This window comes from Bradyrhizobium ingae, from assembly GCF_055791185.1.
In genome coordinates, this window is the sequence record NZ_JBVUBB010000003.1 from 57,344 (window position 1) to 171,308 (window position 113,965).

The following is a 113,965-nucleotide window of genomic DNA, read 5'->3' on the forward strand; positions in this document are numbered from 1 at the left end:
GATAGCCGCCGCGCTTGGCCGCTGCAATCGCCGCGTTCATCGCCTCGACGGCGTGCGGATATTCGCTGCGGATGTAGATGTAGCCTTTGGTCGCGCCGACAGTGATCGCCGCGATGGTCATGCCCTCGATGACCAGGAAGGGATCGCCCTCCATGATCATGCGGTCGGCGAACGTGCCGCTGTCGCCTTCGTCTGCATTGCAGACGATGAATTTACGATCGGCTTTCGCCTGGGCGACCGTCTTCCATTTGATGCCGGTCGGGAAACCTGCGCCGCCACGGCCGCGCAGGCCTGATGCTGTCACCTCAGCCAGGATCGCGTCTGAGCCGAGCGACAGCGCGCGCTCGAGGCCCTTGTAGCCTCCGTGGGCGCGATAATCCAAAAGCGAGCGCGGATCGATCACGCCGCAGCGGGCGAAGGTGAGACGGGTCTGGCGCTTCAGCCAGGGAATCTCCTCCGCGACGCCGAGCCGCAGGGGATGCGGTTCGTTGTTCGCCAAGGAGTCGAACACGGAGGGGACATCTGCCGGGGTGACCGGGCCGTACGCGACACGCCCCCCAGGGGTCGCCACCTCGACCATTGGCTCCAGCCAACACAGCCCGCGCGAGCCGGTCCTGACGATCTCGACTGCCAGGCCGCGCTTCTCGGCGATCTGCTCCAGCGCCACGGCCACGTCATCGGCACCGACAGCGACGGCAGCCGCATCGCGGGGAACGAAGATCCGCATTTTCATTGCTGCGCCTCCGCGACCAGCGCATCGAGGCGCTTCTCATCGAGCCGGCCAATGAGGCGGCCATCGAGCATTGCGGACGGGGCAGTCGCACAGAGGCCCAGGCAGTAGATCGGCTCCAGCGTCACGCGGTCGTCCGCCGTGGTGTGCCCCAGGGAGACGCCGAGCTTCGCCTCAGCGCGTGCGGCCAGCGCATCGCCGCCGGCGGCCTGGCAGGCTTCCGCGCGGCAGAGCTTGAGGACGTGACGGCCGGCAGGCTTGTGGCGGAAATCGTGGTAGAAGGTAAACACGCCATGAACCTCGGCGCGCGACAGATTTAGCGCTTGCGCCACCATGGGGATCGCCGCCTCCGGGACGTAGCCGAAGGCCTCTTGCAGGGCATGGAGGATGACCAGCGTCGCGCCCTCCTGTCCGGCATGTTCGGCGATGATCTCAGCGCCGCGCGTTTCGTCCCAAGGCTCGTGAATCCCCGTCATTTTTCGTTCTCAACCAGAGGGTGACCTGCCTCCATGAGTATTTGGAATCATTCGAAAATCAATAAAGCTGTCCCATGCTGCGATCGGGAATTCGCATCGATAGGATGACGCAATCGAGTGATACGAAATCGCAATGATTGTTCCGGCAACGTCCCGTTTTCGGGTGTTGGAGCAGGCCCATCGTGATAGCTTGCATGCCACGACAGAATCCCAGGGGAATAGCGGTTGTTGGACAAGCTTGAACTTCTGCTGGCGTTGGCCAAGGAGCGGCATTTCGGACGTGCGGCGGAGGCCTGCGGCGTCACCCAGCCGACAATGTCGACCGGGCTGAAGCAGCTTGAGGAGATCCTCGGCGTCATGCTGGTCCAGCGCGGCTCGCGCTTCCAGGGCTTTACGCCCGAAGGCGAGCGGGCGCTCGACTGGGCGCGGCGCATCGTCGGCGACGCCCGCGCCATGCGCGACGAGATCAACGGGCTGAAGCACAAGCTCTCCGGCGAGATTCGCATCGCGGCGATCCCGACCGCGCTCGGCATGGTGGCTTCGCTGACGACCCCGTTCCGCGCCAAGCATCCGGAGGTGCGTTTCCGCATCCAGTCGACCACCTCGTCCGAGGTGCTGGGACTGCTCGAAAATCTCGAGGTCGATGCGGGGCTGACCTATATCGAGAACGAGCCGATCGGCAAGGTGCGCACCATCCCGCTCTACAACGAGAGCTATCGCCTCCTGACCGCGCCGGATGCGATGTTCGGCGACCGCGAGACGGTGACCTGGGCGGAGGTCGGCAAGGTGCCGCTGTGCCTCCTGACGCCGGACATGCAGAACCGCCGCATCATCGACCGCGCGCTTCGCTCGGTGAATGCCGAGGCGACGCCGACGCTGACCTCGAACTCCCTGCTGGTGCTGTTCACCCACGTGAAGACCGGGCGCTGGGCGAGCGTGATGCCGGCGAAACTCGCCGAGACTCTCGGTCTTGCGGATGCCGTCCGCTCGATCCCGATTGTCGATCCCGAGGTCAATTACAGCATTGGCCTCGTGATCCCACAGCGCGACCCGATGACGCCGCTGATCGCCGCGCTCGTCAACGTCGCGCGCGAGGTGGCGCCGACGCTGCAATCCTGATCGGGTCAGGCCGCCGCGGGGATTTTTGCCAAGGCCTTGGCGTCGCGCGGCAGCGTCACACGAACGACGGTGCCGACATCGATCTTGGAGCGCAGCCGCATCGAGCCGCCGTGCAGTTGCGCGAGCGAGCGGGCGATCGCAAGCCCCAGGCCCGAGCCGTGATAGGTCTTGGTGAGCTGGCTCTCAACTTGCTCGAACGGCCGGCCGAGCCGCGCCAGCGAATGCGGGGCGATGCCGATGCCGGTGTCGGCGATCATCAGCACGACCTTGTCCTCGAGCTGCCGGCTGCGCACCACCACGCGGCCGCCATCGGGCGTGAACTTCACGGCGTTGGACAGGAGGTTGACGATGATCTGCTTGGTGGCGCGGCGGTCGGCGACCACGGAGATGATGTTCTCGATGTCGGCGTCTAACGTCACGTTCTTGTCCTGGGCGCGGCCCGAGACCACCCGCAGGGATTCCGCGAGCGTGCGCGACAGGTCGAGCTCCTCCATGTCGAGCTTCATGCGGCCGGCCTCGATCTTGGACATGTCGAGGATGTCGTTGATGACCTCGAGCAGATAGTGGCCGCTGGTGAGGATGTCGTGGCAGTATTCCTGGTATTTCTCGCTGCCGAGCTCGCCGAACATGCCGCTGCCCATGATCTCGGAGAAGCCGATGATCGCGTTCAAGGGCGTGCGCAGCTCGTGGCTCATATTGGCGAGGAATTTCGACTTGGTCTGGTTGGCCTCTTCGGCGCGGGTCTTTTCGCGCTGGTATTTTTCGGCGAGATCGGCGAGCTCGTTGGTCTGGCGCTCCAGTGCCGCCTGCGAGCGCTTCAGGTCGATGACGGTGGCGCGCAGGCGCAGATCGTTGTCGACGAGCTTCTGTTCGTGTTCCTTGATGCGCGTGATGTCGGTACCGACCGAAACATAGCCGCCGTCCTTGGTACGGCGCTCGCTGATGTGGAGCCAGCTTCCGTCGTCGAGCTGCGCCTCGAAGGTGCGGGCGCCCGGTGCCTGATTGGCGGTTTCGTTGTGGCGTGTGCGCACCTCCGGCATGCGGCCGACCTCGAGCACGGTCTCGTATGAGGTGCCGGGGATGACGGCCGAGTCCGGCAGCCTGTGCAGCCGCTGGAAGTGCGAATTGCAGAGCACCAGACGATCGCTGTTGTCCCACAGAACGAAGGCTTCCGGGATCGTCTCGATGGCGTCGCGCAGCCGCAGGTCGGCTTCCACCGTCTTCTCGGCAAGGCTCTTCTGCTCGGTGATGTCGACCGCGATGCCGATCAGATGCATGGCGGAATCGCCCGCGGCGCGCGTGCGCTCGCAGCGCACGCGGAGCCAGATCCAGTGGCCGTCGACATGCTGCATACGGAAACTCTGGTCGATGTGGTCGATCTGGCCCGAGATCAGCTGGTCGGCGATCGCGAACAGGTCGATGTCGTCCGACTTCACCAGCGCATTGACCTCGCCGAAGGTCAGCAGTTCGTTGCGGCCGTCGAGGCCGAGCATCGAGAACATCGATTGCGACCAGAAGATTTTGCCGCGCGACAGATCCCAGTCCCAAAGGCCGCAGCGCCCGCGGTTGAGCGCGGTGTCGATCCGGCCGCGCACGGCGTCGTTGATCAGATCGCCCTCGCGGGCGCGGGTCGACTGCCAGTGGAAGGCGAAGCCGAGAATCAGGACGACAAAGCCGGTGGTCGCCGACAGCGTCACCGAGAGAGCGGCATCAGAGCCCCAGATCGGCTCGTTGCGTTCCTGGATCACGGTGACCTGACCGGGCAGCGACTTGATCGGCCGCGAGGTCGCGACCGCGCTGTTGCCGCTGGGCAGCGTGAGATCGGAGACGTCGTTCTGTTGAGGCGGCGTCGCCACCAGCTGCGCGGTGGTGATCGCATCCAGCAGGCGGTCGTTGCCGGCCGGGTCGATGTCCACGGGAATGCGCGCGAGAATACGGCGGTCGGTGCCGACCGAGGTGACGATGACGTGGCGGCCCGAAGCCGTGCCCCAGGAGGGAATGAGCTCGGGAAGCAGCGTCGGCAGATGCTCGATGTTCTTCTGCCGGTCCATGCGCACCGAGGCGAGGCGATCGATGCGTTCGGCGAGCAGGTCGGCGAGCGCCTGGATGTCGTGCTTGATCACCAGCCGCTTCTGCCGGGTCTGGTCGACGACCTGGACGAAGGCGCCGAGACAGATGGTGATGAGGAAGGCGATGATGAGGGTAGGCACAGCGCGCCGGAGCGCCGGCTCGGCGATCAGGAGCCGGTGGTAGGCCGGTTTCGCGATCGATTGCGCCAATCCTTTGATCGAATCGGATTGGACGCACGCGCTCGCGGCGTCTGCGCGCGGCATGCCTTCGGCCCCCAGAGATATTGCTGCACCACAATCCGGAATGAAGCCCCCGCTCGCTTCCGAATCACAGCGATTTGAATCCACTTTTCGCGGACTGTCGAGAGTCAACGAATCGTTAACGCGAAATAATTCTTATCCAATGGATAGTTTGCGTCGCGAGCGTCCGCAATATGACGCGCGCACCGAGTCCGAAACGGGAACGTGTGACTCTTGGCGTGCTCCAGTCATAAGCGAGGCGGCTCGGCGTGACTGATCACGCGCTTCACGCTGGGGAAGGCGCGACGCAGCGCGCGCTCGATCTCGTCGACATGCTCATGCACCTTGATCACGCTCATCGACGGCGTGGCGCGGCAATGGAAGTTGACGATCTCGCCGGCATCGGTGTTGCGCACGCGCACATTATGGATGTCGTGGATCTCGCTATCAGCGGCGAAGCCGGTGAGCGCGGCTGCAATGGCCTGCACCCGTTCCGCCGGCGCGTCGACGCCGAATGGCAGCTCCGGCTGGAGCGGCTCGATGTGGACGTCGACCTCCACATCCTCGCCGAATTCCTCGTGGATGTTGCGCTCGAGCGTGTTGGCGACGTCATGGGCTGCAACCAGCGGCATCTCTGCATCGACCTCGAGGTCGATGCCGACGATGAGCTTGGCGCCGAGGTCGTGCACGGTGACGTGATGGATGGCAAGGCCCGAGTTGCGCGCGATCACCATGATGCGGTCGCGCACGGTCTCGTTGTCGCGCGCCACGGGGACGGCGGTGAAGGTGAGGTCGGCATCGCCGAACGCCTTGCCGACGGCAGCTTGCGCGTTGCGCTTGATGTCTTCGACGCGGTCGATCGGATAGGTCCTCGGCACCTTTGCGATGGTGTCGATGAAATAGGTCGCCCCGACCATGCGCACGCGGAGGCGCTCGACGTCGAGCACGCCGGGGACGTTCTTGATCACAGCGGTGGCCTTCTCCAGGGCGCCCTCGGGCGCGCGGTCGACCAGGGTCTGCACCGTCGATCCTGCCATGCGCAGGCCGAGCAGCGCGATCATCACGGCGACGGCGGCGGCCGCAGCGGCGTCGCCCCACCAGAAGCCGAGTGCGGCCAGGATGAGGCCGGCGATGACCGCGAGCGAGCCCATCACATCGGAGGCAAAATGCAGCGCGTCGGCCGCGAGGGCCTGGCTCCGCGTCTCCCGCGCGGCGCGGTGCAGGGCCCGTGCACGCCAGAGATTGACGACGATGTCGATCACCAGCACGACGAAGGGCACTGCCGAGATGGTCGGCGGCGCCGTGCCCTCGCGGATGCGGCTATAGGCCTCGACCAGGATGCCGCCGGCCAGCACGTAGAGCAGGGCGGTCACGCCGAGCGCCGAGATGCTCTCGAGCTTGCCGTGGCCGTAATGGTGCTCGTCGTCCGCAGGCTTGTCGGATACCCGTACCACCGCCCAGGTGATGATGGTCGCGACCAGGTCGATCGAGGAATGCAGGGCCTCCGAGATCAGCGCGAGCGAGCCGATCGCGATGCCAACCACGAATTTGGCGGCCGCCATGCCGCCGCTGGCGAAGATCGAGATCGCGGCGACCGAGGTCTTGCTGTGCTGTGCTGTCATGGCCGGGGATTTAGCAGCCCGTCACGTAACATCAAGCCGCGGTCCACAGGCGTAGTCGCAAGTGAGTTGCAATAGCGCGCGGGTGCGAATTGTTCCGGATTGAACGAGGGAGCGAACCCCTAGCTCCGTCGTCATGCCTGAGCTTGACCCGGGCATCCACGTCACTGTCAGTCGCGATGGCACGTGGACGGCCGGGGCAAGCCCGGCCATGACGAGCGGTGAGAGTGGTGACATATCGTCTGCTCCGCGCCGCCCGAAAGCCTCCCTCACAGCGTCACGACGATCTTCCCGAGATGCCTGTTGGCCTCCATGTGTGCGAAGGCCTGATCGATCTCGCCAAAGGCGAACACCTTGTCGATCGGCAGCTGCAGCTTGCGCGCTTCCACCGCGCTCCAGATGTCCTTGCGAACCTCCTCGAAGATCTCGCGGACTTCCTCGATGGTGCGGGTGCGGAAGGTGACGCCGACATAGTCGATGCGGCGCGCAGCGTGCAGGTCGAAATTGAAATCGGCATGGGTGCCGCCGAGCCGGCCGACATTGACGATGCGGCCCTTCACCCTGGTGGCGGCAAGGTTCTGGCTCGCGACCTTGCCCGAGACCTGGTCGACGATGAGATCGACGCCTTCGCCGCCGGTTGCCTTCAGCACTTGATCGACCCAGCCGGGATCGGAGGAGTCGATCGCGAGATCGGCGCCATAGTCGGTGAGCCGGCTGCGGCGATGGGCATCCGTCGACGAACCGATCACGAGCTTTGCGCCCTTGAGCCTGGCGATCTGCATCGCCATCAGGCCGACGCCTGAGCTTGCGCCCTGGATCAGGACGGATTGGCCCGGCTGAATCCCGCCGACGGTGACGACCGCGTTATGCATGGTCGCGAGCGCGACGGGCAGGGTGGCGGCTTCCTCGAAGTTCATGTTCGACGGGGCACGAAACAGGCGGCCGTGATCGGCGAGTGTGTACTCCGCAAATGCAGCCGCGCCCGAGCCCATGACGCGGTCGCCGACCTTCACGCCCTTGGCGTCAGGCCCGAGGGCCGCGACTTCGCCGGCCCATTCCATGCCGAGCACGGTGCCGACCCCGCCGGCCGCGCCATGGGCGTGGCCCCTGCGCATGCCGGTGTCGGCGCGGTTGAGCGCGCAGGCGCGGACGCGGACCAGCACCTGCGTGCCTTGGGGCGTTGGTTGAGCAACGTCGGAAATCGCAGCCCCGTTAGGGCTATAGACGTAAGCCTTCATGCGTCACCTCTGGTTCATCCTGAACGTGAATCGCAACGCAAAGGGCGCACCGGCAATCATTCCGCGGCCTGCGCCGCCGGTTGAACGATCATGCCTTCGAGCCGGTTCCTGATGATGGCCTCGGCCTCGCGCACGATGCGGGAGATAAGCTCGGCGCAGCTCGGAATGTCCTGGATCAGGCCCTGCACCTGGCCGGCCGACCAGATACCTTCATCTGAATTGCCGGTCGCGTAGACCATCTTGCCGCGGGCCCCCGCCACAAGTTCGCGGATGTCCTCGAACCTGGCGCCTTCCTTCTCCATGGCGACGACCTTGGTGGAAATCGCGTTCCTGGCGACGCGCGAGGTATTGCGCATGGTGCGGAAGATCAGCTCGGTCTCGCGCTCATCATTGGCGACGATCTTCTCCTTGATGAGCTGGTGGATCGGACTCTCCCTCGTCGCCATGAAGCGGGTGCCCATGTTGATGCCGTCGGCGCCGAGTGCCAGCGCGGCCACGAGGCCCCGCGCATCGGCGAAGCCGCCCGAGGCGATCATTGGGATCTTGACCTTGTTGGCGGCGGCCGGGATCAGGATCAGGCCGGGCGTGTCGTCTTCGCCGGGATGGCCGGCGCACTCAAAGCCGTCGATCGAGATCGCGTCGACGCCCATCCGCTCCGCGGACAACGCATGGCGGACGCTGGTGCATTTGTGCACGACCTTGACGCCGTGCTTCCTGAACTCGTCGACATGCTCCTGCGGCTTGTTGCCAGCGGTCTCGACCACCTTGATGCCGGCTTCGATGATTGCGGCGCGATATTCGGCATAGGGCGGCGGCTTGATTGCCGGCAGGATGGTGAGGTTGACGCCGAACGGTTTGTCGGTGAGCTCGCGGCACCGCGCGATTTCCTTTGTCAGATCTTCCGGTGACGGCTGGGTCAGCGCCGTGATGAATCCGAGCGCGCCGGCGTTCGCCACCGCCGCCACGAGTTCGGCGCGTCCCACCCACTGCATGCCGCCCTGGACGATCGGATGCTCGACGCCGACCAGCTCGGTGAAACGAGTCTTCAGCATGGGTGCCCTCTGTTTCCTCGGGCGCGTGACGGCCCTGTTGTCGATTGTTTCGGTGGCAGGATGCCGCCCGGCCCGTCAAAAGTCTATTCGCAGGACATGCAGCGGGGGCAGGGCGATCATACGAGGGGTGGAGATGATTCCGTGAGGCGGATAATTCCATGCGCGCACATCGTCGCAGCGCGATCCGCCGATGCGGAGCTCGCAATCGATTGACCTAGATCAAGACGACGCGCTGCTCCACGTCTGAACTGCTTCAACACAATTGAGACGTTTGGCAGTCCGAGCGAGATGGCGCCGACCTGGTACGTTACCTTTGAACCACGCAAACAGGGGCTTCTTCTTTCCAAAAGGCGAAGCCCGCGCGAAACCAGGACGTTTGCAACCGAAGCCGAGGCCAAAGTTTTCGCGCGCGCAAAGCTGGACGAAGGGCTGATCGTTTTCGCGGGTACAATAAATCCCCATCTCCCGCGGCGGCACATCCCATCTGGCCACATCCACACGTGGCTTGCCGAAGGATGCGACTGCGCCGTCGAACCTCCGCTCCGTCCTGACACCGATTGAGCGTCGCACCCGACTTGCAGCACTCCGCAATTTCCGATTGCCCTTGAGTGTTGCCATTCTGTTACGGGGGCTTGAGACGCTCGTCACTAAACTTGCGGCTGGAATCGAACGGATATGCACGCGAACGTGCATAAAGATCGACGCCATCTGGATTGCACTGGGGGACATTGGAGATAATCACATGAAGAAACTATTGTCGGCGGCAATTGGCATCGCAGGCTTGGGCCTGGCTGCTCCCGCATCGGCGGCCGATATGGCCGTCAAGGCACCACCACCTGCGCCTGTGGTGACGATTTACAACTGGAGCGGCTTCTACATCGGTGCCAATGGTGGATGGGGCCAGAGCCGCGGCTGCGTGGACTTCGTGACGCCCGCAGGAACAGTCGCAGGTGGTTGCGCTACTCGCTCCGGAGGCCTCGTCGGCGGACAGATCGGGTATCGCTGGCAAACCAATCAGTTTGTGTTTGGATTGGAAGCTCAGGGCGACTGGGCCGACATCAAGAATACGCGCGTCAGCCTGATCGATCCGCTGCTTTCGACGACAGGGAAAACCGACGGCATTGGCCTCTTCACGGCTCAACTCGGTTGGGCGTGGAACGCATCACTGCTCTACGTGAAGGGTGGCGCGGCCGTGACGCACAATCGACTTGATGTCTTCGACAACGTCACCGGGATCGGTCTGGACTCGGCAAGTCACACGCGCTGGGGTGGAGTCTTGGGTGTGGGCTGGGAGTATGGGTTCGCCCCGAACTGGTCGGTCGGTCTTGAGTACGATCATCTCTGGATGGGGCATGACGACCGCACCTTCGGCGCAGGTGTGGTCACACCCGGTGGGATCACTCTCCTCGGCGACCGGATCAGCCAGGACGTCGATATGGTCACCGTGCGCTTCAACTACCGCTTCGGCGGTTACGGTGCGCCGGTCACCGCGCGCTACTAATCGGTTGCAGGCTACCCACCACCTGAGCCCCGGCACAGCCGGGGCTTTTTTTTGTTGCTCGGTATTGGCACAATCTGCATGGGGCCATGCCGTCGCGAAAGGCGCATCGCTGCTTCGATGCGCGTAGCGGCAGTCCGCTTCGCCTTGATCTGGATCAAGCGGCACCACGCCAATTCATCGAGCATTCGCAGTGCAGGGGGTCGTGGAGCATCGCATGCCACTGGCCCGGTACTTTGCGTATGTCGGCGTTGTCCTGTTCGCACTGCTGTTGATCGCGAATGCCTGCATGACGGCTTTGCCGAGTGCCGAAAAGGCCGATTCCAGCCGCATCGCGATCCGTATCCGCTCGGAGTCGAAATTGCCGGAGCGCGTGATTTACGACACCAGTCTTCCGACCATCATGCCGACGCCGACCACTCCCGCCGAGAGCAATGCCCCGAATCCGGCGGTGGCGCCCGAACAGATCCCGCTCAAGGCGCGCGAGGCACTTGCTCAGTTGCAGCCTTCCGATGCCGCGCGTCTTCGCCCGTCGGAGACGCGAATACGTGAAGCGCGACTTCACCAACGCAAACCGGCGAGAAGGCGCGCGCCGCCGTTCGAGTTCATGATGGCACGGCAGGCGCATTTCGGCTGGTTTGGCCCCAACATGTGGTGAGGAATGCCAGGGCCGTGACCGGCAGTCGTCCAGTCGGGAGGTTCGATTGCAGCCAGCACCGCGAATGGGTGAGGTAGGGCGGCGCGCATCGCGTGACGATCGCAAAACGCCTCGTCCCTGAAAACAAATCGAAAATTCGTCAAAATAGCATTTTGCCCCCGGCTGCGACACAGTGACCCGTCCGGACTGCAGTCTGCTGTGATCCAATTCACAAATGCATGCCTCTCTCTGCGCTACCTTTGCGGGAGCCCCGAAAGCCAGCTCACGGGATGCCGCCCGCAGCGACCGTACGCCGGGCGACTCCGCACGCAAGAGGGAGGCGCCGCCATGGACAGCTGGATATGGATCAAGAACAACGCGCATTGGCTCGCAGCGCTGAGCTTTGGTGCAGCGATCATCGGGGTGTACTTCTGGTCTCGCTTCGACGAGCCGAGCTATGAGGGCACCTCCGAATATTTCGCGCGCTACAAGCCGAAGTTCTCGACCTCGCGGCCGCGCTATGTGCGCGCCAAGCTCGGTTATGTATTGGCGATCCTCATCTTCTTCTTCGTCTTATCGGCTGTGCCGGAAATCTTCTATGCTCTGCTTCCCGAACAATTCCGCGAAAGTGCTCCAAAGCCCAGCGATACGACGCTTCCGCTCGGCGTGGCGTTGGTCCTGATCGCATTCCAGACGATTCCGAAGCTCAACGAAGGAGAGCGCCGCATCCGTGGACTCCTCCATTCGGTCGCTCGCATACCTGAATCGATCCGCCGAACCGTCGCGCAGCTTCGAGGCTTCCCGTTCCACTGCAGTGCCGATGCGGTCGCCTCGCAGACCCGCAAGCTCGGCGTGCAGATCGGAAAGGGTGGCCAGGAGCCGCCAAACCTGACCAAGTTGATCTTCGAGGACGAGTTCCTGCACGTCTGGTACAACATCGGATGCGTACTGAGCGCGTTGTCGGAGAACAACCAGGCGAGCACCGGTATCGACCCGCTGTTCTATGACTACTACAAGGACGAACTCGACAGCATCAGCGACAGGCACATTGCGCTCGCTCTGCCCGTGCGCAAATACCTGACGGAGCGCTTGCGCGCCAACTCCAATCCCGATTACGCGCCCGACCCGGCGGCCGCCCGCGACGTGCGAAAGTTGCGCGATCGACTTTACACCTTCGTGGCTTGCGGCGTCCGATCCAGCGTGAGGAACGATGCGGAAAGTCTGGACGTCATCAGCAAGCTCGGCTTCGCGGTCAGGCCGGACAAGCCGGACGAACACAGCATCGCGGCGCTCGGATGGTTGTCCGTCATCGCGCTCCTGATCTTGTCGGTGTTCGTTGTCTGGACGACGCAGCTCTTCATAGAGTTCGCGCTGAAGGACGATCAGGCAATAGTCAGCAAGCTGGGAGTGCCGATCGAGCTGTTTTGGCAGTTCTTCTGGTCCTGGTCGACGGATGCTTTCTATTTCTTCGCGATCCTGGGTGCGCTCCTCATTCGTAGCGTCCACATCAGCCGCCGAGAGTGGTTCGACATCAATAATTTCGATCGAGAACGTCCCATCCTGCGCTACGCCAAGCCCATCCTTCTCGGTGGTGTCCTCGGATATGTCGCGCTGGTTCTCATCGCCCTGCTGGGCGGGCCGATATTCAAAGTCCCGGTCAACGAGATCGGCAAGGTGCTGGTCATCGTCGTCGGGCAAACGTTGCCCTGGGCGCCGCTTGCGATCGTCATAGCCGGCATCGCGTTGTGGCTCAGCGACAGTCCGTTGCGGGACGAGCAGCCATCACGCAGCAGAATCCTAAGCCGTGCCGCGGTCGGCGCGCTCGTGATGATGGGCGTGGGCTATCTGACGAGCAGCCTGGCTCAGCCCGGCGTTCGGCAGGTGGGAATTGCGAGCATCTACATGAGCTTGTTCATCGCGATGCAGATCGGCCTCGTTGCCGCCGTACTGTGCGTCACCGTGCAGATTTCAGAATTGTACACCGACAGGGGCCGCTCCTTTGCGGGCCGGTACATCGAGGCATCGACCCGACAGGGACGCCTGTTCGCCCTGTTCCTCAACGGCGATGGCACGGCGTGCCTGCTCTCTCCAGCCTCGGGGGGGTTGAAGAGTTCGACTGTGCTCTGCCAGGGTCACTGGCAGCAATTCCCCGAGGGCACGGCGGTGAAGTGGGATGGTGAAGGCGAGGCCTGCGGGAAGGCCGGCGGCTTTGGCCTGATGTCGGCCTTCGGCGATTCACTCATCTACGAAGCCTATGCGGACCGCTTTTCCGGCACGCCCGATTTTGTCGCTCAGCTTAACGTGCGAGCGAATGTCGATACCACGAAACCGTCTTCAGCCCCCGATCGTGCGCGAGAGATCCAGCCCGCTTGGCAGGCGAGGCCGGCCGATGCGACCAGCGGCGCGACCAGTTGAGGGATGCAATCGCATGTCCAGCGAATCCCGATATTTCATTCCGGTGTGTCTCTACGCGCACACCAGGTACCGTACGACCGCCGGGCTCATGATGCTCTTCGACAAGTTTGACCTTAAGCATCATGATCACCTGATGGTGGTCGCCGATCGGCTGCTTGTCCTGGATCGTCTGATGACGGGCCGATATTGGACCGTTCCGTCGGCGGTGCACAAGGCGAAGCAGGAGGCCGGCCAGATCATGAAGCTGATCCAGCGGACATCCTTCCGATCGGGTGCTCGGGCGCGCGCTACGATCGTCTGCTGGGACGAGATCGCGGAAACGTCGCAATATCGGGACTTCGCGCAGCGCCTGCATCGCGCAGTGTTGGCGGATCCGATGCTCGCGGACACGATCCAGGCATTCGTTGAACGGAGAGCCGAACGCTATGGTCTCGGCGCGTCGCCGGAACGGGAGCGGGACTACGAACGCGAATACCTGCTTTCGGAAGTGTCGATGAGCGTTTACTGCACCGAGATGCTCGGATTTTCGAACGAGGTGTGGGAGCGGCCGCCCGGTGCCGATATTCCCGATCCGCTGAAGTTGCTCTATGGCGAACGCCGGGAGCTGATCAGGCGCGTGACGGGACAGGCCGCGAGGCGGGTTCTGACCTTCCTGTTTCCCGACGCCGACGACAGCGAGCAAGAGGTCTATGAGGAGAGCCGTCCCGAAGCCTAGGGGACCCGCCGCGATTTCGCGGCGGCTCAGGCACTTTGCGCGCGGTCTCTTAGCGATCGGCACTCAGGCGGAAGTTCATCTCGACCTTCCCAGGCGACCCGCCGATCCCGGGACGCCAGGGCGAATAGTCCGACGTGGGATCGGGGTCGTAAGAGAGATCGAGCCGCCAGGTCTCCGTGGGCGCGTCGGGGAAAGTCAGGCTGACTTCGCGCCGTCTCGTCTTGTATGACAGTGCGGCGGTCGCGAGGATTACCTGGCGGTCACCGTCGTTACCGTGCCAGCGCTCGCTCAAGGTGACGGGCGCGAAGCCGCGGCTTTCGTCGACGTAGATCTGCACGTCGGTCCTGTCGGGCGGCAAGGCCATGCCTGGCGGCAGCCGGAATTGCAGCTCGAGCGTCATGAAGCCGTGCGTGAGGTAGGGCGAGCGGATCAGTTCGTACCAACCCCAATAGGCGAGGCCCGCGATGATCAGCACGACAGTCACGGCAAAGGGGTAGGATATGTGCGTCCGGTTCGCCGCGACGGGTACATCGGACGGCGGCGCACTCTCGCGAACGATACCGAACTTCGTGAACAGCCAGACACCGGCGATGAAGCCGATGAGGCCGCCAAAGGGACCGATATTGAAGAATGCTCCCATCGCGATGCCGCCGTCGCGGTCCGGCCCGGACGACAGCACCACCAGCGCGGCAAGGCCGGACCAGCCGGCAAGTGCGCCGAGCAGACCGGAGAGGAGGGCGAGGATGAAGGACATGAGGGTGGCGCGACAAAGTGCTTGAGGGCGTGTCGTTTGTCGCGCTGCGAGCCGTTTGGGTTCGAGCCCTGGGTAACAGGGCTCGTGCTCAACGGAAGAATTGTTCGCGAGGAGAAGCTGTAGAGCTGTAGCCCGAATGAGCGAAGCGATATCCGGGTCTTTCTTCGAAGCAACTTCCCCGGATGTCGCTTCGCTCATCCGGGCTTCGGACTTACCAACGCGCGTTATTGCTCCGGCGCGAGCTGAACCATCTGGCGGCCGGCGTTCATTTCCTTCAGCTTGTTGACGTACTCCTCCGGGCGCTGCCAGCGCATGGGGACTTTCAATCCCATGAACTCAGCAATGTTGCCGATGAAGCCCGTGCAGTTCATCGTCTCGGCGTTCCACACCGGCGAGGAGTCCTGCAATTTCCTGATGTAGGCGAACACCTTCTTGGCATCGGCCTCGTTCAGATAGACGCGGTAGCTGGCGGTCAGATACTCCGGGTCGAGATCACCATAGCTCGCCCCGGTCTCTGACGGGACCGGAATGACGTGACCGAGCATATAGGTGAGCGTGTCGCCTGCAGGCGTGAGGCCAGCCACTTCCACGGCGCGCTCGCTGGTCTTGCCATACCAGACGAAGGCATGTCCCCAGCTCGCCGCGGTCCTTGCCCTGAAGTCCACGTAGTACGGGCCCTTGGCCTGACCCTGCTTCGAGCGGGCAGATGCGGACGCAAGCGCATTCGCGTCAGCGATGCGCTTGCGTGCCTCGTGGGCGGAAGCCGACTGGATCGTGCAAACGAGCGAGAGGACTGCGCATCCCGCAAGGAGGCGCAATCCCGGTCTCTGACGTGTGATTGCCACGCTTCGCCTTTCAGCCGTCGACAAAAGCAGATTTGGAGATGCGTGAGGCTTAGTAGCGCGACACGACAGGGCCGGGCGCCTTGCCGATCGGAGCCTTGCCAACCGGCGATTTGCCGATCGGCATCTTGCCGATCGGAGCCGGTCCCTGCGGATAGACGGGGACGGGCTGCCGGTGCGGCAGATCCGCGGCGCTCGCGGCCGTCACCAGGGCAAGCGTTGCGCCCATTGCAATCACGATTTTCTTCACTGGTAGTTCCCCTTTGAGATCAGACAAAGCACGGCCGTAGCCTGCCGCGCTCCCCAAGCAGTCGAAGATGGACGTCGGAATGCGTCGACAGTGCGGCGAACGCGCGGCACGTTGGAGGAATATGTTTGCTAGGCGGGATACTTCACAGGCGCGTGATGATCGCAGGATTCCAGCTACAGCCGAAATTCGTTGGTCAGCTCGCCGATGCCGTCGATCGCGATGGTCACGGTGTTGACGGGCTCCTTCATCACGCCGACGCCGACCGAGGTGCCCACGGCAATGAGGTCACCCGGAAGCAAGGTCATGTCGTGGGATATCTTGCTGACCAGCTCCTGCGCGCTGAAGATCATGTCGGAGATCGGATAGTTCTGCCGCTCCGCGCCGTTGAGGATGGTGCGCACGACGAGCCTAGCGGAATCGAGGCCGGTTGCGATCACCGGTCCGAACGGGCCGTAGTCGTCGATGCCCTTGGCGCGGGCCCACTGCGCGAAAGTCGGATCGCGGGTGAGGATGTCGTTGGCGGTGATGTCGTTGACGCAGGTGTAGCCGAAGATGAAGGCGTCGGCTTCGGCTGTAGATACGCGTGCGCAGGTCCTGCCGATGACGATGCCGAGCTCACCTTCATACGTGGTCTTGCCGTCATAGGAAGAAGGGCGGCGGATCACGGCGCCGGGCGTCGTGATGCTGGTGGTGGCTTTCAGCAGATACAGCGGCTCCGGTGGCTCGGGCTGATTGAGTTTTGCGGCGAGTGCGTGAAAGTTGTTCCAGAGTGCGACGATCTTGCTCGGTGCGCACGGCGCCAGCAGCTCAACGTCGTCCAGCGCCAGCACTTTTCCGTTCGGCGTGTTGCGGCCGAACATCTCGCCGTCATGTACCGAAATGCCACGTGGCGTAAGCGTTCCGAATCCCGTTGCGCCAGCATGGCGGAAGCGGAGCCATTTGTTCGGGCCGGCCGCGCTCATCATGCCACCGCCTTGGTTTCGGCGGGCACCGTAACGCCGTCATAGAGGCCGGCGATCCGGGCGCGCTGGGTGACCATCGCGAGCACGGAGTCGAGCGCAGGCGTGGCGATGCCGGTCATGCGGCCCATCTCCTGGACCACGGTGACGAGGGGATCGATCTCCATCGGGCGGCCGCGCTCAAGGTCCTGCAGCATCGAGGTCTTGTGCGCGCCGACCTTGCGGGCGCCCTCGATGCGTCGCTCGACGTCGACCCGGAACTTGACGCCAAAGGTCTCGGCGATTGTTTGCGTCTCCAGCATGACCGCGCGCGACAGCGCGCGCGTCGCAGGATCGGTGCAGATCACGTCGAGCGTTGCATGGGTGAGCGCGCTGATCGGATTGAAGCAGACATTGCCCCAGAGCTTGAGCCAGATCTCGTCGCGGATGCGGTCGAGCACCGGCGCCTTCATGCCGGCGGCGACGAAGAGGTCGGCCAGGCGCTGCACGTCGGGCGTGATCTCGCCCGAGGGCTCGCCGAGCGGGAAATTGTTGCCGTAGACGTGGCGGATCACACCGGGCGCCTCGATCTCGGTAGCGGGATAGACGATGCAGCCGATGGCGCGCTCGGCACCCAGCTCGCGCCACTGCCGGCCGCCGGCATCGATGCTCTCGAGCGTGGAGTTCTCGTAACTTCCGCCATGCTTGTAGAAGTACCAATAGGGGATGCCGTTCACCGCGGTGACGATGCGGGTGCGGGGCCCGAGCAGCGGCTGCATCTTCTCGATCACGCCGGTGATCGAATGCGCCTTCAGCGTGACGATGACGTAGTCCTGCACGCCGAGCTCGGCGGCGTTGTCGGTGCACCGCGGATGCACCACGTGTTCCTCGCTATTCATGAGCAGCGTGAGGCCGCGCTCGCGCATGGCGGCGAGGTGAGGGCCACGCGCCACGAGGCTGACGTCGGCGCCGGCGCGCTTAAGCTGCACTCCAAGATATCCGCCGATCGCGCCGGCGCCGTAGATGCAGATCTTCATGAAATCCTCGCGGGGAACAGTGGTCGGATTTTGAGACGAGTGATCCGGTCCGGCTCGGATGGATCCGAGCCGGGGGTGGTCGTCGCAGGGGGAAGTGCTTAGCCGTCAGGCCGCGTGCGGCGTGCTGTCGGTGATCTGGTCAACGGCGGCGGCGATGTCGCGCATGCTGATGACGGATACGAGGCTGTAGTCGTCGATCACGGGCAGATGCCGGATGTGATGCCGGTTCATGAGATGCCGGACATGGTCGATCGTGTCGCTCGAGGTGCAGGAGACGAGCTGCTGCACCGAGACGAGCTGGGAGACCTTGACGTTGACGCCGTTCGCGCCGTGCTCGGCGATGGCGCGCACGACGTCGCGCTCGGTGAACATGCCGACCGCAGTGTTGCCTTCCGAGCGGACGACGTCCTTGACCACCAGCGCGCTGATGTTGTTGGCGCGCATCAGCTTTGCGGCAATACCCACCGTTTCGTTCATACGCACGGTCACGACGCGCGACGTCTTCTTGCGCAGAATGTCTCCGACCAGCATTGCGACCTCCCTGGGTGAATGATCTGGAATTAGTCTGGTATACATTATGCCAATCGTCAAGCGTTGGATTTGGCTCATCCGAAAAATCTTGCGACAGCGATGCTGACGTTTCGCATGAGCCAATCTGCAAAAGACAAAAAGAAAGGGGCGCAATACTGCGCCCCTTTTGGTCGATGCGAAAGCTCTTGCTCTCGCTACGCCGTCTTTGCATTCCCAGTCGTCGCCTCGGTCGTCGCGGCTTCCTTGCCGAGGATGAAGGAGCGCCGCAGCGGCTTGATCACGAACACCGCCATCAGCGCCGCTGTCGCGTTCAGCGCAACTGCCACGACGAACACCGACTTCCAGCCATAGGTTGCCGAGATCACGCTTGCGAGCGGTACCAGCAGCGAGGCGGTGCCCTTCGCGGTGTAGAGCATGCCGTTGTTGGTGGTTGCGAACTTCGAACCGAAAGTGTCGCCGCAGGTGGCGGGGAACAGCGAGTAGATCTCACCGAACACGCCGAAGTACACCGCGGTTGCCAGCACGAACACGACCGGCACGTGGCCATAGGCCGACAACGTCAGCAGCATCAAGGCGGCGGTGCCGAAGGCGATGAACATGGTGTGCTCGCGGCCGATATTGTCGGAAACCCAGCCGAAGAACGGACGGCCGAAACCGTCGAAGATGCGGTCGAGCGAAATCGCGAAGGTCAGCGCCGCCATCTGGAAGCCGGCAAGCGTGACCGGCGTGCTCGCGATGTTGAAGTCGTGCGCGATCGGCGCGATCTGGGCTGCAGTCATCAGGCCGCCGGAGGCAACCATCACGAAGACCACGTACATCACCCAGAAAACAGGGCTGCGCAACACTTGCGGCGGGGTGAAGTCGATCTTGGTCTGCGGCAGGTTGAGTTTCTTCTTCTTCGGCGGCACGAAGATCGACGGCGGCTGGATGAAGAAGGCGAGCACGAAGACGATCAGCCCCTGGCCGATGCCGAAGGTGAAGAACGCACTCTGATACCCACTGGAGGCGATCATGCTGGCGATCGGTACCACGGTTATCGCGGCGCCTGCGCCGAAGCCCGCGGCGGTCGCGCCGGCAGCAAGTCCGCGGCGGTCGGGGAACCACTTCAACGCGTTGCCGACGCAGGTGCCGTACACCGCGCCCGCACCCATGCCGCCAACCACCGCAGCAGCGTAGAGAAAGGCGAGCGATTCAGCGTAGGAGTTGAGCACCCAGGACAGCGCGATCATCACGCCGCCGAACATGATCACGATGCGCGGGCCGTATTTGTCGACGAACCAGGCCTCGATCGGCACCAGCCAGGTCTCTGTCACCACGAAGATCGTGAAGGCGAGCTGGATCGCGGCGCGGCCCCAGTGATGCTTGGCGTCGATCGGATCGACGAACAGCGTCCAGCCATATTGCAGATTGGCGATCATCGCCATGCAGACGATGCCCATCACGAGTTGGAGCCAACGGAAACCACTTCGAAGGGGCGCGGCCGTGACGGCGCCGTCCGTGCTGGAAATCATCAACAACCTCCCAACGCGCCTGTCTGTTGTTATCCGGCGTCGGCAAGACGACGGAGTGTCGCAAATCTTGTGGCGGATCGTCGCAAGCGCAGCGCGCAGCTTGGTATACCATATTCCAGAATGCAAGCCTTATCTTGCGATGCGCCGCAGCAAAATGCGCGGGCTTATTCGGATTATATGAAATTGGAACTTTTCTTGAAAAACGAAAATGCCCGACCCCAACGGGGCCGGGCGCAACGCGTAGATTGAAGCGGTAAGGGATTACGCAGTCGCCTGCGTGACCACGACCTTGCGCCAGGGCTTCAGCACCAGGATCGCAAGCAGCGAAGCCAGAATGTTGGCGCCGGCCGCGATGATGAAGACGTTGTCCCAATGGCCCGAGGTCTGCTGCACATAGTTTGCCAAGGGGACGAGAAGTGCGGCCGTGCCCTTCGCCGTATAGAGCAGACCGGCATTCGTGGTCGCGAACTTTGCGCCGAACGTATCGGTGCAGGTCGAGGGGAACAGCGAGTAGATCTCACCCCAGGCGAAGAACACGAAGCCCGACAGCAGCACGAACCAGACCGGATCCTGGCCCCAGAGGTAGAGCATCCAGATGCCGATGCCTTCCATGCCGAAGGCGATGAACATCGTGTTCTCGCGTCCGATCATGTCGGAGACCCAGCCGAAGAACGGACGCGTCAGGCCGTTGAGCACGCGATCGATCGTCGCCGCGAACGTCACCGCAGTCATGGTCATGCCGATCAGCGTGACCGGGACCGCGTCGACCTTCCAGTCGACTGCGATGGGCTTGAGGTTCGCCGTCACCATCAAGCCGCCCGCACCGACGATCACGAACATGAAGTACATCAGCCAGAAGATCGGCTGACGCAAAACTTCGGTCGGCTGGAAGTTACGCCGGCTCTGCACCAGCGCCGCGTTCGCCACCACACTCGGCACCTGCCCCGGCTTCGGAGCAAGCAGGAAGAAGGCGAGGATGCAGATAATGATGCCCTGGCCGAGGCCGAAATAGAGGAAGGTGGACTGGAAGCCACTGTCCTTGATCATCGCCTGGATCGGCGCGACCGTGAGTGCGGAGCCGGCGCCGAAGCCTGCCGCCGTGAGGCCGGCGGCAAGTCCGCGTTTGTCGGGAAACCATTTCAGCGCATTGCCGACGCAGGTGCCGTAGACGGCGCCGGCGCCGATGCCCGCGATGATCATGCCGAGATAGTAACCGTTGAGCGTGGTCGCTTGAGCATTGATCGCCCAGCCGACCGCGCAGAGCACGCCACCGACGAGCACGACGATGCGCGGACCGTATTTGTCGACGAACCATCCCTCGACCGGCACGAGCCAGGTCTCGAACAGCACGAACAACGTAAAGGCCCATTGGATCGAGGCGCGATCCCAGCCGAACGTCTTCTGTATGTCGGGGACGAAGAACGTCCAGCCGTATTGGTAATTCGCGATCATCACCATCGCGGCGACGCCGATCGCGAGTTGAGCCCAGCGAAAGGTGTCGCTGACGCGCGCGGCCGAGGAGGCCGTTGTTGCGTGCACCATGTCCGTCATGAATCCTCCAGAGGCGCTTCTATTTTTTATGCGAGCGCTGTAGAGGCATTCTTGTATTCATTATGCCAAGCTTCAAGCGCTCGACGGCTCACCGTGCGCTTATGCCGCAACCTGCTTGAATCGAGGTCGCGCGACGAGCCGAATGCGCAAATAGAAATGGCCCCGCGGAGAGGGGCCATTCATCGAAAGTCGCAATTTGAGAGATTCAGATCAAGCGCGACAATTCGACGCGCTGGCGGCCTCAGAGGCCGAAATGCGGCAAATCACCATTGCGGATCGCGATCTCGGCGTTCGCCATCAACAGGCGGTCGATCACGGCCAGGAAGCGGCTGATCAGAGAGCTGGAGGGCTGGAGCGCGACGGCGGCGGACTTGGACATCGGCAGTTCCTTTTCTTGAAACAGTCAGTATTGCTGTCTCATCTTCGGAACGCAATCTATGTATACCAGATGCCATCAGCAATCGATTTGTTTGCATAGCAGCATTTTGCGTTTTGCAACGCAGCATAATTTTCCCTTAGAGAGCCTGCTTCGAGCATAAAGATGCGAAAATGGCGCAGAACGAGCCCGTTTTCCGTGCTCTAGGCACCTCGAAGCTCCCAATCGGCGACCCCCTGGTTGACGCCATGAGCGGCCGGGTCTTTATTCCCCTCGCGGGGATGTGCGATCTCCCCGTGAGGCGACATGCCCAAGAATCGCGTCCTGCCTTCTCAAGGACGCCGCATGTCAGCTCAGATCCCGATTTTTTCCGACAGATTGTATCTGCTGAGCCGCACGGCGAGCGCGGCGGTGCCTGTCGATGCACGCCGGCGCTGCGGCCGAACGCAACTTCATTTCAGTTCACCTGGGGCAGGTCAAAACCAGGAGAACGATCATGCGGAAACAAATCATCTCTTGTGTGGCTCTGCTGCTCGGGGCCGTGGGCGGCCCTTCCTTTGCGTGGGCCCAGGATGTCGATTGGCAAAAAGTCGATGACACGCTCGGACGAAGGCCGGCTGTTGCCGGCGATGTGCATCGCTACGGCTTTCCGCGCAGCGATCTTGCCGTGACGCTCGATGGCGTGACCATCAAGCCGGCGCTCGCGCTCGGCGGCTGGGTCGCGTTCAAGCCAGCGCATGGCGGAGCGATGATCATGGGCGATCTGGTGCTGCTTGAATCCGAGGTCAATCCGGTGATGGCCAAGATGATTGCGAGCGGGGTCGAGATATCAGCCGTGCACAATCATCTGCTGCGCGCGAGCCCGGCGACGTTCTACATGCATGTCGCCGGGCACGGCGATCCCGTTAGACTTGCCGCGGCCATCCACGATGCTCTCGCCGAGAGCAAGACTCCACTCACCGTCGCCGCGCCATCGGGCCCGCCGCCCGCGGTCGATCTCGATACGGCGCAGCTCGATCAGATCATCGGCGCCAAGGGGCAGGCCAATGGCGGCGTCTACGCGTTCACTGTTCCGCGTCGCGATGCCATCAGCGAAGGTGGCATGTCGCTCAATCCCGTCGGACCGCTGGGAGTTGCGACCGGCATCAACTTCCAGCCGACCGGCGCCGGCAAGGCCGCCATCACCGGCGATTTCGTCCTGACCGGCGAGGAGGTGAATCCGGTGATTGCGGCGCTCAAGGCGAACGGCATCGAGGTGACGGCGTTGCACAGCCACATGCTGGACGAGCAGCCGCGACTGTTCTTCATGCATTTCTGGGCCAACGACGACGCGATCAAGCTCGCCAAGGGTCTGCGCGCCGCGCTCGACAAGACCGCAAGCACGAAGAGCTGACGACCAGAAAGGATCCGAGAGAAGGCGGCGTCCTGCGAGATGCGCGCCTTCTGGAGGACCGATCATGCCAGTCGCGCACCGGTCGCAGCATCGAGGGGTACGAAATCTGACCGGTCCACAATGGGCTGGGGTCTTGGCAGAGCGATTCAAATCCGCTAGTGGTCTGCCCCCTTTTTCCCGAGCATCTGTCAGAGTGGTTCATGTCGAGCGCCTCGCCCGCCGTCTCGATCGGCATCGATTTTGGGACCAGCAATACGGTCGTCGCGCTCGCGACGGACGACCGCAGGGTCGAGGCCATCCGATTCGATCATGGCGGACAACGCCACAGCGTCTTCGTGTCGGCCCTGTGCTTCTGGGAGGACCGGCCGGGCAGCGGAGCTCAGGCTGAAGGCGGCCCTTGGGCAATCGAGCAGTTTCTCGAAGGACGCCACATCTACCGCTTCCTCCAGTCGTTCAAGACTTTCGCGGCCAGCAGCAGCTTCAACTCCACCCAGGTGTTCCGGCAGCGCTACAAGTTCGAGGATATTTTGGCGGCATTCCTGCGGACGCTGGCGCGCCATGGCGGCGACAAGTTCGGCTTCGAAACCGCGAACATCGTGGTCGGCCGCCCCGTACGCTTTGCCGGCGGCAATCCCGACGAAGCGCTGGCGATGCAGCGCTACCGGGCCGCGTTCGAGCGCCTGGGCGCCGGCCACGCGCGTTATGTCTATGAGCCCGTCGGCGCGGCGTTCTCCTTCGCGCGCCGGCTGGAGCGCGACGCAACCGTGCTGGTTGCCGATTTCGGCGGCGGCACCAGCGATTTCTCCGTGATGCGCTTTTCGCGTGCAGGTGGCGTCTTGCGCGCCGAGCCGCTTGGACATGCCGGCATCGGGATTGCGGGCGACACGTTCGACTACCGCATCGTCGATCACGTCGTCTCGCCGCGGCTCGGCAAAGGCTCCAGCTTCCGTTCGTTCGACAAGGTACTGCCGATCCCCAGCGGTCACTACAGCAACCTCGCGCGCTGGCATCAGCTCGCGATGATGAAGAGCAATGGCGATCTGCGTGAGCTGCGGGAGCTCGCGCGTACCGCGCTGAAGCCGGCTCTGCTCGAGGATTTCATCACCATCGTCGACCTCGACCTCGGGTTTTCGCTTTATCGTGCGGTGTCCGATGCCAAGGTCGCGCTGTCGGCCCAGGATCAGGTGGACTTTCGCTTCAATCGCGGCGGGGTCGACATTGGCTCGACGATCACGCGGAAGAATTTTGAATCCTGGATTGCCGACGATATCGCCCGGTTGGGTGCGACCGTCGACAAGGTGCTGGGCGAAGCCGGCGTCACCGCGCGCGAGGTGGAGAAGGTATTCCTGACCGGCGGAACCTCATTCGTGCCTGCCGTCCGAAAACTGTTCGCCGAGCGGTTCGGCAACGAGCGGCTGATGTCGGGTGACCAGTTCGAGTCGATCGCCTACGGCCTTGCTTTGATCGGGCACAGTCCCGACCCGGACCGCTGGGCCGCGGCCGGCGGGCTCGCGTCGAAGGCGGGCGCGTAGCCTCGGTCACATCTAAGTCCAGGACGCAAAACGTTTCCGCTCGCTCCCGGTGAGAAAACGGCCCGGAGTGTCGGGGGGACTTTCCGGGCCGAGCGTTTCCTCCACTAAAGACCTCCTCGTGCGGCGAGGAGGCCACGCTTCCATGGAAACACCAAGGTGCAGAAACCGCAGAACGCGCGCCGCTTCAAATATCCTTTTGGTAAGGCAGATTAACTCGCCGCAAGCTTCATCCGTGCGGATTCGCAAGCAGCCGCGCGCTACCATGTGCGCTAGCTAGTGCACCACCAGCACCGGCACGCTTCCGTCGGCCAGGACCTCCGATGTTTGACTCCCCAGGAATAGCTTCCTGAGGCCGCGACGCCCATGAGAGCCCATGACGATCAGGTCGCAGCCTCCTGACTTCGCCGTTTCGATGATCGTAGTGGCTGGATGCGCATTCGGAACATGCAAGAGTTCCGCAGATAGCCCGATCTGCTCCGCCATGGACCGAGCTTCGGCGAGCACCTTGCCTGCGCGTTCCTTGCAGGCCTGGTCAAAGCGATCGAATTCTTCCTTCGAAGGAATCCACCCGCCGGCGTGTCCGCCCCCATAGTCGACCGGGAGCGGTTCCGTTACGGTGATGACCGTCACCTTGGCGTTCAAGGCCTTGGCCAAGGCGATTCCATGCTCGACGCCTTTTCTCGCGACATCCGATCCGTCCGTGCTCAAGAGAATATGTGCGTACATTTGGTCGCTCCCTTGCTCCTCGAACATTTCTCCCGCTTACGCAGGTGGTCGCACGCGGCGGTCTTCGTCAGCTTGCGCGTGATGCTCGGCCTGCGTGCCAGGTGCCTTCAGGGGAAATGGCCGGGTTCTATCAGAAACATGACTCCGACGCAGAGGACCACGCCAGTCACGAAGCCGCTCAGGAATCCGAGAAAGAATTCAGTCTTCATCGAGGTGATCATGGGAAGCCCGACGCGCCGCTGCTGATCATCGAAGGAGATGCCGGAGTGTTCCGACGTTTGTGTGCATACCAGAAAAGAGCGGCCCTCGCTATGGATCGAGTGCCGCTCCGGCGCAAGTTACTTGCCGCACAACCTTCCGCGACGCGCTATTGATTGATCTCGGGCTCGACGAGCCTTGCCAGGTTCCGCAGTGACTCCTGCCAGCCGAGATAGCAGGCCTCCGGCGGAATGAGGTCCGGTATTCCTGCCTGCGTGATATCGAGCTCAGTGCCGACGGATACCTTCTTCAAGACCACCGTCACCTGGATCTCGCCCGGCAAGTTGGGATCGTCGAACTTGTCAGTGTAGCGCAGGCGTTCGCCCGGGACGAGCTCGAGATATTCGCCGCCAAAGGCGTGGCCGTTGCCGGTCGTGAAGTTCCGGAACGACATTCTGAACGTGCCGCCGACCTTGGGCTCCAAATGATGAATGGTGCAGGTGAAACCGTTGGGCGGAAGCCATTTCGCCAGCGCGTCCGCCTCGAGGAAGGCGCGATAGATCTTCTCCGGAGTGGTGGTCAAAACGCGGTGCAGGCGTACGGTGCTGGGCATGATTGTCATCCTATGTATGGTGGTCCGACAACGGACGTCCGTTGGCCATTCATGCCCGGAGGACGAACGAGACGGGGTGAGTCCGACAAAGCATCTCAGATTTTGTCGCTGAATTCGCGTGCGGGCGATCCCCGGCTATTTTGCATAGGGCTGTTTTGCGGATTTTGACGGGAGCCCGAGCGGCGCGCTCGGTGTGCAGGCCAGCTTTGCTGGGCCTGGGTCATGCTCCGATCGGATTGAAAACGGGGCCGGTGCGCTGGCGTTCGATTCGAATGCCGCGCTCGGCGAGGTCGCGCAACTGCAAGAACATCATTGCAGTCATCAGGGCGTCGTCAAAAGCATCGTGCTGCGCAAGAGGAGGGATACCGAGGTCCCGGAGGATCGCGGCGAACGAGAGATCGATCGAAGTGTTGGGCGGCGCATCACCGTATTTGCGCTCGTAGTAAAGTCGTGAAAGTTCAATCCGTTCGTTCGGCAACTCGATCCCGACCAGCGGAAGGATGTACTTGTCGAGCATGGCGATGTCGAAGTCGATGTAGTAGCCGATGAGGGGGCGAGCTCCGATGAATCGAAGGAAACTCGGCAGCACTTTCCAGACGATCGGCGCGGCCTCGACATCGGAGCGGCGCAAACGGTGGATCTTGATTGCTTCCCCACCCATCTCGCTGTCGGGTCGCACGACCGCTTCGAAATGCTCGCTGGTCAGAATCCGATTGCCGCGGATCCTGATTGCCGCAATGGTGACAACGTCGTCTGTCCGCACGTTAAGACCCGTGGTCTCGCAATCTATGACGACAAAATCGTCGTCCGGAGCACGATCGAACATGAAACGATACGACTGATCGCTCAGGGTTGCCTGATGGAGCAATCGTTTTATCGCACGTGGCAACATCTCTAGAACATGCCCAGCTTGAAACGATGACGAACAATTTCGCGAAGCTGCTTTACGACCTGCAACGCATCCCGCAGTAGATGACGTTCCATGCTGGATAAATGCGCGGGTCTCACCAGAGTGCCTGACGTGCCGCCCGATGCGGCCAGCTGCACGTCGAGCCGGAGCATCAGCAGGAATCGGAAAGCCTGTTTCAGGTCGCGTCCAAAATCTGCTCGCAACACTCCCAAATCACAGAGTCGGGAAATCCGCTTGTCGGTAGAGGTCTCGCGCAGGCCCTGTTCGAGCGCCAAGCTGCGAACGCCGTGCACGATCGGAAAGATCCCGCCTTTCTTGAGGTCAAGCGCGTCTCCGCTACCCTCGGATGTGATCAGGTTGTTGAAGAGGCCGATTGGCGTTTCGAAGGCGTCAACTGCACGTGCAAAGTGGGCCAGGAACGCTTGTTCACCGCGGATCAGCTCGATCAGCGTCGCCTTGGCCCTGTCCAGCAATGACGCATTCCCGGTGATCGCCTGTGCATCGTAGACGATGGCGACGTTCATGTGCGCGGCTTCGTCGGGGAGCGCGATCCAGCGACGAAAATCTGCCAGGTAGCCGGGGAGCGGCTTTGACCATGCCGGATTGCTCACCATGATGTCGCCGGGGCAGGGCGGAAACCCGAAACTGCGTAGCGCGCCGGAGAACTCGTTCCGGAAAGTCTCCAGGCGGTCGCTGTCAATCGGACCATCGAGGATGAGACCGTTGTCCTGGTCAGTGCGCATGGTCTGCTCGCCGCGGCCCTCGCTACCCATCACGATCAGGCAACCGCTGGTCCGCAGCTCTGCGGGGGCGACCATTTCGAACAGTCTGGACAGCAGGCGCCGGTTGAGGTCGGACACAATCTCCGCGATGACCTCGACCTTGACCCCTTGCCGCCGCAGCACCCGTGTTTGTGCCTCGGTCTCACGTGCAGCAATCGCGAGATCCTGCAGGCTGGAGCCTCGATCGATGCGGCCGGCAACGACCTGAGCACTGCCTGCCAGGAAGCCGAGGAGATCGATTTCCTCGAGAATGCCAACGAATCGTTCACCATCGTGCACGGCGAGCCGCCGCTTGTTGTGCTTCGTCATGAGCAAGAGAGCCGAGGAGACGAAATCGTCGGGGCGGATCGACACGATGTCGAAATTCGCGAGCTCGCTCACCGGTGTCTGGATCGGCAGACGCCGCAACACCACCGCTTTGGACAGGTTCATGCCCGTGATAATGCCGATCCGCTCGCCATCGCGAACGAACAGAGCGTTGCTGTTGATCTCGCGCATCAGGTGACCGGCGGCTTCAATCGTGTCGGTCGAAGTCACGAATGATGGAGGGTGCAGGAACAGCTCGCCAACCCTGGCGTGCATCAGCGAGCCGTAACGTCTGGCCTCCTCGTCATGGGCAAGCTCATCCAGCTTTTGCGAGATTTCGCGGTAGAAAAATGCCGCAAATCGCGGATTGGCCTTGATCAGGCTGACGGCGACTTTCCTGGGGATCACATAGCAAAGCGTTTCATCGCGGGCGAGAAACTGATGCCCGCTCTGGTCGTGAACGAGCGCGCGGCTATCGAATGTATCCTTTGGACCGAGCAGCGCGAGCAGATCGGATTCACTCCGCTCCTCGACGGTGCCCTTGATGATGACATAAAGGGCATCCGCCGGAGCGTCCCCGACGACGATCGCTTCGCCCGGACGGTAGTACGCTATGTCGAGCGACTCTCGTAACGTCTCGGCCTCGTTCGGCGTCAGGCGATCGAACGGTGGATTGTTGATGTCGAATGCCTTGGGCATTTCGGCCTTCCAGAGACGCGGACGATCCAGGCCCTCACGATTGCCCCTCGAAACGTTGCATCGGCCGGCTGGCGGTCCGGCCGATGCAGAAGAGGCCGCCCTGGAGCCCCGTTCAGTGTGTCGTGGCGGCGGCAGCTCCGATGCCGGTCTGGGACCGAACATATTGTGCATCAAAGCCGTCGCGGTCGAGAGCAGCACGCTTGCTGCGGTCTAGAGCGGAGAACAGCCAGATGCCGGCGAAAGCGAGTGCCATCGAGAACAGAGCCGGATTGTCCAGTTTGATCGGCGCCGATCCCTTGGCGAAGCCCAGCGTCAGCTCCCAGACGGCCGGCGAGAGAACGACGCCGACGACCGCGCTGATGAGACCAAGGAAGCCGCCGATCAGCGCGCCCCGCGTCGTCAAGCCTCTCCAGAAGATCGACATCACGAGTACGGGGAAGTTGCAGGAGGCAGCGATCGCGAAGGCAAGGCCCACCATGAAGGCGACATTCTGGTTTTCGAACACGATGCCGAGGAAGATCGCCAGCACGCCAAGGACCAGTGTTGCGATCTTCGACACGCGAATCTCATCCTGCTCGTTGGCGTTCCCGCCCTTGATGACCATGCCATAGAGATCGTGGCTGATGGACGATGCCCCGGCCAAGGCCAATCCCGACACGACCGCCAGGATGGTGGCAAAGGCGACGGCCGAAATGAACCCGAGGAACAGGTTGCCGCCGACCGCATTCGCGAGATGGATCGCGGCCATGTTGGAGCCGCCCTTGATCGCCGCGATTCCGCTCTTGGTCCGTTCGAGAATGGTCCCGTCGAGGAACATCGCATCGGTTGAAACGAGTGTGATCGCGCCAAAGCCGATGATGAAGGTCAGGATGTAGAAGTAGCCGATAAAGCCCGTGGCATAGAACACCGATTTGCGCGCGGCCTGGGCGTCCTTCACCGTGAAGAAGCGCATCAGGATATGCGGCAGCCCCGCCGTTCCGAACATCAGCGCAAGGCCGAGCGAGATTGCTGACAGCGGGTTGGAAATCAGGCTGCCGGGCTCCATGATGGCGAGCTTCTTGGGATGCACCTCGGTTGCCTTGGCGAACAAAGCTTCGGGGCTGAATCCAAACTTGTAGAGGACGGCTCCGGCCATGAACGTGGCGCCCGAGAGCAGCAACACCGCCTTGATGATCTGTACCCAGGTGGTTGCCTTCATTCCACCGAAGGTCACGTAGATCATCATCAGGCCGCCGACCAGGACGACCGCAATCCAGTAGTCGAGCCCGAACAGCAGCTGGATCAGCTTGCCTGCCCCGACCATCTGCGCGATCAGGTAGAACGCAACGGTCACCAGCGAGCCGCAGGCCGCCAGGATACGGATATCCGTCTGCCCGAGACGAAACGAGGTGACGTCGGCAAAGGTGAACTTGCCGAGATTGCGCAACTGCTCGGCGATCAGAAACGTGACGATCGGCCAACCGACGAGCCATCCGACCGAGTAGATCAGGCCGTCATAGCCGGATGTGTAGACGAGGCCGGAGATGCCGAGGAATGAGGCCGCCGACATGTAGTCGCCGGCGATCGCAAGTCCGTTCTGAAAACCCGTGATTCCGCCGCCGGCCGAGTAGAAGTCGGCAGCCGATGCGGTCCGTTTTGCGGCCCAATAGGTGATGACGAGCGTCAAGCCGACGAACCCGACGAACATGCCGATCGCCGACCAGTTGATCGCCTGCTTGGAGCCACCCTCGACGGCGCCGGCGGCAAGTGCGAGCGTGGGCATGCTTGCGAGCAGGAGAGCTAGTAGGCAGGAGAACTTTTTCATGAACGGTTCTCCTCGACAATTTTTCGAATGAGCAGGTCGTAGCTGGAATTCGCCTGCCGCACGTAAATGCCCGTCAGCACGAAGGCGAGCACGATGACGGACAATCCGATTGGAATGCCGATCGTCGTCACCCCGTTACCAAGTGGAGCGCCGAGAAACCCGGGGGCGTAGGCCACCAGCAGGATGAAGCCGAAATAGATGACGAGCATGATCAGCGACAGCGTCCAGCCCAGCGACGAACGTCGGCGCACGAGCTCCTGGTAGTTCGGATCGCTTTCAATCCTTGCGAGGTTGCTCACAGCAATGATCCCTGGAGTTCTTCCCGTTGAGACAGCCCCCTTGTCTGGTGAGGGCTTGGCTACAATGTCTTGCTGACGGACCGGCCTCCATGATCCAGATCAAATCGGGCTGGTCCGAGCGGGATGTCAGGCGTAGCGGCCCGACGCGCGATCTCAGATAGTTTGCCGGCTTTTGTTGGAGCGCCCGCGGCGGATCGTCAGGCCGGGAGCTGCCAATCTGCCGCCACGTCCGCCGCCGTGGCCGCTCTTGTCCGCTCCGTACCAGGGCAAAAGACGGCGCACGGTGAGCTCGAACAAGAGGTCGGCCGCAACGCCCATCGCGCCGAGCGTGATCAGGCCGACGAACATGTGGTCGACGCGGAAGACCTGCTGCGACATCTGGATGAGATAGCCGACCCCGAAAGCGGCCCCGGCGAGCTCCGCCGCGACGAGAACGACCAGCGCGACCGACAGGCTGACCCTGAGGCCCGCGATGATGAATGGCAGCGCGCCCGGAATGATGACGAAGACGAAGCTGCGCCAGCCGCGCGCGCCAAGGCTCGCCGCCGCCCGCCCCAGCAGCGGGCTGGCGTCGCGCACGCCGATATAGGTGTTGACCCATACCGGGAAGAAGACGCCCCATGCGACCAGGAAGATCTTGGATGTCTCGCCGATCCCGAACCAGAAGATCGCCAGCGGAACGAAGGCGAGGGACGGCACGGCGCGGAACATCTGCACGAGTGGGTTGAGCGCCCCGTGCAGCAGCGGCAGCCGCGCCATGGCAACGCCAAGGGCGATGCCGAGCACCGATCCGCTGACGAATCCGATGACTGCACGCAGCAGGCTGGCTGCCAGATGCCGCGGCAACTCCCCGTCCAGGACCAGCAGCCATCCGGACTGCACGATCGTGCTCGGCGCGGGCAGCATCACGCCGTTGACGAGGCCGCTGCGGCTGAGCGCCTGCCACGCGCCGAAGAAGACGAGGGTGCCGGCGATGCCGGCAAGGGTGTGACTGCTCGCGCGCAATGCCATGGTGCTACTCGGCCGTATCGAGCCCGATGGACCTTGCCACGTGCTCGTACAATTCGTTGAAGCGCGGCGTGGTGCGCCGGCGTGGACGCGGCAGGTCGACCTCGATGTCTTCAACGATGCGTCCCGGATTCGGTGACATCACGATCAGGCGGGTCGCCAGCACGAGGGCTTCTGCGATGTTGTGGGTGACGAACAGGATCGTCGGTCGCTCCTGCCTGTGAATATCGATCAGCTTGGCCTGGAGCGAGCTGCGGGTCATTGCATCCAGTGCAGCGAAGGGTTCGTCCATCAGCAACAGCGATGGACGGGTCGCGAGCGCCCGCGCAATCGCAATGCGCTGCTTCATTCCGCCCGACAGCTCGAAGGGATATTTCGGCCCGGCCTCGGGAAGGCCGACCATCCCGAGCAGTTGCCTCGCAATCTCGCTTCGCTCCGCCACAGCCATGCCAGCCATCCGAAGGCCAAACTCCACATTGGCTTGCGCGGTCAGCCAGGGAAACAGCGAGTAGTCCTGAAACACCACGCCGCGTTCGGAGCTTGGCCCGTCGATGGCGTGGCCGTCCACGCGGACGGCCCCTTGTACGGGTGTGATGAAGCCCGCAAGGATGTTCAGCAGCGTGCTCTTGCCGCATCCGCTCGGCCCGAGAACGCAGACGAATTCGCCGCGTGCGATGGTCAGCGAGATGTTGTCGAGCGCGGTGGTCCTGCCGCGCGCGGAATCGTAGACGTGACCGAGCTCGGTGCACGTGATCAGCGGCACACCGGTGGTCTGCGGCTTGATCTCCACTCTCGCATTCATTGCTGCGGCCGATTTATTCGCTGCGCGCTCGATCGTATAGCGATGTCACCACCACGGTATTGAAGTCCGGGATTTTGGCGTCCGGACGCACCAGCTTGTTATCCACGGCCCATTTCGCCTGCTCTTCCATCAAGGACACGAGCGACGGCTTGTCCAGCGCTAGCTTGAAATTGGTCCGCTTCCAGAACGACTTCGCAATGGCAGGATCGAGCTTGATCCGCTCCGCGGTCAGTGTTGCCGCGGCATCGGGATCCTTCTTGATGGTGTCGTCGGCCTCGATCAACGCCTTCAGCGCCTTGACGAGCAGATCCGGCTTGCCGTCGATGGTCGATTGCAGGGTGATGATCGAGGAGTAGGTGTTGTAGAGCCCTTCGGAACGGATGATGTGGAACTTGTCGGTGCCCTGTGCGATGGCCTGTGACAAGTGCGGCTCGGTCCAGATGAATCCGTCGATCGCGCCGCCCGCAAGGCTGCTGATGAAGTCGCCGGGACTGAGACTGACGGCAGTGATGTCCGTCCAGGCCAGGCCTTTCTGCTTGAGCAGCTTCGACAGATAAAGATGCGCGTTGGTGCCCTGCGAGTAGCCGATACGCCGGCCCTTGACGTCCTTCGCTGTCTTGATGTCCTTGATGGCGACGAGATCGAACGGCTCGTGCCGGTTCAAGGTGCCGATGATTCGTACCGGCAGTCCGTTCAACGCCGCGAAGACGACGGGTGTCTCGGCCGCAGTGCCGATCACCACGCCGCCGCCGACCAGCGCGTCCAGGACGAGCCGGCCGCTGGCGAAGGTCGAGACCTTCGGCGTCAGCCCCTGCTTCTGCCAGGACTTGTCGTGATCGGCGACGAAGAACTGGCCCCAGCCGAGCGCGATTCCTTCACCGATCGTGATGTCTTCAGCGTGCGATGATGCGGAGGCAAGCGACATCACCGCGGCGATTGCGGCGGCTACGAGCCTGCCCGGCCGGAATGAGGTGGACATCACGATACGGTCTCCTTGAGTGAATAGCGATGGTCTGGATTCGCAGCCGGCCGGACACCGCGCGCGCCGAGCGGGAGTTGGCTGGCTTCATGGAAGCGCTGCGCCAGGGAGGCTGCACGATGATCGGCGAAGGCCGGGGCAATCAGCGACAGGCCCTGCGGCAGGCCGTTCGGCAGGAAGCCGCTGGGAACTGCAACCGCCGAGAGATCGGCGAGATTGACGAAGTTCGTGTAGGTCCCGAGCCTGGCATTGAGGACGATCGGATCAGCTTCGACCTCGTCGATCCGGTAGATCGTGCCGGTGGTGGGGACGGCGAGGATATCGATCTCGTTCCAGAGCTTGTTGACCTGCCGCTTGAGAATGCTGAGCCGTTGCTGGGCCGCGAAGACCTCGCCGCCTGAGATGCCGCGGCCTCCAAACAGGATCTCGCGGGTGATCGGGAACAGAGCCTCGGGCTGTTTGTCGGCGAAATGGCGGAGCGCTCCGTAACGGTCCGCGATCCATGCGCCCTTGAACAGGAGATCGTTGATCTCCGCAAAGGGCGCGTAGTCGATCTCGACCTTGCGCCCGCCAAGGCCTTGCAGCCGCGCAACCGCCTTGTCGAACAGCGCGGCCGCATCCAGATCGCCAAAGAAGTCGAGCCATTGCGGGGAGGGGACGCCGAAGCTGAACTTGGCCGGCAGCGGACGTGCTTCCGTCAGCGATCCGGTCCGCGAGAATGGATCCTCCTCGTCATAGGCGCGCGCGACGTCGAACGCAGCCTGGGCGTCGGGCACCGTCAACGCGAAAATCGAGAGCGTCTCGATCGAGCGGCAGGCCGCGACGACACCGACTTCGCTGAGCAGACCCCGGGTTGGCTTCAGTCCGACGACGTTGTTGAAGGCGGCCGGCACGCGGCCTGACCCGCCGGTATCGTTGGCGAGCGCGAAGCTGACGAGTCCCGCGGCGACCGACACGGCCGCACCCGAACTCGAGCCTCCCGGAATGTAGCGAGCATCGAATGGATTGCGTGCCACGCCATAGGGCGATCGCACGCCCACGAGTCCGGTCGCGAACTGGTCCATATTGGTCTTGCCGATCAGGATCGCGCCAGCGGCAAGCAGGCGCTCCACCGCCGGGTTGTTCCTTGCCGGCGCATAGGAAAACGCCGGACATGCCGACGTGGTCGGCAGACCGACCGTGTCGATGCAATCCTTGACGCTGAAGGGAATGCCCCACAGCGGAAGAGCGTTGCGCTGGTGCGCCGGCACCGCCTCCAGCGCCCGCGCCCGCGCGAGCGCGTCCTCGCGCGCGACGACGCTGATCCAGACGCCATCCTCGCCGCGGCGCGCGATCTCGTCCAGGATATGTTCGACGACGACCGACGGCCTGATCGTGCCGCTCGCATAAGATGCAGTCAATTGCGGGAGCGTGAGATCGAGCATTTGCGTTTGTCCACTCATGAGGGATCCTGCGGGCGCGGAAACGGTTTTGCCTGCTCGAACGCACGCGCGGCACGCAGGACGGTGGTATCGGCGAATTTGGCGCCGATGATCTGCAGGCCCACCGGCAATCCGGCGGACGTTCGTCCGGCCGGGATCGACGCCGCCGGCTGCTGCGTCAGGTTGAAAGGATATGTGAAGGGCGAGCGGATCGGCCGCACCACGAGATCCGCCTCCGATGCGCCAATGACCGAGGCGGGATGCGCGGTCGTCGGCGTAAGGAGCAGATCCCAATCCTGATGAAAGCGGTTGAAGTGCCGCCCGAGCGCTTCGCGCCGGTCGACGGCCTTGAGATAGCTTACCGCGTCGATGTCGCGGCCCTTTTCGGCAACCTCCTGCAGGCCCTGCTCGACCAGTGCGCGACGGGCGGGATCGAACGAGGCCAGCAGCTTCGCGGCGCCGGCGAACCAGAAGGTCTGAAAAATATCGAAGGGGTCCTCGATACCGGGATCGACCTCTTCGACGATCGCGCCGAGCTCGGACAAAGTCCTGGCTGCGCCGATGACGATCCGCTCGATTTCCGGATCGACCTGGGCGTAGCCGAGCCTCGGGCTGAGCGCGATGCGCAAGCCCTTGACGCCGCGATTGAGGTCAGCCTGCCAGGAAATCTCCTGCGGCGGGAGCGCGGTCCAGTCGCGTCCGTCCGGGCGCGCGATCGCGTCGAGCAGGAGGGCTGCGTCATCGACCCGGCGCGTCATCGGCGTGACGTGAAACAGGGTGCCGTTCTGCGAGGGCGGATAGACGGGGACGCGGCCGAAGGTCGGTTTGAAGCCGAACACGCCGCTATGCGCCGCCGGCAGCCGGGTGGAGCCGCCACCATCCGTCGCGACGTGCAGCGGGCCGAAGTTCAGCGCCGTCGCCGCCGCCGAGCCTCCGCTGCTGCCGCCCGGCGTGTGGGCGAGATTCCAGGGATTGCGCGTGATGCCGGTCAGCGGACTGTCGCCGAGGCCCTTCCAGCCGAATTCCGACGTCGTGGTCTTGCCGAGCAGGACCGCGCCTTGCTCGCGCAGCCGTGCCGTCGCGGGCGAATCCTCGTTCCAGTCTTGCGTGGGATCAATGGCCCGGCTGCCGCGCAAAGTCGGCCAACCCTTGGCCAGGATGAGATCCTTGAGCGCAACGGGGACACCGTCGACGGGACCAAGCGGCTCGCCGCGCTTCCAGCGTACCTCCGACTCCCGAGCTGCTTCGAGCGCGCTTTCAGCCTCGACCAACGCGAATGCGTTGACGAAAGGTTCGAGGCGCCCGATGCGATCGAGTACGGCCCGCGTCACCTCGAGCGGAGAAAGTTGTTTTGTCCGGTAGTGCCCGACGAGTTCGCTGGCGGAGAGAAGGGCAATCTCATCGGCCCTGGCAGGCGGCGATACCGGCCTCGTCAAGGAAGCATTCCGCGCCGACATCGACAGCACCTCGTTCTTCTCCCGGAAAATCCTCTTTCCGCGTGAACGATGGCTAAGCGCTTGGGCCGATGGGCTGCAGCAATTAATTGCGAGCGAATGCTTCGCTCATCAAGAAGAAAAAATTAAATGCGCCGGTTGCGACGATGCCGGAATGAAAATCTCTCCGGCGGGATTGTCACAGCGGAGTCCGACTAGAGTTTGGACTGCCGCGGACGGGCACGTGGCGCTACCCGTAGCAAAGCAATGTCGGCGGTTATGCGGATGTCGGGACGATGGCGGATATCAGGGTGGAGGGCGATGGTCGACCTTTGCTACTGACTTGCCCGATGCGTCAAGTGCGGTTTCGTAAAATCAAAAATTTGGCCGCCGGCATTTGACGGCTACGGCGGGGCCCAGATGCAAGGAAGAGAGCGCACAAAAAAGGGCCGCCTGAACCGGCGGCCCTTTCGTCTCAGATCACAGTCGTTCCGCTTACTCCGCAGCCTGCTTCTGCGGCGGATCGAGTGCGCCGGACTTGTGGATGTCGGCGACCTGGTGGTCGCTGAAGCCGAGCACGGAGCGGAGGATCTCGTCGGTGTGCTCGCCGAGCAGCGGCGAGCGCTGCACGTCGCTCGGTGAGTCCGACAGCTTGATCGGGTTGCCGACCGAGATGTACTTGCCGCGGGTCGGGTGATCGACCTCGACCACGGTGCCGGTGGCGCGCAGCGACTGGTCCTCGGCGATCTCCTTCATCGACAGGATCGGGCCGCAGGGGATGTCGTCCTTGTTGAGGATCTCCATCGCCTCGAACTTGGTCTTCGTCATCGTCCACTGCTCGATGCGGCCGAAGATCTCGTTGAGCCGCGGCAGGCGGGCCGGGGGCTTGGCGTAGTTCGGGTCGGTCTTCCAGGTGGGCTCGCCGATCACGTCGCAGATCTTCTCCCAGACCGGGGCCTGGGTGATGAAGTAGATGTAGGCGTTGGGATCGGTCTCCCAGCCCTTGCACTTCAGGATGCGGCCGGGCTGGCCGCCGCCGGAATCGTTGCCGGCGCGCGGCACGGCATCGCCGAACGGAATGCCTTCGCCGAACTGGCTGTATTCCTTGAGGGGACCGTGGGCGAGGCGCTGCTGGTCGCGCAACTTGACGCGCGCGAGGTTGAGCACGCCGTCCTGCATCGCGGCCGTGACGCGCTGGCCTTTGCCGGAATGCGTACGTTGATAGAGCGCGGTGACGATGCCGAGCGCGAGATGCAGGCCGGTGCCGGAGTCGCCGATCTGGGCGCCGGTGACGAGCGGCAGGCCATCGCGGAAGCCGGTGGTCGAGGCGGCGCCGCCGGTGCACTGCGCGACGTTCTCATAGACCTTGCAGTCCTCGTACGGTCCGGGGCCAAAGCCCTTGATCGAGGCAACGATCATCTTGGGGTTGATCGCCTGGATTTTCTCCCAGGGGAAGCCCATGCGGTCGAGCACGCCGGGGCCGAAGTTCTCGACCAGCACGTCGCACTTCCTGATCAGTTCGGTGAGGACCTCCTTGCCCTTGGGGTTCTTGGTGTCGAGCGTGATCGAGCGCTTGTTGTGGTTCAGCATGGTGAAATACAGGCTGTCCACGTTCGGGATGTCCTGGAGCTGGCCGCGGGTGATGTCACCGACACCCGGACGCTCCACCTTGATCACGTCGGCGCCGAACCATGCCAGCAACTGCGTGCAGGTCGGCCCCGACTGGACGTGGGTGAAATCGAGAATGCGAACGCCCGTGAGCGCCTTGGTCATCGTGTTTGCTCCTGTTACCATTCTGTTTCTGTCATGCCCGCGAAGGGCGGGCATTCAGTATTCGCTGTCGATTCAGTCGGGCTCAGTGTTCGCCATCAAGGATGGTCCGGCGACTACTGGTTTCCCCGCCTGCGCGGGGAATGACCCGATGGGTGTTCACTTTTTCTTCTGCAGAACGCTCTGCGGATTGAGATTGCCGATGCGGCCGCTCTCCGAGCCTGCGGCCGGATCGATCACCGCGTTGATCAGCGTCGGCTTGCCCGAGCTGATCGCCTCGTTGACGGCGCGCTTCAATTCGTCCGGCGAGGTTGCGTTCACGCCGACGCCGCCGAAAGCTTCCATCATCTTGTCGTAGCGCGCGCCCTTGACGAACACGGTGGTCGCGGGATCTGCATTGGCGTTGTTGACGTCGGTGCCGCGATAGATGCCGTCATTGTTGAAGATGACGACGCAGATCGGCAAATTGTAGCGACAGATGGTCTCGACCTCCATGCCGGAGAAGCCGAAGGCCGAGTCGCCTTCCACCGCGAGCACGGGGTTACCGGTCTCGAGCGCAGCCGCAATCGCCTGGCCCATGCCGATGCCCATCACGCCCCAGGTGCCGACGTCGAGACGCTTGCGCGGCTTGTACATGTCGATCACGCCGCGGGCGAGGTCGAGCGTGTTCGCGCCCTCGTTGACGAGGATCGCCTCGGGATGCTCCTTGATGACGTTCTTCAGCACGCCGAGCGCGCCGTGATAATCCATCGGCGACTTGTTGTTCATGAGCTTCGGCGCCATCTTGGCGACATTCTCTTCACGCTTGGTCGAAACAGCCTTGGTCCATTCGGCCGGCGGCGCGGTCCAGCCCGCACTCATCGCCTGGTTGAACGCGGAGACGACGGAGCCGATGTCGCCGACGACGGGCGCGACGATCTCGACGTTGGAATCCATCTCTTTCGGCTCGATGTCGACCTGGATGAATTTCTTGGGCGCTTCGCCCCAGCTCTTGCCCTTGCCGTGCGAGAGCAGCCAGTTGAGCCGCGCGCCGATCAGCAGGACGACGTCGGACTCCTTCAACACCGTCGAGCGGGCGGCGCCGGCGCATTGCGGATGCGTGTCGGGGAGGAGGCCCTTGGCCATGCTCATCGGCAGGAAGGGGACGCTGCTCTTCTCGACAAATGATTTGATCTCCTCATCGGCCTGCGCGTAGGCCGCGCCCTTGCCGAGGATGATGAGCGGGCGCTTTGCGCTCTTCAAGACGTCGAGTGCGCGCTTGATGGAAGCAGGCGAGGGGATCTGTGCGGGGGCGGCGTCGATCACCTTGACCAGCGACTTCTGGCCGGCATCAGCGTTCATCACCTGGCCGAACAGCTTTGCCGGCAGGTCGAGATAGACACCGCCGGGACGGCCCGAGACCGCAGCGCGGATCGCGCGCGCCAAGCCGATGCCGATGTCCTGGGCGTGCAGCACCCGATAGGCCGCCTTGCACAGCGGCTTTGCGACCGCGAGCTGGTCCATCTCTTCGTAGTCGCCCTGCTGGAGGTCGACGATCTCGCGCTCGGAGGAGCCCGAGATCAGGATCATCGGGTAACAGTTGGTGGTGGCGTGGGCGAGCGCGGTCAGGCCATTGAGGAAGCCGGGCGCGGAGACGGTGAGGCAGACGCCGGGCTTCTTGGTGAGGTAGCCGGCGATGCCTGCGGCGTAACCTGCGTTCTGCTCGTGACGGAAGGAGATCACGCGAATGCCGGCGGCCTGCGCCATGCGGCCCAAATCCGTGATCGGGATGCCCGGCACATTATAGATCGTGTTGATGCCGTTCAGCTTGAGCGCGTCGATGACGAGATGAAAACCATCCGTCAATTCCTGCTCGGTGCCCGGTGCTTCGGACTTGGTCGCGGTATTCAGCATGGGCCTTGTCTCCCTGGTCTCAACGTGCCGTTTTAGGCTTTGGGGGCGAATGGTTCGCCCTTCTGGTGAAGTTGCTAGGTAAAGAGCTCCTGGCCATGCGCTTCGACGTAAGCTGCAAGGCCGAGGGTGTGATCGCGGGCGCGCTTCTCGGCGAGCTCGGTGTCGCGCGCTTCCAGCGCTTCGATGATGCCGAGATGCTCGGGCAACGATGTCGCCGTACGGTCCTTCCGTCCGATCGTCAGTTGCCGGTAGCCGCGCACATGCAGCAGGAGATCGTTGGTGAGGTCGACGAGGATCGGCGATTCCGACAGCGAGATCAGCGCCTGGTGAAAGGCGATGTTGGCGCGCGAATATTCCTCGATGTGATCCTCGGGCAGGCGATCCTTGCTGAAATCCTTGAAGTAGTCGCGCAGCGCAGAGATGTCTTTCTTGCGCGCGGTGGTGGTGATCAGCCTCGCCGCCATGCTTTCCAGCGCCGCCCAGGCGCGGATCATGTCGACGATCTCGCTCTTGGTCCTTCGCACCACCATGATGCCCCGACGCGGCACGGTCTTCACGAAGCCGTCCTGCTCGAGCATCGCGATCGCTTCGCGGATCGGCGTGCGGCTGACGCCCAGGCGTTCGGACAGCGCGCGCTCGTCCAGCATCACCGGCTCGGGCGTTGAATAGATGTCCATCTTGAGGATCGCTTCCTTCAAGGCGTCATACGCCTTGTTCTTGAAGCTGCTCTCCGGGGCAATACGGACGATTGCGAGATCTGCCTCGGCCATGTTGGGCGATGCCTTGATTTGCTTCACGACGATTCTCCTCCTCAGGGGGAGTCGTCTTTTACAGGAATATTTACTGAATTGTTTTTGGCATACCACATGCCAGAATGTCAAGCTGCCTATTTTTTGCTGCCTTCGGCCCCATGACCCGCCTTGACAAGTTGGCTTCTGGCATACCAAATGCCATCGCCAGCCATTTTTGATCCAAGGCGGCGGAGTAAGCTCGGGCTTTCTGCCCCTCCGTTCCGCCGCATGGAACAAGCCGCGGCGAATGGCAAGCATGATGGGCAGCCGAAACACGTGCGCCTTGCAAAGCAAGATCTGAGGTCAAGGGAGAAGCCATATGTCGAATTCCAAAGACGCCGTCCGCAGGGTGCTTGACCAGGTCAAGGCCGACAATCGCACCAGCCTGACGGCCCCCGAAGGCAAGCTCGTCTGCGATGCCTATGGCATTCCGGTGCCGAAGGAGGGGGTCGCGAAGTCGGCAGGTGAGGCCGGCAAGATGGCTTCCTCGATGGGCTTCCCGGTGGTGATGAAAATCGTCTCACCAGACATTCTCCACAAGACCGAGGCCGGTGGCGTCATCGTCGGCCTCAAGACAGCGCAGGATGCCGAGAAGGCCTACGAGACCATTCTCGGTAATGCCAAAAAGTACAAGGCTGATGCCAAGATCGAGGGCGTCCAGGTGCAGCAGATGCTGGCCGGCGGCACCGAGGTCATCGTCGGCTCGATCACCGACGGTTCCTTCGGCAAGCTGGTCGCCTTCGGCCTCGGCGGTGTGCTGGTCGAAGTGTTGAAGGATATCACCTTCCGCCTCGCGCCTGCGACCAAGGAGGATGCGCTGTCGATGCTCGACGGCATTCAGGCGCATGAGATCCTGAAGGGTGTTCGCGGCGGGGAGCCGGTGAATCGCACGGCGCTTGCCGATGTCATCGTCAAGGTTTCGCAGCTCGTCACTGATTTCCCGGAGATCGTCGAGCTCGACCTCAACCCGGTGTTCGCGACCCCGAAGGACGCGACTGCCGCGGACGTGCGCATCGTCGTCGACTTCGCCTACAAGCCCAAGCCGAAGCCGCGCCCGACCGAAGAGATCGTCGCGGCGATGAACCGCATCATGCAGCCGAAGGCGGTCGCCGTGATCGGCGCTTCGGCCGAAGACGGCAAGATCGGCAACTCCGTGATGAAGAACCTCATCAACGGCGGCTACAAAGGCGAGATCATTCCGATCCATCCGAAGGCTGCCGAGATCCTCGGCTACAAGGCCTATAAGAGCGTCAAGGACGCGCCCGGCGTGATCGACGTCGCGGTGTTCGCGATCCCCGCAAAGTTCGTCGCCGGCGCCTTGACCGAGTGCGGCGAGAAGAAGATCCCGGGTGCCGTGCTGATTCCGTCGGGCTTCGCGGAGGCCGGTGCGCCCGAACTCCAGGCCGAAATCGTCGAGGTCGGCAAGAAGTACGACATCCGCCTGATGGGGCCGAACATCTACGGCTTCTATTATACGCCTGCGAATCTCTGCGCGACCTTCTGCACGGCCTATGACGTGAAGGGTCACGCGGCGCTGTCGTCGCAGTCGGGCGGCATCGGCATGGCAATCATCGGCTTCTCGCGCTCAGCCAAGATGGGCGTGTCGGCGATCGTCGGTCTCGGCAACAAGTCTGATATCGACGAGGACGATCTGCTCGCCTTCTTCGAGCAGGATCCCAACACCAACCTGATCGCGCAGCACTGCGAAGACCTCAAGGACGGTCGCGCCTTTGCGGAGGCCGCCAAGCGGGTCTCCAAGAAGAAGCCGGTCGTCGTGCTCAAGGCCGGGCGCACCTCGGCTGGTGCCAAGGCGGCGTCCTCGCACACCGGCGCGCTCGCCGGTAACGACAGGATCTATGAGGACGTGTTCAAGCAGTCCGGCGTCATCCGCGCGCGCTCCCTGCGGCAGCTGCTCGAATTCGCCCGTGGCGTGCCGGTGCTGCCGACGCCGAAAGGCGAGAACGTGCTGATCATCACCGGCGCCGGCGGCTCGGGCGTGCTGCTGTCGGACTCCTGCGTTGACAACGGCCTGTCGCTGATGTCGATGCCGCCGGATCTCGATGCGGCCTTCCGCAAGTTCATCCCGCCGTTCGGGGCTGCCGGAAATCCTGTGGATATCACCGGCGGCGAGCCGCCGATCACCTACGTCAATACGGTGAAGCTCGGCCTTTCCGACGATCGCATCCACGCGCTGATCCTCGGCTACTGGCACACGATCGTCACCCCGCCGATGGTGTTCGCGCGCAACATGGTCGAGGTGAAGAAGGAGATGGAGGCCAAGGGCTTCGTGAAGCCCATGGTGGCCTCGCTCGCGGGCGACGTTGAGGTCGAGGAGGCCGCCGAATATCTCTACCAGCACGGCATCCCGGCCTACGCCTATTCGACCGAGCTGCCGGTCGAGGTTCTCGGCGCCAAGTACAAGTGGGCGCGTGGGGCAGGGCTGCTCTGAGGCATATGACGTCATTCACTTCTCCCCGCTTGCGGGGAGAAGTCGGATTGCGAACCAATCGGGGTGAGGATGACTCTCCGCGAGTCCGTGTTTCACCGTCTTTGCGGAGGCTTCACTTCACCCCGACCCTCTCCCCGCAAGCGGGGCGAGGGAGAAGAGTCAGGTCGCGATGAGCAAGAACGTGATCCGGCGCAAATCGCTCGAGTCCCGATCTCCGGGAGAGGCGGATAACGATACGCGCGACGGCGGCGTGCAGTCCGTCGACCGCGCGCTGTCGATCATCGAGACGTTGGCCGAGGACGACGAAGGCTATCGCCTGAGCGATCTCGCCGTCCGCACCGGCCTGTCGGCCTCGACCGTTCATCGCCTGCTCGCAACGCTCGAAAGCCGCCGCTTCGTGCAGTTCGACCGCGCGGAATCCAAATGGCACGTCGGCGTGCGTAGTTTTACCGTCGGAGCCAGCTTCGCGCGGCGGCGCAACTTCACGGCGCAGGCCATTCCCTACCTTCGCAAGCTGCGCGATCTCACCCGCGAGACCGCCAACCTTGCCGTCGTTGACGACGAGTTCATCATCGTGCTGACTCGCATGGAGAGCCGGGAGATCATGCGCTCGCTGACCAAGGTCGGCGGCCGCGTCGCGATGGTGACATCCGGTGTCGGCAAGGCGGTGCTCGCGACCTACTCGGACGAGGACGTCGGCGCGGTCATCCGGCACCACGGCATGCCGAGGCTCACGGAGAAGTCGATCGTTCGGCCGAGTGACTTGTTCAGGGAGCTCGCGACGATCCGCAAGCAGGGATATGCCGTCGACGACGAGGAGGCAGAGATCGGCCTGCGCTGCGTAGCGGCCGTGGTCTACAATGCGCTCGCCGAGCCGCTCGCTGCGATCTCTGTCTCGGGCATGACCAGCCGTATCACCGACGGCCGGCTGCCGGAAATCGGCCGCGTGGTTCGGGAGGTGGCCGCGGAACTCACCGCGGCGCTCGGCAGCGTTATGCCCGCGGCCAAAGGGAAAGCCTGAACGGCGCCCGCAGCGTGCCCAATGTGTAAGCAGCGGTGCCGTTTTATTTGAGTTGCCCCTTCTGGCCGAGGGCGCAACCATCGCCGGGCCATTCACGTCCCGCGAGAGTCCTGATGCCCAAACTCACCCGCTTTGCCGTTGCGCCGCTGCATGAGATGACCCGCCGCCTTGCCGACGTCGCTTCCGGGCGCGTCGCGCCTGATCTCGTCATCACGGGCGGGCGAGTGTTGTCGACCTATTCGGAGCGCGTGCACCCGGACCGTGAGGTCTGGATCGCGGGCGGCCGGATCGCGGCGATGAAGCCGGCCGGCGCGGCCAGGAAGGCCTGGAGCGGCGTGGCCATTTATGACGCCGCCGGTGGCATCATTGCGCCGGGGCTGGTCGATCCGCATATCCACATCGAATCCTCGATGGTGACGGCCTGCGCCTACGCGGAAGCGGCGCTGCTCAACGGCACCACCACGATCTTCTGTGACAGCCATGAGATCGGCAACGTCATGGACGTCGCCGGCGTCGAGGCGATGCTGCAGGACGCGCGCGAGGCGCCGCTATCGATCTTCCTGACGGTGCCCTCGACGGTGCCGGCAACATCAGACGAATTGGAAACTGCAGGCGGCGATCTCACCCCCGACAAGATCGCCGGCCTGTTCGATCGCTGGCCGGAAGCGGTGGCGCTCGGCGAGAAGATGGATTTCGTGCCGGTAACGATGGGCGACGAGCGCAGCCACGCGATCCTGGCCGCCGCGCTCAAGCGCGGGCGTCCAGTGTCCGGTCATGTCTATGGCCGCGAATTCGTCGCTGCCTATGCGGCATCGGGCGTCACGGATACCCATGAGGCGATCGATCGCGACATCGCCGACGATCTGCTCGATGCCGGCGTCTGGGTTTTCCTGCGCGGCGGGCCGCCAACGACACCCTGGCACTCGCTGCCGCAGGCGATCCGCACCATCACCGAGCTCGGTGCCTCGCATAAGCGCACGGCGGTGTGCACCGACGACCGCGACGCCGACGATCTCTTCCTGTTTGGCCTGGACTGGGTGGTGCGCGAAGCCGTGAAGGCCGGAATGTCGCCAGAACAGGCCTGGTCGATGGGTTCGCTACATGGCGCGACGCGCTTCAACATGGAGGGCGAGATCGGCGGTCTCGGGGGTGGCCGCCGTGCCGATCTCGTGCTGATGGACGACAATCTGAAGCCGCAATGCACATGGTATGGCGGCGAACTGGTGGTCGAGAAGGGCAAGATCACAGAACTCCTCGATCAGGCGCTGTCGCAGCGCTATCAATATCCCAAGGCGGCCTATGCGACCGTGAAGCTGCCGCAACAGCTCAAGCTGACGCCGGAGCTTCCGGCAAAGGCCTGCACCGTCAACGCGATCAAGACCGCGCTTCCCGGTATCACGCTGATCCACGAGAAGGTGCGGATCGAGCCGGCGAAGGATTGGCCGACGCTGTTTGCACGCCACGGCCTGTGCTTCGTGACGGTGGTGGAGCGCCATGGCAAATCGGCCGGCAACGTCGCCCATGGCCTGCTGAAGGACTTTGGGCTCAAGCGCGGCGCGGTGGCCTCGAGCGTTGGGCACGACAGCCACAACATTATCGTCGCCGGAACCAACGAAGCCGACATGCAGGTGGCGATCTCGGCGATCAGGGAGCGACAGGGCGGTGTCTGCGTGGTCGCTGATGGCAAAGTAAGGGCGCTGGTTCCGCTGCCGATCGCAGGGCTGCTCTCGGACAAGCGCATCACCGAAGTGGCCGAGGAGGTGCGGGCGTTGAAGGCGGAATGGACGGAAGCCGGCTGCACCATCCCCTACATGGGCTTCAATTTGATCCCGTTGTCGGTCATTCCGGAGATCCGTATCACCGACAAGGGGCTCGTCCTCGTGCCGCAGATGGAGCTTGCGCCGCTGTTCGAATAGCTGCTTTCACGCAATTATCGACCTAACCGATTGAGACCGCGCCGATTTTTCTGCGGCTGCCGCATCGTGAAAAATAAAATCGATCTCGTTGAGCGCGAGCCACGCGCAATCGATGATCACGCTCGAAGTGACGCAACCGAGCGAGGTCCGATATGGCGAAGATGCGAGCCGTCGATGCAGCCGTGCGTATCCTGGAGAAGGAAGGCATCTCGACCGCCTTCGGCGTTCCCGGGGCCGCGATCAATCCGCTCTACTCGGCGCTGAAGAAGCGCGGCTCGATCCGCCACGTCCTCGCGCGCCACGTCGAGGGCGCCTCCCACATGGCGGAGGGTTTTACGCGGGCCAAGGCCGGCAATATCGGCGTCTGCATCGGCACATCGGGGCCGGCGGGGACGGACATGATCACCGGGCTCTATTCGGCGATCGCCGATTCCATTCCGATCCTCTGCATCACCGGGCAGGCGCCGCGTGCGCGTCTTTACAAGGAGGACTTTCAGGCGGTCGATATCGAATCCATCGCAAAGCCTGTGACCAAATGGGCAGTCACCGTGCGCGAGCCCGCACTGGTGCCGCGCGTGTTCAGCCAGGCCTTTCACGTGATGCGCTCGGGGCGTCCGGGGCCAGTGCTGATCGACATGCCGCTCGACGTGCAGCTCGCCGAGATCGAGTTTGACGATGAGACCTATGAACCGCTGCCTGTCTACAAACCGGCCGCGACGCGCAAGCAGGTCGAGAAGGCGCTGGAGATGCTCAACGCCGCCGAGCGGCCGCTGATCGTAGCGGGTGGCGGTATTATCAACGCGGATGCCTCCGATTTGCTCGTCGAATTCGCCGAGACCGTGAACGTGCCTGTTGTCCCGACGCTGATGGGGTGGGGCGCGATCCCTGACGATCACGTTCTGATGGCCGGCATGGTCGGCCTGCAGACCAGCCATCGTTACGGCAATGCCACCATGCTCGAATCCGATTTCGTGCTTGGAATAGGCAATCGCTGGGCCAACCGGCACACCGGCTCGATCGAGACCTACACCAAAGGCCGTAAATTCGTGCATGTCGATATCGAGCCGACACAGATCGGGCGCGTCTTCAATCCCGACCTCGGCATCGTCTCCGACGCGAAGGCCGGGCTGGAGTTGTTCGTCACCGTCGCCAGGGAGTGGCGCCGGTCAGGCAGGTTGCGCGAGCGCCAGGCGTGGCCCGCAGCCTGCCGCGATCGCAAGCGCTCGATGCTTCGCAAGAGCCATTTCGACAACGTGCCGATCAAGCCGCAGCGCGTCTACGAGGAGATGACCAAGGCGTTCGGGCGCGACACCTGCTATGTCACGGTGATCGGCCTGTCACAGATCGCCGGCGCGCAATTCCTCGGTGTTTACAAGCCGCGCAACTGGATCAACGCCGGGCAGGCCGGTCCGCTGGGGTGGACGCTACCCGCGGCGCTTGGCGTGCGCGCGGCGTGTCCGGATCGCGACATCGTCGCGCTGTCAGGCGACTACGACTTCCAGTTCCTCATTGAGGAGCTCGCGGTCGGGGCGCAGTTCAATCTGCCCTACATCCACGTGGTCGTGAACAATTCCTATCTCGGCCTGATCCGCCAGGCGCAGCGCGGCTTCGATATGGACTATCACGTCCAGCTCTCCTTCGAGAACATCAATGCGCCGGAGCTCGGCGTCTACGGCGTCGACCACGTGGCAGTCGCTGAAGGCCTCGGCTGCAGGGCGATCCGCGTCACCGATCCCAAGGACGCGCAGGCCGCGTTTGCGACGGCGCGCGAGTTGATGGCAAAGCACCGGGTGCCCGTGGTGGTCGAGTTCATCCTCGAACGCGTCACCAATATCGCGATGGGCACGGAGATCGACAATATCGTCGAGTTCGAGGAAGTGCTCGATCTGCCGCTCGACGAGGTCGAAACCACGCGCTCGGGCGTGCTGCAGCCGGCGGAATAGGGAGAACAGCATCGTGCCGAAATTTGCCGCCAACCTCACCATGCTCTTCAACGAGATGCCGTTTGTCGACCGCTTTGCGGCGGCAAAGGCAGCGGGCTTCAGCGGGGTCGAGTATCTCTTTCCCTATGATTTCGACAAGGCGATGCTGCGCGAGCAGCTCGAGGCTCACGGGCTAACTCAAGTGCTGCACAATCTGCCCGCTGGCAATTGGGCGGGCGGCGAGCGCGGCATCGCGATCCTTCCCGATCGTGTCGCCGAATTCCGCGACGGTGTGTTTCGCGCCATCGACTATGCCAAGGCGCTCGACTGCGACCGGCTCAACTGCCTCGTCGGCATCGCGCCTGATGGTGCCGATCCTCGCGAGTTGAACGAGACGCTGGTCGGAAACCTGCGTTTCGCTGCCGCGGCGCTGGCGCGTGAGAATATCGAACTGCTGGTCGAGCCGATCAACACCCTGGACATTCCCGGCTTCTTCCTCAGTGGCACCGAGCAGGCGGTGAATCTCATCTCCGAGGTGCGGTCGAGCAACCTGTTCATCCAGTACGACATCTATCACATGCAGATCATGGAGGGCGACCTCGCCCGCACGATCCAGAAATATCTCGACCGCATCTCGCATATCCAGCTTGCCGACAATCCCGGCCGCCACGAGCCGGGCACGGGCGAGATCAACTATCCCTTCCTGCTCCGCCATCTCGATGCGATCGGCTATCGCGGCTGGATCGGCTGCGAATACAAGCCGCGCACCACGACGCTGGAAGGCCTGTCCTGGCACGCGGCACAGACATTCGAGACGTGAGGAGACGCAGCGGCGGAGCACTCCCTCTCCCGCTTGCGGGAGAGGGCTGGGGAGAGGGTGTCTCCGCAGTGGGATTTTGCGGAAGAAATCCCAACGCGGAGAGAACCCTCACCCGGCGCTTCCGCGCCGACCTCTCCCGCAAGCGGGCGAGGTGCATCGAGCCTGTGGATCAACCAAAATCGAGAGGAAAACGGCTGACATGATCGACATCGGCTTTATCGGACTAGGCACCATGGGACGGCCGATGGCTGGCCATCTCCTGGCGGCGGGCCATCGTCTCTTCCTGCATGACGTCACGCCGATCGCGCCCGAGTTGATCGCGGCCGGTGGCGTCGCCTGCAAATCGGCGAAAGAGGTCGCGGAGGAGGCGGATGCCGTCATCGTCATGGTGCCGGATACGCCGCATGTGGAGGCCGTGCTGTTCGGCAAGGATGGTGTCGCGAGCGGCATTTCCAGGGGCAATATCGTCGTCGACATGAGTTCTATCTCGCCGCTGGCAACAAAAGAGTTTGCGAAGAAGATCGAAGCGCTCGGCGCCGATTACCTCGATGCTCCGGTGTCGGGCGGCGAGGTCGGCGCCAAGGCGGCGAGCCTCACCATCATGGTCGGTGGTCCGGAGCGCGCCTTCAACACCATGAAGGGCGTCTTCGACAAGATGGGCAAGAACGTCACCCGTGTCGGCGCCAATGGCGACGGCCAGACCACGAAGGTTGCGAACCAGATCATCGTCGCTTTGACGATCGAGGCGGTGAGCGAGGCCCTGTTGTTCGCGTCGAAGGCCGGCGCAGATCCCGCGCTGGTGCGGCAGGCGCTGATGGGCGGCTTCGCGTCGTCGCGGATTCTCGAAGTGCATGGCGAGCGCATGGTGAAGCGCAATTTCGATCCGGGATTCCGCATCGAGCTGCACCAGAAGGATCTCAACCTCGCGCTCGAGGGGGCCCGCGCGCTCGGGCTTTCGCTGCCGAGCACGGCCGTAGCGCAGCAATTATTTTCGGCCTGCACTGCACATGGCGGCAAGGCGTGGGATCATTCAGCGATGGTGCGCGCGCTCGAGTTGATGGCGGGTCACGAAATCGCCGCGGCCTAAACTGTTACGCAGTAACGCTCTCCGGCTGGTGTCGTGCTTTCGTCGTACGGGAACCCGGAACTAACAGCGGTCCCCGCGGTTGACGGCGCACGACAAACAATCTGGAGATAGAGGACATGAAGACCCGTCTTGCGATTTCGTTGGCTGCCATTTCGCTGCTGGCGTCAAGCGCAGCCTTTGCCCAGTCGACCACCGCTGAGGGTGCCGCGAATGGCGCGCGGGCCGGCGGCGAGATTGGTGGTCCGGTCGGCGCGATGGTGGGCGGCACCGTCGGCGCGGCCGTTGGCGCCGGCCTCGAAATTCCGAATGCGGTGATCGGTGCGGTGCCACGCTCCGAGCCGTCCGTCGTGGTTCATGAGCATGTGGTGGTCGGGGAGCCGCTGCCGCCGACCGTGGTATTGCATCCGGTGCCGAACTACAGGGAATATGACTATGCGGTCGTCAACGATCGTCGCGTGATCGTCGAGCCGCGGACCCGCAAGGTCATCAGGATCCTCGAGTGATCGTCGTGAATGGAAGGCGTGGCCCCGCGGAGAATTTCTCCGCGGGGCCGTCGCACGTTCAAAGCGGCTGACGCACGCCGAGGCCGTGCATGAAGCGCTCGCGGATCTGCACGGGATCGCGGCGCGTAGTGCCGACACCCGGCTTGTCGTCGATACGCACGGCAATGAGGCTCGGTTCCGATGCTGTCAACGCCCGCTCGACCAGCCGCTCGAAATCCTCCTCGTCCGCGGCCCAGGCGCTGTTGGCGAGACCCGAACCGGTCGCAATCGCCACGACGTCGGCCACGCCAGCGGCCGGCGTCGGCTGCGCACCGGTGATTTGGTAGATGCCGTTGTCCATCACGATCATGGTGAGATTCTTCGGTTTCAAGGTCGCGATTGTCGACAGCGCTCCGAGTTGCATCAACAGCGACCCGTCACCTTCGAGCGCTATAACGCGACGATCGGGCTGCGCGAGCGCTACCCCGAGCGCGATCGGGAAGGCGAGTCCCATGCTTCCCAGCATGTAGAAGTTTTGCGGACGGTGGCCTGCGGCCCAGAGGTCGAAATTGGTGTTGCCGATGCCGCCGATCACGGCTTCCTCGTTGTTGAGCTGCGCGATGAGACGCGAGGTGATGTCGAAGCGGTTCATCACCTTGGTGTTGCGGGTGGTCGCGTTCATGGCCGATCTCACTTGTCAAAGACCTTGCCGCCGGTAAGCAGCGGGTTGAGGATCAGCGCCACCGGCGCCTGTGTGGTGACGGCCTGCTTGATGGAGCGGTCGGTGATGAATTCGAGCTCATCCAGCCGGGTGATGGTGTGATGCTCGAGCGCGAGCGAGTCCAGCACCGGGCGCATGGTGCGGCAGACCAGCGCCTGGCCGTAGTTGAACTCGCCAAGCGTGCCGCGTTCGGACACGAACATGATCAGCGGGATCTGATAGGGCACCGCGAGTGAGGCCAGCACGTTGGCGAGCGTCGCAAAGCCGGAGGTCTGCATCAGCACGGCGCCCCTCCGTCCGGCCATCCAGGCTCCGGTAACGATGCCGACGGCTTCCTCCTCGCGCGCTGTCGCAAAGGTCCTGAAAAACGGGTCGGCATGCAGGGCCTTGATCAGCGGCGTGAGCACTCGATCCGGCACGTAGGGCACTAGGCTGACGTCGTTCCGTTTGAGCGTCTGCAGCACGATGCCGTGCCAGCTTTGCTCGGTGGAAGACGCCTGGGGTGTGTGCTGCTCCACGATCGTCATCTCGTCGTTCCTTCCGCGACATCCTTTTTGTCTTAATGCGGTGCCGCTTCATGGGCACCTTGGTGCCGAACTTGACGCGGCGGGCGGGATTGTCAACATGTCCGAACCGGCACGGTGGTCTGCGCTCGCTGCGCTGCCATGGCCGATGTTGCCGTGTCATAAGCAATCCAACGAGAGCAAGGGGAGGACGGCATGGGTGGGGCGCAGTTCGCGCCGTTCCCGCGACGCCTCCATGTGAGGAGCCGGAAGTCTTTCGATGTCCGTCAACACCAAGCGCGTCTTCTACGTCAAATATCTCGCCCATCCGATCTATGTCGACGTCCTGAAGGCTCGGGGCGACGTCCGGCTTGATCGCATCGAGAATGAAAGCCCTGAGGAATTCTACGCGCCGATCTTGGAGGCCGCGCACGTCTATCAGATCGGCGCTGCGCGCGACGAGATCGCCTCGCATTTCCACGTTCAGGCCGACCTGTTGAAACGAGCACCGAACCTGCTGATCGTTTCCTCCAACGGCGCCGGCTTCGATCCTGTTGACGTCGAGGCCTGTACGGCGGCCGGTGTGCTCGTCGTCAACCAGTCCGGCGGCAACGCCCATTCGGTCGCCGAGCACGCGCTCGCGATGATGCTCACGCTGTCGAAGCGCATCATCCAGTCGGACCGCCGTCTGCGGCGCGAGCGCGACGTCAACCGCAATGATCTCATCGGCAACGAGGTCGGGGCCAAGACAATCGGCATCGTGGGGCTCGGCAATGTCGGCCGACGCATCGCCGCGCTCTGTAACACCCTCTTGGGCATGAAGGTTCTTGCTTACGATCCCTATCTTTCGGCCGACGAGATGGCCGCGCGGGGCGGGGAGAAGGTGGAGCTCGACGACCTCCTGCGCCGGTCCGACTTCGTCTCGATCTCCTGTCCGCTGACCAAGGAAAGTCGCGGCATGATCGGCGTGCGCGAATTTTCGCTGATGCAGCCGCATGCCTATTTCGTCACCACCGCGCGCGGGTTCATCCATGACGAGGACGCGCTGCTGCAGGCGCTGCGCGACCAGCGCATCGCCGGCGCCGGCCTCGATGTCTGGTCCAAGGAGCCGCCGCCGCCCGAGCATCCGCTGCTTCAGTTCGACAACGTGTTGGCGAGCCCGCACACCGCGGGCGTGACCCGCGAGGCCCGCCAGAACATGGGACGCATCGCCGCCGAGCAGGTGCTGGATGCACTTGACGGCAAGCGGCCGCCCCGCATCATCAATGCCGAGGTCTGGCCGCATTACGCCGAGCGCTTCCGGAAGACGTTTGGAATCACGCCGGGATAGGGCGGGGCGGCTGACAGATCGAGGTGGAATCCCCGACGATCAGTTTGATCCCGGTCAAAATCTCCTTCCCATGAAAATGCAAAATGGGATTAGAGTGCCGCCGGGGCAGCAGGAGGTCCCATGTCACGCTATGTCGTCAGGTTCATGAAGGACGTGCTCGGTGAGTACGGCCGGCAGAGTGAGGTCTGCCAGGGAACCCTGGAAATCGACGCTTCCTGCGAAAGCGAGGCGACCGAGCAGGCCAAGCTGAGATTCTGCAAGGACCAGGCGTTGCATCACTGGTCCCTGCATGCGGATCGCATCCATGTGAGGGCGGCCGATTTTCCGTCGTGAGGCGGAGGTTCGGCAGCGTTCAGCGGCTGAGGATTGACGTGGGCGGCGGTGCGGTCGCGCCGGCGCCCAGCGATCGCTGGACCATGACGGTATCGGACCAGCGGCCATGGCGGTAGGCGACCCCGGACAATAGCCCAACCCGGGCAAAGCCGAATTTTTCGTGCAGTGCCAACGAAGGCGCATTGTCCGCGTCGATATAGCCGATCATCTGGCGGAAGCCCGCCGCGGCGCACGCGTCGACCAACCCCTGAAGCAGCAGGCGTCCGACACCGCGACCGAGATGGTCGTGATGCACGTAGATCGAGTGCTTGGCGGTGTAGCGATAGGCGGGACGTTTGCGAAACAGCACGGCATAGGCGTAGCCGATCACCTCGCCGCGCCAGGTCGCGACCAGGTGGGGCAGGCGCGTCTGCCTCAGGTTCTTGCGCCGGTCGCGCAGATCGTCGGGTTCGGGCGCGCCGGTGCCCTCGATGTCCTTCGCCACGCCGTGGCGGACGTGATGGCGGTAGATCGCCAGCATCGCCTCGACATCGGCATCGCGCGAGGGTCGGACCAAGACCGGGTCGTCATCCTCGCGCATCAGGCCTGCTCCATTCATCGATCGCTACTCGGCGACGACGTAAGTGTAGAGCCCGATCCGGCCGGCGGCGTCGACCTCCTTGTAGACACCCTGGATTTCGACGTCGAAGCCCGGAAACGTGTTGAAGCAGGTCTCGAACATCCTGAGATAATCGATCATGGGTTTTGCGCGTTCGGTGAGGCGTTCACCGGGCACGATGGTGGCGATGCCGGGCGGATAGACCACGAAGGGTGTCGTCGCGATGCGGCCGGCGATGGCCTCGATCGGCAGATAGTCGACATCGTTGCGGATCAGGCGGCGTGCGGCGTCGCGCGGCGATAGCGCGATCTCCGGGAGGTGCTCGGGCAGGAACTGCCGCGCCTGGAGCGCACTGACGTCGGCCTTGCGGAAGAAGCGGTGCATCTCCGCGCAGAGATCACGCAGCCGCACGCCGGCATAGCGCGCCTGCCGGCGCTGATAGAATTCGGGAATGGCGTCCGCCAGCAGTGCATTGTCGTCGTGCAGTTTCTTGAACGCGACCAGCCCCGAGATCAGCGTGCCCGCCTTGCTCGCCTCGACGCCCGGCGTCAACAGGAAGAGCAGGGAGTTGAGGTCGTTCTTCTCGGCAACGATACGGTTTTCGCGCAAATACTGCGCGACGACGGGAGCGGGGATGCCGTGCTCGGCGTACGTGCCGGTGGCGCGGTCGAAGCCTGGCGTCAGCAGCGTCAACTTGTTCGGATCGGTCATGGCAAAGCCCTCGGTCACGCCGGGGAAGCCATGCCAGTTGCTGTCGGGGCCGAGTTGCCAAAGCGCGGGATTGGTCGCTAGCTCGTCGGTCGATAGCGTCTCCCAGGCGACGTTGTGCGCCGCACCCGGCCGGCTCACGTCGGCAATGGCGACGCGATCCGGAACGAACGGTTCGAAGAACCAGCGCCGCTCGACGTTCTGTTCCTTCTCCTCGAACTCGCGGCGCATCGCGCGGATCTTCTTGCGCAGCTCGATGCCGAGGCGGATCGTATCGTCCCACAGCACTTCGCCCGAGCGACCCTTCATCATTTGCGCGCCCACGTCGAGGGAAGCGAACAACGGATAGAACGGCGAGGTCGAGGCGTGCTGCATGAAGCTCTCGTTGAAGCGGCGGTGCTCGACGCGCCGCTTCTGGCCGCGGATGTGACGATCCCTGATGTGGATCTGGGATGCCTGCGAGAAGCTCGCGAGTTGCTTGTGGGTCGATTGCGTCGCGATGATGCCCGGCGCGTCCGGCGTCAGCCCCGACAAGCCCATGGCGAAGCGCCCGGCATAGAGCGGATGGAATTTCATAAAGCCGGCCCAGGCCTCGTCGAACAGGATGTAGTCGCAGAGATGGCCGATGCGATTCAGGATCATTTCGGCACTGTGGATGGTGCCGTCATAGGTGCACTGCTCGACGACGGCGACGCGGAACGGACGCTCCTTGCGCCAGGCGTCGCGATCGCTGACCAGCGGGTGGTTGCGGATCGCTTCGCGCAGCGTCTTCTCGTCGAGCGCCTCCCAGCGCATCGGTCCGATCAGGCCCCACGCGTTGCGAATGGTCGGCACGTAGACCGGTATGCCGCCGTTGATCATCAGTGCGCCGTGATGCGCGGCCTTGTGATTGTTGCGGTCGAACAGCACGAGATCGCCGTCGGTGACGAGCGCACCGAGCGCAACCTTGTTGGAGGTCGAGGTGCCGTTGAGCACGAAATAGGTCTTTTCCGCGCCGAAGATCTGGGCTGCCTCCTTCTGCGCTCTCAGCGCCGGTCCCTCATGGGTGAGGAGATCGCCGAGATCGAGCACGGAATTGTCGAGATCGTCGCGGAACACGGACTCGCCGAGATGCTCGACGAAGACACGGCCGATCGGGCTGCGGCTATAGAACATGCCGCCATTGTGGCCGGGGCACGTCCAGAGCTGGTTGCCTTCCTCGGCATAGTCGACCAACGCGCCGAAGAACGGCGTCTTGAGCGTCTCGGCATATTGCTTCAGCCGGCTGATCAGGTTCTTTGCGATGAAGGGCGGCGTCTCCTCGGAGAGGAAGACGTAGCCATCGATGAAGTCGAGCACCTCGACCGGCAGATCCTCGAACCGCTTGCGGCGAATCAGCAGAATGATCGGGAAGTCGAGGCCGCGGCGCCGCATCAGGTTGATCAGGGCGGCGGTCTTGCCCTCCAGCCCCTTCTTGCCCCAGTCGACCACCATGCAGCCGATTGCGGCGTCTGTCTGCACCGCGATCTCCGCATCCTCGAGCTTGCGGGCTCTCACGACCTCGAAGCCGGAGCGCTGGATCTCCTCGATGATCTGGTTGAAGCGGATGCCCTCTAGATCGTCGGCATCGAACACCGGAGCTGCGAACAGGAAGTTGAAGCGCTTGAAATAGTCCATGATGGGTCCCGAATCTGCGAGGCCAACAGGTCTCGGCACATTCGATGACAATTAGATGACAGGAGAGCTGGATGACGGGCGCCTGGTGCGGAGGCCGCGACGCGGCCTCTCCTTCATTCGACGAGAGGTGGGCGGGGCGCGTCGGCAGTGAGCGCGCCGCCGCTCGCGACGGTGGAGCGGCGGCTTCGCATCTGGTTCAGATTTTAGCTGCCCGGCGGGCTATAGGAGGAGCGCAGCTTGGCTGCGTTCTGCCGCACCTGCTTGATCTCATCCTGCGTGAACAGTCGAGTGAGCTTTACGTTCTGCAGGGTGCCGGCGGTGACGGTCAGGCCGGATATGGCCGGAGCCGCACTCGGATCGGGAACGTCGAATATCACCAGAACGCCGGGCCCGTCGGCCGCAACGCTATACATCGAGATCAGCTTTCCGCCGGCCGCTTCGATGAGTTTTCTCGCCGCCTCCTGGCGATCAGTCGCGGGGTTCTCCAAAATGGCGTTGAGAGCGCGTGGCGTATATTGTCCGGTGAGGCAAAAATGCATGGGATGTCCTCCTTCCGAGGTGATGGCAACAAAAATTCGTGCCGTTCCGAGCTGGTCGTCACGGTCGCAGTATCTGAAATGATGAAAGTTGCGCTGCCCGCCGTAGGCACAAAGGCCGCCAATAACTGCCGCGATTTCGGCACATCACGGGAGCGGCTCTCCGGCACGATACATCAGCCAGCAAATGGTCGAAAGAAGATTCGCGCGATTGCGTGATGCAGCTCATGAGCTGTATCGCCGCGGCGGTTTGGAAGTATTCGTTCGTGCGTTTAACGGATCGCGTTGATTGTCTGCGATATTCAAGCAAGGAGGTATCGCGATCCTGCATGCCGCCGGCTTGAGAGCACTCGAGACAACGGGAGGAGGCGAGGAGCGAGAGGCTCGTGCTAGCGCTTCACTTCGCCGAACACGACGGTCGGTACCGCGCGGTTGACGACTTCGCGCAGGGCGAAGCTTGATTGCACCCGAGCGACGCGAGGCAAGCGCGACAGCTCGGTGCGGTGGATGCGCTCAAAATCCTGGATGTCGCGCGCGAGCACGATCAGGATGTAGTCGTCGGTGCCTGACATCAAGAAGCAGCGCACGACGGAGGGGCATTTCACCACCTCGGCCTCGAAAGCCTTCAGCGCCTCCTCGCTCTGACTCTCCAGCGCGATCCGTACCAACACCGTCGTGGTCAGGCCGAATTGTCCGAGATCGAGCGCGGCCTGGTAGCCGTGGATATAACCGTCATCCTCCAGAGCCTTTTGCCGTCGCGCCAGCGCCGTGCTTGACAGGCCGATCTTGTTGGCGAGCTCGGTATGACTGGCTCGCGCATTGGTGGTGAGTTCCGCGAGGATGGCGAGATCTTTTCGGTCGAGGGCCAAAGTTTCGTTTCCAGCGTGGAAGGGACAATTGGCGCCGGAAACCGGCGTTCGGGCGTCGAAACTAGCTGATATTTGCACGAAACCAAACCAGCCTGACCGTTAACATGAGGAGGAAAATCAAGACGTTAAGACAAGGAGCTCGCCATGCGCGTTGGTGTTCCCAAGGAGATCAAGGTCCAGGAATATCGCGTCGGGCTCACCCCGGGCGCTGTTCGCGAATATGCCGCGGCCGGACATGAGGTCTGGGTCGAGACCGGCGCGGGCGAAGGCATCGGCGCCTCCGACGAAGTCTACCGCAAGGCGGGTGCGGCGATTGCGGGTAGCGCGCGAGATATATTCGCCGAGTCCGAGATGATCGTGAAGGTGAAAGAACCGCAGCAGAGCGAGTGGACACAGCTTCGCGAGAACCAGATCCTCTTTACATATCTTCACCTCGCACCGGATCCTGCGCAGACCAAGGGGCTGCTCGCTTCCGGCTGCACCGCCATTGCCTATGAAACCGTCACTGACGCGGGCGGCCACCTCCCTCTGCTCGCGCCGATGAGCGAAGTTGCCGGACGTCTCGCAATCGAGGCGGCTGGCGCCGCGCTCAAGCGTTCGGCAGGCGGACGTGGTGTGTTGCTCGGCGGCGTACCCGGCGTGCTGCCGGCGCGGGTCGTCGTGCTCGGCGGCGGGGTCGTCGGGACCCAGGCGGCACGCATGGCGGCGGGTCTTGGTGCAGAGGTCACCGTGATCGATCGCTCCATTCCGCGTCTGCGCGAGTTGGACGACATATTTCTTGGGCGCGTGCGCACGCGCTTCTCCACGATCGAGTCCGTCGAGGACGAGGTGTTTTCCGCCGATGTCGTGATCGGCGCTGTGCTGGTGCCCGGTGCGAGCGCCCCGAAACTGGTTACGCGCGCGATGCTCAAGTCGATGCGACCGGGCGCCGTGCTGGTCGATGTTGCGATCGACCAGGGTGGCTGCTTCGAGACCTCGCATCCGACGACCCATGCCGAACCGACCTATGATGTCGACGGCGTCGTGCACTACTGTGTCGCGAACATGCCGGGCGCGGTGCCGGTCACATCGAGCCAGGCGCTGAACAATGCCACGTTGCCATTCGGGTTGATGCTCGCGGACAAGGGCTTTGCCGCGGTGCTGGAGAACCTCCATTTGCGCAACGGCCTCAATGTCTATCAGGGTCGTATCACCAACAAGGCGGTGGCGGAGAGTCTCGGTCTGCCGTTCTCGCCGGTCGACAATAACATGGCCGCTTAGGTGCCATGATGTCGGGCCTGATGGATCACACGGCAATCAGCGTGGTGCTTCAGGGTTGTACTCAGGTAATTTGCTCTTTTCACGCCTTTGGCAAAAGTTCCTCGGCGCGCGAGAAAAATCTTGTGATCACGAATCCGTTCACATAGTCGCTAAATTTCCCCGAAATCGTCACATCGGGGTTAGGTTACTGGCATTCATAGGTACGATCCGCCTCCTCGAACGGAACGGTTCGAATGCTTGACGTTCTCATCCTGATCTCGATCGTCGCGATATCGTTCGCCGCCGGATTCGGCACGCGCGATCTCATCTCGCGAAAACGCCGTGCCAACTATTTGAAGTTGGAACCGTACGTTCGATCATCGAAGCGGTCGTCGCAGCCCCCGGCGTTTCTCGTTCGCCAGCCGAAGCCGCAGGCGCCGAGGATCAGCGCGGTCGACGGCGTCGGTGTCGCGCCAACGCCGCCAGGACCCGTTTTGCAGACACCGACGTCGCAAGCCTCCGCATCGCAGGTCGCCGCCGACCCCGAGCGCCGTCAGGTTCACGCCTTCGTCAGGCGATAGCCGCCGAGATCGGGATCGTGCGTCATCCGCCAGTAGTCCACGAACCGCCGCGGCATCGCTGAGAACACCCGGCCGTTTGAATTGCGGTAGTAGGTGGTCATGCCCGGATGGGTCCAGATCATCGCCTCGTGCTCGGTATCGACCTTCCGGATGTAATTGTCGTGCACATCCTGACGGACGTCGATGGCGGCGACACCGTTCTCCATCATCTCGACAAGACAGGCCGAGATGTAGCGGCTCTGGCATTCCGACTGGAAGATCACGCTGCCGCCGTGTGCCGGTCCGGAGTTCGGGCCCAGCATGCAGAAGAAGTTCGGGAATCCGGGGACGGTGAGGCCGAGAAATGCAGTCGGATTGTCGCCCGCCCAGGCGTCGCGGAGAGTCTTGCCGTTGCGACCCATGATGTCGAGGCGTGCCGCCATCTCAGTGACCTTGAAGCCGGTCGCGACCACGATGATGTCGGCCGCGCGTTTCTCGCCGTCGGATGTCACGATGCCGTCGCGATCGACATGATCGATCGCGTCGGTGACCAGCTCGACGTTGCCGCGCGTCAGCGTCTTGAACCAGTTGTTGTCGAGCAGGATGCGCTTGCCGTAAGGCGGATAGGTTGGCACGCATTTGGCCGCCAGGTCTGGGCGGTCCTGCAGTTCGGAGAGGATGAAGTCCGTCAACTCCTGGCGATGCCGGTCATTGCCCTTGTTGACTGCGCGCTCTGGATGCGGCCAGGCAGGATCCTTGCGCAGGAATGGCAACAGCCCGTCGCCATAACGCCAGAACATGTTGAAGCGGTACCATTGCACATAGAACGGCAGGTGCGCGAGCAGCCAGCGCGCTCCCTCTGTAATTGGATCGAAATAGCCCTTCACCGGTCGCGCCCATTGCGCGGAGCGCTGGTAGACGGTGACGGAAGCGACGCGCGGCGCGATCGACGGCACGAGCTGCATCGCGGTTGCGCCGGTGCCGATCACCGCGACATGCTTGCCGTCGATGTTGATGTCGTCCTGCCACAGCGCCGAATGGAGGATCCCGCCCTTGAAATTCTCCTCGCCCTTGAAGCGGGCACGGGAGGGATCGTTGAGCTGGCCGACCGCGCTGACAAGTGCCGTTGACTCGAGCGTTTCCTCGCCGCTGCTCGTTCTCAGCGTCGAGATCCAGCGGCGCTTGCCCTCGTCCCATCGCGACGAGGTCAGTTGCGTGTTCAGCCGCAGATGCTTGCGCAGGCCGAACTAGTCGGCGACCTTCTTGAGGTAATCGAGCAACTCTTCGCGCTGGCAGAAATAGCGCGTCCATTCGTTGCGCGTGCCGAAGGAGTAGGAATAGAAATGATTCGGCGTGTCGACGCCGCAGCCGGGATAGCGATTGATCCACCAGGTGCCGCCGAGCTCGGCATTCTTCTCGACGATGGTGTAGGGGATTCCAAGGTGGCCGAGCGCCACGCCAAGCGCGATGGCGCAGACGCCGGCGCCGACGATCAGCACCTGCTGCTTCGCCAATTGCGTGTCGGACGGACGTCTGCTCCAGCGCACCTCGCGCGGCACAAAACCCATCTCCTCGCGCATCAAGGGCGCATATTCCGACGCGACATTCTCGCCGAGGCAGGCACGCATCATCTTCAGAAGCAGTTCCTCGCCGGGATCGGTGATCACCGGTGTTGGATGGCCATTGGCAAAGAGCTCGACTACGGCGGCACGGATTTCGTCCTGCACTTCGCGCGGCACGCCGGCCTCGGGATCCGGGATGAGGCGGATGTCGCGCTTCGGTAAATGTGGCGCGGCGAGCCAGCGCTCGTCGCCGGTCATGTGAACGAGCACCATCAGGAGACAACGGATGTCGCCCTCGGCGATTGCGGAGGCAAGGTCGAGGTGTTGGCGCGGCAGTTCTACGTTCATGAACGGTATCAAGACCGGCGAAAGCGACAAACGCGATCGTCGCACTTTACTGCCAAACCGGGCTGCGGGCTTGGGCAGACGCCGCCGAAGACGAAAGATGTCGCCAAAATCCCTCTATGCGGAAGAAATTTCCCCCGCGGGGCTGAAAAAAGCCAATCAGTTTCATTGCCGAGAGAGGCGGAAACGACGACATTTCCTCCATAATTTGGTGGATTGGCCTCGCGATGGAACGCGCAAATTACGAGCCTTTTGGCGAGCGACTGGCCCCGGGAAGGGACGACCGGCCGCAGTCGCGCGCCTCCAAATATCTGTTGTGGACCGGCACCGGCCTGTTCTGGTCGCTGGTCGGGGCGATCGTGCTCGCCCGGGCCGCTTTCTTCGAGCCGGGCGTTTTTGACGGCTTCAGTCGCGTAGCCGCGCTCGCCAAGGGCCTGATTTTCTAATCCATCCGGGCATCCGTTCCGCTCCACCTGCAGTCTGTTCGATCGCCGCCCTTTGGGACGCGGCGCGCTTGTGCGCGCAGGAGAATTGTCTTTAAGGACATTACTTGCTTCCGCTGGCCAAAATTGAAAATATATTGCCCTCTAGCGCCTTCGCGCGCATAAAATCTTCTCCTTCGGGAGATCTGAGTGGCCCAGAACGAAGCATCCTCTCCGGCCGGCGCAAGACCGGCGACCACCGCCAGCCGCATTGTGGCGCTGATTCCAGGCGTTCTCCTCTGCATCGGCGTTGCCGGCATCTCGGCTGCACTTGAAGCCACGGAACGGCACGCCTTCGCGCATCCCTATGTGGAGGCGCTGGTGATGGCGATCCTGCTCGGCATGGCCGTACGCAGCTTCTGGAAACCGTCCGAGCGCTGGCAGGCCGGCGTCGCCTTCAGCGCCAAGCAACTCCTCGAAGTTGCGGTGATGTTGCTCGGGGCTTCCATCAGCTTTGCCGCGATCGCCGCTTCCGGCGTGACGCTGCTCGCTTCGATCGCCGCCGTGGTCGTGGTTGCGCTTTGCGTGTCGTTCGGCCTCAGCCGCATGCTCGGCCTGTCGACACGGTTGTCGATCCTGATCGCCTGCGGCAATTCGATCTGCGGCAATTCGGCGATCGCAGCCGTCGCGCCGATCATCGGCGCCAACAACGATGAGATTGCGTCCTCGATCTCCTTCACCGCGATCCTTGGCGTGATGATGGTGCTGGGCCTGCCGCTGCTGATCCCGCTGCTGCAACTGACGGCGACGCAATATGGCATCCTCGCTGGGCTCACCGTCTACGCCGTGCCGCAGGTGCTCGCGGCCACCGTGCCGGCCGGGCTCGTCAGCACGCAGATCGGAACGCTGGTGAAGCTGATGCGCGTGCTGATGCTGGGGCCGGTTGTTGTCGGCCTCTCGCTCGTTGCCTCGCGCCGGCAGGGCGACGCGAAGAAGACCAGCGTCGGCTTCTTTCGGCTCGTGCCCTGGTTCATCCTCGGCTTCCTCGCGCTCGCCACGCTCCGTTCGCTCGAAATCGTTCCCTCGACTGTGGTCGGTCCCGTCACGAGGATCACCACATTCCTCACCGTCGTCTCCATGGCCGCACTCGGCCTCGGGGTCGACGTGCGCGTGCTCGCCAATGTAGGCGGGCGCGTGACGGCGGCGGTGACGCTGTCGCTGATGCTGCTGCTCGGGATCAGCATCGGACTGGTGCACTGGTTCCGGTGAAGGACGAAGGCTCGCGCACTCCCTCTCCCTGCAAGCGGGGAGAGGTGAACTACAACACGTCCGCCAGCGAATGGCCGTGCAGTTCGATGTTCAAGCCCTGCATGCCGAGATCGTTGATCTCGCCGCCCATTGCTTTCAGGCTCTCCTCGCGGATCAAGGACATCAGTCCGCGGCGCAGTGCCAGGAACTCCGAGGACATCATCATCGATTGCTGCCGCGGCCGCTCCAGCGGGATTGGAATCTCCGCCTTGATCGAGCCGGGGCGCGCGGTCATGCAGTAGACGCGGTCGGAGAGAAAGATCGCTTCATCGATGTCGTGGGTGACGAACAGCACCGAGATCTTCAGGCGTTGCCACATGTTGGTGAGGATCTGCTGCATGATCACGCGGGTCTGCGCGTCGAGCGCGCCGAAGGGTTCGTCCAGCAGCAGCACCTTTGGCCCCGTGGCGAGCGCCCGCACGATGCCGACGCGCTGCTTCATGCCGCCGGACAGCTTTTCCGGATAATGCTTCTCGAAGGCTTCGAGCCCCGCGAGCCCCAACAACGTGCGCGCCGCGCGCTCGCGCTGCGAGCGCGGCATGCCGCGCATCTTCAGGCCAAACTCGACGTTCTCGCGCACCGTCTTCCAAGGAAACAGCGAATATTGCTGGAACACCATGCCACGCTCGGCGCTTGGTCCGCTCACGCGCTCGCTGTCGACCGTGATGGTGCCGGTGGTGGGCTTGAGGAAGCCCGCCACCGCATTCAGGAAGGTCGACTTGCCGCATCCGGAGGGCCCGACGATCGAGACGAACTCGCCCGGCTTGACGTGGATATGCGTATTGGTGACGGCCTCCACCGATCCATCGATGGTTTCGTAGCTCAGCGAGAAATTCTTGACTTCGATATGTCCCTGCGGGGCTGCGGTCGCGATCTCGCTCATTTCGCTCTCCATGGCATCACCAGTTGTCCGGTGCCGCGGATCAAGAGACTTGATCCGAGGCCGAGCACGCCGATCGCGATCATGCCGAGCGCGATGTCGGCATATTGAACCAGCGAATAGGCCTCCCAGGTGAAGTAGCCGATGCCGTATTGCCCGGAGATCATCTCGGCCGCGATCAACGACACCCAGGCAACCCCCATGCCGATGGTGAGGCCGGTGAAGATGTGCGGAAGAGACGCCGGAAAATACACTTCGCGGAAGATCGCGCGCTCGCGCGCACCAAGGCATTGGGCCGCGCGCACCAGCACGGGATCGACCAGCGACATGCCGTGCAGCGTGTTGACCAGGATCGGGAAGAACGAGCCGAGGAAGGTGATGAAGACGATGCTCTGCTCGTTGGTCGGCCATAGCATGATCGCCATCGGCACCCAGGCGATCGCCGGGATTGGCCGCAGCACTTCCGCGACCGGAAACACCACCTCATGGACCAGCTTGAAGCGGCCCATGATCAGCCCGAGCGGCACGCCAACGATGGCCGCCAGCGAGAAGCCGAAGAAGATGCGCCGGCAGCTCAAGAGGATGTGCAGCAGAAATTTGGGATCGTGGATCGCTTTGGTGAAGCTCGCATAGACCGCCAGCGGTGACGGCACGTTGGTGAAGCGCACGAAGAACACGACACGATAGGTCGTAAGCAGGTGCCAGGCGAGCAGGAAGACGGCGAGCGAGATCACGCCGATCGCGGCCGCGCGCAAGCGGTCCTGATTGAGCCGGTACCAGCGCCCTATCAGGGCGCCGAATGAGGGCGGCGCGGGGGTCGGCGTCGTGAAGGGTACAGGCGTAGGCTCGGTGACGGCTGTGGCTGCCGGCATGACGTCCTCCTGATGGCGCAGGATGGCGGGACTGCTGCTCACGTCTTGCCTCCGGCGATCGCCGATTTCACGGCATCATCGAAGCCGAGAACCTTGCCGTTGATCTTGGCCGCATAGGCTTCCGCGTCCTTCTTCAGGAGGAACGGCGCGACGTCGCCGTCGCCGACCGCATAGAAGGCCTGGTCGGCGAACAGCTTGATGCCGCGGGTGGTGTCGAAAACATAGGCGACATTGATCTTCTTGCCCTTGGCCTTGAAGTCGGCATAGGCGCCTAACGTGCAGGCGGCGGACGAAAACGGCAGGATGCCGGCCTCGTCGACCCAGACCTCGCCGGCCTTGCGAGGATCCGCAATCGGCTTCTTGCAAAAGCTGTCTTCGCCGGAGATCTCGTAATTCTTGGTGCTGGCGAGCTGCGCGTCGTAGTCGAGCTTCATCTCGGCATAGGCCTTGCGGATGTAGCTGTCGTCGACCCACTTCTTCGGATCGAACTCCTTCATGCGGCCGAGGTTTTGCAGCACCTTGACGTCGGTGGCGGCCGCCTCGATCAGCGCGGGCTTGATCGAGGGATCGGTGGTCATGTTGCCGCTCGGCCCCAGGAAGATGTAGACGACCTCCTTGCTGATGCCGGTCCACTCCTGGATCTTCTCGGCCGCAAGCTTGGGATTGTCGCGCAGCCACTGGTTGGCGGCGATGATCGCCTTCATGTAGGCGACGACGACCTCAGGATATTTCTCGGCGAAGTCGGTGCGCGCGACGATGCCGTGGAAGGTCGGTAAATTGGTCTCGACCCCGTCAAAAATCTTGCGCGCGAAGCCGCGGAACGGCAGCAGCTCGGCGAAGGGCACGAAGTCGGCATGGGCGTCGATCTTCTTTTCCTGAAGGTTGGTCGAGCCGACCTCGGGGCTTTGGCTCACGAGTTGGAAGAAGTCGGACGCATAGCCGCGGTCCTGCATCGCCTTCAGCACCATGCCGTGCGCGGCGGAGCCGAAGGGCACGCTGACGAGCTTGCCCTTGAGATCGGCGAGATCGTAATAGGGCGAATCCTTGTGAACGACGATGCCGTTGCCGGAGCCGGAGAGGCTGTAGGCGGCAACGCCGATCAGGCGGCTCTTGCTTTCAGGATTGCTCTCGAAAGTGAAGCCGTTCACGATGAGCGGATAGTCGCCCATCATGCCGATCTGGAGCTTGTTCGCCATCATCGCATTGGTGACGGGCGGACCGGACGTGAAATTCTGCCATTCCAGCTCGAACTTGATGTTGGCGTATTTTCCGTCGGTCGGCAGATATTTTTCGAGGAGATGAAGCTGACGGATGACGACACCGGCGGTGACCGTATTGGTCGTGGTATCCTGCGTTCCGATGCCGAGGGTGACTGTCTCCGCCGTCGCAGGTTGCGCCAGCAGGAGCGCCAGCGACGTCACCGACATCGCGATCGAGAGCGTGGGAAGATGGCGGACCATTCTCATCCTCATTCGGTTGGATGTGCTGTGGTTGCCATGATTGGGTGAGGGCGCGGGCAGGGCAAATCCGGATTTACCGCCGCAGTCGATTAGTTGCCGCCAAAGGCCCGTTGCATGTTCCTTGAGCAGTTTTGCCGTTGAAAGCCAATTGCATGTGCACTGGCCCTAATCGGACGCCTGGCCGCGCATGTCCTCCAGGACATCACGGCGGCAGACCACGATCTGGGAGCGCTTTGTCACCACGATTCCCTTCTCCTGCATGCGCTTCAGGCTGATCGTGACCCATTGCCGGGTGGCGCCGACCATGTGGGCGATATCGGCATGGGTGAACGCGGCAGCGATCACGGTGCCGTCGGCATCTTCCACGCCGTAGAGCTCGACGAGATGAAGAAGCAGATGCGCAAGGCGCTGCGTGATGGAGCGTGTTCCCAGCATCTGAGCGAGTGCCGAATAGCACTTGCCCTTGAAGGTCAGGCCCTCGATCAGGCCGATCGCGAGGTTCGGGATTTCGGCGGCGAGCGACCTCAGCTCCTTACCGGGAAGGTGCACGACGCTGCAATTGCTGGATGCAACGCCCGACCATTGATGCACGGTGCCTTCGAACACTTCGGGTCCGCCGACGAAATTGCCGACATGCCAGTAGGCGAGCGTGATCTCGCGACCGAGCGGCGAGGTGTAGAAGACGCGGATGCGGCCGCTCTCGATCAGCCAGATGCCGTCATGCTTGCCGCCCTGGCTGAACAGCGTCTGGCCGCGGTTGAGCACCTTGCGGCGCCCTTGCTTCAGCACCAATTCGCGCTCGCGCGGCGTGAGCTTGTCCATCAGCGGCGGAGGGCCGCCGATCCACTGCTGGTTCTCGGTGAGCAGCAGCGATGAAGTTCCGGCAGGACGGACCGTTGCGGGAACGGTCCCGCGAACCGTATTGGCCGCCTGCAACATCACCTGCCTCCGGATTGTTCAAACCGTTCCAAAGAGGAGCAATGTCCGTGCCAGACGGGGAAGAAGGGGTGGCTGGGACGACGACGCTTGGGGCAATCGGATGCCATTCACTCCGCTGTCATCGCCCGACTTGATCGGGCGATCCAGGGCGGATTCAACCGGTCAAGCCGGGGCATGACAGCGGAATTTGTGGCTGCGGTGGCGCCAATCTCAAGACTGCGTCGGCTCAATGCCCTACCAAGCTCAGTAAAAATGGCTTCGGGTAAATCCCGCGGTTGTGGCCGTCCGAGAACGAGATGTTCAGCCCGTAGCCGAGGTCGCCGATCTCGGTGATGGCGATGCCCGGAAAGGCCTGGGGGAAGCGGCCGTCGAATCGGGCGCGGGTGCAATGGGCGCATTTGCAGGAGAGGCGCAGCAGTTCGGCGGCGAGCGTGACCTCGCCGTCGCGCGTGGTGCGCACGATGAGCGTCGCAAGATCGGCGCTTGTTGCGTAGTCAGTCACCGTAGATGCGGCCAGTGCTGTCATGGTCTTGGCAAGCCTCCAGTCTGCTTCTAGCCAGCAAAGAACGCGTCGCGATAGCAACTAATTGCCGAGCGGACGCGACAGTCACGAGGACAGCGTGGCTGCCTTCTCTTCGGTCATTGTCCACGAAATGTGAAACTAATCGACCGGGAATGGCAGTTCGACGTTGCGAGAAGAATCCCTCTCCGAAACTTTGCCGCCATCGGGCAAGCAAGGAGAGACGAACGATGAGCGCTTTTCAGAAGGAGACGGTCCTCTCGGTGAAACACTGGACCGAATCCCTGTTCAGCTTCACCGCGACGCGGAATCCCGGCTTCCGCTTCCAGAACGGCCAGTTCGCCATGATAGGGCTCGAGTTCGATGGCCGGCCGCTGATGCGCGCCTACAGCCTGGCGAGCGCCAATCACGAGGAGAATCTGGAGTTCTTCAGCATCAAGGTGCCGGACGGTCCGCTCACTTCGCGGCTCCAGAAGATCAGGGAAGGCGACATCATCCTGGTCGGCCGCAAGCCCACGGGCACCCTGATCACCGGAAATCTCATTCCGGGAAAGCGGCTGTTGCTGCTGTCTACCGGCACCGGACTTGCGCCCTTCGCAAGCCTGATCAAGGACCCTGATGTTTACGAGAATTACGAGACCATCGTGCTCGCCCACGGCTGCCGCCAGGTTTCCGAGCTCGCCTATGGCGAGCATCTGGTCGAGAACCTGCAAGCCCACGAATTCTTCGGTCCCCTGGTCAAAGATAAGCTGATCTACTACCCGACCGTCACGCGCGAGCCGTTCCGCAATCGGGGCCGCATCACCGACCTGATCGCGTCGAACCAGCTCTTCGAGGATATCGGCCAGCCCGGCCTCGACCGCGATGCGGATCGCATCATGCTCTGCGGCAGCCCGGCGATGCTCGAAGAGCTCCACGTGATGTTCATCGACCGTGGCTTTGCCGAAGGCAATCACAGCCAGCCCGGCCACTTCGTGATCGAGAAGGCGTTCGTAGAGCGCTGAAGGCAAATCGCGTCCCGGCGACAACTAATTGCTATCGCCGGGAAGCCACTTGAACAAATCTCATGCAAAGGCGCCGGACGTGCCGGCGGACCAGGAGCAAGCGATGGCACTAGATCAGATCGTCGACGGACTTTCGGAGGTTTCCTGCGATGTGCTGGTCATCGGTGGCGGCACTGCCGGCCCGATGGCAGCGCTCAAGGCCAAGCTGAAAAACCCGAAGGCCAACGTCGTCCTGCTCGAAAAGGCCAACGTCAAGCGCTCCGGCGCAATCTCGATGGGCATGGACGGGCTGAACAACGCTGTCATTCCCGGCTATGCGACGCCGGAGCAGTACACCAAGGAGATCACCATCGCGAACGACGGCATCGTCGATCAGAAAGCGGTCTACAAATACGCGCAGAATTGTTACAAGATCATCGAGGAGCTCGACAGTTTCGGCATCCGGTTCCTGAAGAACGAGAACGGCGACTACGCCGTCAAGAAGGTGCACCACATCGGCACCTACGTGCTGCCGATGCCGAATGGCGAGACCGTCAAGAAGGCGCTCTATCGCCAGCTTCGCCGCGCCCGCATCCTGATCTCCAACCGCTACATGGCGACGCGATTGCTCAAATCGTCCGACGGCCGCATTGCCGGCGCGATCTCCGTCAACACCCGTACCGCCGAGATGCTCGTGATCAAGGCCAAGGCCGTGATCCTCTGCATGGGCGCGGCCGGCCGCCTGGGCTTGCCGACCTCAGGCTACATGTTCGGCACCTATGAGAACGCGGCCAACTCCGGCGACGGCTATTCGATGGCGTATCACGCAGGCGCAGCGCTCGCGAACCTCGAATGCTACCAGATCAATCCGCTGATCAAGGACTATAACGGCCCGGCCTGCGCCTATGTCGCTGGTCCCTTCGGCGCCTTCACGGCGAACAACGAGGGCTCGCGCTTTATTGAATGCGACTATTGGTCTGGCCAGATGATGCTGGAGTTCTACAACGAGCTCCTGTCCGGCAAGGGCCCGGTGTTCCTCCAGCTCAAGCATCTTCATCCCGACACCATCTCGGAGATTGAATCCACGCTGCACAAGGTGGAGCGGCCGACGCGCGGGCTATTTCAGCAGGGGCGCGGGGTCGACTACCGCAGCGAGTCGATCGAGATGCATATCTCCGAGATTGGCTTCTGCTCCGGCCACAGCGCTTCCGGCGTGTTCGTCGACGACAATGCCCGCACCACCGTGCCGGGCCTCTATGCCGCCGGCGACATGGCGAGCGTGCCACACAACTACATGCTAGGCGCCTTCACCAACGGCTCGGTCGCCGGGATCGATGCGATGGAGTTCGCCGACGCCCACGACTTTGCCGAGTTCGATGCGGCTGATGTTGCCAGGGAGCGCGATCGCGTGCTGGCGCCGACGAAGCGCGAGGACGGCATCCCGCCGAACCAGGTCGAGTACAAGACGCGTCGCCTCGTGAACGACTATCTCCAGCCGCCGAAGGTGACCCGCAAATACGAGCTCGGCATGCGCCGCCTCGCCGAGGTACGCGAGGACATGCAGGAGCGCATGATCGCCCGCAACGCGCACGAGCTGCTCCGTGCGCTCGAAGTGCAGTCGATCATGGATTGCGCCGACATGGCCGTGCATGCCTCGCTGTTCCGCGAGGAGAGCCGCTGGGGTCTCTATCACTGGCGAACGGACTTCCCGGAAAAGGACAACGAGAACTGGTTCTGCCACACGCTGCTCAGCAAGCAGAACGACAGGATGACGAGCGAGAAGCGCGCGGTCGAGCCTTATGTCGTGCCGATCGCCGACGACGAGAAGGACCTCTACGACAAGCAGCGCATCCGGGCGAGCGCCTGAGCCGCCCAACAGCAACACAACAGGAGATCTTGACGATGCCTCTCGCTTCCTATCAGACATCAGTCCCGGTGGTCGTCGATGACGCCAAGTGCATCGCCGACAAGGGCTGCACGGTGTGCGTCGATGTCTGCCCGCTCGATGTGCTCCGCATCAGCGACATGACCGGCAAGGCCTACATGGCCTATGACGAGTGCTGGTACTGCATGCCCTGCGAGGCGGACTGCCCGACCGGTGCCGTGACTGTCAACATTCCCTATTTGTTGAGGTGAGCATGTCGAGCCCGTTCGAATCCTACGACGATCTCGACGACGCCGACGAACGGCTCCAGGCCGCGGATCCCGCGGAGCGCCGCGTCGCCATCATCGCGCTCGGCCATTCCGGCGATCCCGCTGCGGTCGGTCATCTCGCCAACATGGTGTCCGATCCCGACGCCGGCGTACGCCAGCAGGTGGCAATGGCGCTCGGCGAGTTCGACGGGCCGGAGGCGGCGAGTGCGCTCGTCAAGCTGCTCGTCGACCCCGAGCGGATCGTCGCATCGGCCGCAGCCGACAGCATGGCCGAGTTCAAGGATCCGGCCTGCGCCGATGTCATCCTGCCGCTGGTCAGGCACGCCCACGCCTTCGTCCGCATGGGCGCGCTGCGCGCGTTGAAGGAGCTGCGCCGCAAGGATACGCTGAAGCCCGCGCTGGAAGCGCTCCAGGATAGCGATGCGGCCGTGCGCGTGCAGGCGATCGGCGTCATCGGCTTCCTGAAGCTGGAAGAGTCAATTCCGGCGCTGACCGCGCTGATTCACGATCCCGATGCCCATGTACGCCGCGCCGCGGTAAGTGCGCTCGCCTTCTCGCAGATGAAGCCGGCGGCCGAGACGATCACCCGCGCGCTGAAGGACGCCGACTGGATGGTCCGGGAGATGGCAGCCGAAACGCTGGGGCTCAACATCAACGGTTCGCTCGCCGCCGATCAGCTCATCGCCACGCTTGCCGATGAGTTCTGGCAGGTCCGGCTCAAGGCCATCCGCAGCCTCGGCAAGATGAAGATCGAGCGTGCGGTGCGTCCGATCGGCAATGGCATCAACCACGAGCAGGCCAACCTCCGCAAGGAAGCAGCCGCCGCGCTCGGCGAGATCGCCGATCCCGAGGGCGAGGCCTATCTCGCCGTGGTCGCCAACGATCCCGATCCCGACGTGCGCAAGAACGCGCGCTGGGCGCTCCAGCAGATTGCAGCCAGGAAGGCGAGAGCGGGTTCTTAAATCAAAACCGCGCCGCCATCTCGGCGAGGCGGCGATGGGCGCTGTCGCGCGCGGCGCGGATCGGCTCGGCCGGTCCGGCCGTCGGGCCGATCGGCACGAAGCGCACGTCGCTCACGCCGATGAAGCGCAAGGCCTCGCGCAGATAGGGCGTTGCCATGTCGATGCGGCCGCGGTTCATCCCGGTCGCAAAATCGCTGCCGCTCGCCAGGATCACCAGCGTCGGGCGGTCCTTGAGCAGCGGAAAGTAGCCCTGCGATGGATCGAAGCGGAATGTCAGGCCGGGCTGGATGATGATGTCGAACCACTGCTTCAGCTTGTAGGGGATGCCGAAGTTCCACATCGGCGTCGAAATCAGCACGCGGTCGGCGAGCGAGAACCGTAGCGCCATCCGCTCGGCTTCGGCAAAGCCGTTGCGCTGCGCGTCGTTGAAGAGTTGTCCCTTCATGCGCGCATATTTGGCCTCGACGATCGGGCCCACGAACTCGGGCATGCGCTCCCGCCAAAGGTCCATCACGTCAACGTCCCAATCCGGGTGCGCCTGACGAAACCCGTCAAGGAAGACGCGCGCCCCCGCGCTCGACTCGGAGTCGGCGCGCGGCGAGCAGGACAGGTGCAGGAGCTTTGCCACCGCTCATCCCAGTCCTCTGATGACGGTTTCGGCCTTGGTGACGACTGCGACGTTCTGCATGGCGAAGTTGACGGAGGCGTTGTGCCAGTCGGTATTCATGGTCGAGCAGCAATCCTCCGGCACGATCATGAAATAGCCCTTGTCGGCACCGGTGCGGGCGGTGTGCTCGACCGACATGTTGGTCCAGGCGCCCGTGTTGATGATCATGTCGCGCCCCGTTGCCTTGAGGATGGTCTCGAGCTTAGTGCCCTCCCAAGCGCTCATGCGCATCTTCTCGACCACGAAGTCGCCGGGTCGCGGCTCGAGGCCTGACACGGGCGCGGCGCCCCAGCTTCCGCGCACCATCGCCTTGCTGTCGACCAGCCCCTCGAACAGCGGCGCGTTCAATGTGACGCCGGGCGCGCCCGGCTCGACCACGAACCAGACATGGATGATGGCAACACCGCGCCCGCGTGCGGCGTCTGCGAGCCGGCGCACGTTTTCGATCACGTTCTGCTGGCGCGCATGCACGGGGGCGCCGGATTCGGCAAAGGCGCCGCCATCCATGACGACGTCGTTCTGAAGATCCTGGATGATCATGGCGCAGCGCTGCGGATCGAGGCGCAATTCGCCGCCGGTCAGGATCGGCGCGGGAGAAGCACTCGCGCCCGCGCCGCCACGCTTGCCGCTCATATACGGCTCGTGCCGTGGCCCCGTTTTGGTTGGGATCGCGTAGACCGAATGCGTCGCGGTGAGGTAGAGCGTGCGGAAATCCGGCCCGCCCCAGGCGAGGTTGGCGACCAGTTCCGGCAGCCGCACCTTGCCCAGCAGCTCGCCGCGAGGCGAATAGACCCAGACGCCGCCGGGCGCTGTAACCCAGACATTGCCGTGCTGGTCGCACTTCATGCCGTCGGGCAGGCCCGGCTCGAGCTCCGACTTGATGCCGCTTGCGAACACGCGGGCATTGCCGAGCGACCCGTCGGCGGCGACGTCAAACACGCGGATCAGCGCCTGCACGGTGTCGTTGACGTAGAGCAGCTTTTCGTCGGGGGAGAAGCAGAGCCCGTTCGGCTGATCGAACAGATTGCGCTCGACCACGAGCTGCGGATCGCTGCCGGGAGTGACACGATAGACGCCCTGGAAGCCGAGTTGCCGCGGCCGTTCGACGCCGTAGACCGGCATGCGGCCATACCAGGGATCCGAGAAATAGATCGCACCGGTGGAGTGCACGCAGACATCGTTGGGGCTGTTGAGCTCCTGGCCCTGGAAGTGCGAGGCCAGCACTTCGCGCCGACCATCGGGCCGCTCGCGGATCAGCGAAGAGGTCGCGTGCTCGCAAACGATCAGGTTCAGCTCGGCATCGTAGGTCATGCCATTGCATTTGTTCGCGGGGCGCTTGACCTCGACGATGCCGCGCCGCGCATCCCAGCGCCGGCGCACGTCGCCCGGCATATCGGAGAATAGCAGGCAGTGATCGACCGGATGCCAGATCGGCCCTTCCGTGAAATCAAAGCCGGTGCCGACCTGTGCCACTGGCGCGTAGGGGTCGATCAGGTTCTCGAATTCACTTCGCAAGGTGACATGCGTCATCGGTCGCTCCCTTGGGCATATCAGGCGGGGAACCAGTTACGCTGCGGCAGCGATTGCACGATCGGACCTGGGACTTGGTCATGCAGCCGGCCGACAACGTTGCCGCCCTCGATCTTGGCGGGACGGTCGTGCACCGGCAGCAGGTAGCGCGAATTGCTGAGCAGCTTCTTGATGGATGCCTTCTCGGCGCGCTTGGTCGTGCCGTGGTTGCCGGTCGTGCGCGGCTCCCAGTCGTGGATCTCATGGAAGGGCGTGACGATCTGGTCATTGAAATCGTAGATCACGTCGCCGCAGATGGTCGCGATGCCGTCGGCAGTGTGGACGATGATGTTCATCGAGCCCTCGGTGTGCGCATTCGCAGCATCGCAATAGACGCCCGGCATCAGCTCGATGGGGCCGGTTATTTCGAGGTCGAGGAAGCGCAGCGCGCTCTTGGTATGCAGGCGGTCGATCAGATGCTTGATGTCGGGCGCCGGATATTGCGGGTGCATGAGGCCGGAGACGGAATATTCGAGCTCGCGGCGGTTGACGACGACCGTCGTGTTCATCGGGAATAAATCGTCCTTGCCGGCGTGGTCGATGTGCAGATGGGTGTGACAGACGAAGCGGACGTCGCCCATGCGAACGCCGTGGCGCGCGAGCTGGTTCTCGATCATGTGCTCGTGATACTGCAAGCCACGCATGCCCAGCGTTTCCATGATCTGGTTGGAGCGGTAACCGGTGTCGACGACGACCGGGTAGGGGCCGCCGAGGATCAGGAAGCCGAGGGTGAGGACGCGGCGGGTGCGGCCGCAGTCGCGGCCCAGAACCAGGAAGCTCGATTCCAACTCGATATCGCCATAGTCCAGGATCTTGATCTCCAGTGGCATTCGTTTCCCTCCCTGCCTCGTTTTTCTTGCTGCCTCTACGGTCCAAGCCCGTAGACGCTCGCCGCGGTCGTCGTGAAAATGGCCTGGCGTTGCGCGTCGCTCAGTGGCGCAGCGGCAGCGCCGAACGCGTCGATCAGCTCGCGATAGCTGGTCCACAATTTCTCGATCGGAAAATTGGAGCCGAACAGGCAGCGTTCGGCGCCGAAGATCGTGACCGTATCGGCGACCACGGCCGCGACGTGCGCAGGATCGTTGCGGTGAATGAAGGTGCCGAGCCCGGAGAGCTTCGCGACGACGTTAGGGCAGGCGGCAAGGCGGGCCATGCCCGCACGCCAGGCGGCGCGGCCCACAGGTGACAGGTCTTCCGGCATGCCGGCGTGCTGGAGGATGAAGGTCACGTTCGGGCAGGCGTCGGCCAGGTTCGCGGCGCCCGGCATTTGCGGTGTGAACACCTGGAGGTCAAAGCTCCACTCGTAGTCGGCGAGACGCGCGACATTGCGCCGGATCGCGGGATCGAGACAGAGATCGGGACGGCCCGCAAATCGGTAAAGAGGGTTCTCGTGCCAATGGAGTTGCATGCGCACGCCGCGCACCAGTGGATAGCGTTTCAGGCGATCGAGTTGCAGGCGGACGTCGTCGGCGGCGAAGTTGGCATAGGCGACGATGGCATGCGGCCAGCCGTGCTCGTCGGCAGTCTCTTGCACCCATGCCGCTTCATCCTCAAACCGGTCGTTGGCCCAGTTGGTCTGGACGTAGACCGAGCGGGTGACGCCGGTATCTCGGAGATCGTCGAGATATTCTTGAATCGGATAATCGCGCCGGATCGGCTCGTAGGCCCCGAAGATGCGTGGTTGCATCGGACCCGTGAGCCAGGGCAGATCAGCCTGCCGCCAGATATGATGATGGCCGTCGATTATACCGCTCACGCCGCTCTCCTTCGTCCGAGTGCGAGCACGTGCGCAACGATCGACGCACTCGATCCGCCACCGGAGAGATCGTCGACGAAGCGTTCGATGGCGACCAATGCTTCGGTTTGCGGACGGAAATCCGCAGTCGTCGCGAGTGGCGTCAACCAGCTCACCCGCCAGGCACGCCGGGACAATTTTGCGACCGCATCGCGCAGCGCATCGGGTTCGCCCCGTTCGAGGCCGTCCGAGATGACGACGACTGCCGCACCGCGCGCATAGCCACCGAAGCGCGGTACGGCGAGGAAGGCTTGCAGGGCGTCGCCAATCCGCGTGCCGCCGTCCCAGTCGCTGACGAGATGCGCGGCGGCATTGAGCGCCTGCTCCCCGCGCTTGATGCGCAATGCGCGGGTAACGCGGGTCAGTCGCGTGCCAAAGGTAAAAACCTCGATCGTGGGCGCGGCCTGTACCAGCGCGTGCGCGAGCTTCATGTTCTCCTCGGTGCGGGCCTTCATCGAGCCGGAGACATCGATCAGCAGCAGGAATTTGCGGGGGCGCTGCCGCCGCTTGAGGTGGCCGAGCCGCAAAATCTCGCCATCGCTGCGGACGGTGTCGCGCAACGTGCGGCGCAAATCGGCGAAGGGCCCGCGGCGTGCACGCATGCGGCGATGACCGCGCCGCTTCGGCAGGCGCCTCGGCGCCTCGCGTGCCAGGCGGCGCAGCGCATCGCTGGAGGAGGTGACCGCGAACCGCCGCTCGACCAGGGCCTCGGCGCGCGTTGCTGTCAGCCCGGATTCGCTGGCGTCATCGGAGAGCAGTGGTTCTTCGTCGCCGCGGCCTTCCTCTTGCAGCCGGATAGTCTCGTCATCTTCGCCCTCGTCGGTCCGCTCGATGGCCTCGCTGCCGCGGAAGTGCAGATCGAACAGCCGGTCGAAGGTGGCGCGACGTTCGGGTTGCGGGGCCAAGGTTGCCAATGCCGCCTGCCGGACGTCGTCGAGGCTGCGCGGGCCGAGCAACCCGATCGCGGCGAGGAAGGACGTGGTCTGCTCCGGCGCGACGGCAAAACCGTTGGCGCGCAAAAGGGCCACGAAGGATATGAAGACGCGCACGGCGCGTGGCAGCAGCGGTTCGGTGCTCATGCGGAAGCCTCCGCAAGCAGGGCGTCGAGCCGCGGCGAGATGAAATGCAAATCCTCTTCGTCCTTGAGCGCGACGCCGATCGAGCGCTTGAATGCATCCGGCCAGCGCGCGCCGCCCTTTTGAAGGAGGGTTGCGGCCTCGGCCCAGTCGACGGCCTCGGCGATCCCTGGCGCCTTGCTCAGCGGCTCGCGCCGGAGCTTGCCGACGGCGGCAACGACCGCGCGGGCCGTCGCTTCGGCGACGCTGGAGGCCCGCATCATTACGATGCGCGCCTCGCGTTCGGCGGTGGGATAGTCGATCCAGTGATAGACGCAGCGTCGGCGCAAGGCTTCGTGCAAGTCGCGTGTGCGGTTGGACGTTAGCACCACGACCGGGCGCTCGGCCGCGCGCACCGTGCCGCGCTCGGGAATGGATATCTGGAAGTCGGACAGGAATTCGAGCAGGAAGGCCTCGAACTCCTGGTCGGCGCGGTCGATTTCGTCGATCAGCAGCACGGTGGAATCCGGCGCGCGCAGCGCGGCGAGCATGGGACGTTCGATCAAGAACGTCTCGCCATAGATGTCGATGCTCTCGTCGCCGGCCTGACGGATCGCCAGCATCTGGCGCGGATAGTTCCATTCGTAGAGCGCCGCGGATGCGTCGATGCCCTCATAGCATTGCAGGCGGATCAGCCGGCGGCCGAGCACGGCGGCGATGGCCTTTGCGGCCTCGGTCTTGCCGACACCCGGAGCGCCTTCGAGCAATAGCGGCTTGCCGAGTGCAAGGCCCAGATAGGCCGCGGTCGCGAGCCCTTCGTCGGCGAGGTAATAGGCGGCGCGCAACGCCTTCTCCAGCGCCTCCGGGCTGTCGATGCCGACGATGTTGCTGCGAACCGCCATCGCAACCTCAGCGCCGCGCCTGCGGCCGCGCGCCGCCCTGAGCCTTGATTGCGCGCAGCACCTTCTCCGGGGTGATCGGAAGGTCGTCGACGCGCACGCCGACGGCGTTGAAGATCGCGTTCGCAACGGCCGGCAGCACCGGATTGGCGCACATCTCGCCGGGACCTTTGGCGCCGAACGGGCCATCGGGAGCTGGGCGCTCCAGCACGGCGATGTCGTGCGGACAGATGTCGCCGGGACCGGGCATCAGATATTCGACGAAGTCGCGCGGGCCGTGCACGGGATCAGGATAATAAGGTTCCGGCGTTTCGTAGAGCGCGTGGCTGACGCCCATCCAGGCACCGCCGACTAGCTGCTGCTCGACAAGTCGCGGGTTGAGCGCGCGGCCGAGCTCATAGGCCGAATCCATGCGTACCATGGCGACCTCGCCGGTCTCGTCGTCGACCTCGACCTCGGCGACAAGGCAGGCATGCGCATAGCAGGTTGCCGGCGACATCTCGCCTGTTTCCGGGTCGACGTCGGAGAGCGGCACCAGGAAGATGCCGCGGCCCGAGATCGTCTTGCCCTGCTTGAACTGTGCGGCGATGGCGACATCCTTGGTCGAGATCGAGCGGTGCGGCGCACCCTTGACGTGGATGTTGCCGCGCCCGTCGGTCTCGAGATCGGCGGCGTTGACCTCCAGCTCCTCTGCCGCGGCCTCCATCATCACGCCGCGCGCCTCGCGGGCGGCGGCCATTACGGCGTTGCCGACGCGATGCGTGCCGCGCGAGGCGAACGAACCCATGCAATGCGGTCCGGTGTCGGAGTCTGCCGTGTCGACGTAGACGTCCTCGACGGGCACGCCGAGCGTCTCCGCGCAGATCTGCCTTGTGACCGACTTCATTCCCTGGCCGAGATCGATCGAGGACAGCGCCACCGTGAATTTGCCGCTGGGATTGGAGTGCACCAGCGCCTGGCTGGGATCGCCGCCGAGATTCATGCCGATGGGATAGTTGATCGACGCCATGCCGCGTCCGCGATGCCGGGTCATCTAGCGCCTCCTGGTGCCGAAGACGGAGGAGAAACGGGTCGCCCCATGCGAGGGCGCCGACGGTCGCTGTGAGGGCGGTGGCGGCGCGGGTGGAGGCGGTTCATGCGGCGGCTCGCGGGTGACCGAGGGCGGAAGCCGATCATAAGTCGTGCGCTGCTGGACCGGGGCTGCCGGCCGCGCGCGCGAGTCCGCCGGCGTCGGCGGAACGACGGCACGACTACCGCCGCCGTCCTTGCGCGAGGAGGCGCGTCTGAACTCCTCGCGGATCGGCCATTTGGCCTTCTCGGCCGCGACCTGAACACATTCGATCAGCGCCGTGTTCTTCGCCTCACGCCGATGTGCCTTCATGTCGCCGTCGCGATAGGCGTTGAGGATGCGGAACTCCATCGGGTCCATGCCGACGAGATGCGCCAGCTTGTCCATCTGGCATTCGATGGCAAAATCCATTGCCGTAACGCCGAAGCCGCGCATCGCTGTTGCCGGTGTGCGGTTGGTGAAGACGCAATAGACGTCGCCATAGACGTTGGGGATGGTGTACGGCCCCGGCAGATGCGCGGCGCACTTGACGGCGGCATAGCTGGACAGCCGCGTATAGGCGCCACTGTCAAAATAAGCGCGTATCTTGCGCGCGACGATGCGACCGTCGCGCATCACGCCGTCCTTGATGTAGATGCGCTCGGCGCCGCGCGGCGGGCCATATTGCATCTCCTCTTCGCGCCCGAACACGTAGCGTACAGGGCGCCCCGTCAGCATCGCGCCGAGGATGGCGAGCGGTTCAGTCAAGGTATCCACCTTGCCGCCGAAGCCGCCGCCGACGGTGCCGCCGATGAAGTGGAAGGTGTTGGAAGGCACGTCCAGGATCTTGGCGCAGGTATCGACCGAGAAGAACAGCGCCTGGGTCGAGGTGTAGACGATGTAGCGGCCGTTGGTGTCGGGTGCCGCGATCGCGCCGTTGGTCTCGGTCGGCGCATGCTCGATCGGCGACATCAGATAGCGCTGTTCCAGGACGTGATCGGCGGTCGCGAGCGCCGCGTCCACGTCGCCGAAGCGGAGCTTCTGATGATCGTAGACTTCATGATAGGTGAAGGTGTTCTTGGGATAGGTCTCGTTGACCACGGGGGCGCCCGCCTTCAGCGCCTCCTCGACATCGAACACGGTCGGCAGCGGCTCGTAGTCAATGCGCACCTTGGCGATCGCCTCAAAGGCCTCACGCTCGCTGTCGGCAACGATGGCGACGATCGGCTCGCCCTTGTAGCGGACCTTGTCGACCGCAAGCGACGGCTCGTCGTCCTTGCCGAAATTGATCAGGCTGAGCAGCGTGTTGAGATTGCGTGGCACGTCGGCGCCGCGAATGATCCGGCGCACGCCGGTCGAGCGTTCGGCTTCCGCCGTGTCGATGCGGCGCAGCCGCGCATGGGGATGGGTCGAGCGGACGACCTTCAGATGCAGCATTCCCTGCAGCTTGTGATCGCCAAAATAGCTGGATGTGCCCGTGACGTGGCCGAGCATGTCCTGACGCTGCGTGCCCTTGCCGATTTCCTTGAGATTGTCGTCGCGCTCGTCGGCGAAGATGTCCTTGCGCAGTTCCAGCATGGCGAATGTCCTCAGGCGCTGGCCCGGCCGCCGGAGGCGGCGAGAATGGCGTTGATGATCGGCTCGTAGCCGGTGCAGCGGCAGATGTTGCCGGAGATTGCTTCCACGATTTCGGCGCGGCTCGGCTGTGGATTGCGGTCGAGCAGGGCCTTCGCGGCCATCAGCATGCCCGGCGTGCAATAGCCGCATTGGGCCGCGAAATTGTCGGCAAAGGCGCGCTGGAGCGGATGCAGGTTCGGGCCTTGCTTCAAACTGTCGAGCGTCTCGACGGAACGGCCGGCGACGGTCTCTGCCAGCGTCAGGCAGGAAAGATGAAGCTCACCGTCGATCAGCACGCTGCATGTGCCGCAACCGCCCTGGCCGCAGCCGAATTTCGGCGTCATGTCGCCGATCAGTTCGCGCAGCGCGACCAGCAGATTGGTGCCGCCGTCGACGAAGATAGCGACGTCGCGGCCGTTGTGACGAAATTGCAGCGGAGTCTTCGACATGGCGGTCTATTCCTGACCCGAGAGAAGGCGGCGCAGATGCACGCCGACGATCTCGCGGCGATACCAGGCGCTGCCGAGCGCATTGTCGGATGGTGAAGTCCCTTCACTCGCGGCGGAGGCTGCGGCAGCTATGGTGGCGGCGTCAAGCGAACGGCCCTCCAGCGCGCGTTCGGCGGCGCGCGCGCGAATCTGTGTCGATGCCATCGATCCCAGCGCGATGCGCGCGCCGGCGATCCGGCCGCCGCTGATCGGCAGATGCGCGGCGAGCGTGATGACGGAGCCGCCTTTCGGCTTGATGCGGGCGATCTTGCGATAGCGAAAGGCCTCCGCACTGCCGGGCCGGGTGCAGGAGACCGACAGCACCAGCGTGCCCGTCTGCCGTTCGCGCGATTGCAGAAATTCCTCAATTGCTATGTCGCGCGCGCCAAAACCGCCTTGCACGGCGACGGTGGCATCGAGTGCCAGCAAAGCGACCGTGAAATCGCCGTAGGGATTGGGAGCGAACAGATTGCCGCCGACCGTCCCCATGTTGCGCACGGCAGGCCCGCCGATCGAGCGGGCAGGGGCATGCAGGAATGCGAGATCGCGCTCGGCCAGAATTCTTGCAAACGTCACGCCGGCGCCGAGGGTGACGCGCGGACCGGATGTGTCGATCCGGGACAGCGCCTGATCGCTGGCGCGCACGACGGTCGAGATCGAGACGTCGCCCTCGTTCAGCGCGCGCATCACGAGCGTGCCACCGCCAAGGTAGCGCGCGCCACGGTCCGACGACAGGGCCGCTGCTGCTTCGCTGGAACTCGCAAAAGTCTTCACCGTCACGGACATGGTTACGCGGCCTCCTTGAGATGCCGGCGGATGGCCTCGAAGCCGGCCTGGTAGATGTCTTGGGCGACCATATGGGTGATGCGGGCCGCATCCTCCGGCTTCGTCGCGAAGCGCGATTCCCAATGCCAGAACGTACGATCGCCATCGGTGACCGGCAGCAGGCGGACATGGGCCACGTAGTTGAACATGGGAATGGGAGTATCGAGCAGGCAGTAACTAAAGGTCTGTTCGAGATCGGAGAGCGCCAGCAACTGCTCGCGCAGTTCCGAGCCGTCCTGCAGCTTGAATCGCCTGATGCAGCCAATCTTGTCGGAAGGGTGCGCGCGCTCGATCGAGGAGGTCGCGACCGCCGGATGCCACCGATCATGGCCGTTGAAATCGCGGAGCACGGCCCATGCCGCGTCAGTCGGCGCGTCCAGGATCGTGCTTTTGACGATATGCGGCACGGCTCTCATCCTCCGAACACGCGCTTGAGCGCATCGAAGCCGCCCTGGAACACGCCGCCGCCGATATTGTTGACGAGCTCGCTCTCCCGCTCCGGCGCGCAGTCGAATTCGGCGGTCCATTCCATGAAGGTCTGGTCGCCATCCGTCACGGGCGTCAGCCGTAGCGTCGCTACATAGTTCTCGACGCCCATGGGGGATTCCAGGATCGAGTAGGTGCAGAACATGTCGTAGTCGGAGAGGCCGAGCAGCTTCTCGCGGATGCGGTCGCCGTTGCGCAGCCGAAAATCCCTGACGCAGCCGATCTTGTCGGAGGGCTCGCCGCCCTCGATGCGGCTTTCGGCGATTGCCGGGTGCCAGTTCGGCATGCCGTTGAAGTCGCGCACCCGCGCCCAGACGCGATCGTTGCGCGCATTGACGACGGTTGAGACGTAGACGCGGGCCATGGACTGAACCTCAGCTCTTCTTGCGCGGGCCGCGCTCGGCCGGCGGTTCGCCTTCGGCGGAGGGCGCAGGCGAGGCGGCGGGCTTGTCGCCGCCACCGCCGCCGCTCTTGCGTGTCGAATCCTTGATTCCTTGCATGTCGCGGGCCTCGCGGATCAGGCCCGGCATTTTTGCGAGGCTGCCGCCTTCGACGCCGATGTCCGACAGGATCGAGTCGATCAGCGGGGCCTGGACGCGGTAGCGCAGCGCCGAGTCGATCACCTCGTCGGTGGCGCTGCGGCCGCCATTGCCACCGCCATGGCCGTTGCCGTTGAGACCGTCGACCTGGAGGATGCGAATGCCCTCGATCTTCTCCATCGGCTTGACGCTCTCGCGCACGATGCCCTCGATGCGATCGAGCAGCTTTCGTCGGAACAGCGAGTAGCGCGCCTGGTCGGTCAGCACGTTCTCGGCCTCGTTCAACATTCGTTGCGCTTCGGCCTCAACAGCCGCGCGGACACGCTCGGCTTCCGCAGCAATGCGTGTCTCCTCGGCCTGCTTCTCGGCGAGCAGCACTTCCACCGTCTTGCGGCGCTTTGCGATTTCGCTTTCCCGCGCCGTGACGACCCGTTCGGCGGCTTCGGTCGCGCGCATCCGAGCTTCTTCTGCGGCAGCTCTCGCGGCGGATTCCTCCAGCGATTTCTGATGGATGGCGATTGCCTTCTCCATCAGCACGGTCTCGACTTCCTTCTCGCGGTTCACCTCCAGCTTGCGCAGTTCACGCTCGCGGCCGATGCGGGCTTCGTCGAGGCCCCGATCGGAGGCGATGCGGGCGCGTTCGACTTCCTCGCGGGAGGCAATCTCGGCTTCCTGCAGTGATTGGACGCGCGCGACTTCGAGCTGCTCGATCGCGCGGCGCCGCTCGATACGGGCGGCTTCCAGCGCCTGCTCGCGCGATACGTCCGTAGTTTCGACCTCCTTGAGCGCCACGATCTCGGCCTGCCTGACCTGTCGGTCGGCATCGATGCGTTCGGACTTCTTGGCCGATAGCGCGATCACACGATCCTCGTCCGCGATCTCGATGGTCTTCTTCTGTTCGATGTTGAGCACCTCGCGCTTCTTCGAGGAGTTGATCCGCTCGGCTTCGAGCGCAAGGTCGACGCCGATGCGCTGGCGCTCGATGGCGTCGCGTCGCTTCAACTCGGCCGCTTCCAATATGCCGGTCCGCTCGATTTCGAGCGCGCGGGTCTCGCGCTCGGCCTGGATGCGCTCGGCGGCAACCGCCTTCTCCTGTGCGATGCGCGCGGCCTCGATTGCCTCGCGGGAAGCGATATCAGCTTCCTCAACGGCGCGGTTACGGGCGATCTCGAGCGAGCGGACGCGTTCCTCCTGTGCAATACGCGCCGCTTCCGTCGCCTCGCGTGCGGTAACGCCGGCGATATCCAGGGTCTGATTGCGATCGATTTCCAGTTGGCGCGTGTTCTGCTCTGCCGCAATGCGCTCGGCGGCGAGCGTCCGCTCGCGACTGATCCGAGCTGCTTCGACCGCACGCTGCGCCTCGATCTCGGCCTCCTGGATAGTACGCACCTGCTGGATCTCCAGCGCGCGGGTGCGCTCATCGGAGGAAATGCGCTCGACATTGACAATCATGGTCTGGGCGATGCGGGCCTTTTCAGTGGCCTCGCGTGCCGCGATCTCGGCCTCATCGACGGCGCGGGTCCGCTCGATCTCGCGGCGGCGCGTTTCTTCCTCGTTGGCGATGCGAGCGTCGGTCACGATCCGATCCTGCTGGATTCGGGCCTTCTCGATCGCTTCGCGTGCGGCGATCTCGGCTTCCTCGACAGTACGCATCCGTTCGATCTCGCGCTGGCGCACCTCGCGTTCCGAAGCGATGCGCGTCGTATCGATCGAGCGCTGGTTGGCGATGCGGGTCTTCTCGACCTCCTCGCGGGCGAGCAGCTCCTTCTCTTCGATTGTCCGGGTTCTCTCGATCTCCTTCTGGCGCGTCTCTCGCTCGGAGGCGATGCGTGCCTCCGCGATGACCTGATCGTTGGCGATGCGAGCCTTCTCGATGGCTTCGCGCGCGGAGATCTGCGCCTGCTCGGCCTCGGTCTCCCGTAGCGCGCGCTCGCGGGCGACCTCAGTGCGCTGAAGTGCGCGGCGCATCTCGATGTCGCGTTCCTGCTCGAGGCGCGCGGTCTCGCTTTCGCGCTCGATCTCGAGCGCCTGCCGCTCGGCTTCCAGATTGCGCGAGCGAATCTTGATCATCGAATCCTGCTCGATGTCGTTGCGCAGCTTGCGCTTGGCCTCGATGTCTTCCATCAGCCGCGTCAAGCCCTCGGCGTCGAAGCGGTTCGAGGGGTTGAAGAATTCGAGGTCGGTCTGGTCGAGATCGGTGATCGCGACCGACTCAAGTTCGAGGCCGTTCTGGGCGAGGGCTTCGGCGGCATTGGTCTTCACGCGCGTGACGTAGTCGCCGCGCCGCTCGTGCATCTCTTCCATGGTCATCTCGGAAGCAACCGAGCGGATCGCGGAGATGAACTTGCCGGCCAGCAACGCATGGAGCTGCTCCGGCTCCATGGTGCGGCGGCCGAGCGTGGCGGCCGCAATCGAAACGGCTTCCCGGGTCGGCTGCACACGGACGTAGAAGTCGGCCTCGATGTCGACCCGCATGCGGTCACGGGTGATCACGGCGTCCTGCCTGGAACGGATGATGCCCATCGGCAGCACGTTCATGTTGACCGGCGTGTAGTCGTGGATGAAAGGCAGCACGAAAGCGCCGCCATTGATCACCACGCGCTCTCCAAGGAAGCCGGTCCGGACGAAGGAGACCTCCTTGGACGAGCGATGGTACAGCCAATTCACGATGTAGACGCCGACCACGATCACGACGATCGCGACGATGAGCCAGAGGATCAATTCACCGACCAAAATCCCCGACATCTTTCCCTCCCTCGAACGTTTCGGCGTTAGCGCGCGCCGATCGCCTTGAATTTGCGAACCTGGTCCGTCAGTGCCCGCTCCACGGGCAGGCGCTCCATCGAGGAGGCACCGTAGAAGCCGTGGCAGTGGCGGGTGTTCTTCATGATGAAATCGGCGTCCGCGGGATCGGCGATCGGACCGCCATGCGCGAGCACCAGGATGTCCGAATTGACGCTGAGCGCGGCTGAGGCCCAGGTGTCGATATGCGCCGGGCAATCGGCAAGCTTCGGCGCGGTCTGTGCGCCAATCGTGCCGCCGGTCGTCAGGCCCAGGTGACAGACGATGATGTCGGCGCCGGCGATCGCCATCGCGGCGGCTTCCTTCTCGCTGAAGACGTAAGGCGTCGTCAGCATGTCTTTCTCACGTGCCTTGGCGATCATGTCGATCTCCAGCGCATAGGACATGCCGGTCTCCTCCAGATTGGCGCGGAAGATCCCGTCGATTAGGCCAACCGTCGGAAAGTTCTGCACGCCGGCAAAGCCGAGGGCCTTGAGCTGGTCGAGGAAGACGTCCATGTCGCGGAACGGATCGGTGCCGTTGACCCCGGCGAGCACTGGCGTCTTGCTAACCACGGGCAGCACTTCACTTGCCATTTCCAGCACGATGGCGTTGGCATCGCCGTAAGCCATGAGGCCGGCGAGCGAACCGCGCCCGGCCATGCGATAGCGGCCGGAATTGTAGATGACGATGAGATCGACGCCGCCGGCCTCTTCGCATTTGGCGGAGAGCCCCGTGCCGGCGCCGCCGCCGACGATCGGTTCGCCGCGCTTTGCCATCTCGCGAAATCGCTTCAGCAGTGCAGCCCGTTCAAACCTGGCCATCGGTCACCTCGCCATTCTCCGGCGCGCCCCGGTGCGTCCGAACAGGGTTTTGAACGCACCGACAATCGTGGAGGCGAACTCGGGATCGTTGATGTTGTTCTTGGTGCGGATAAGCTGGCGGTTGCTCGTCTGCCGCACAGTGCGCTCGAGCACACGGAACAGCGCGGCATCCGCCTCGGGATCCCAGAACGGCCGTCCCTGCGCATCGAGCGCGGAGACGCCGCCCTCGGGAATGAAGAAACGCACCGGCCCGTCCATCTGGTTGAGCCGCTCGCTGATCCATCGCCCCATACGCTCGTTTTCGTCCACCGTGGTCCGCATCAAGGTGACCTGCGGATTGTGGACGTGGAATTTGCGGCCGCGATAGCGCTCGGGGATGGTGTCGGGCGCCCCGAAATTGACCATGTCGAGCGCACCCACGGAGCCGACATAAGGCACGCGGCTGCGGACGATCGCGCCGAACCGGTCTTCGCTGGCCGGAAACACGCCGCCCATCAGGAGATCGCAGACCTCGGTCGTCGTGAGATCGATGACGCCGGCGAGCTGGCCGGACTCGACCAGCTTCTCCATCGAGCGTCCGCCGACGCCGGTGGCGTGGAATACGAGGCATTCGAAATCATCGCGCAGGTCGGCCGCGATCTTCTGCACCGCCGGCGTGGTTACGCCGAACATGGTGATGCCGATTGCGGGCAGGCTTGCGCGTGTGATGCGCTCTTTGGCCTCGCGTTGATCGAGACGTGCCTTGACCATGCCGACGAGCGCGTTGGCGCCGTTGGCAAGCACGATGCGTGAGACCGAGTTGAGGCCCTGCACGTCGGTGACCGAATACATCATGGTGATATCGGCTGGCCCGACATAGGGGCCCACGTCGCCGGAGGCGACCGAGGAGATGATCAGCTTCGGCACGCCGACGGGGAGGGCGCGCATGCCGGGCGCAACGAGCGAAGCCGCTCCGGAGCCGCCGGCCGAGATGACGCCGGCGACGTTGCCCTGGCGGCGGAGCCAGTTGGCGAAGGCATCGGCCATCGCGGTTACGGCGACACCGCGGTCGGCGCCGAACACGGCCGATCCGCCGCGGCCGTGGTTCAGCGCAATCTCTTGGGCGGAGACGTCGCAGCTCGTGTGCCTGCCGCTGGTCGAGACGTCGACGAGCCGCGTGCGGAGGCCGCTTTCCGCGATGGTGTCACGGATGAAGCGCAGCTCCGTGCCCTTGGTGTCGAGCGTGCCGACGACGAGCACGACGGGCGGTCCGGAGGTTTGCGCTGCGACCGGCTCGCGCTTGCGCCGTGTGGTTTCGTCGAGCCGCGCGATCTGAGTGGAGAGCGTGCGCGCTGCGGCCTCGATGCGGGCAATCGGCACCGGTTGCGACCAGCGCGTCGGCAGCGTCGGATTGGAGATGTAGATGCGGATCGGACCGCTCGAACGCGTAGGCTGCGGTGCCGCTTTTGCTTGAGAACCGGCCACGGGAACGTCGATGTCCGCCTCGAGCCCGGCATGAAGCCCAACGCCAAGCAGGCGCTGCTGCAAGTCGCGGTCGGCGGCAAGACGAACGGAATCGATGATGCGATTGATCCGGCCGTTCACCATGATCGCGACATTGCGCGAGATCGCAGTGGCGACGCCAATATTCTGCTCGATCACGAGCACGGACATATCGCCGTCCTCGCCGAGACGAAGCAGCATCTCCTCGACCTGGGCGACGATGACAGGGGCAAGGCCCTCGGTCGGCTCGTCCATGATCAGGAGCTGCGGATTGGTCAGAAGCGCGCGCGAGATCGCGAGCATCTGCTGCTCGCCGCCGGAAAGCTGGCCGCCGCCATGGTCCTTGCGCTCGGCGAGACGGGGAAACGTGTCGTAGATGCGCTCGACGGTCCAGGCCCCGCTGCGGATGCCGCCGGCGAGCTGCAAATGCTCGTCCACGCTGAGCGATCGCCAGAGGCGGCGTCCCTGCGGCACGTAGCCGACGCCGAGACGCGCGATATGCGCCGGCGGGCGCCGCGTGATGTCTTCGCCCTGAATCCGGATCGAGCCGCTGCTGCCCCGCACAAGCCCCATGATCGCCTTGCACAGCGTGGTCTTGCCCATGCCGTTGCGCCCCACAACGGAGAACACGCCGGCATCGAGCGTGAGGTCGACTCCTTGCAGCGCGTGCGAATGGCCGTAATAGACGTCGAGGCCTTTCACCTCGAGCGCGGGCGCGGAGCGCCGGATTTCATTCATGGCCGCCTCCGAGATAGAGCTCCTGGACCTCGGGATCGGACTGTATTTCCTGCGGCAGGCCCTCCTTGAAGATGCGCCCGTTGTGCATCATCGTGACGCTCTCGACGACACGCAGCGCCACGTCCATGTCATGCTCGATGATGATGTAGCCGATATGGGATGGCAGCGAGGTCAGAATCTCGATCAGCTCGAGCCGTTCGGCGGGCGAAAGACCTGCGGCCGGCTCGTCGAACAGCACGAAGCGCGGGGCGCCGGCGAGCGCGAGCGCGATCTCGAGCTGACGTTGCTGGCCGTGTGCGAGCTCGGCCACACGTTGATCCCTGACGTTTGTCAGATGCACGGCCTGCACGAGGTTGTCCGCGGCATGCATCAGTGCATCGTTCTGGCCAGGCCGCAGGAGCGAGAAACGCCCGCGCGAGACGCCGCGGCAGGCGAGGTAGACATTGTCCTGCACGGTGAGGCCAGGGAATAATGCAGAGATCTGGTAGGTCCGCCTCAGGCCACGGCGGATGCGCTCATAGGGCGGGAAGTGCGTGATGTCCTCGCCGAAGAAGCGGATGGTGCCGGAAGATGGCGGGAAGTCGCCGGTGATGCAGTTGAACAGCGTGGTCTTGCCGGCGCCGTTGGAGCCGAGCACGGCGCGCCGCTCGCCGGGGCGGACTGTGATGGTGACGTCGGTCAGCGCTGCGAGCGCACCGAACAGGCGCGTCACGCCGCGCAGCTCGAGCGCTGCGCCGGCGCCGACGGCCGAGAGGCGATGGGCGACGCTATCCATGACCGGATCCTTGACCGCTCCGTCCGCTTGGGCGTGTCGGGATTGTGCGCTGGCGCCAGCGCTGCCAGAGTCCGATGACGCCATCCGACGACCAGAACACGATGGCGAGGAAGCCGAGCCCGATCAGCAGCCGGAAACGATTGCCGTCGAGTCCGATCTTGACCAGGAAGTCGAGCGCGAAGGTGCGCAGCAGCACGAAGATCAGTGCGCCGATGTAAGGGCCAATAGGCCGCGTGATGCCGCCGACGATGGCTATGATGAGAATGTCGATGCAGGCGCCGACGCTGACCGATCCGGGGGATATCTGCCGGTAGTTCCAGACCTGCAAGACGCCCGCCAGCGCCGCAATGAAGGACGCAAACGCATAGGCCGCGACGCGGTGGGCATTGACGTTGAAGCCGAGCGCAGCCATGCGGCGAGGATTGTCGCGCACGCCTTGCAAGGCGAGGCCGAAGGGGGCGCGGGAAATGTATTCGACAGCGAAGTAGCAGAGCGCAGCGACGCCGAGCACGACGTAGTAGAAGGGAAGGTCGGCGCGCCAGTTGACGCCCCAGAAGCGCGGCGTGCCGACGTTGTTGATTCCGGTGTGGCCGTTGAAGATCGCCCAGTTCTGGTTGGTGAAATAGTAGAAGGCTGCGCCAATCGCGAGCGTGATCATGATGGTGTAGATGCCCTCGGTCCGCACCGCGAGCGCACCGCCGAGCGTGCCGAAGGCGGTGGCGAGCGCGAGCGCCATCGGCACCGCAAGCCACCACGGCCAGCCCAGGCTGATATTGGCGTTGTCGCTGGTGCCGAACACCGCGACCATGTAGGCGGCAAAGCCCGCGACGGTGAGCTGCATCAGGCTGACCATGCCGCCATAGCCGGCCAGGAACATCAGGCTGAGCGCGATGGTGCCGAGGATCAGGGTGGTCGCAAAGATCTCGATCAGAAAGAAGCCGTTGGCGATCAGCGGCATGATCAAGAGGATGATCGCGACGATCCAGGCGACGGGATTGTCGATTTCCGGCCAGCCACGCAATGCGAGCCGCTGCGCGCCGGCGGCGGTGCGAACGGGAACGCGTGCGTCGTGGGTGAGCGACATGTCAGCGCCTCGCAAGCAGGCCTTGCGGCCGGAGTGCCAGCACCAGCACCATGATCAGGAAGGTCACGACGATCGCGTAGGTCGGGATGTAGACCGAGCCGAGCTGCTCGGCGAGGCCGATGATCAGCGCGCCCAGCGCTGCGCCGGGGATCGAGCCCATGCCGCCGACGATCACGACCACGAGGGAGGCAAGCAGGAAGCGGATGTCCTCGCCCGGCGAGAGCGATTGAAACGTGCCGCCGACGACGCCGGCGATGCCGGCAAGCCCGGCGCCGAGCGCAAAGACGAGCACGAACACGAGCTGGATGCGCACGCCGGTCGCGGCCAGGATGTCGCGGTCATCGACGCCGGCGCGGATGATCATGCCGATGCGCGTGCGGTTGAGCGCCAGCCACATCGCGATGCCGATCACCACGGAAGCGGCGAAGATCACGAGCCGCACCAGGGGATAGCGGAGATAGACCGGTTCGCCCGAGGATTTGAGCGCGGTGATCAGCGGCAGCTCGACCGGGCCGATCAGCCAGTTTGGCGTCTGGATCTGGTAGAAATCGCCGCCGGCGGCCCACAGCATGAGGTCGGCAAATACGATCGAGAGGCCGATCGTCACCATGGTCTGGCGCAGGTCCTGGCCTTCCATGCGGCGGAAAACGATGACCTGAAGCAGGATGCCGACCAGCGCGGTCAGGATAAAGGCGACGATGAAGCTCAGGATCCACGAGCCCGTCGAGGCACTGATGGCGTAGCCGACATAGCCGCCGAACAGATAGAGCGAGCCGTGCGCAAGATTGACGTTGCGCATCAGGCCGAAGATCAGCGTGAAGCCGCTCGCGACCAGGAAATAGAGGCCGCCGAGCGTGATGCCGTTGAAGACGGCGTTGAGGAACACGCGCTTGCGGCCGATGGCGTCTTCAAGCCCCGGCGGCCAGACCGCGAAGATCAGCCAGAGCGCGAGCGCAATCGCGATGATGACGATCAGCGCCCAGGCAGGATGGCGTTCGACAAAGCGAGTCATGAGGGCCGCTGCCTCTCTCCCAGTCGCGTAGGGCAGAGAGTTTCGTCGTCCCGGGGCACGCGAAGCGCGAGCCCGGGACCCATAACCCCAGGATTGTGCTTGGCGAAGATCGCTGCCCCATATCTCGCGCCACAGCTACTTCCTGGGGTTATGGGTCCCCGCCTGCGCGAAGACGACACCGAACTTGTTGAAGCGGCCGCGGCAGGAATAGCAGCGATCCAAATGCGATTACCCTGCCGCAACCGGGGAGAGGGGGCAGTCAGGTCATCGCGACCTCGCTCCACGTCGTCTGTCGAATGCAGGTCAGACAGCCCCGAGCAGGCTGCGTACCACGCCATGGACGTGCATCTCCCTAGGCTCGCGATCATCTTTCGGGATCGCGTTCCGGGCATCCTAGCGAGGACACAAGGAGGGTGTTTGATCGAGAGTATCTTTTCGCGCGCGGCTCTATGCGCGCAAAACCTTGGCGGCGCGGCGATAATCGGTCGGGGCCATGCCGACATTGGCAGCGAAGAAGCGGGTGAAACCGCTCTGCGAGGAGAAGCCGAGATCGAAGCCGATATCGGCGATCGGCGCCTCGCTCGCGACCAGCGCCTCCAGGGCCTGCTCCATGATCAGCGTGTTGAGATAGAGATGCGGAGTTACGCCGGTCTGAGTGCGGAACAGCCGGTAGAAATGTGGCCGCGACAGGCCGGACTCTCGCGCGATGGTGTCGAGCTCCATCTCGGCGCCCGGACTCTCCGACATCAACCTGATGCATTTGCGCACGCGGAAATCGGTGACGGCGCCGGCCGCGCGGGCATCGCGGGCGATCTCGGCCTGCTGCCAGCTTTCGTCATAGCAGATATCGATCAACCGCCTGAGCTCGGAGTCGAGGCTCGACAGCGAGGGAGCGCCGCACACCAGCGCGGCGGTCCTTCGGATGTGCTTGTCGAGGGCCGGCGTGCGCTTGAATTGGGTGCGGCCGAACCGCAGCCGGTCGGCGCCGGGCGCATCGGGCGCGAACCACTCCGCGTTGACGTAGAGCACGAAGAAGATCGCGCCGGCGTCGAGATCTGAGGGCAGGAAGTTGTGCGGTTCCCAGGGATTGACGGCGACGACGGACGTTTCATTGAGCTCGAAGCGCCCGTCGCAAACATCGATGCAAGCGGGCAAGCCGCCGACATGGAAAATCAGATGACCCTCGCGATGCGCGTGGATGTTGAAAGGGCGGTTCAACTGGTAGACCGTCGCCCGACCGAACCGGCCGTGGAAGACGGCGAGCGCCCGGCTCATGCCATCCCCTCCCGATGTTGTTTTATTTTGCCGTTAGCGTTCAACAACCGGGGAGAGATTGCAAGAGCGGTGAGATATCCGCCTCGCAAATCGCTCCCCGGTCGTCGCAGTTGCGAACGTGATTGCGTCAGTACTTCTTACATTCCGGTACTGTACGGCTCGGCAATCCGATCTTGGCAAACACCGCCGGATCGTAGCCAAGGGTCTGGTTCACGTTCGGAATCACCTTCACGACCTTCGAGAACAGCGCGCCCTTGCCGTCATCGACGACCTCGGTCACGAAGTTGGTGCCGATCGCCTGGCGGTTGGAGTCGAGCTTGATCTTGCCGTTCGGCGCGTCGAGTTCGATCTTGGCCAGTGCGGCCTTGAACTTCTCCTGATTGTTGGAGAGATCGCCGTTTACAGCGCGCAACCCGAGGATCAGGGCCATGGTCGAGCCGTAATAGTTGGTGGCGAGCAGTGACGGGCTCGGGAAGCGCTTGTTCGGCGGGAAGGCGTCCTGATAGTCCTTCACGAACTTCTGCCAGCCCGGGTCCTCCCAGGTGTCGGCCTGGCCGCTCGCGGCGAGTGTGCCGATCAGCGCATTCTTGGCATTGCCCTTGGAGGACAGGATGGTCTGGTCGATCATGATCGAGCCGCCCATCAGATGCGCCTTGCCGCCGGCCTGCTGATATTGATTGAGGAAGTTGACGGCGTCGGCGCCACCGAGGCCCAGATAGATCGCATCGACGTCGTCAGGCAGTGCGGCAATCACCGAGGCAAAGTCCTTGGTGCCGAGCGGTACCCATTGCCGGTTGGTGACCTGTCCGCCCTGTCCGCAGAATTCGAGCACGAGGCCGAACACCTGCGTGTAGATGAAGGAATAGTCTTCGCCGACCGTCGCGATCTTGCGATAGCCCTTGTTCTCATAGGCGTATTTGCCGAGCCCCACCTGCCACTGCGCGCCGTCCATGTTGTAGCGGAAGAAGTTCGGCGCGGGATCGACGTAGGTGGTTTCCTGCGCGCCGGAGGCTGCGTTGATGAAGGTCAGCTCGGGATGGGTTTTGGCAAAATTCTTCACCGCAATGCCCTCATCGCCGGACAGCGGCGAGAGCAGGATCTGCACCTTGTCCTGCTCGATCAGCTTGCGCACGGCGCGCACGGCGGAATCGGGCGTTGCGTCGGTCGAGGCGATGACGAACTCGAGTTCCTTGTCACCGACCTTCTTGCCGAGCACGTTGAGCGCCGTCTGGAAGCCGCGGATGCCGTCCTCGCCGAGCACGGTATAGGTGCCTTCGAGGGTCGCGGTGACGCCGACCTTGATCTTCTCCTGCGCCATTGCTGCACCTGAAAGCAACAGGCTGCTCAGCGCGACGAGTCCCACACTGCCTTTCAACATTGCTCTCCTCCCTGTGTCGTCATTATTTCTCGTCATTATTCGCCGGAAGCTCGTTGGCACGAGGCATACGGTTCTTGAATGAAGGCTAACCGAACTCGGATGCAGCGCACGCGTCGGAGCCCTGCGTGGCTTAACGGGCAGTCTCATTTTGAATGTTGCGTCGCAAATGGTTCCGCGATGCGATAGGCGGACAGCGTCCGGCGTGGCTGAATCGCGTGCTTCCCAGTGGCGCGGCGCCCGCAAATGGTGTTTTAGGTGCTGGCGAGCGTGCGTACTTGTCGTGCCGTGCGCGGGTGACAACAAAAGAGAAAAGGACCGATGCAATGAAGTCGGAAACGGCCAGGATGACACTGACGGCGAAGGATGTTTTGCCGGAGGACGGGACGCGCGGCACCTTGGTTGGCCGGGTCTGGCTGCCGCAGGTCAATGGTCCCGCCGTGGTCGCGGTGCGCGGTGACGGCGTGTTCGATGTCACCGCGCGGTTTCCGACCATCAGCGCTCTGTGCGAGGAGGTCGATCCGGCAAAGGCGGTGCGCGAGACCAAAGGCGAGCGGATCGGCGATCTCGAAGCAATCGCGGCCAACACGCCGCCCGATCAACGCGATCGGCAAAAACCCTGGCTGCTCGCGCCGGTCGATCTTCAGACCCTGAAGGCCGCCGGTGTGACCTTCGCCGTCTCCATGCTCGAGCGCGTGATCGAGGAACGGGCGAAGGGCAATCCGGCGTCGGCAGAGGCTATCCGAAAGGAGGTGACGCGGCTCATTGGCGACGATCTGTCGAAGCTCAAGCCCGGCTCTGAGGGAGCAATGCGGCTGAAGCAGGTGCTGATCGAGCAGAACGCCTGGAGCCAGTATCTCGAAGTGGGCATCGGCCCCGATGCGGAGGTCTTCACCAAGGCGCCGGTGCTGTCGTCGGTCGGCGCCGGCATGGATGCCGGGCTGCATCCGAAATCAACCTGGAATAATCCGGAGCCGGAGCTGGTGCTGTTCGTCTCGAGCCGCGGCAAGATCGTTGGCGGCGCGCTCGGCAATGACGTGAACCTGCGCGACTTCGAGGGGCGCTCGGCGCTGCTGTTGTCGAAGGCCAAGGACAACAACGCCTCCTGCGCCATCGGCCCGTTGCTGCGGTTATTCGACGACACCTTCTCCCTCGATGACGCACGCAAGCTGGACATCAGCCTCAACGTGAAGGGACAGGACGGTTTTGTGCTCAATGGCCATTCGTCGATCAGCAAGATCAGCCGTGATCCCACCGATCTCGTCGCGCAGACGATCGGGAAAGTGCACCAATATCCCGATGGCTTCGTGCTGTTCCTGGGCACGATGTTCGCACCGGTCGAGGATCGCGATGCACCGGGGCAGGGCTTCACCCACAAGCGCGATGATATCGTCACGATCGCAGCGCCCGAGCTCGGCAAGCTCACCAACCGGATGCGCACGAGCGATGAGTGCGAGCCCTGGAGCTTCGGCATCGGCGCGCTGATGAAGAACCTGGCCGGGCGGAAGCTGCTGTAGCGCCAGGGTGCCGGCATCGGCGAAAGCCGCGTTCAAAACCGATGCTGGCCTTGCCATCGCAAACGCGTCGAAAACGACCCGTGCAAAGTAGAGCTGCGGGTGCGTAGGCGCGCGTCGACAACAAAATCTCGGAATCAGTCATATAGTCAAATAATATGACTATACAGGGCCGAGCTTCCGTGAAATGGTGCCTCCCGCCGCCCAGAGGGGCGGTCTGTTAGGTGCCATGATACCAATTGGCATCCGAGATAAACATTTTGGGAGACACGCCTGATGATCCTCAAAGCTCTCTTTGCGGCCAGCGCCACCGCCGCACTGCTGCTCGCGCTGCCGGCCAATGCCGGTCAGCTCACCATCGGTTTTTCGCAGATCGGATCGGAGTCCGGATGGCGCGCCGCGGAGACCTCGGTCTCCAAGCAGGAAGCGTCCAAGCGCCAGGTCAATCTGAAGATCGCCGACGCCCAGCAGAAGCAGGAGAACCAGATCAAGGCGATCCGGTCCTTCATTGCGCAGAACGTCGACGCGATCTTCCTCGCGCCGGTCGTCTCGACCGGTTGGGATGCGGTGCTGAAGGAAGCCAAGGAAGCCAAGATCCCGGTCGTGCTGCTCGACCGCGACATCGATCCGTCGGGTAAGGACCTCTATCTGACCGCCGTCACCTCGGACAGCGTGCACGAAGGCGCCGTCGCCGGCGAGTGGCTTGCCAAGACGGTCGGCGAGAAGGCCTGCAACGTCGTCGAATTGCAGGGAACGGTCGGCGCCAGCGTCGCCACCAACCGCAAGAAGGGCTTTGACTCCGTCGTCGCCAAGCATCCGAACCTGAAGGTGGTGCGCAGCCAGACCGGCGACTTCACCCGCGCCAAGGGCAAGGAAGTGATGGAGAGCTTCATCAAGGCTGAAGGCGGCGGCAAGTCGATCTGCGCGGTCTATGCGCATAATGACGACATGATGGTCGGCGCGATCCAGGCCATGAAGGAAGCCGGCCTCAAGCCGGGCAAGGACGTCCTGACCGTCTCGATCGACGCGGTTCCCGACATCTTCAAGGCGATGGCCGCGGGCGAAGCCAACGCCACGGTTGAACTGACTCCGAACATGGCGGGACCCGCGCTCGATGTCGTCGCGGCCTTCAAGGACAAGGGCACCGTTCCGCCGAAGTGGATCCAGACGGAATCGAAGCTCTACACCGCCTCTGACGATCCGCAGAAGGTCTACGACAGCAAGAAGGGTCTCGGTTACTGAGCCCTACAGTGCGCCACTGTGGCTGATCTACGCTCCGGTGGCGCACCCGCCTTCGAAACTGCTAAGCGTGGTGAATTGGCTGGACGTCCGCAACCCCACAAGCGGACGCCGGCGGGAGTGACGTCGTAATGGAGACCGGCCCGGATTCCGCCACTTCTCTGCTGGAGGTGCGTGGAATCAGCAAGAGTTTTGGCGCTGTGCGTGCGTTGCAGGACGTCGATTTCACGCTTCGTGCGGGCGAGATCCATGCCCTGCTCGGCGAGAACGGCGCCGGCAAGTCCACGCTGATCAAGGTGGTCACCGGCGTAGTCCCGCGCGATGCGGGAATTGTTCGGCTCGGCGGCATCGAGGTCGCCCCGCGATCGTCGAAGGCGGCGCTGGAAGCTGGTATTGCCACCGTCTACCAGGAAGTAAATCTGCTGCCCAACCTGTCGGTGGCGCAGAACCTTTTTCTCGACCGGCAACCGATGCGCTTCGGCATTGTCCGTGAAGGCGAGATGTGCCGGCGGGCAAAGGCGTTGCTTGCCGAGTTCGGCCTCGACATCGACGTGGCGGCGCCGCTCGGCAGCTACTCGGTCGCGATTCAGCACGTCACCGCCATCGCCCGTGCCGTCGACCTGTCGGCGCGCGTCCTCATTCTGGACGAACCGACCGCGAGTCTGGATCGTCATGAGGTCGAGATTCTCTTCAAGATCATGCGCCAGCTTGCCGGCCGCGGCATCGGCATCGTCTTCGTCAGCCACTTCCTCGACCAGGTCTACGAAATCTCCGACCGCATCACCGTCCTGCGCAACGGCCGCCTGGTCGGCGAACGTGAGACCGCATCGCTGTCGCGCCTCGAACTGATCCGCATGATGCTCGGCCGCGAACTTGCCGAGACCACCAGCGCGCGTGCGGCTGCGGGCGAGCACAAGGTGCGCGAAATCTGCGCGAGCTTCGAGAACTACGGGAAGGCTGGTTACGTCGCGCCGTTCAATCTCGAACTGCGGCATGGCGAGGTCGTGGGTCTGGCCGGCCTTCTGGGCTCGGGGAGAACCGAGACGGCGCGGCTGGTGTTCGGCGCTGAGCGTCCCGATCAGGGCCAGGCTAAAGTGGAGGGCGCGGCCGTGCGGCTGCAAACACCGCGCGACGGAGTCCGCCAAGGCTTTGGCTATTGCCCCGAGGAGCGCAAGACCGAAGGCATCGTGGCCGAGCTCACGGTGCGCGAGAACATCGTCTTGGCACTCCAGGCCAAGCGCGGCCTGCACCGGCCGTTGTCGCGCCGCGAGCAGGACGAGATCGCGGCGCGCTTTGTCAAGCTACTGGATATCCGCCCGCCGGATCCGGAGCGTCCGGTCGGCTTGTTGTCCGGCGGCAATCAGCAGAAGGTGCTGCTGGCGCGCTGGCTCGCGACCTCGCCGCGGCTCCTCGTGCTCGACGAGCCGACCCGTGGCATCGACGTCGGCGCGCATGCCGAAATCATCCGCTTGATCCGCGAGCTCTGTGACGACGGCCTCGCGCTGCTCGTGATCTCCTCCGAGCTCGACGAGATCGTCACCTATTCGGATCGCGTCGTCGTTCTGCGCGATCGCGCCCATGTCGAGGAGCTGCAAGGCGAGGCGATCGACGTCTCCAATATTTTGGCAGCGATTGCCGCCGACGGCAGTGCCGTGACGCAGGAGGGCAGGCCATGACCGCTCTTCTGCCACGCCGGGGCCTTGCCCAGATTTTTGCGCTGATCGTCATCCTGATGGTCGATCGTGTCGTCTCGCCGCAATTCTTCGATCTGCGTTTGCAGGACGGACGACTGTTCGGCAGCATGATCGACGTGCTCAACCGCGGCACGCCCGTGGCACTGCTCTCGCTCGGCATGGTGCTGGTGATCGCCACACGCGGCATCGATCTTTCGGTCGGCGCGGTCATGGCGATCTCGGGCGCGATCGCCGCGAGCCTCGCCGATAGCCACGGCCTGCCCGTGGTGCTCGCGGCCGCGCTCGGTGCGGGCCTCGTCTGCGGGCTCTGGAACGGTTTTCTGGTCAGCATCCTCGGCATGCAGCCGATCGTTGCGACGCTGATCCTGATGGTCGCCGGCCGCGGCATCGCCCAGCTCATCACCGAGGGGCGCATCGTGACATTCACCTCGCCCGGCCTGGTCTGGCTTGGCAACGGCGCCATCCTCGGCGTTCCCGTGCCGGTCGCGATAGCCCTGGGGATGCTGATCCTCACCGGCGCGGTGGTGCGCGGCTCCGCGCTCGGGCTGTTGATCGAGGCGACCGGCGGCAATGCGCGCGCGAGCGAGCTCGCCGGTGTCGGCACGCGCGCCATGATCCTTGCCGTCTATGTCTGGTGCGGTGTCTGCGCGGCGCTCGCCGGTGTGATTGCCGCCGCCGACATCATGGGGGCTGATGCCAACAATGCCGGCCTTTGGCTCGAGCTCGACGCGATCCTGGCCGTCGTGATCGGCGGAACCTCGCTGTTCGGCGGCCGCTTCAGCCTCTTGCTCGCCGTGCTCGGCGCGCTCATCATCCAGACGATGAACACGGGTATTCTCTTGTCGGGCTATCCTCCGGAATTCAACCTCCTGGTCAAGGCCGTGGTGGTGCTGGCGGTGCTGCTGTTGCAATCGCCGAAGCTGACCGGCATGGCCGGCATCGTGGCGCGTATCCGGGGGACGAAAGCATGAAAGGCCTGCCGCCCGTCCTCATCACGGCCATCGTGCTGGTCGCGGGCTTTGTGCTCTGCGCGCTGCAATTTCCCAACATTGCCTCGACGCGCGTGGTCTGCAATCTCCTGACCGACAACGCCTTCCTCGGCATCGTCGCGACCGGCATGACTTTCGTGATCATCTCGGGCGGCATCGACCTGTCGGTCGGCTCGGTGATCGGCTTTACCACTGTGTTCGTCGCGCTCGCGATCGAGCGCTGGGGCATGCCGCCGCTGGTCGCCTTCGTGGCTATCCTGGCGCTGTCCGCGGCCTTCGGCGCGGCAATGGGCGCTGTCATCCATCTGTTCGACCTGCCGCCATTCATCGTCACGCTGGCCGGCATGTTCCTCGCGCGTGGCGCGAGCTTCCTGCTCTCGACGGAATCGGTGCCGATCACCGCACCGATCTATTCGACGGTCTCGGACTTTGCGCTACGACTTCCGGGCGGCGGGCGATTGACGGCGGTTGCGATCATCATGCTGGCGATTGTGATCGGCGGAGCGCTGCTGCTGCAGCTCACTCGATTCGGCGCCAATGTCTATGCGCTCGGCGGCAGCCGGGTCACGGCGAGCCTGATGGGCGTCGCCGTCGGCAAAATGACGATCCTCATCTACATGCTGTCGAGCCTGCTCGCGGGCATTGCCGGCATCGTCTTCTCCTTCTACACCGGTGCCGGCTATTCGCTCTCTGCCGTCGGCGTCGAGCTCGATACCATCGCGGCGGTGGTGATCGGCGGCACGCTGCTCACGGGCGGGCAGGGCTCGGTGATTGGAACGTTCCTCGGTGTTCTCATTCAGGGGCTGATCCAGACCTACATCAATTTCGACGGGACACTGTCGAGCTGGTGGACGAAGATCGCAACTGGCGTTCTGCTGTTCGCCTTCATCGCCTTGCAGCAGGTCATGATCGCAATCGCGCGCCGGCCGGCTACGAGACCCGCGGGAGCCACCTCATGACCTCGCGCATCGTCGTCATCCCGACGCGGCGGGCCCACTCCAACCATGCGGAAGTGTCCCGCTCGATCGGGGTCGACATCATCGCAGGTCGCTACGCCGAAGGCACGCGGCTACCCGGTGATGCCGAGCTGACCTCGATGTTCGGCGTCTCGCGGCCGGTGTTGCGCGAGAGCGTGAAGACCCTCGTGGCGAAAGGTCTGCTTACCACCAAGGCGCGGGTTGGCACCGTCGTGCGCGAGCGCGGCGCCTGGAACATGTTCGACGCCGACGTTCTCGCCTGGCATCTCGACGCTGGGATCGACAAGCGCTTCCTCAACGACCTCGCCGAGATCCGTCTCGCGGTCGAGCCGCGCGCGGCGATGCTCGCGGCCGCGCGGCGTTCGGAGGAGGATCTCGCCGAGCTCAGGCGCAGCATGGATCGCATGCGGCGCGAGGCATCCGATTCCGCCGGCTTCGCCGACGCGGACCTTGCCTTGCACGTTGCGGTGGCGCGGGCGTCCGGTAATCTTTTCATGCGCTCGATCGGCCATGTCATCGAAGCCGCCTTGCGGGCATCCTTCCTGCTCAGCGCGCCGGTCGAGGTCGAGGATCGCGACACGGTGCTGCTCTGGCACCAGAAGATCGTCGATTCGATCGCGGCGGGCGACGTCGAGGCCGCCTCGGCTGCCATGGTTTTCGTCATCCACAATGGCATGAGCCGTCATGAAGGCACGGTGATCGAGACGGCGCCGGCTGAGACGGCTTCGTCAGCGCAATCTGGAGAATGAGCGTGACCGAACTTCGTATCGCCATCGTCGGCTTCGGCAAGATCGCGCGCGACCAACACGTCGCCGCGATCGCGGCAACACCGGGCGCAACCCTTGCCGCCATCGCGAGCCGCAATGCCTCGCTGCCGGACCTGCCGCATTTCGCCTCCATCGAGGAGCTGCTCGCAAAGGGCCCGCCGATCGATGCGGTATCGTTGTGCACGCCGCCGCAAGTGCGGCGCGCGCAGGCGCTTGCGGCGCTTGCGGCCGGCAAGCATGTGATGCTGGAGAAGCCACCGGGCCTCAGCCTCGGCGAACTGGATCCGCTGGTCGCGATGGCGAAGGACGCAAAGCGGTCGTTGTTTGCGACCTGGCATTCGCGCTTTGCCCCCGCCGTCGAGCCGGCGCGGCAATGGCTCGCCGCGCGCCAGATCAAGTCCGTGCACATCAGCTGGAAGGAAGACGTCCGCGTCTGGCATCCGGGGCAGGGCTGGATCTGGGAGCCAGGCGGGCTCGGTGTATTCGATCCCGGCATCAATGCGCTCTCGATCCTGACCCGCATCCTGCCGCGCCAGGTGTTCGTGACGGCGGCTGACCTGTCTTTCCCGTCCAATCGCGACTCGCCGATTGCGGCGAATTTGGTGCTCAGCGACGCCGGCGATCTGCCGATCACGGCCGAATTTGACTTCCGACAGACCGGCCCGCAGAGCTGGGACATCGTGGCCGAGACCGATCAGGGCCGGATGACGCTGTCGGGCGGCGGCGCCCGGATGGCCGTCGATGGCAAAGTGCTTGCGGAAGAGCCGGAAGCCGAATATCGCGGGCTCTACCGGCGTTTCGTCGAGCTTGCGGCGACGGGGGAGAGCGACGTCGACCTGACGCCGTTCCGTCTGGTCGCCGACGCCTTCATGCTCGGCAAGCGCAACGTCGTTGAACCGTTCGTGGAATGATCATGGCAGGCAGCCGCATCGCAAGGGACGTCTTCGGAACGCTGCCGGATGGCCGCGCCGTCGAGCGCGTGGTGCTGCGCGCGCAGGGCGGATTCGAAGCGCGCATCATCACCCATGGTGCGGTCATTCAGGCGTTGATCGCGCCCGATGCCAAGGGCGCTGCCGACGACGTCGTGCTCGGCTATGACGATTGCGCGGGCTATCTCGCCGAGCGGAAGTTTTTCGGCGCGACCGTCGGCCGCTATGCCAACCGTATCGCGCAGGCGCGCTTCGTGCTCGATGGCGAGACGGTGCAACTCGCCGCCAACAACGGGCCGAACGGGCTGCATGGCGGCCTGGACGGCTTTGACCGCAAGCTCTGGCAGGTCGCAGATCTCGCTGACGGCGCGGAGCCTGCGGTCACGCTCACCTATACCAGCGAGCACGGTGAGGAAGGCTATCCGGGCCGGCTCGACATTCGCCTTACCTACCGGGTGACTGGCGCTGCCGAACTGTCGGTCAGCATGGAGGCGCGGAGCGATCGTCCGACGATCGTCAATCTCACCAATCACAGCTTCTTCAATCTGGAAGGGGCGACGTCGGGAACGCCGATCCTCGATCACAGACTCATGGTCGCGGCAGATCATTTCCTGGCGATCGATCCGACCGCGATCCCGCTGGCCGGGCCGCCGCACGCGGTGGCAGGCACGCCCTTCGACTTCCGCGAGGCTACCGCGATCGGCGCGCGTATCAGGCAGAACGACGAGCAATTGCGCAACGGCAAGGGCTACGACCACACGTTCTGCCTTCCGCGTGACGGCAGCTTGCGTCTTGCCGCGCGCGTGGAGGCGCCGCGCTCGGGGCGGGTCATGGAGCTGTTCACGGATCAGCCGGGCTTGCAGGTCTATTCCGGCAACTACCTCGACGGCTCGGTGGCGGGCAAGGGCGGGCGGCTGTACCGGCAGTCCGACGCGCTGTGCCTGGAGCCGCACATCTGGCCGAATTCGCCGAACCGGCCGGATTTTCCGAGCCCGCGTCTTGCGCCCGGCAGCGTTTACAAGCACCACACCGTCTATCGCTTTGGGGTGAGCTCGCCATGACCGAGCAGGTGCCGACCTCCGTCCTGTGCGCCGAGCACTGCCATCTCGGCGAGGGCCCGACCTATGACGTCAGCACCGATACCGCCTGGTGGTTCGACATCCGCGAAGGCCGCCTCTACGAGGCTCATCTCGGCAGCAATACGATCCGCGTCCATGCGCTCGGCCGGATGGCGAGTGCGCTTGGCCGCATCGACGCCGAGCGGCAGTTGATCGTGGCCGAGGATGGTCTCTATGTCCGTAAGCGCGCCGACGGCGCGATGACGCTCTATCGCCCGCTGGAGGCCGACAATCCGGACACGCGGTCGAACGACGCGCGCGTGCATCAATCCGGCACGTTCTGGATCGGCACCATGGGCCGCAAGGCGGAAGCCGGAGCGGGCGCGATCTACGCGCTCCATCGCGGCAAGATTTCGACACTGTTTCCCGGCATCAGCATTCCGAACTCGATCTGCTTCTCGCCGGACGGCGCTATCGGATACTTCGCCGACACCGCGCGTCACGTGCTCTATCGCGTTCCGCTCAATCCGGCGACGGGATTGCCGCGCGCCGAGCCGGAGGTGCTGGTGCGCCACACTGGCGTCGGCGGCATTGACGGCTCGGTCGTCGATGCTGACGGACTGATCTGGAACGCCCGCTGGGGCGGGGCCCGCGTTGACGTCTATAGTCCCGAAGGCGAGCGCCTGCGCTCGCTGGCCGTCCCTGCGCGGCAGTCGAGCTGTCCCGCCTTTGTCGGGCCGGATCTGTCCCGCCTACTTGTTACTTCAGCGTGGCAGGATATGGATACGGCGGAACGCGCCGCCGATCCGCAAGCCGGCTGCACCTTCATCCTCGAGGCTGCCGCGCGCGGTCGCGCGGAGCCCGACGTCAAGCTTGAATAGGAGACCCAAGGAGTCGCTCAAACGAACAACACACCGAAGTTCTTGCTGTAACTACAAACGTTTTTACACCCCAAGGGAGTGAAGCATGCTGAAACTGAAGACGACCGTACTCGCGCTCGCATTCGCGGGCGCTGCCGCGATGGCCCCGGCATTGGCACAGGACAAGCCCACCGTTGGCATCTCGATGCCGACCAAGTCGTCGGCGCGCTGGATCGCAGACGGCGACAACATGGTGAAGGTGCTCAAGGAGCGCGGCTACAACACCGACCTGCAATATGCCGAGGACGACATTCCGAACCAGCTCTCGCAGGTCGAGAACATGGTGACGAAGGGCGCCAAGGCGCTGGTGATCGCGGCGATCGACGGCACCACGCTGTCGGACGTGCTCAAGCAGGCCAAGGCCAAGGGCATCACCGTCATCGCCTATGATCGCCTGATCCGCGGCACGCCGAACGTCGACTACTATGCGACCTTCGACAATTTCCAGGTCGGCGTGCTCCAGGCGGAATCGCTCGTGCAGGGCCTTGGCCTCAAGGACGGCAAGGGGCCGTTCAACATCGAGCTGTTCGGCGGCTCGCCCGACGACAACAACGCCTTCTTCTTCTACAACGGCGCGATGTCGGTGCTGCAGCCTTACATCGACAGCAAGAAGCTCGTCGTCGTGTCCGGCCAGACGGGCATGGACAAGGTCGCGACCTTGCGCTGGGACGGCGCCACCGCGCAGGCCCGCATGGACAACCTGCTCAGCGCCTACTACGGCAACAAGAAGGTCAATGCGGTTCTGTCGCCCTATGATGGTCTCTCGATCGGTATCATCTCGTCGCTGAAGGGCGTTGGCTACGGCAGCGCCGATCAGCCGATGCCGATCATCAGCGGCCAGGACGCCGAGGTGCCCTCGATCAAGGCGATGCTCCGCGGCGACCAGTACTCGACCATCTTCAAGGACACCCGCGACCTCGCCAAGGTGACCGCCGACATGGTCGACGCGGCACTCGCCGGCAAGCAGGTCACGGTCAACGACACCAAGACCTATGAGAACGGCGCGAAGACCGTTCCGTCCTATCTCCTCAAGCCGGTCGTGGTCTACAAGGACAACTGGGAGAAGGTTCTGGTTGACAGCGGCTACTACAAGAAGGCCCAATTCCAGTAAGGCGCTGCCTGCTCCCTCTCCCCGCGTTCTTACGGGGAGAGGGAGCATAGGCGGCCCCTGGGCCGCCGTTATAAGAGATCGAGGTGAGGGGAAGTCTCCACGGGGGCGGTGAGAGTTGCTCCTGCGGAAGCTCCCCCTGACCCGATCGCTTCGGCGTTCTCAAGAACGGCCGCCGAAGGCGAACTATGCTCTCCCCGCAAGCGGGGGGTAGGTTAAACGACGGGACACCAAGCCATGACGGCAATGTTGGAAATGCGCGGCGTCAGCAAGAGCTTTGCGGGCGTGCAGGCGCTGCGCGACGTCAATTTCTCGGTCGAGCCCGGGCAGATCCATGCCCTGGTCGGCGAGAACGGCGCCGGAAAATCCACCCTGATGAAGGTGTTGAGCGGGGTCTATCCCCACGGCAGCTATGAGGGAACCATCGTTTTCGACGGTGAGGAGCGCCGCTTCCGCGACATCAACGATTCCGAGGCGCTCGGCATCATCATCATCCATCAGGAGCTGGCACTGATCCCCCTGATGTCGATTGCGGAGAATATCTTTCTCTCGCATCCGCCCTCGCAGTTCGGCGTCATCAACCGCGACGAGGTCTACCGCCGCACACAGGAGCTCCTGGCCCAGGTCGGCCTGAAGGAGTCGCCGGACACGCTGATCACCGACATCGGCGTCGGCAAGCAGCAGCTGGTCGAGATCGCCAAGGCGCTCTCGAAGAAGGTGCGCATGCTGATCCTCGACGAGCCGACCGCCAGCCTGAACGAGGCCGACAGCGCCGCGCTGCTCGATCGCCTGATGAAATTCCGCGAGCAGGGCATCGGTTCGATCCTGATCTCCCACAAGCTGAACGAGGTCGCCAAGGTTGCCGATCACATCACGGTCTTGCGCGACGGCCGCACCGTGGACGGTATCGACTGCCGGAGCGAGCAGGTCCAGGAGGACCGCATCATCCGCAGCATGGTCAACCGCGATCTTGCCCATCGCTTTCCCGAGCGCAGCTCCAAGATCGGGGAGCCAGTCCTCAAGGTCGAGAACTGGTCGGTCTATCATCCAATCCATCCCGAGCGGCAGGTCATCAAGAACGTCAACTTTGGCGTGCGGCGCGGCGAGGTCGTCGGAATCGCCGGACTGATGGGGGCGGGGCGCACCGAGTTCGCCATGAGCCTGTTCGGCCGCTCCTGGGGCACCAATATCACCGGCCACATCCGCCTCGAGGGTAACGAGATCGTCCTGCCGAGCGTGGCGGCGGCGATCGATGCCGGCCTTGCCTATGTCACCGAGGATCGCAAGCAGCTCGGGCTCATCCTGGCCGACGACGTCCGCAAGAATATTACTTTGGCCAGCCTCGACCAGGTCGCCCCGGGCAAGGTGATCGACGACATCGCCGAGCTGAAGGTGGCAAGCGACTACCGCAACCGGATGCGCATCCGCTGCTCCGACGTCTACCAGGAGACCGGCCAGCTCTCGGGCGGCAACCAGCAGAAGGTCGTGCTGTCGAAATGGCTGATGACCGACCCCAAGGTTTTGATCCTGGACGAGCCGACGAGGGGTATCGACGTCGGTGCGAAATATGAGATTTACTGTATCATCAACGAGCTGGCGGAGGCCGGCCGGGGCGTCGTGGTGATCTCGTCGGAGATGCCCGAGCTGCTCGGCATCTGCGACCGCATCTGCGTCATGAACGACGGCGCGTTCGTCGGCGAGTTTCCTGCCCGCGAGGCGACGCAGGAAAAGATTATGCGCGCAATCATGCGCAATGATAGAAGCAACGGAAACGGCGTGCCTGAGGCCGCGGAGATGGGAGGAATGCAGCAATGACCGACAAGACGGTTTCGCTGCCTGAAGAGCGCCGGCACACAGGCTTCATCAAGAACAACTTACGCAACTACGGCATGCTGATATCGCTGGTCGCGATCATGCTGTTCTTCCAGGCCATGACCGGCGGCACGCTGCTGCAGCCGCTCAACCTCACCAATCTCGTGCTGCAGAACAGCTACATCGTCATCATGGCGCTGGGCATGCTGCTCGTGATCGTCACCGGGCATATCGATCTGTCGGTCGGCTCGGTCGCGGGGTTCGTCGGCGCGGTGGCCGCGCTGCTGATGGTGAGCTACAAGGTCGACTACACGGTCGCCTTCATCGCCTGTCTGCTGCTGGGCGCGGCGATCGGCGCGGCGCAGGGCTATTGGGTGGCCTATTTCAAGATCCCGTCCTTTATCGTGACGTTGGCCGGCATGCTCGTGTTCAAGGGCCTGGCGCTCGCGGTGTTGCAGGGCCAGTCGCTCGGACCGTTCCCGTCGACCTTCCAGAAATTGTCCTCGGGCTTCATTCCGGAGTTCCTGCCTGAGGCCGGCACGCTGCACCCGACCTCGATGCTGATCGGCGCCCTGCTGGCCCTCGGGCTGGTTTATGCCGGCGCCAAGAACCGTTCGCGCGAGCAGTCGCACGGTATCGAGGTCGAGCCTTACGCGTTCTTCCTCGGAAAGAACGTCGTGCTGGCCTGCGCTGTGCTGTACTTCACCTATCTGATCGCGACCTATCGCGGCCTGCCGAACGTGCTGGTGATCATGAGCGCCTTGATCGCGCTTTATGGCTTCGTCACCCGGCGCACCGTGATCGGGCGGCAGATCTATGCCGTCGGCGGCAACGCCAAGGCGGCTAGCCTGTCGGGCATCAAAACCGAGCGGCTGACCTTCTTCACCTTCGTCAACATGGGCGTGCTGGCCGCGCTCGCCGGCCTCGTATTCGCCGCGCGTCTCAACACGGCGACGCCGAAGGCGGGCCTCGGCTTCGAGCTCGATGTCATCGCCGCCTGCTTCATCGGCGGCGCCTCGGCCTATGGCGGCGTGGGGCGCGTCGGTGGTGCCGTGGTCGGCGCCATGATCATGGGCGTGATGAACAACGGCATGTCCATCCTCGGCATCGGCATCGACTACCAGCAGGTCATCAAGGGCCTGGTGCTCCTCGGTGCGGTCTGCATCGACGTCTATAACCAGCGGCGGTAGGGCGGCAATCATCGTTGGGTGGGCAAAAGTGCCTCTGGGCCGTGCCCACCCTGCGGCGCCTTCGGCAATTTTCCTCGGGTTTGATCACGCTATCGGCATCGGGGCGGCCCCGAATGCCTCGTCTTCACCATTATTTGGCGTGTAAATCCGCCCGCGCCGAGTAGAGCATGGGCATGGCAGCGCCGATGACGGCTCACTTCCATGAGCTAACAGATGAGGAGTACGAGGAGCGGCTTCGCAAACTCGTCCGCCTCGTGTCGGCCTGCACCCTCGGGCTTTTGTCCTTTGCCGCGGGCCTGCTGATAGGCGCGCTTGTCCTGTTTTGAGCAACGCGGCGCCGCAGCTCAACGCGCCTTTCGTGCGATAGCGTTGGGTGGGATCAGCTTCAGGGGGAGCCGAGAAAGCCGTTGATGGTGTGCTCCAACATGCGCAATCCGCCGGCGGTGTACATCAGGAATGCCGGCGCGATCAGTATCATGGGGGCAAGCGCGACCAGGATTGAGGAGCGCCGGTTCTGCAGAACCAGCTTTCTCGACACCACGACGCAGAGTGCTGGAATGATCAAGAACGCTGCCATGACGGTGACGCTGTACGCGATGCCGTAATAGTCCCGATGTTGCGGGTCGAACTCGGCGGCAAATCCGGCCATGACCCACCCAAACCAGACCATCACCAGACTGGCCAGGAACGAAACGATGTTGAGGATGGTGACCGCGGTCTGCACAGCGCTTCTCCCATGAAGACACGTTCGACTTTGAGAGACATGTGCTCGCGTTGATTGGAGATCAAGTCAGGAGGCCCGGCCTCCTACTGCGTTGCGACCTTCGCGCCGGCAGCGACGCGCTCGATCGGGTTCGTGTGGCGATGTGGCTGCAGGGCCAGATCTCGCCGTCACGCTGCTTGTCGACGTCTCGCTCTCGACGACGCGTGGGTCGATGGTCACCGCGTGCTCGACGTCGAGAAGCAAACGCTTCTGGTGCTCGCGCATTGGCAGGTGGCGCATTAAGGCTAGGCAAACCCGCGAGCGGCCGGTGCGTCAGTGCTGCTGGCCCTATGGGCCGCACCTCGCGTCGAAACGTTGATCCAGCGCAAGGCGCGCGCGGATCGAGATGGCGCATCGTTTCCAACGGGCAGGAAACCGCGGAGCCAATCCATGAACCAGATGAGTTGGAGAAAGATTGCAATAGCGACCTCGACCTTCGCGTGCGCGACTCTGCTGTCCTTCGGCTGGTCTGAACAAGGCGGTGTGTCCTTGTCGACCGAAAGCGCGCAGGCGCGCGTCGGCCGTCCGCTCACACCGGTCAGCGTTGCCGGTGTTGCGCGTCGGCAAAATCGCCGAGCCGCCTATGGGTATGGTGCGGGCGCTGTCGGCGCCGGTCTCGCGGGCGCTGCGGCAGTCGGCACAGCGGCCGCCGTCGCCGCCACCTCGCCTGGATGGGGCTACTATGGCAACCGACCTTACGTCGGCAGCGGGGCTTTGGCCGCAAACGCATATTATGGCGGTCCCGTCGAAACCAGCCCGTTCTACCTGCAACGGGCCTACCCCGCCAATGGCCCCTGGTATGGCTACAACGGGTGGACTGACTACAAGGCGCGCTATGGAATCGTCTGCGATCCAGGCAGCATGTACAAAGGCGATGATGGCCTGATGCACGTCTGTCAGTAGGGCGACCGGACGGCGATGAGGGGCGGCTCTCTAGGGCCGCCCTCGACTCGACCAAACTCGTCGGCGCGTTCGCGCGCCGGTTGATGGTCCAGAACATTGGAAAGAGCGACGGTCAATCGCACAAAAAGCGTGAGAGGCATCCATCTTTGATGCAGCCCGCGCTAAGACCTTTGGGTGGCGAACGCCTTTGGACACGGCAAATGCGTCTTGACGTTCCGAACGCCGACCTCCTGCGATGTTGATCCATGTCAATCGGCGGCAGCAAGTAGGCGCGACATTTTTGCGCGGATCGGTGGTCAGCAGAACCTACTCAACTTTCTCCGAGCGGCACATGGAAGATCCCTTCCTGAATTATCTCGCGCTGGGCATCCTGTTCTTCGTCGTGATCGTGCTATTCTACGGTATTATCGCGATCCACGATATTCCCGCGCAGATCGCCAGAAAGCGCCATCATCCGCATGAGGATGCGATTCACGCGGCCGGCTGGGTCAGCTTGTTCATGCTGCACGTGCTGTGGCCATTTCTCTGGATCTGGGCAATGTCGTACCGGCCCGATCGGGGCTGGGGTTTCAGCAACAAGCCGGGCGAACCGTCATCTCCCGCTGAGGCCGTGGCTGAGCTGGAGGCTTTGAAGCACCGGCTCGGCGAGATCGAGGCCAAGCTCGGGGCCAAAGAACGCTCCGCTCGTTTCGAAGGCGAGACGGCGGTCAGATCGGATCTGGCGGAACTCGCCGAGAGATTGGTCGAAAGCAGTGCTGCCGCAAGCGCAACGCCGGTAGGGAGCCAGCGCGCGCAGCGTTAGGCGCCATCCGCGCGGGACAGGAGGCAACAGATGGAATGGTTGCTCACCGGGACCTACGTGGCGTTCTGCTATGCGGTGTTCAAGATCTTCAGAATTCCGGTCAATCAATGGACGCTTGCGACCGCAGCGCTCGGCGGCATCCTCGGGCTTTCGTTCATATTCATCGCGATGGCCTATAACCATCCGTTCTCTACCAATGCTCGAATCTACTTCACTGTCACACCGATTTTGCCGGCGGTCCGAGGGCGCGTGACCGAAGTGCCCGTCGAAGATCACACCAATCAACATCTCGAAGCCGGCGAGGTCCTCTTCAAGATTGATCCCAAGCCGTACGAATACGCTGTCGCGGAGAAACGGGCAGCACTGGCTGATGCCGAGGCCAATATCGCGCAGCTCAAGGCATCCGTCGATCAGGCCACGGCGGCGGCCGGAAAGGCCAAGGCGCAGATGGATCTGGCCCAGGAAAACTACGATCGTCAGTCTACGCTCTTCCAAAAGAATGTCGTCGCACAGGCAACACTCGACACCGCAACGCGCAATCTTGATGCAGCAAAACAAACGGTGGCCGAAGCTGCTGCTGCAGAAGATCGCGCCCGGCAGGCGTATGGTGCGACGGTCGATGGCGAGCACGCGGCCATCGTGCGTTTTCGCAACGAACTTGCGGACGCTCAATTCGATCTGGACCAGACCACCGTTCGAGCTCCGACAGGCGGATTTGTCACCGAGCTTGCGCTGCGGCCGGGCGTGTATGTGGTGCCGGCGCCGTTCCGTCCGGCCATGACTTTCGTCAACGACAGCCAAAGAGACCGGGCGCTGGCAGCCGCGTTCCAGCAGAACGCGCTGCAGCGAGTTCGCGCCGGCGATGAGGCCGAAGTTCTGTTCAAGGGGATTCCGGGCCGCGTATTCAAGGCCAGAGTACGCTTGGTGATAGACGCAATCGCAGGCGGGCAACTTCAGACTACAGGCACGATACGGGAGATCGGTGCCACATTGCCCGGCGACCGGGCGCTGGCTGTCCTGGACGTCGTCGACGACATGTCGGGCTACCAGGTCCCGCTCGGGTCGTCCGGTGAAGCCGCCATCTACACCCATCATATGCACGGGCTGTCTTTGCTACGGAGGATTCTCCTGCGTATGCGGAGCTGGCAAAACTACGTCTTCTTCGAGTCGCTTTAATCGACCGTTCCGGAGTGAGGGAGCCATGGCGACGTCATGGGTGACGCGTTGAGATCGGATGGCGCGAAACTGCCGGTTTGGCTCCGTATAGTCGTCGTCGTTGCGCTATTGGCGCTCGCTGCCGGCGCCGGCCTGTTCGCATATCGCTGGTACGTTAGGCCGGTGACGCTATCGATCGCGGTCGGCTCGCTCGACGGCGACGCTTCAAAAATCGTGGCGGCGCTGGCGAGCAGGCTTGTCGTCAATAACGCGCCGGTGCGGCTCAAGGTGGTGGAGACCACCGGACCGATCGAATCCGCGGCCGCGTTCTCCTCCGGCAAGACGGACCTTGCCGTCGTCCGCGGCGATGTGGGCGACCTGTCGCAGGCGCAGGCCATCGTCGTCCTGGCCCAGGCTGTCGCGGTGCTCGTTGCACCACCGGGCTCGGCGATCACGGACATGACGGGCCTGAAGCGCACGACCGTGGGGGTAGTCGGCGGCGACACCAATCAGAAGCTCGTCGACGTGTTGAGGCGGACATATGATCTTGACCGTGCCAACGTTGCATTCAAGAGCGTTGCGCTCGACCAGGTCCGCCGGGCTCTCGAAACCAAGGAGATACGCGCCGTCCTGTTCGTGATGCCGCTGAGCGACAAATACCTGTCGCTGGTGCGAGGGCTATTCCCTCAGAACGCGAAAACCGCCCCGGTTCTGATTCCGATCGAGAGCGCGGGGGCAATTGCCGAGAAGGAACGTGCCTACGAGAGCTTCGACATCCCCAAGGGCACGTTGCGCGGATCGCCTCCCGTTCCTGAAGATGATGTCACCACGCTCCAGACGGCCTTCTATCTGGTCGGCAAGAAGACCCTCGACAACGATATGATTGCGGGTTTCACGCACGCCCTCACGACCGCTCGCAGAGACCTTCTGGCCGAATTGCCGATCCTTGCGCAGTTCAAGGCGCCTGACACCGATGCCGGCGCATTTCTTCCCGTTCATGCGGGCGCGGCGGAATTCTACAACGGCAGTCAGCTCTCGTTCCTGGACAAGTGGAGCAACGCCATCTTTCTGGCACCGATGGCGCTTGGCGCGCTCGTCACGGTGCTCGCGGCGGCCTGGCGGTTTCTCCGATCCGGCGAGCTGAAGCCGAGGGAGCCGGCGCTCGATACGCTTTATGCGTTGGGGCAACGGATAAGGCACGCCGGAAGCGCCTCGGAATTGCTAGAGATCGAAAACGAGATCGACAGCGTCTTGCACGCACAACGCTCCAGGGCGGATGACGATGAACAAGCCCTGGATGCCGCCACATTGAATGTTGCGGCCCATCGTCTCGAAAATCTGATTCATGATCGAAGGGCCGCGCTAGCTGCCGCAAGTTCAGAGGCGCCGCTAAACGCAAAACCGTGACGAAGCGGGATACGTGGGCGAGGCTTGCCTATCTGCCTCCCGTGACTGCCTCGTCGCTGACGCTCCGCGCATGCACCCCCCACCTCCGTTTCCTGCCCCCGGACGCAACCCCGCATAGTGAGCTATTGCCCAGTTCGTGAGTATATGATCGTATGTCGCGATGGACGCCGCCAAGCCAGACCTGGTCATCTTTGACTGCGACGGTGTGCTCGTGGACAGCGAGCTCTTGAGTTGCCGCTGCCTGTCCGAGGTGCTGTCCGAATTCGACATCGCGCTCAGCGAGGAGGAGG

At 63.6% G+C, this 113,965-nt stretch carries 107 protein-coding genes (2 of these 107 cut by a window edge); 44 read left to right on the plus strand and 63 right to left on the minus strand.

Annotation, left to right across the window (positions count from 1 at the left end):
* Both ACV1FX_RS05290 and ACV1FX_RS05295 read right to left on the minus strand, forming a co-directional pair.
* Positions 1-733, minus strand: partial view of a formate dehydrogenase beta subunit gene (locus tag ACV1FX_RS05290; protein WP_473116498.1) — the 5' portion only. It extends 824 nt beyond the left edge of the window; only the first 733 of its 1,557 coding nucleotides appear in the window; the start codon lies at positions 731-733; the stop codon falls past the left edge of the window.
* Complete coding sequence (locus ACV1FX_RS05295) at positions 730-1,206, minus strand: formate dehydrogenase subunit gamma (RefSeq protein ID WP_473116499.1); 477 nt, start codon at positions 1,204-1,206, stop codon at positions 730-732. Before ACV1FX_RS05295 ends, ACV1FX_RS05290 begins: the two co-directional genes overlap by 4 nt.
* Positions 1,207-1,431: 225 nt before the next feature.
* Here ACV1FX_RS05295 and ACV1FX_RS05300 point away from each other — a divergent pair, with 225 nt between their 5' ends.
* On the plus strand, positions 1,432-2,325 hold the full coding sequence (locus ACV1FX_RS05300) for a LysR family transcriptional regulator (RefSeq protein ID WP_473116500.1): 894 nt from the start codon (positions 1,432-1,434) through the stop codon (positions 2,323-2,325).
* Positions 2,326-2,330: 5 nt separating this feature from the next.
* Here ACV1FX_RS05300 and ACV1FX_RS05305 read toward each other — a convergent pair whose 3' ends face one another.
* From ACV1FX_RS05305 to ACV1FX_RS05320, 4 genes are all read right to left on the minus strand, one after another.
* Positions 2,331-4,658, minus strand: a complete 2,328-nt coding sequence (locus ACV1FX_RS05305; protein ID WP_473116501.1) for a PAS domain-containing sensor histidine kinase — start codon at positions 4,656-4,658, stop codon at positions 2,331-2,333.
* A 224-nt stretch (positions 4,659-4,882) separates the two neighbouring features.
* Positions 4,883-6,256: a cation diffusion facilitator family transporter gene (locus tag ACV1FX_RS05310; protein WP_473116502.1), complete on the minus strand. Its 1,374-nt coding sequence runs from the start codon at positions 6,254-6,256 to the stop codon at positions 4,883-4,885.
* 266 nt (positions 6,257-6,522) lie between these two features.
* Entirely contained in the window at positions 6,523-7,491 is a 969-nt protein-coding gene (locus ACV1FX_RS05315; RefSeq protein WP_473116503.1) for a zinc-binding dehydrogenase, read from the minus strand.
* Positions 7,492-7,547: 56 nt separating this feature from the next.
* Positions 7,548-8,543: an NAD(P)H-dependent flavin oxidoreductase gene (locus tag ACV1FX_RS05320; RefSeq protein ID WP_473116504.1), complete on the minus strand. Its 996-nt coding sequence runs from the start codon at positions 8,541-8,543 to the stop codon at positions 7,548-7,550.
* Positions 8,544-9,285: 742 nt separating this feature from the next.
* On the opposite strand from ACV1FX_RS05320, the gene ACV1FX_RS05325 reads away from it, so the two are divergent.
* The 4 genes from ACV1FX_RS05325 (at position 9,286) to ACV1FX_RS05340 (ending at position 13,808) form a co-directional block, all read left to right on the plus strand.
* Positions 9,286-10,044, plus strand: coding sequence for an outer membrane protein (locus tag ACV1FX_RS05325; protein WP_473116505.1), 759 nt, complete (start codon positions 9,286-9,288; stop codon positions 10,042-10,044).
* Between the two features lie 214 nt (positions 10,045-10,258).
* A complete protein-coding gene (locus tag ACV1FX_RS05330; protein WP_473116506.1) occupies positions 10,259-10,699 on the plus strand; it encodes a hypothetical protein in 441 nt (146 codons plus the stop codon).
* Positions 10,700-11,026: 327 nt separating this feature from the next.
* Entirely contained in the window at positions 11,027-13,093 is a 2,067-nt protein-coding gene (locus ACV1FX_RS05335; RefSeq protein ID WP_473116507.1) for a hypothetical protein, read from the plus strand.
* A 13-nt stretch (positions 13,094-13,106) separates the two neighbouring features.
* Positions 13,107-13,808, plus strand: a complete 702-nt coding sequence (locus ACV1FX_RS05340) for a hypothetical protein (protein ID WP_473116508.1) — start codon at positions 13,107-13,109, stop codon at positions 13,806-13,808.
* Between the two features lie 49 nt (positions 13,809-13,857).
* Here the strand turns inward: ACV1FX_RS05340 and ACV1FX_RS05345 are convergent, their stop codons facing one another.
* From ACV1FX_RS05345 to ACV1FX_RS05385, 9 genes are all read right to left on the minus strand, one after another.
* Positions 13,858-14,562 (minus strand): hypothetical protein, encoded by a 705-nt coding sequence (locus ACV1FX_RS05345; RefSeq protein ID WP_473116509.1) that lies wholly within the window; start codon positions 14,560-14,562, stop codon positions 13,858-13,860.
* Between the two features lie 224 nt (positions 14,563-14,786).
* The gene (locus tag ACV1FX_RS05350) at positions 14,787-15,380 is read right to left on the minus strand and encodes a hypothetical protein (RefSeq protein ID WP_473116510.1); all 594 of its coding nucleotides are present in this window, start codon (positions 15,378-15,380) and stop codon (positions 14,787-14,789) included.
* A 76-nt stretch (positions 15,381-15,456) separates the two neighbouring features.
* Entirely contained in the window at positions 15,457-15,654 is a 198-nt protein-coding gene (locus tag ACV1FX_RS05355; RefSeq protein ID WP_473116511.1) for a hypothetical protein, read from the minus strand.
* Between the two features lie 173 nt (positions 15,655-15,827).
* Entirely contained in the window at positions 15,828-16,616 is a 789-nt protein-coding gene (locus tag ACV1FX_RS05360) for a fumarylacetoacetate hydrolase family protein (RefSeq protein WP_473116512.1), read from the minus strand.
* Positions 16,616-17,629: a 2-dehydropantoate 2-reductase gene (locus ACV1FX_RS05365; protein ID WP_473116513.1), complete on the minus strand. Its 1,014-nt coding sequence runs from the start codon at positions 17,627-17,629 to the stop codon at positions 16,616-16,618. The genes ACV1FX_RS05360 and ACV1FX_RS05365 overlap by 1 nt, the downstream gene beginning before the upstream one ends.
* Positions 17,630-17,734: 105 nt before the next feature.
* Positions 17,735-18,160, minus strand: a complete 426-nt coding sequence (locus ACV1FX_RS05370) for a CBS domain-containing protein (protein WP_473116514.1) — start codon at positions 18,158-18,160, stop codon at positions 17,735-17,737.
* Positions 18,161-18,354: 194 nt separating this feature from the next.
* Complete coding sequence (oxlT, locus tag ACV1FX_RS05375; protein ID WP_473116515.1) at positions 18,355-19,671, minus strand: oxalate/formate MFS antiporter; 1,317 nt, start codon at positions 19,669-19,671, stop codon at positions 18,355-18,357.
* A gap of 261 nt (positions 19,672-19,932) precedes the next feature.
* The gene (gene oxlT / locus ACV1FX_RS05380) at positions 19,933-21,222 is read right to left on the minus strand and encodes an oxalate/formate MFS antiporter (protein ID WP_473116516.1); all 1,290 of its coding nucleotides are present in this window, start codon (positions 21,220-21,222) and stop codon (positions 19,933-19,935) included.
* 241 nt (positions 21,223-21,463) lie between these two features.
* Positions 21,464-21,601, minus strand: coding sequence for a hypothetical protein (locus ACV1FX_RS05385; RefSeq protein WP_473116517.1), 138 nt, complete (start codon positions 21,599-21,601; stop codon positions 21,464-21,466).
* A gap of 493 nt (positions 21,602-22,094) precedes the next feature.
* Here ACV1FX_RS05385 and ACV1FX_RS05390 point away from each other — a divergent pair, with 493 nt between their 5' ends.
* Both ACV1FX_RS05390 and ACV1FX_RS05395 read left to right on the plus strand, forming a co-directional pair.
* The gene (locus tag ACV1FX_RS05390; protein WP_473116518.1) at positions 22,095-22,991 is read left to right on the plus strand and encodes a DUF1259 domain-containing protein; all 897 of its coding nucleotides are present in this window, start codon (positions 22,095-22,097) and stop codon (positions 22,989-22,991) included.
* Positions 22,992-23,191: 200 nt separating this feature from the next.
* Positions 23,192-24,523 carry an Hsp70 family protein gene (locus tag ACV1FX_RS05395; protein ID WP_473116519.1) on the plus strand — a complete coding sequence of 444 codons (1,332 nt, stop codon included), beginning with the start codon at positions 23,192-23,194 and terminating at the stop codon, positions 24,521-24,523.
* A gap of 273 nt (positions 24,524-24,796) precedes the next feature.
* On the opposite strand, the gene ACV1FX_RS05400 is transcribed toward ACV1FX_RS05395, so the two are convergent.
* The 14 genes from ACV1FX_RS05400 to ACV1FX_RS05465 all read right to left on the minus strand — a co-directional run bounded on the left by ACV1FX_RS05400 (position 24,797) and on the right by ACV1FX_RS05465 (position 40,936).
* On the minus strand, positions 24,797-25,249 hold the full coding sequence (locus tag ACV1FX_RS05400) for a universal stress protein (protein ID WP_473116831.1): 453 nt from the start codon (positions 25,247-25,249) through the stop codon (positions 24,797-24,799).
* Between the two features lie 367 nt (positions 25,250-25,616).
* On the minus strand, positions 25,617-26,060 hold the full coding sequence (locus ACV1FX_RS05405; protein WP_473116520.1) for an SRPBCC family protein: 444 nt from the start codon (positions 26,058-26,060) through the stop codon (positions 25,617-25,619).
* A 220-nt stretch (positions 26,061-26,280) separates the two neighbouring features.
* Positions 26,281-26,952, minus strand: a complete 672-nt coding sequence (locus ACV1FX_RS05410) for a 3'-5' exonuclease (RefSeq protein WP_473116521.1) — start codon at positions 26,950-26,952, stop codon at positions 26,281-26,283.
* A 2-nt stretch (positions 26,953-26,954) separates the two neighbouring features.
* Positions 26,955-28,757: a putative nucleotidyltransferase substrate binding domain-containing protein gene (locus ACV1FX_RS05415; RefSeq protein ID WP_473116522.1), complete on the minus strand. Its 1,803-nt coding sequence runs from the start codon at positions 28,755-28,757 to the stop codon at positions 26,955-26,957.
* A 112-nt stretch (positions 28,758-28,869) separates the two neighbouring features.
* A complete protein-coding gene (locus ACV1FX_RS05420; RefSeq protein ID WP_473116523.1) occupies positions 28,870-30,561 on the minus strand; it encodes a cation acetate symporter in 1,692 nt (563 codons plus the stop codon).
* The gene (locus ACV1FX_RS05425) at positions 30,558-30,860 is read right to left on the minus strand and encodes a DUF485 domain-containing protein (protein ID WP_473116524.1); all 303 of its coding nucleotides are present in this window, start codon (positions 30,858-30,860) and stop codon (positions 30,558-30,560) included. The genes ACV1FX_RS05420 and ACV1FX_RS05425 overlap by 4 nt, the downstream gene beginning before the upstream one ends.
* Before the next feature lie 153 nt (positions 30,861-31,013).
* Positions 31,014-31,871 (minus strand): ABC transporter permease, encoded by an 858-nt coding sequence (locus ACV1FX_RS05430; RefSeq protein ID WP_473116525.1) that lies wholly within the window; start codon positions 31,869-31,871, stop codon positions 31,014-31,016.
* Positions 31,872-31,875: 4 nt separating this feature from the next.
* On the minus strand, positions 31,876-32,670 hold the full coding sequence (locus tag ACV1FX_RS05435; RefSeq protein WP_473116526.1) for an ABC transporter ATP-binding protein: 795 nt from the start codon (positions 32,668-32,670) through the stop codon (positions 31,876-31,878).
* Positions 32,671-32,683: 13 nt separating this feature from the next.
* Entirely contained in the window at positions 32,684-33,649 is a 966-nt protein-coding gene (locus ACV1FX_RS05440; protein WP_473116527.1) for an ABC transporter substrate-binding protein, read from the minus strand.
* Positions 33,649-35,091, minus strand: coding sequence for an allophanate hydrolase (gene atzF, locus ACV1FX_RS05445; RefSeq protein WP_473116528.1), 1,443 nt, complete (start codon positions 35,089-35,091; stop codon positions 33,649-33,651). Before atzF ends, ACV1FX_RS05440 begins: the two co-directional genes overlap by 1 nt.
* Positions 35,088-36,506, minus strand: coding sequence for an amidase (locus tag ACV1FX_RS05450; protein ID WP_473116529.1), 1,419 nt, complete (start codon positions 36,504-36,506; stop codon positions 35,088-35,090). Before ACV1FX_RS05450 ends, atzF begins: the two co-directional genes overlap by 4 nt.
* Positions 36,507-36,998: 492 nt before the next feature.
* Entirely contained in the window at positions 36,999-38,276 is a 1,278-nt protein-coding gene (frc, locus tag ACV1FX_RS05455; protein ID WP_473116530.1) for a formyl-CoA transferase, read from the minus strand.
* Positions 38,277-38,432: 156 nt separating this feature from the next.
* Positions 38,433-40,166, minus strand: a complete 1,734-nt coding sequence (gene oxc / locus ACV1FX_RS05460) for an oxalyl-CoA decarboxylase (RefSeq protein ID WP_473116531.1) — start codon at positions 40,164-40,166, stop codon at positions 38,433-38,435.
* Between the two features lie 74 nt (positions 40,167-40,240).
* The gene (locus tag ACV1FX_RS05465) at positions 40,241-40,936 is read right to left on the minus strand and encodes a GntR family transcriptional regulator (protein WP_458146466.1); all 696 of its coding nucleotides are present in this window, start codon (positions 40,934-40,936) and stop codon (positions 40,241-40,243) included.
* 340 nt (positions 40,937-41,276) lie between these two features.
* On the opposite strand from ACV1FX_RS05465, the gene ACV1FX_RS05470 reads away from it, so the two are divergent.
* The 7 genes from ACV1FX_RS05470 to ACV1FX_RS05500 all read left to right on the plus strand — a co-directional run bounded on the left by ACV1FX_RS05470 (position 41,277) and on the right by ACV1FX_RS05500 (position 50,675).
* Complete coding sequence (locus ACV1FX_RS05470) at positions 41,277-43,406, plus strand: acetate--CoA ligase family protein (RefSeq protein ID WP_473116532.1); 2,130 nt, start codon at positions 41,277-41,279, stop codon at positions 43,404-43,406.
* A gap of 169 nt (positions 43,407-43,575) precedes the next feature.
* Positions 43,576-44,427, plus strand: a complete 852-nt coding sequence (locus tag ACV1FX_RS05475; RefSeq protein ID WP_473116533.1) for an IclR family transcriptional regulator — start codon at positions 43,576-43,578, stop codon at positions 44,425-44,427.
* A gap of 113 nt (positions 44,428-44,540) precedes the next feature.
* On the plus strand, positions 44,541-46,343 hold the full coding sequence (locus ACV1FX_RS05480; protein ID WP_473116534.1) for an adenine deaminase: 1,803 nt from the start codon (positions 44,541-44,543) through the stop codon (positions 46,341-46,343).
* A 152-nt stretch (positions 46,344-46,495) separates the two neighbouring features.
* On the plus strand, positions 46,496-48,286 hold the full coding sequence (gene gcl, locus ACV1FX_RS05485) for a glyoxylate carboligase (protein ID WP_473116535.1): 1,791 nt from the start codon (positions 46,496-46,498) through the stop codon (positions 48,284-48,286).
* Between the two features lie 13 nt (positions 48,287-48,299).
* Complete coding sequence (gene hyi / locus ACV1FX_RS05490; RefSeq protein ID WP_473116536.1) at positions 48,300-49,085, plus strand: hydroxypyruvate isomerase; 786 nt, start codon at positions 48,300-48,302, stop codon at positions 49,083-49,085.
* Positions 49,086-49,284: 199 nt separating this feature from the next.
* Positions 49,285-50,172, plus strand: coding sequence for a 2-hydroxy-3-oxopropionate reductase (locus tag ACV1FX_RS05495; RefSeq protein ID WP_473116537.1), 888 nt, complete (start codon positions 49,285-49,287; stop codon positions 50,170-50,172).
* A gap of 116 nt (positions 50,173-50,288) precedes the next feature.
* Positions 50,289-50,675 (plus strand): DUF1236 domain-containing protein, encoded by a 387-nt coding sequence (locus tag ACV1FX_RS05500; protein WP_473116538.1) that lies wholly within the window; start codon positions 50,289-50,291, stop codon positions 50,673-50,675.
* A 58-nt stretch (positions 50,676-50,733) separates the two neighbouring features.
* On the opposite strand, the gene ACV1FX_RS05505 is transcribed toward ACV1FX_RS05500, so the two are convergent.
* On the minus strand, positions 50,734-51,336 hold the full coding sequence (locus tag ACV1FX_RS05505) for a thiamine pyrophosphate-dependent enzyme (protein WP_473116539.1): 603 nt from the start codon (positions 51,334-51,336) through the stop codon (positions 50,734-50,736).
* Positions 51,337-51,344: 8 nt separating this feature from the next.
* A complete protein-coding gene (locus ACV1FX_RS05510) occupies positions 51,345-51,902 on the minus strand; it encodes a thiamine pyrophosphate-binding protein (RefSeq protein WP_473116540.1) in 558 nt (185 codons plus the stop codon).
* A 256-nt stretch (positions 51,903-52,158) separates the two neighbouring features.
* Here ACV1FX_RS05510 and ACV1FX_RS05515 point away from each other — a divergent pair, with 256 nt between their 5' ends.
* Complete coding sequence (locus ACV1FX_RS05515; RefSeq protein WP_473116541.1) at positions 52,159-53,208, plus strand: hydroxyacid dehydrogenase; 1,050 nt, start codon at positions 52,159-52,161, stop codon at positions 53,206-53,208.
* Between the two features lie 120 nt (positions 53,209-53,328).
* A complete protein-coding gene (locus ACV1FX_RS05520; RefSeq protein ID WP_473116542.1) occupies positions 53,329-53,541 on the plus strand; it encodes a hypothetical protein in 213 nt (70 codons plus the stop codon).
* A 19-nt stretch (positions 53,542-53,560) separates the two neighbouring features.
* On the opposite strand, the gene ACV1FX_RS05525 is transcribed toward ACV1FX_RS05520, so the two are convergent.
* The 3 genes from ACV1FX_RS05525 to ACV1FX_RS05535 all read right to left on the minus strand — a co-directional run bounded on the left by ACV1FX_RS05525 (position 53,561) and on the right by ACV1FX_RS05535 (position 57,042).
* Positions 53,561-54,121 carry a GNAT family N-acetyltransferase gene (locus tag ACV1FX_RS05525; protein WP_473116543.1) on the minus strand — a complete coding sequence of 187 codons (561 nt, stop codon included), beginning with the start codon at positions 54,119-54,121 and terminating at the stop codon, positions 53,561-53,563.
* Between the two features lie 24 nt (positions 54,122-54,145).
* On the minus strand, positions 54,146-56,503 hold the full coding sequence (locus ACV1FX_RS05530) for an Orn/Lys/Arg family decarboxylase (protein ID WP_473116544.1): 2,358 nt from the start codon (positions 56,501-56,503) through the stop codon (positions 54,146-54,148).
* Positions 56,504-56,706: 203 nt separating this feature from the next.
* The gene (locus ACV1FX_RS05535) at positions 56,707-57,042 is read right to left on the minus strand and encodes a GYD domain-containing protein (protein WP_473116545.1); all 336 of its coding nucleotides are present in this window, start codon (positions 57,040-57,042) and stop codon (positions 56,707-56,709) included.
* Here ACV1FX_RS05535 and ACV1FX_RS05540 point away from each other — a divergent pair.
* Complete coding sequence (locus ACV1FX_RS05540) at positions 57,037-57,258, plus strand: hypothetical protein (protein ID WP_473116546.1); 222 nt, start codon at positions 57,037-57,039, stop codon at positions 57,256-57,258. The genes ACV1FX_RS05535 and ACV1FX_RS05540 overlap by 6 nt on opposite strands.
* A gap of 170 nt (positions 57,259-57,428) precedes the next feature.
* On the opposite strand, the gene ACV1FX_RS05545 is transcribed toward ACV1FX_RS05540, so the two are convergent.
* Complete coding sequence (locus tag ACV1FX_RS05545; RefSeq protein WP_473116547.1) at positions 57,429-57,908, minus strand: Lrp/AsnC family transcriptional regulator; 480 nt, start codon at positions 57,906-57,908, stop codon at positions 57,429-57,431.
* A 144-nt stretch (positions 57,909-58,052) separates the two neighbouring features.
* Here ACV1FX_RS05545 and ald point away from each other — a divergent pair, with 144 nt between their 5' ends.
* Both ald and ACV1FX_RS05555 read left to right on the plus strand, forming a co-directional pair.
* On the plus strand, positions 58,053-59,168 hold the full coding sequence (gene ald / locus ACV1FX_RS05550; RefSeq protein WP_473116548.1) for an alanine dehydrogenase: 1,116 nt from the start codon (positions 58,053-58,055) through the stop codon (positions 59,166-59,168).
* A 233-nt stretch (positions 59,169-59,401) separates the two neighbouring features.
* Positions 59,402-59,728, plus strand: a complete 327-nt coding sequence (locus tag ACV1FX_RS05555) for a hypothetical protein (RefSeq protein WP_473116549.1) — start codon at positions 59,402-59,404, stop codon at positions 59,726-59,728.
* On the opposite strand, the gene ACV1FX_RS05560 is transcribed toward ACV1FX_RS05555, so the two are convergent.
* Complete coding sequence (locus ACV1FX_RS05560; RefSeq protein WP_473116550.1) at positions 59,707-60,696, minus strand: flavin-containing monooxygenase; 990 nt, start codon at positions 60,694-60,696, stop codon at positions 59,707-59,709. The two genes, ACV1FX_RS05555 and ACV1FX_RS05560, sit on opposite strands and share 22 nt — an antisense overlap.
* Positions 60,697-60,702: 6 nt before the next feature.
* Between ACV1FX_RS05560 and ACV1FX_RS05565 the strand changes: the two genes are divergently transcribed.
* Positions 60,703-60,837, plus strand: coding sequence for a hypothetical protein (locus ACV1FX_RS05565; protein ID WP_473116551.1), 135 nt, complete (start codon positions 60,703-60,705; stop codon positions 60,835-60,837).
* Positions 60,838-60,954: 117 nt separating this feature from the next.
* Here ACV1FX_RS05565 and ACV1FX_RS05570 read toward each other — a convergent pair whose 3' ends face one another.
* Positions 60,955-61,617 carry an NAD(P)-binding protein gene (locus tag ACV1FX_RS05570; RefSeq protein ID WP_473116552.1) on the minus strand — a complete coding sequence of 221 codons (663 nt, stop codon included), beginning with the start codon at positions 61,615-61,617 and terminating at the stop codon, positions 60,955-60,957.
* A gap of 224 nt (positions 61,618-61,841) precedes the next feature.
* On the opposite strand from ACV1FX_RS05570, the gene ACV1FX_RS05575 reads away from it, so the two are divergent.
* Positions 61,842-62,060: a hypothetical protein gene (locus ACV1FX_RS05575; RefSeq protein ID WP_473116553.1), complete on the plus strand. Its 219-nt coding sequence runs from the start codon at positions 61,842-61,844 to the stop codon at positions 62,058-62,060.
* A gap of 186 nt (positions 62,061-62,246) precedes the next feature.
* Entirely contained in the window at positions 62,247-63,305 is a 1,059-nt protein-coding gene (locus ACV1FX_RS05580; RefSeq protein WP_473116554.1) for a YeiH family protein, read from the plus strand.
* Positions 63,306-63,354: 49 nt separating this feature from the next.
* Here the strand turns inward: ACV1FX_RS05580 and ACV1FX_RS05585 are convergent, their stop codons facing one another.
* From ACV1FX_RS05585 to ACV1FX_RS05605, 5 genes are all read right to left on the minus strand, one after another.
* On the minus strand, positions 63,355-64,227 hold the full coding sequence (locus ACV1FX_RS05585; RefSeq protein ID WP_473116555.1) for an ABC transporter ATP-binding protein: 873 nt from the start codon (positions 64,225-64,227) through the stop codon (positions 63,355-63,357).
* Entirely contained in the window at positions 64,224-65,096 is an 873-nt protein-coding gene (locus ACV1FX_RS05590) for an ABC transporter permease (protein ID WP_473116832.1), read from the minus strand. Before ACV1FX_RS05590 ends, ACV1FX_RS05585 begins: the two co-directional genes overlap by 4 nt.
* A gap of 38 nt (positions 65,097-65,134) precedes the next feature.
* Positions 65,135-66,556: an ABC transporter substrate-binding protein gene (locus ACV1FX_RS05595; protein WP_473116556.1), complete on the minus strand. Its 1,422-nt coding sequence runs from the start codon at positions 66,554-66,556 to the stop codon at positions 65,135-65,137.
* A 165-nt stretch (positions 66,557-66,721) separates the two neighbouring features.
* Positions 66,722-67,495, minus strand: coding sequence for a Crp/Fnr family transcriptional regulator (locus tag ACV1FX_RS05600; RefSeq protein ID WP_473116557.1), 774 nt, complete (start codon positions 67,493-67,495; stop codon positions 66,722-66,724).
* 226 nt (positions 67,496-67,721) lie between these two features.
* On the minus strand, positions 67,722-68,021 hold the full coding sequence (locus tag ACV1FX_RS05605; RefSeq protein ID WP_473116558.1) for a gamma-butyrobetaine hydroxylase-like domain-containing protein: 300 nt from the start codon (positions 68,019-68,021) through the stop codon (positions 67,722-67,724).
* 224 nt (positions 68,022-68,245) lie between these two features.
* Between ACV1FX_RS05605 and ACV1FX_RS05610 the strand changes: the two genes are divergently transcribed.
* The 4 genes from ACV1FX_RS05610 (at position 68,246) to ACV1FX_RS05625 (ending at position 72,114) form a co-directional block, all read left to right on the plus strand.
* Complete coding sequence (locus tag ACV1FX_RS05610) at positions 68,246-69,019, plus strand: ferredoxin--NADP reductase (protein ID WP_473116559.1); 774 nt, start codon at positions 68,246-68,248, stop codon at positions 69,017-69,019.
* Positions 69,020-69,122: 103 nt separating this feature from the next.
* Entirely contained in the window at positions 69,123-70,865 is a 1,743-nt protein-coding gene (locus ACV1FX_RS05615) for a fumarate reductase/succinate dehydrogenase flavoprotein subunit (protein ID WP_473116560.1), read from the plus strand.
* Positions 70,866-70,900: 35 nt separating this feature from the next.
* Complete coding sequence (locus ACV1FX_RS05620) at positions 70,901-71,134, plus strand: 4Fe-4S dicluster domain-containing protein (protein WP_008141081.1); 234 nt, start codon at positions 70,901-70,903, stop codon at positions 71,132-71,134.
* Between the two features lie 2 nt (positions 71,135-71,136).
* The gene (locus ACV1FX_RS05625) at positions 71,137-72,114 is read left to right on the plus strand and encodes a HEAT repeat domain-containing protein (RefSeq protein ID WP_473116561.1); all 978 of its coding nucleotides are present in this window, start codon (positions 71,137-71,139) and stop codon (positions 72,112-72,114) included.
* A 1-nt stretch (position 72,115) separates the two neighbouring features.
* Here the strand turns inward: ACV1FX_RS05625 and ACV1FX_RS05630 are convergent, their stop codons facing one another.
* The 20 genes from ACV1FX_RS05630 to ACV1FX_RS05725 form a co-directional block, all read right to left on the minus strand.
* Entirely contained in the window at positions 72,116-72,742 is a 627-nt protein-coding gene (locus tag ACV1FX_RS05630; RefSeq protein ID WP_473116562.1) for an FMN-dependent NADH-azoreductase, read from the minus strand.
* A 3-nt stretch (positions 72,743-72,745) separates the two neighbouring features.
* The gene (locus tag ACV1FX_RS05635) at positions 72,746-74,311 is read right to left on the minus strand and encodes an isochorismatase family protein (protein ID WP_473116563.1); all 1,566 of its coding nucleotides are present in this window, start codon (positions 74,309-74,311) and stop codon (positions 72,746-72,748) included.
* 20 nt (positions 74,312-74,331) lie between these two features.
* On the minus strand, positions 74,332-75,180 hold the full coding sequence (locus ACV1FX_RS05640) for an MBL fold metallo-hydrolase (RefSeq protein WP_473116564.1): 849 nt from the start codon (positions 75,178-75,180) through the stop codon (positions 74,332-74,334).
* 35 nt (positions 75,181-75,215) lie between these two features.
* On the minus strand, positions 75,216-76,106 hold the full coding sequence (locus ACV1FX_RS05645; RefSeq protein ID WP_473116565.1) for an amidohydrolase family protein: 891 nt from the start codon (positions 76,104-76,106) through the stop codon (positions 75,216-75,218).
* The gene (locus ACV1FX_RS05650) at positions 76,103-77,224 is read right to left on the minus strand and encodes a vWA domain-containing protein (protein WP_473116566.1); all 1,122 of its coding nucleotides are present in this window, start codon (positions 77,222-77,224) and stop codon (positions 76,103-76,105) included. Before ACV1FX_RS05650 ends, ACV1FX_RS05645 begins: the two co-directional genes overlap by 4 nt.
* Positions 77,221-78,102, minus strand: a complete 882-nt coding sequence (locus ACV1FX_RS05655; protein ID WP_473116567.1) for an AAA family ATPase — start codon at positions 78,100-78,102, stop codon at positions 77,221-77,223. The genes ACV1FX_RS05650 and ACV1FX_RS05655 overlap by 4 nt, the downstream gene beginning before the upstream one ends.
* A gap of 7 nt (positions 78,103-78,109) precedes the next feature.
* A complete protein-coding gene (locus tag ACV1FX_RS05660) occupies positions 78,110-79,132 on the minus strand; it encodes a xanthine dehydrogenase family protein molybdopterin-binding subunit (RefSeq protein WP_473116568.1) in 1,023 nt (340 codons plus the stop codon).
* Positions 79,133-80,725 carry a xanthine dehydrogenase family protein molybdopterin-binding subunit gene (locus ACV1FX_RS05665; RefSeq protein ID WP_473116569.1) on the minus strand — a complete coding sequence of 531 codons (1,593 nt, stop codon included), beginning with the start codon at positions 80,723-80,725 and terminating at the stop codon, positions 79,133-79,135. It lies immediately after the preceding gene.
* 11 nt (positions 80,726-80,736) lie between these two features.
* Positions 80,737-81,213, minus strand: coding sequence for a (2Fe-2S)-binding protein (locus ACV1FX_RS05670; RefSeq protein WP_473116570.1), 477 nt, complete (start codon positions 81,211-81,213; stop codon positions 80,737-80,739).
* Positions 81,214-81,219: 6 nt separating this feature from the next.
* Positions 81,220-82,038 (minus strand): FAD binding domain-containing protein, encoded by an 819-nt coding sequence (locus tag ACV1FX_RS05675; RefSeq protein ID WP_473116571.1) that lies wholly within the window; start codon positions 82,036-82,038, stop codon positions 81,220-81,222.
* 2 nt (positions 82,039-82,040) lie between these two features.
* The gene (locus tag ACV1FX_RS05680; RefSeq protein ID WP_473116572.1) at positions 82,041-82,484 is read right to left on the minus strand and encodes an SRPBCC family protein; all 444 of its coding nucleotides are present in this window, start codon (positions 82,482-82,484) and stop codon (positions 82,041-82,043) included.
* Positions 82,485-82,489: 5 nt separating this feature from the next.
* Entirely contained in the window at positions 82,490-82,927 is a 438-nt protein-coding gene (locus ACV1FX_RS05685; RefSeq protein ID WP_027521173.1) for an SRPBCC family protein, read from the minus strand.
* Positions 82,928-82,937: 10 nt separating this feature from the next.
* Positions 82,938-85,847, minus strand: a complete 2,910-nt coding sequence (locus ACV1FX_RS05690) for a flotillin family protein (protein ID WP_473116573.1) — start codon at positions 85,845-85,847, stop codon at positions 82,938-82,940.
* Between the two features lie 26 nt (positions 85,848-85,873).
* Positions 85,874-86,707, minus strand: a complete 834-nt coding sequence (locus ACV1FX_RS05695) for a phosphoenolpyruvate hydrolase family protein (RefSeq protein ID WP_473116574.1) — start codon at positions 86,705-86,707, stop codon at positions 85,874-85,876.
* 3 nt (positions 86,708-86,710) lie between these two features.
* Positions 86,711-88,927, minus strand: coding sequence for a Tm-1-like ATP-binding domain-containing protein (locus tag ACV1FX_RS05700; protein WP_473116575.1), 2,217 nt, complete (start codon positions 88,925-88,927; stop codon positions 86,711-86,713).
* Entirely contained in the window at positions 88,920-89,702 is a 783-nt protein-coding gene (locus ACV1FX_RS05705) for an ABC transporter ATP-binding protein (protein ID WP_473116576.1), read from the minus strand. The genes ACV1FX_RS05700 and ACV1FX_RS05705 overlap by 8 nt, the downstream gene beginning before the upstream one ends.
* A complete protein-coding gene (locus ACV1FX_RS05710) occupies positions 89,695-90,786 on the minus strand; it encodes a branched-chain amino acid ABC transporter permease (RefSeq protein WP_473116577.1) in 1,092 nt (363 codons plus the stop codon). The genes ACV1FX_RS05705 and ACV1FX_RS05710 overlap by 8 nt, the downstream gene beginning before the upstream one ends.
* A gap of 1 nt (position 90,787) precedes the next feature.
* Positions 90,788-91,798: a branched-chain amino acid ABC transporter permease gene (locus ACV1FX_RS05715; protein ID WP_473116578.1), complete on the minus strand. Its 1,011-nt coding sequence runs from the start codon at positions 91,796-91,798 to the stop codon at positions 90,788-90,790.
* A 447-nt stretch (positions 91,799-92,245) separates the two neighbouring features.
* Positions 92,246-93,073 carry a helix-turn-helix domain-containing protein gene (locus ACV1FX_RS05720; protein WP_473116579.1) on the minus strand — a complete coding sequence of 276 codons (828 nt, stop codon included), beginning with the start codon at positions 93,071-93,073 and terminating at the stop codon, positions 92,246-92,248.
* 127 nt (positions 93,074-93,200) lie between these two features.
* On the minus strand, positions 93,201-94,451 hold the full coding sequence (locus tag ACV1FX_RS05725) for an ABC transporter substrate-binding protein (RefSeq protein WP_473116580.1): 1,251 nt from the start codon (positions 94,449-94,451) through the stop codon (positions 93,201-93,203).
* Between the two features lie 323 nt (positions 94,452-94,774).
* Between ACV1FX_RS05725 and ACV1FX_RS05730 the strand changes: the two genes are divergently transcribed.
* The 13 genes from ACV1FX_RS05730 (at position 94,775) to ACV1FX_RS05790 (ending at position 108,971) form a co-directional block, all read left to right on the plus strand.
* Positions 94,775-95,965 carry a fumarylacetoacetate hydrolase family protein gene (locus tag ACV1FX_RS05730; RefSeq protein WP_473116581.1) on the plus strand — a complete coding sequence of 397 codons (1,191 nt, stop codon included), beginning with the start codon at positions 94,775-94,777 and terminating at the stop codon, positions 95,963-95,965.
* A 273-nt stretch (positions 95,966-96,238) separates the two neighbouring features.
* Positions 96,239-97,204, plus strand: a complete 966-nt coding sequence (ytfQ, locus tag ACV1FX_RS05735; protein ID WP_473116582.1) for a galactofuranose ABC transporter, galactofuranose-binding protein YtfQ — start codon at positions 96,239-96,241, stop codon at positions 97,202-97,204.
* Between the two features lie 128 nt (positions 97,205-97,332).
* Positions 97,333-98,877: a sugar ABC transporter ATP-binding protein gene (locus tag ACV1FX_RS05740; RefSeq protein ID WP_473116583.1), complete on the plus strand. Its 1,545-nt coding sequence runs from the start codon at positions 97,333-97,335 to the stop codon at positions 98,875-98,877.
* On the plus strand, positions 98,874-99,866 hold the full coding sequence (locus ACV1FX_RS05745; RefSeq protein ID WP_473116584.1) for an ABC transporter permease: 993 nt from the start codon (positions 98,874-98,876) through the stop codon (positions 99,864-99,866). The genes ACV1FX_RS05740 and ACV1FX_RS05745 overlap by 4 nt, the downstream gene beginning before the upstream one ends.
* On the plus strand, positions 99,863-100,843 hold the full coding sequence (yjfF, locus tag ACV1FX_RS05750; protein ID WP_473116585.1) for a galactofuranose ABC transporter, permease protein YjfF: 981 nt from the start codon (positions 99,863-99,865) through the stop codon (positions 100,841-100,843). The genes ACV1FX_RS05745 and yjfF overlap by 4 nt, the downstream gene beginning before the upstream one ends.
* Positions 100,840-101,610 carry a FadR/GntR family transcriptional regulator gene (locus tag ACV1FX_RS05755; RefSeq protein ID WP_473116586.1) on the plus strand — a complete coding sequence of 257 codons (771 nt, stop codon included), beginning with the start codon at positions 100,840-100,842 and terminating at the stop codon, positions 101,608-101,610. Before yjfF ends, ACV1FX_RS05755 begins: the two co-directional genes overlap by 4 nt.
* Before the next feature lie 2 nt (positions 101,611-101,612).
* Positions 101,613-102,539 (plus strand): Gfo/Idh/MocA family protein, encoded by a 927-nt coding sequence (locus ACV1FX_RS05760; protein WP_473116587.1) that lies wholly within the window; start codon positions 101,613-101,615, stop codon positions 102,537-102,539.
* A gap of 2 nt (positions 102,540-102,541) precedes the next feature.
* Entirely contained in the window at positions 102,542-103,618 is a 1,077-nt protein-coding gene (locus ACV1FX_RS05765) for an aldose epimerase family protein (RefSeq protein WP_473116588.1), read from the plus strand.
* The gene (locus tag ACV1FX_RS05770) at positions 103,615-104,496 is read left to right on the plus strand and encodes an SMP-30/gluconolactonase/LRE family protein (RefSeq protein WP_473116589.1); all 882 of its coding nucleotides are present in this window, start codon (positions 103,615-103,617) and stop codon (positions 104,494-104,496) included. The genes ACV1FX_RS05765 and ACV1FX_RS05770 overlap by 4 nt, the downstream gene beginning before the upstream one ends.
* 85 nt (positions 104,497-104,581) lie before the next feature.
* Positions 104,582-105,646, plus strand: a complete 1,065-nt coding sequence (gene chvE, locus ACV1FX_RS05775) for a multiple monosaccharide ABC transporter substrate-binding protein (RefSeq protein WP_473116590.1) — start codon at positions 104,582-104,584, stop codon at positions 105,644-105,646.
* Positions 105,647-105,880: 234 nt separating this feature from the next.
* The gene (gene mmsA, locus ACV1FX_RS05780; RefSeq protein ID WP_473116591.1) at positions 105,881-107,458 is read left to right on the plus strand and encodes a multiple monosaccharide ABC transporter ATP-binding protein; all 1,578 of its coding nucleotides are present in this window, start codon (positions 105,881-105,883) and stop codon (positions 107,456-107,458) included.
* Entirely contained in the window at positions 107,455-108,645 is a 1,191-nt protein-coding gene (mmsB, locus tag ACV1FX_RS05785; RefSeq protein WP_473116592.1) for a multiple monosaccharide ABC transporter permease, read from the plus strand. Before mmsA ends, mmsB begins: the two co-directional genes overlap by 4 nt.
* A 173-nt stretch (positions 108,646-108,818) precedes the next feature.
* Entirely contained in the window at positions 108,819-108,971 is a 153-nt protein-coding gene (locus ACV1FX_RS05790; RefSeq protein WP_473116593.1) for a hypothetical protein, read from the plus strand.
* A 59-nt stretch (positions 108,972-109,030) separates the two neighbouring features.
* On the opposite strand, the gene ACV1FX_RS05795 is transcribed toward ACV1FX_RS05790, so the two are convergent.
* Positions 109,031-109,369, minus strand: coding sequence for a hypothetical protein (locus tag ACV1FX_RS05795; protein WP_473116594.1), 339 nt, complete (start codon positions 109,367-109,369; stop codon positions 109,031-109,033).
* A gap of 429 nt (positions 109,370-109,798) precedes the next feature.
* Between ACV1FX_RS05795 and ACV1FX_RS05800 the strand changes: the two genes are divergently transcribed.
* From ACV1FX_RS05800 to ACV1FX_RS05820, 5 genes are all read left to right on the plus strand, one after another.
* Positions 109,799-110,311: a hypothetical protein gene (locus tag ACV1FX_RS05800; protein ID WP_473116595.1), complete on the plus strand. Its 513-nt coding sequence runs from the start codon at positions 109,799-109,801 to the stop codon at positions 110,309-110,311.
* A 331-nt stretch (positions 110,312-110,642) separates the two neighbouring features.
* Complete coding sequence (locus ACV1FX_RS05805; protein WP_473116596.1) at positions 110,643-111,113, plus strand: DUF3302 domain-containing protein; 471 nt, start codon at positions 110,643-110,645, stop codon at positions 111,111-111,113.
* Between the two features lie 30 nt (positions 111,114-111,143).
* On the plus strand, positions 111,144-112,289 hold the full coding sequence (locus ACV1FX_RS05810; protein WP_473116597.1) for an HlyD family secretion protein: 1,146 nt from the start codon (positions 111,144-111,146) through the stop codon (positions 112,287-112,289).
* Positions 112,290-112,325: 36 nt separating this feature from the next.
* On the plus strand, positions 112,326-113,675 hold the full coding sequence (locus tag ACV1FX_RS05815; RefSeq protein WP_473116598.1) for a TAXI family TRAP transporter solute-binding subunit: 1,350 nt from the start codon (positions 112,326-112,328) through the stop codon (positions 113,673-113,675).
* A 160-nt stretch (positions 113,676-113,835) separates the two neighbouring features.
* Positions 113,836-113,965, plus strand: partial view of an HAD family hydrolase gene (locus ACV1FX_RS05820; RefSeq protein ID WP_473116599.1) — the 5' end (the start) only. Its footprint extends 530 nt past the window's final position; only the first 130 of its 660 coding nucleotides appear in the window; its start codon is at positions 113,836-113,838; the stop codon falls past the right edge of the window.

Excerpts from the sequence above, each read along its gene's own strand:
- ACV1FX_RS05660 (WP_473116568.1), bottom strand. The coding sequence starts at position 79,132 with ATGACCCGGCATCGCGGACGCGGCATGGCGTCGATCAACTATCCCATC.
- ACV1FX_RS05320 (WP_473116504.1), bottom strand. The coding sequence starts at position 8,543 with ATGCTGAAGACTCGTTTCACCGAGCTGGTCGGCGTCGAGCATCCGATC.
- ACV1FX_RS05765 (WP_473116588.1), top strand. The coding sequence starts at position 102,542 with ATGGCAGGCAGCCGCATCGCAAGGGACGTCTTCGGAACGCTGCCGGAT.
- ACV1FX_RS05575 (WP_473116553.1), top strand. The coding sequence starts at position 61,842 with ATGGAACGCGCAAATTACGAGCCTTTTGGCGAGCGACTGGCCCCGGGA.
- chvE (WP_473116590.1), top strand. The coding sequence starts at position 104,582 with ATGCTGAAACTGAAGACGACCGTACTCGCGCTCGCATTCGCGGGCGCT.
- ACV1FX_RS05295 (WP_473116499.1), bottom strand. The coding sequence starts at position 1,206 with ATGACGGGGATTCACGAGCCTTGGGACGAAACGCGCGGCGCTGAGATC.
- ACV1FX_RS05790 (WP_473116593.1), top strand. The coding sequence starts at position 108,819 with ATGGCAGCGCCGATGACGGCTCACTTCCATGAGCTAACAGATGAGGAG.
- ACV1FX_RS05655 (WP_473116567.1), bottom strand. The coding sequence starts at position 78,102 with ATGGCGGTTCGCAGCAACATCGTCGGCATCGACAGCCCGGAGGCGCTG.
- ACV1FX_RS05690 (WP_473116573.1), bottom strand. The coding sequence starts at position 85,847 with ATGTCGGGGATTTTGGTCGGTGAATTGATCCTCTGGCTCATCGTCGCG.
- gcl (WP_473116535.1), top strand. The coding sequence starts at position 46,496 with ATGGCGAAGATGCGAGCCGTCGATGCAGCCGTGCGTATCCTGGAGAAG.
- ACV1FX_RS05555 (WP_473116549.1), top strand. The coding sequence starts at position 59,402 with ATGCTTGACGTTCTCATCCTGATCTCGATCGTCGCGATATCGTTCGCC.
- ACV1FX_RS05800 (WP_473116595.1), top strand. The coding sequence starts at position 109,799 with ATGAACCAGATGAGTTGGAGAAAGATTGCAATAGCGACCTCGACCTTC.
- ACV1FX_RS05710 (WP_473116577.1), bottom strand. The coding sequence starts at position 90,786 with ATGTCGCTCACCCACGACGCACGCGTTCCCGTTCGCACCGCCGCCGGC.
- ACV1FX_RS05605 (WP_473116558.1), bottom strand. The coding sequence starts at position 68,021 with ATGACAGCACTGGCCGCATCTACGGTGACTGACTACGCAACAAGCGCC.
- ACV1FX_RS05570 (WP_473116552.1), bottom strand. The coding sequence starts at position 61,617 with ATGAACGTAGAACTGCCGCGCCAACACCTCGACCTTGCCTCCGCAATC.
- ACV1FX_RS05480 (WP_473116534.1), top strand. The coding sequence starts at position 44,541 with ATGCCCAAACTCACCCGCTTTGCCGTTGCGCCGCTGCATGAGATGACC.
- ACV1FX_RS05770 (WP_473116589.1), top strand. The coding sequence starts at position 103,615 with ATGACCGAGCAGGTGCCGACCTCCGTCCTGTGCGCCGAGCACTGCCAT.
- ytfQ (WP_473116582.1), top strand. The coding sequence starts at position 96,239 with ATGATCCTCAAAGCTCTCTTTGCGGCCAGCGCCACCGCCGCACTGCTG.
- ACV1FX_RS05305 (WP_473116501.1), bottom strand. The coding sequence starts at position 4,658 with ATGCCGCGCGCAGACGCCGCGAGCGCGTGCGTCCAATCCGATTCGATC.
- ACV1FX_RS05395 (WP_473116519.1), top strand. The coding sequence starts at position 23,192 with ATGTCGAGCGCCTCGCCCGCCGTCTCGATCGGCATCGATTTTGGGACC.
- ACV1FX_RS05370 (WP_473116514.1), bottom strand. The coding sequence starts at position 18,160 with ATGCTGGTCGGAGACATTCTGCGCAAGAAGACGTCGCGCGTCGTGACC.
- ACV1FX_RS05415 (WP_473116522.1), bottom strand. The coding sequence starts at position 28,757 with ATGCCCAAGGCATTCGACATCAACAATCCACCGTTCGATCGCCTGACG.
- ACV1FX_RS05515 (WP_473116541.1), top strand. The coding sequence starts at position 52,159 with ATGTCCGTCAACACCAAGCGCGTCTTCTACGTCAAATATCTCGCCCAT.
- ACV1FX_RS05595 (WP_473116556.1), bottom strand. The coding sequence starts at position 66,556 with ATGGTCCGCCATCTTCCCACGCTCTCGATCGCGATGTCGGTGACGTCG.
- ACV1FX_RS05745 (WP_473116584.1), top strand. The coding sequence starts at position 98,874 with ATGACCGCTCTTCTGCCACGCCGGGGCCTTGCCCAGATTTTTGCGCTG.
- ACV1FX_RS05430 (WP_473116525.1), bottom strand. The coding sequence starts at position 31,871 with ATGGCATTGCGCGCGAGCAGTCACACCCTTGCCGGCATCGCCGGCACC.
- ACV1FX_RS05535 (WP_473116545.1), bottom strand. The coding sequence starts at position 57,042 with ATGCATTTTTGCCTCACCGGACAATATACGCCACGCGCTCTCAACGCC.
- ACV1FX_RS05700 (WP_473116575.1), bottom strand. The coding sequence starts at position 88,927 with ATGAATGAAATCCGGCGCTCCGCGCCCGCGCTCGAGGTGAAAGGCCTC.
- ACV1FX_RS05410 (WP_473116521.1), bottom strand. The coding sequence starts at position 26,952 with ATGTTGCCACGTGCGATAAAACGATTGCTCCATCAGGCAACCCTGAGC.
- ACV1FX_RS05390 (WP_473116518.1), top strand. The coding sequence starts at position 22,095 with ATGCGGAAACAAATCATCTCTTGTGTGGCTCTGCTGCTCGGGGCCGTG.
- ACV1FX_RS05420 (WP_473116523.1), bottom strand. The coding sequence starts at position 30,561 with ATGAAAAAGTTCTCCTGCCTACTAGCTCTCCTGCTCGCAAGCATGCCC.
- ACV1FX_RS05815 (WP_473116598.1), top strand. The coding sequence starts at position 112,326 with ATGGGTGACGCGTTGAGATCGGATGGCGCGAAACTGCCGGTTTGGCTC.
- ACV1FX_RS05500 (WP_473116538.1), top strand. The coding sequence starts at position 50,289 with ATGAAGACCCGTCTTGCGATTTCGTTGGCTGCCATTTCGCTGCTGGCG.
- ACV1FX_RS05695 (WP_473116574.1), bottom strand. The coding sequence starts at position 86,707 with ATGGCCAGGTTTGAACGGGCTGCACTGCTGAAGCGATTTCGCGAGATG.
- ACV1FX_RS05585 (WP_473116555.1), bottom strand. The coding sequence starts at position 64,227 with ATGAGCGAGATCGCGACCGCAGCCCCGCAGGGACATATCGAAGTCAAG.
- yjfF (WP_473116585.1), top strand. The coding sequence starts at position 99,863 with ATGAAAGGCCTGCCGCCCGTCCTCATCACGGCCATCGTGCTGGTCGCG.
- ACV1FX_RS05650 (WP_473116566.1), bottom strand. The coding sequence starts at position 77,224 with ATGAGCACCGAACCGCTGCTGCCACGCGCCGTGCGCGTCTTCATATCC.
- ACV1FX_RS05385 (WP_473116517.1), bottom strand. The coding sequence starts at position 21,601 with ATGTCCAAGTCCGCCGCCGTCGCGCTCCAGCCCTCCAGCTCTCTGATC.
- ACV1FX_RS05360 (WP_473116512.1), bottom strand. The coding sequence starts at position 16,616 with ATGAGCGCGGCCGGCCCGAACAAATGGCTCCGCTTCCGCCATGCTGGC.
- ACV1FX_RS05530 (WP_473116544.1), bottom strand. The coding sequence starts at position 56,503 with ATGGACTATTTCAAGCGCTTCAACTTCCTGTTCGCAGCTCCGGTGTTC.
- ACV1FX_RS05465 (WP_458146466.1), bottom strand. The coding sequence starts at position 40,936 with ATGGCCGAGGCAGATCTCGCAATCGTCCGTATTGCCCCGGAGAGCAGC.
- mmsB (WP_473116592.1), top strand. The coding sequence starts at position 107,455 with ATGACCGACAAGACGGTTTCGCTGCCTGAAGAGCGCCGGCACACAGGC.
- frc (WP_473116530.1), bottom strand. The coding sequence starts at position 38,276 with ATGACCAAGGCGCTCACGGGCGTTCGCATTCTCGATTTCACCCACGTC.
- ACV1FX_RS05600 (WP_473116557.1), bottom strand. The coding sequence starts at position 67,495 with ATGTTGCAGGCGGCCAATACGGTTCGCGGGACCGTTCCCGCAACGGTC.
- ACV1FX_RS05495 (WP_473116537.1), top strand. The coding sequence starts at position 49,285 with ATGATCGACATCGGCTTTATCGGACTAGGCACCATGGGACGGCCGATG.
- ACV1FX_RS05675 (WP_473116571.1), bottom strand. The coding sequence starts at position 82,038 with ATGTCCGTGACGGTGAAGACTTTTGCGAGTTCCAGCGAAGCAGCAGCG.
- ACV1FX_RS05310 (WP_473116502.1), bottom strand. The coding sequence starts at position 6,256 with ATGACAGCACAGCACAGCAAGACCTCGGTCGCCGCGATCTCGATCTTC.
- ACV1FX_RS05335 (WP_473116507.1), top strand. The coding sequence starts at position 11,027 with ATGGACAGCTGGATATGGATCAAGAACAACGCGCATTGGCTCGCAGCG.
- ACV1FX_RS05475 (WP_473116533.1), top strand. The coding sequence starts at position 43,576 with ATGAGCAAGAACGTGATCCGGCGCAAATCGCTCGAGTCCCGATCTCCG.
- ACV1FX_RS05565 (WP_473116551.1), top strand. The coding sequence starts at position 60,703 with ATGCTTGCCGTCGATGTTGATGTCGTCCTGCCACAGCGCCGAATGGAG.
- ACV1FX_RS05685 (WP_027521173.1), bottom strand. The coding sequence starts at position 82,927 with ATGGCCCGCGTCTACGTCTCAACCGTCGTCAATGCGCGCAACGATCGC.
- ACV1FX_RS05755 (WP_473116586.1), top strand. The coding sequence starts at position 100,840 with ATGACCTCGCGCATCGTCGTCATCCCGACGCGGCGGGCCCACTCCAAC.
- ACV1FX_RS05805 (WP_473116596.1), top strand. The coding sequence starts at position 110,643 with ATGGAAGATCCCTTCCTGAATTATCTCGCGCTGGGCATCCTGTTCTTC.
- ACV1FX_RS05705 (WP_473116576.1), bottom strand. The coding sequence starts at position 89,702 with ATGGATAGCGTCGCCCATCGCCTCTCGGCCGTCGGCGCCGGCGCAGCG.
- ACV1FX_RS05400 (WP_473116831.1), bottom strand. The coding sequence starts at position 25,249 with ATGTACGCACATATTCTCTTGAGCACGGACGGATCGGATGTCGCGAGA.
- ACV1FX_RS05740 (WP_473116583.1), top strand. The coding sequence starts at position 97,333 with ATGGAGACCGGCCCGGATTCCGCCACTTCTCTGCTGGAGGTGCGTGGA.
- ACV1FX_RS05365 (WP_473116513.1), bottom strand. The coding sequence starts at position 17,629 with ATGAAGATCTGCATCTACGGCGCCGGCGCGATCGGCGGATATCTTGGA.
- ACV1FX_RS05715 (WP_473116578.1), bottom strand. The coding sequence starts at position 91,798 with ATGACTCGCTTTGTCGAACGCCATCCTGCCTGGGCGCTGATCGTCATC.
- oxlT (WP_473116516.1), bottom strand. The coding sequence starts at position 21,222 with ATGACGGACATGGTGCACGCAACAACGGCCTCCTCGGCCGCGCGCGTC.
- ACV1FX_RS05810 (WP_473116597.1), top strand. The coding sequence starts at position 111,144 with ATGGAATGGTTGCTCACCGGGACCTACGTGGCGTTCTGCTATGCGGTG.
- ald (WP_473116548.1), top strand. The coding sequence starts at position 58,053 with ATGCGCGTTGGTGTTCCCAAGGAGATCAAGGTCCAGGAATATCGCGTC.
- ACV1FX_RS05625 (WP_473116561.1), top strand. The coding sequence starts at position 71,137 with ATGTCGAGCCCGTTCGAATCCTACGACGATCTCGACGACGCCGACGAA.
- mmsA (WP_473116591.1), top strand. The coding sequence starts at position 105,881 with ATGACGGCAATGTTGGAAATGCGCGGCGTCAGCAAGAGCTTTGCGGGC.
- ACV1FX_RS05340 (WP_473116508.1), top strand. The coding sequence starts at position 13,107 with ATGTCCAGCGAATCCCGATATTTCATTCCGGTGTGTCTCTACGCGCAC.
- ACV1FX_RS05435 (WP_473116526.1), bottom strand. The coding sequence starts at position 32,670 with ATGAATGCGAGAGTGGAGATCAAGCCGCAGACCACCGGTGTGCCGCTG.
- ACV1FX_RS05520 (WP_473116542.1), top strand. The coding sequence starts at position 53,329 with ATGTCACGCTATGTCGTCAGGTTCATGAAGGACGTGCTCGGTGAGTAC.
- ACV1FX_RS05670 (WP_473116570.1), bottom strand. The coding sequence starts at position 81,213 with ATGTCGAAGACTCCGCTGCAATTTCGTCACAACGGCCGCGACGTCGCT.
- ACV1FX_RS05505 (WP_473116539.1), bottom strand. The coding sequence starts at position 51,336 with ATGAACGCGACCACCCGCAACACCAAGGTGATGAACCGCTTCGACATC.
- ACV1FX_RS05405 (WP_473116520.1), bottom strand. The coding sequence starts at position 26,060 with ATGCCCAGCACCGTACGCCTGCACCGCGTTTTGACCACCACTCCGGAG.
- oxc (WP_473116531.1), bottom strand. The coding sequence starts at position 40,166 with ATGCTGAATACCGCGACCAAGTCCGAAGCACCGGGCACCGAGCAGGAA.
- ACV1FX_RS05325 (WP_473116505.1), top strand. The coding sequence starts at position 9,286 with ATGAAGAAACTATTGTCGGCGGCAATTGGCATCGCAGGCTTGGGCCTG.
- ACV1FX_RS05725 (WP_473116580.1), bottom strand. The coding sequence starts at position 94,451 with ATGTTGAAAGGCAGTGTGGGACTCGTCGCGCTGAGCAGCCTGTTGCTT.
- ACV1FX_RS05315 (WP_473116503.1), bottom strand. The coding sequence starts at position 7,491 with ATGAAGGCTTACGTCTATAGCCCTAACGGGGCTGCGATTTCCGACGTT.
- ACV1FX_RS05330 (WP_473116506.1), top strand. The coding sequence starts at position 10,259 with ATGCCACTGGCCCGGTACTTTGCGTATGTCGGCGTTGTCCTGTTCGCA.
- ACV1FX_RS05610 (WP_473116559.1), top strand. The coding sequence starts at position 68,246 with ATGAGCGCTTTTCAGAAGGAGACGGTCCTCTCGGTGAAACACTGGACC.
- oxlT (WP_473116515.1), bottom strand. The coding sequence starts at position 19,671 with ATGATTTCCAGCACGGACGGCGCCGTCACGGCCGCGCCCCTTCGAAGT.
- ACV1FX_RS05590 (WP_473116832.1), bottom strand. The coding sequence starts at position 65,096 with ATGCCGGCAGCCACAGCCGTCACCGAGCCTACGCCTGTACCCTTCACG.
- ACV1FX_RS05620 (WP_008141081.1), top strand. The coding sequence starts at position 70,901 with ATGCCTCTCGCTTCCTATCAGACATCAGTCCCGGTGGTCGTCGATGAC.
- ACV1FX_RS05730 (WP_473116581.1), top strand. The coding sequence starts at position 94,775 with ATGAAGTCGGAAACGGCCAGGATGACACTGACGGCGAAGGATGTTTTG.
- ACV1FX_RS05665 (WP_473116569.1), bottom strand. The coding sequence starts at position 80,725 with ATGCTGGAACTGCGCAAGGACATCTTCGCCGACGAGCGCGACGACAAT.
- ACV1FX_RS05525 (WP_473116543.1), bottom strand. The coding sequence starts at position 54,121 with ATGCGCGAGGATGACGACCCGGTCTTGGTCCGACCCTCGCGCGATGCC.
- ACV1FX_RS05345 (WP_473116509.1), bottom strand. The coding sequence starts at position 14,562 with ATGTCCTTCATCCTCGCCCTCCTCTCCGGTCTGCTCGGCGCACTTGCC.
- ACV1FX_RS05470 (WP_473116532.1), top strand. The coding sequence starts at position 41,277 with ATGTCGAATTCCAAAGACGCCGTCCGCAGGGTGCTTGACCAGGTCAAG.
- ACV1FX_RS05635 (WP_473116563.1), bottom strand. The coding sequence starts at position 74,311 with ATGACGCATGTCACCTTGCGAAGTGAATTCGAGAACCTGATCGACCCC.
- ACV1FX_RS05510 (WP_473116540.1), bottom strand. The coding sequence starts at position 51,902 with ATGACGATCGTGGAGCAGCACACACCCCAGGCGTCTTCCACCGAGCAA.
- ACV1FX_RS05440 (WP_473116527.1), bottom strand. The coding sequence starts at position 33,649 with ATGTCCACCTCATTCCGGCCGGGCAGGCTCGTAGCCGCCGCAATCGCC.
- ACV1FX_RS05540 (WP_473116546.1), top strand. The coding sequence starts at position 57,037 with ATGCATGGGATGTCCTCCTTCCGAGGTGATGGCAACAAAAATTCGTGC.
- ACV1FX_RS05615 (WP_473116560.1), top strand. The coding sequence starts at position 69,123 with ATGGCACTAGATCAGATCGTCGACGGACTTTCGGAGGTTTCCTGCGAT.
- atzF (WP_473116528.1), bottom strand. The coding sequence starts at position 35,091 with ATGAGTGGACAAACGCAAATGCTCGATCTCACGCTCCCGCAATTGACT.
- ACV1FX_RS05640 (WP_473116564.1), bottom strand. The coding sequence starts at position 75,180 with ATGCCACTGGAGATCAAGATCCTGGACTATGGCGATATCGAGTTGGAA.
- ACV1FX_RS05720 (WP_473116579.1), bottom strand. The coding sequence starts at position 93,073 with ATGAGCCGGGCGCTCGCCGTCTTCCACGGCCGGTTCGGTCGGGCGACG.